The sequence below is a fragment of the Pseudomonas sp. 1L-E-NC-VB-C3 genome, assembly GCF_057291535.1.
Genome location: NZ_JBXAWD010000002.1, coordinates 115,344 through 230,686, shown reverse-complemented (window position 1 = coordinate 230,686; position 115,343 = coordinate 115,344). Strand labels below are relative to the sequence as shown.

Here is a 115,343-nt window from a genome sequence, read left to right as displayed (position 1 = left end):
GCCAGATTCGGCCTATCTGCAACATGCCCTCGGCCTGTGGCTGCTGCACCACGGCCAGCGCGAATATGCCCTGCTCGGCCTGTCCAAAGCCGTCGAGCTGGAGCCGGACAACAAGGATTATCGCTACGACCTCGCCACTACTCTGCACAGCGCGGAAGAACTGGAAGCGGCGCAAAAACAGCTGCAGGAAATCGTCCAGCGCCACCCCGCCGACCGCAAGGCGCGGGTGTTGCTGATCAACTACTGGAAGGAAAGCGGCCAACTGCAGAATGTGCAGATCCTGTTGGCGCAACTGGAGCAGCTGAATCCGGACGACCCGGCCCTGCAACAAGGTCTTTAATCCAGTCAGGGCGGACTCAATTGGCCGCCCGTCCAAGAAAAAGCGGAACCGTGAACACGCCGTGAGGTCAAGTTACTCAGGCGGCTCACTCTAGCCAGCCGCCGGATTACCCTAGTCATAAGAGGGCGTTTTTTGACTACATCAAACGAGTTGATCAGTGCAAAGGCCGCCGTCGGCATTGTAGGCCTGGATGACATCCTTGCCGGTGGCTTGTCTCGCGGCCATGTGTTTTTGCTCGAGGGGGAACCCGGGACCGGCAAAACCACCGTGGCGTTGCATTTCCTGCGCGCCGGTGCGCTGGCCGGGGAACGCTGCCTGTACATCACTCTCTCGGAAACCGAGAAAGAACTGCGTCAAGGTGCGCTCTCCCACGGTTGGGAGCTGAACGAAAACATCAAGATCTTCGAGCTGACACCGCCGGAAAGCCTGCTCAATGCCGAGCACCAGCAAAGTCTGCTGTATTCCTCGGACCTTGAACTGGGTGAGGCGACCAGGCAGATTTTCGAAGTGGTCGAACGCTTCAAACCGACCCGCGTAGTGCTCGACAGTCTCTCGGAGATCCGTCTGCTGGCGCAGAGCTCGTTGCGCTATCGTCGGCAGATTCTGGCGATCAAGCATTACTTCGTGCGCTACGACGCCACCGTCCTGCTGCTCGACGACCTGACCACCGAGTCCCTCGACAAGACCGTGCACAGTGTCGCCCACGGCGTGATTCGTCTTGAAGAGCTGACGCCAAGCTACGGCGCTGAGCGTCGGCGCGTTCGAGTGGTCAAGTATCGCGGGCAGAAATACCGTGGCGGTTTCCACGACTTCACCATCATGGGCGACGGCGTCCATGTTTTTCCACGCTTGGTAGCGGCGGAGCATCGCGGCGACTACCCACGTCTGCAGCTGTCCAGCGGCATCCCGCAAATGGACGCCCTGCTCGGCGGCGGCATCGAAACCGGCTCCAGCACGCTGATTCTCGGCCCGGCCGGTACCGGTAAATCGCTGATCTCAATGATCTTCGCCGCCGCAGCGGTGGCTCGAGGCGAAAAAGCCGCGCTGTTCATTTTCGATGAAGAGCTGGGCCTGTTGTTCGAACGCATGCGTCATCTCGGTATCGACCTCAAAGCCTTGCAGGCCACCGGTAATCTGCTGATCGAACAAGTAGACGCCGCCGAATTGTCTCCCGGCGAGTTGTCCCATCGCGTGCGGCGTTGCGTCGATGAGCTGGGTATCAAAACCGTGGTGATCGACAGCATCAACGGCTATCAAGCGGCGATGCCGGAAGAAAACGCGCTGGTGCTGCACATGCACGAGCTGTTGCTGTACCTGAACCGCAAAGGCGCGGCGACTTTCATGACGGTCGCCCAGCACGGTCTGGTGGGCGATATGCAGGCGCCGGTCGATATCACTTACCTGGCCGACACGGTGATTCTGTTGCGCTACTTCGAAGCCCTCGGCAAAGTCCGCCGGGCGATCTCGATTATCAAGAAACGTACCGGCAACCACGAGTCGACCATCCGTGAATACCGGATCTCCTCGCATGGCATGACCATCGGCCAACCGCTGGAATCCTTCCAGGGCGTGCTGCGTGGCGTGCCGACCTACATGGGAGCGAGCAATCCATTGCTTGAGGATGAAAGCTTGTGACGGTCAACACGCCGTTGGCCGAGCGGGTGCTGGTGCTGGCGCCCATGGGTCGCGACAGCCAGATCGCGTTGATGATCCTCAACGAAGCCGGCTACGGCGGCATGGTGGCGCCGAATCTCGGCGCTTTATGCACCGAGCTGGAGGTCGGTGCCGGACTGCTGCTGATTGCTGCTGAAGCGCTGCGCGGACCTGAACTGGAAGGGCTAATCGCCTACCTTGACCAGCAGCCCGCGTGGTCGGACATGCCAATTGTCCTGCTGACTCATCATGGCGGCGATGAACAAGGCCCTCCGTCGCGCCTCAGTACCCTGCTCGGCAACGTGACGTTTCTCGAGCGCCCCTTCCATCCCGCGACGCTGGTCAGCCTGGTCTCCGCCGCCCTGCGTGGGCGACGACGACAATATGAAGCGCGCGATCGGCTGATCGACCTGAGTGAAAGCGAACGACGCCTGCAATCGACCCTGGAAACCCTCGAGCAGCAAGTCGAAGAACGCACCGCACAACTTCGCCACAACGAAGAAGCCCTGCGCCAATCGCAGAAAATGGAAGCGGTCGGCCAACTCACTGGCGGCATCGCTCACGACTTCAACAACATGCTCACTGGCATCATCGGCAGTCTTGAATTGCTGCGTCGACGTCTGGCCCGAGGCCGCACGGAAGACCTCGACAGCCTGATCGATCTAGGCGTGACCTCCGCCAACCGCGCCGCCGGCCTGACTCACCGCTTGTTGGCGTTCTCGCGCCGGCAATCCCTCGACCCGAAAGCCGTGCAGATGAACACGCTGGTGCTGTCGATGGGCGAGCTGCTGCAACGCAGCCTCAATGAAAGCATTCATCTGGAAATGCGCCTGGACGACAACCTCTGGGTTGCCGAGGCCGATCCCAATCAACTCGAGAGCGCCCTGCTCAACCTGGTCATCAATGCCCGCGATGCGATGCCCGAGGGCGGCAAACTGGTGGTGGAAACCAGCAATCAGGTCCTGCATAGCGACTTCACCGCCGCTTACAGCAATCTGGAGCCGGGCGATTACGTGATGCTCAGCGTCACTGACAACGGTAGCGGCATGCCGCAGAGTGTGGTCAGCCGTGCGTTCGATCCGTTTTTTACCACCAAGCCGATCGGCCAGGGCACCGGCCTCGGGCTGTCGATGATCTATGGCTTCAGCAAGCAGTCGCGCGGGCATGTGTCGATCGACAGTGAAATCGATGAAGGCACCACGGTAAAACTCTATCTGCCGCGTTTCCGGGGTGAGGAAGTAGAAATTCCCGTCTCGGATTCGCAGCAGGCTCCGTATGCGATGGATGGCGAAACCGTACTCATCGTTGAAGACGACCCTGCGGTGCGCGTATTGGTCAGCGCCGTGCTCAGTGAGTTGGGTTATGCGTTCGTCGAGGCCGGTGATGCCGACGGCGCCATGCCGATTCTAAATTCGACGCAACGTATTGATTTGCTCATCAGTGACGTTGGTCTGCCGGGGATGAACGGTCGTCAACTGGCGGAGGTTGGTCGGCAATATCGCCCAGGTCTGAAAGTGTTGTTCATCACCGGTTATGCCGAGCACGCGGCGGTGCGCGGTGGCTTCCTCGACTCGGGAATGCAGATGATCACCAAGCCATTCACCTTTGATCTGCTCACCGCCAAGGTGCGGGAGATGATCAATAGCTGAATCGATAGGAGCTGCCGACGGCAGCTCCTACATATCAGGCCAGCAATTCCTGAATCTTTTCCTGCAACACATCCAGATCAAACGGTTTTTCCAGAATCGGTGCGCTGTTGGTAATCGGGCTGCCGGTCTCACGGATTTCCTGCGGATAGCCGCTGATGAAAATCACTTTGAGGTCCGGTCGCAATTTCACCGCCGGATCGGCAATCTGCACGCCGGAGATCCCGCCCGGCAGGCGGAAATCGGTAATCAGTATGTCGAGATGAGGTTTGCTGGCGAGGATCTCGAAAGCCTGCTCGCCATTTTCCGCTTGCAACACGCGATAGCCCTGCCCCGACAGGTAATCCGTCAGGACCATCAAGATAACCGGTTCGTCTTCGACGACGAGTACTACATCTTGCGCATCTACGCTCATGGGAAGCCTTTGTTCGGTCAATAGCTGCTGATACGACCGTGTGGTCACTCAGAGGTTGCGTCGGATATGCCGTTTTCCTGGATTGGCAGACAAACGCGAAACAGGGCGCCCTCGTTGATTTCACTCTCGACGACGATGGAGCCGCCATGGGCGGCGACGATCTGCTCGGAAATGAACAGACCAAGCCCGAGCCCGGCCACCACCGTCTTGGCGGACACCCGTTCGAACTGCTGAAAAATACGCTTCTGGTTCTCGGCGCTGATGCCGATGCCGTGGTCTTGTACCTCGACCCGGGCCTCGTCATCTTCGCGATAGACGCGCACCTGAATCGGGCTGCGACCACCGTAACGCAAGGCATTGGTCAGCAGATTGGACACCACTTGCTCGATGCGGAACTCGTCCCAGCAACCTTCTACCGGCGCCGATGCCTCGAAGGAAACGCTGGTTTCTGCCGCTTCCATTTGCGAGGCAAAATTCTGCAGGAGATTGCTGACCAGTTGCACCAGATCGAAACGACTCGGTCGGATCGACAGTTTGCCGGTGCGGATTCGCGAGACATCGAGCATGTCTTCGATCAGGCGAATCAGGCTTTTGATCTGCCGCTCATCGCGGTCGACCATCGCCTGCATCTTGTCGAGAGTGAACGCTGCGGCGTTGTCTCGCGCCAGATGCATTTTACGCAACTGGGTTTCGAGAATCAGGCCATTGAGCGGCGTACGCACCTCGTGGGCGACGATGGACATGAAGTCATCACGCATGCGCACCGCTTGCTCCAGCTCCAGCTGGGTGCTTTGCAGCTGTTGCAGCAGCGCTTCCTGCTCACGCCGGGCCTGCTCCAACGCCTCGACCTGCTGCTTCATCGCTTTGCTCTGGCGATACAGATCGACGAAAACGTTGACCTTGCTCTTCACCGCATGGATATCCAGCGGCTTGTGCAGGAAGTCCACCGCACCGCTTTCATAGCCTTTGAACGCGTAGTTGAGTTCTCGGCCGGCAGCGCTGACAAAGATGATCGGGATGTTCTTGGTCTTCTCTGTACCGCGCATCAGCTCGGCGAGTTCGAAGCCGTTCATGCCGGGCATCTGCACGTCGAGAATGGCCATGGCGAATTCGTGCTGCAGCAACAGCGACAGTGCTTCGTCCGCCGACAGAGCCTTGTAGACCGTGCGATCCTCGCGCTTGATCAGCGCTTCCAGCGCCAGCAGGTTTTCTGGCAGATCGTCAACGATCAACAGTTTGGCTTGGATATTACTCAGCATGCGATTCGTTCCAGCTCGACTAGCAGACGGCCGATGCCGTGAATGGGTAGGACATGATCCGGCTGCAGAACGTTCAGTGCAGCCTGGGGCATGGTGGCGACTTGTGCATCCTCGGGGTCTTGAACAATGGTCAGGCCGGCGCCACGCTTGACGTAAGCGAGCCCGCGCGCGCCATCGTGATTGGCGCCGGTCAGCAGGACAGCGGCGAGTGTCTCGCCGTAAACGTCAGCGGCGGATTCAAACAGGTAATCAATAGACGGCCGCGAATGATGTACGCGGTCCTCCAGGCTCAGTGACAAGCTGCGATCCGCTTCGACCGACAAGTGATAACCGGGCGTGGCGAAATACACCGTGCCGGCTTCAATGTCCTGCTTGTCTTCGGCTTCTCTGACCGGCATCGCCAGGCGCCGGGAGAACACTTCGGCCAGATGACTGCGGCGTTCTTCCGGCAGATGCAGAACGATGATGATCGGCAGCACATAGCCTTTGCGCAATGGCCCGAGCAGGGTCAGCAACGCCTCGACACCGCCTGCGGAGGCGCCGATCACGACAGCCTCGATGCGAGGCAGGCTCGGGGTGTCGTTCATGATTTGCGGTAGATCCGTTCTTGTTTGACCAACGCCTCGAACTGATTCGAATAGTTGGAAAAATCCAGGGTTTCCTTGCTGCCCAACACCAGAAAGCCGCGATGCGACAGTGATTCATGGAACAGCCCGAATGCCCGGTCCTGCAGCTTCTTGTTGAAGTAGATCAGCACATTGCGGCAGGAAATCAACTGGGTTTCGGAGAACACGCTATCGGTGGCCAGGCTGTGGTCGGCGAACGTCACGTTCTCGCACAGGCTCTTGTCGAAAATCGCGTAGCCATAGGCTGCGGTGTAGTAATCGGCAAACGAACGCTGGCCGCCGGCCTGCTGGTAATTGGCGGTGTAGGCGCGGACGTTTTCCATGGAGAAAATCCCTTGCTTGGCCTTCTCCAGCGAGCGCGGGTTGATGTCGGTGGCATAGATGATCGTGCGGTCGAGCAGGCCTTCTTCGCGCAGCAGAATCGCCATCGAATAGACCTCCTCGCCCGTGCTGCAGCCGGCAATCCAGATTTTCAGCGACGGATAGGTGCGCAGCAGCGGCACCACTTCGTTGCGGATCGCCAGGAAGTGCGACGGATCGCGGAACATCTCGCTGACCGGGATCGTCAGCAGTTGCAGCAGCTGCATGAACGCCGTCGGGTCGTGCAGGACTTTCTCTTGCAGGGCCGAGATGGTCGCGCACTCGAACTGACTCAGCGCGTGCTGCACCCGGCGCTTGATCGAAGCGCCGGAGTAGTCGCGAAAGTCATAGCTGTACTTCAGGTAAATCGCCTCGATCAACAAGCGTAATTCGATTTCGCTGTTGCGCTCGGCTGAACTGCTGCGTTCCACTAGATGCGTTCCATTTTCGGTAACCACACACGTATCAGCGAGAACAGACGATCAAGGTCGATGGGCTTGGCCAGGTAATCGTTGGCGCCCGCTTGCAGGCAGCGCTCCTGATCGTCCTTCATGGCCTTGGCCGTTACCGCGATGATTGGCAACTTGCGCCAGCGCGGATCCTTGCGGATTTCCATGGTGGCTTCGAAGCCATCCATTTCCGGCATCATCACGTCCATCAGCACCAGATCGATGTCCTCGACTTCATGAAGTTTCTCAATCGCTTCGCGGCCATTACGGCCGATCACCACGACTGCGCCTTTGTGTTCCAGTGCACTGGTCAGGGCGAAGATGTTGCGCACATCGTCGTCCACCAGCAGCACTTTGCGACCTTCAAAGACCTTGTCGCGGCTGCGCGCGGTCTTGAGCATCTTCTGCCGTTCATGGGACAGCTGCGATTCGACTTTGTGCAGAAAGAGTGTGACCTCGTCGAGCAACCGCTCCGGGGAGCGCGCGCCCTTGATGATGATCGAGCGTGAATACTTGCGCAGCTCGGCCTCTTCATCGCGAGTCAGGTTGCGGCCGGTGTAGACAATGACCGGCGGGAACGAGCAGATGTCCTCGGTGGACATGCGCTTGAGCAGATCGTTGCCGAGCATGTCCGGCAGCTTGAGGTCGATGACCATGCAGTCGTAGATGGTCGTGCGCAGCAATTCCAGTGCATCCTGGGCCAGGCCGACGGCAGTGATTTCAATGTCTTCATCGCCAATCAGCCGCGCGATGCTTTCGCGTTGCAGATCGTCGTCTTCGACCAGCAGCACGCGCTTGACCTTCTGCGTCAGCTTGGCTTCCAGACGAGCGAAGACGTCCTTGAGCTCTTCGCGGGTGGTCGGCTTCACGGCGTAGCCGATGGCGCCCATGTGCATGGCAGCCTCGACGCGGTCTTCCACGGAAATCACGTGCACCGGAATGTGCCGGGTTTCGGCGCGTTCTTTCAGACGTTGCAGCACAGTCAGACCAGAGTGATCCGGCAGGCGCATGTCGAGCAGGATCGCATCCGGCACGAATTCGCGGGCCAGGTCGTAACCCTCGTCGGCGCCGTGGGCGACCAGACACATGTAACCCAACTCATGGGCCAGGTCATAGAGGATACGGGCGAAGTTCGGCTCGTCCTCCACCACCAGAATGCAGCGGGTGGCGAACGGCGCCTTGTCGCGATCGTCGGCGAAGCGCGGGATGACAGCCGGAATCGCTGACGCCACCGGTGCCGCAACGGCCGTTGGTGTAGCCACAGCAGGCGCTGCATGAAAGGTCAGCGGCGCGGCCGGCGTATCACCGAATTCGTGATACTGACGCGGCAACAGCAGCGTGAACGTGCTGCCCTGCCCCGGTACGCTGTCGACGCTGATCGAGCCGCCCAGCAACGTTGCCAGATCCCGCGAGATTGAAAGGCCCAGGCCGGTACCGCCGTACTTGCGGTTGGTGGTGCCATCCGCCTGACGGAACGCTTCGAAAATACTTTCTTGCTGATCGGCAGCGATACCGATCCCGGAATCCTTGACGCTGAAAGCGATGTGATCATTCGGCTGCGCGGTGATACTCAGGCTGACGGCGCCGTGCTCGGTGAACTTGATTGCGTTGGACAGCAGGTTCTTGATCACCTGCTCCAGCCGCTGCCGGTCGGTGAACAGTAAGCCGGGAGCGTCCGGCTGGACCTCGACAGTGAAAGCAAGGTGCTTGTCGGCAGCAAGCGGTTCGAACATCGAGCGCAAGCCATCGACCAGACGATCGACGCGGGTGTTTTCGGCAATCACTTCAAGCTTGCCGGCCTCGACCTTGGAAATGTCGAGGATGTCGTTGATCAGGTTGAGCAGATCGTTGCCGGCCGAATAGATCGATTCGGCAAACTTGACCTGTTCCGCCGACAGATTCTGCTGCGGGTTTTCCGCCAGCAGCTTGGCCAGAATCAGCGAACTGTTGAGCGGCGTGCGCAGTTCGTGGGACATGTTGGCGAGGAATTCGGACTTGTACTTGCTCGAGCGTTGCAGCTCTTCGGCACGCTCTTCGAGTTGAATCTGCGCCTGATTCAACTCGGTGTTTTTCTTGTCCATCGCATCGCGCTGTTCGGCGAGCTGCTCGTTGGTCTGCTCCAGCTCCACTTGCTGGGTTTCCAGATGCGCCTGGGATTCCTTGAGAATCCGCGACTGTTCTTCCAGCTCTTCGTTGGCGGTCTTCAGCTCTTCCTGCTGCACTTGCAGCTCTTCATTGAGCTGCTGGGTTTCGGCGAGCACTTCCTGCAAGCGTTGACGGTAACGCGCCGCTTCGATCGAGGTGCCGATGTTGCCGGCAATCAGCTCCAGCAGCTCGATGTCGCGCTCGGACAGCGGACGCAGGAAACCCAGTTCGATCACGCCATTGACGCGGTCATCATCACTGGTAGGCACCACCAGCACACTGTGCGGCAGGCCTGCGCCGAGGCCGGAGCTGACTTTGAAATAGTCGCCAGGGACCGCGTCGAGACGGATCAGGCGTGCTTGTTCTGCGACTTGGCCAACGATGCCTTCGCCGCTGTAAATCGTTTGATTCAGTTCTTCCTGCTCGCGGGAGAAGCCATAAGTCGCCACACGCTTGAGGCCGCCATGTTCTTCGCGCACATAAAGCGCAGCGACGGCTGTGCCGAGGTATTGCGCGCAGAATTGCAGAATGTTGCGCCCCAGCAGGTTCAGCGTCAGTTGCCCCAACACCTGCTCGGCCAATTGTGTCTGGCCGTTGCGCAGCCACGCCTGCTTCTCCAGGCGTTCAGCGCTGGCCAGCTGCGCGGCGAGGTTGGCGCTGTAATTGGTCGACAGGTTGAGCAGATCACGGCGGCCGATGTAGGCCAGCAAACCGCTGATCCCGACGATGAAGATCAGATAAAGAGTGATGCTCCAGATGGTGGTGCGACGCACATCCTCGTTGCGCGTGGCGCGCAGCACTTGCTCGGTCTCGATGACGTCCTCGAATTGCTTGCGGATTTCATCTGTCAGGCGCTTGCCCCGCCCGGCCTTGACCGCGCCTCGATAATCACCGCTGCTGCGCTGCAGATCGATCATCGATTGCGCGTAGTTGGCCCATTCCACCTGCAAGGCTTGCAAACGGCGCAAGCGATCGGTCTGCACCGGATTATCGGCGGTCAGCTCCAGCAACGTATTGAGAGCGACGTCGATACGCGGCTTGGCAACTTCGTACGGGTCGAGAAAGTGCTCATCACCGCTAAGCAGATAGCCGCGCATGCCGGTTTCGAGATCGACAGTGAGTTTCACCGCCTCATTGGCGTTATTGATCACCCGGTCGGTATGCTCGACCCACTGGATGACGGACAGCAAATAGGTGATCAGTGAGACGAAAAACACCGCACTGAGCACGCCGACGCCCAGCGGCAGGCTGACGTTGCGACTCAGAAGTTTGCGGAACCGTTGTTCATCAACCGAGGACGGAGAGGACATGGGGCAGCCTTGTCGAACTGTTGAAAACCCGAGAGTTTGCCCCAAAACCCCGCCATGGATCCATTTTTCTCACACAAATGATGGCATTTTCCTACGCACACCTGCGCATTGGACGACGCCAACGGTTATCCTTGCCGCACCACACTGACCTGTTCTTTTTTGTATCAGCTCGGGAACTTGTGGCTATGCGCCACTTACTCATGCAAGAGTCCGGCAAATTCGCTTGCCCGGTATCCCCCGATTTCATTTTTCTGAGAGTCCTGCCATGTCTGCCACTCCATCCACTATCCTGGTCGTAGAAGACGACTCCATCGTGCGCATGCTTATCGTCGATGTGCTGGAGGAGCTGGAATACACGGTATTGGAGGCTGATGACGGCAACGCGGCACTCGAAATCCTTGCGGATCCTGGCAAAGCCATCGATTTGATGATGACCGACTACGGCCTGCCTGGCATGAATGGCCGCGAACTCTCTCAAAAGGCCCGCCAGCTGCGCCCTGCTCTGCCCATCCTGTTCGCCAGCGGCTATGCCGAGAGTCTCGAAGTACCCGATGGCATGCATGTCATCGGCAAGCCCTTCTCCATCGATCAATTGCGCGACAAAGTTAAAGGCATTCTGAAATAAACCTGATAAATGCCCGTCGCAGATGCAACTTGTCACATCCGAAAATAATCAGCAACTAACTAACACTGCCATTGCTTAACCTGCCAGCTCTATCCTGAATCATCTTTGGCCGCGTTAATAAATAACGAAATACAGCCAGGGAACTTTCGATACTCATTCAGGATAGAGCCCATGCAGTTCATTTCTTCTGACGTGCCTGCCGCCGTCGATTGCTCCGCTTCCGACAAACAGGAACGCGCGCTTATTGTTCAGTTACTTGTTGAAGCCCTTAAGGCAACTGAGTTTGAAGTCTCGGCCGACAGTTACTCGGCAAGCGCCTCGCTGCCGGTCGCCACTGTATTCAATGTGCAAGATCGCTTCATCCCCCGGGTCATCGGCAGCAGTTTTGACGAACGCTGTGAACCAGCACGCAATGCCTTGAAAAATTTAATTGCAACCCCGGAGTTTGCGCAGCTGTTACGCAACCATTCTTTTTCAGCTGATATTCAACTAGCAGTGGATGCCAACGCCGGGGTTCTCGTTGTTTATGATTCAGAGTTCGAATCTCATCGTTTCAGTATTGCACTGGATAATGCTGAAGTTTCGGTGTTTTCCGAAGAACTCGATATGCTCGCCGATTTGGCGAAGAACATCGGCGGCGTCGTTTATTCCGGCCAAGTGATTGGCATAGTGCAATGGTTGAAGTTCAACGGTTATGACGTGCCGACGAACATTGCCGAAACCCGGGCACTGATTGAATGGCTGGCCTTCGAACTGCCCGAGCCACCCGCCTTGGGCGACTACCACGAATTGCTCCACGCCGATGAGTCGTCACCGTTTCATCTATCGATAGCGGACCGCAAAGTCATAACCCAGACAGTGCATGAGCTGACCCAAGGTGCGACAAGCCTGTTGCAGGTACTGGCGTTCGCCAACTTCAACCTGATTCCGGCACAGGACATACGCGACAACGCGGACAAGTTCCTGCACAACTTCCTGAGGCGAAAAACCGCTCGCGCCCTGGGAGAAACCCTGCATGCACGCCTTGGCTGGCATCTGGAAGCCAATAACGCGGACGTGCGCGAACGCCAGGTCAATGAGTTAGTCATCGCTGCGCTGATCATCGACATGCAATTGCGCTCCGATCAGCCTCTTGTCGCCGGCTATGACTTCTATCAACCGGCGAATTCCACACTCAGCGCTGCCGAAGTACGCGTCCTGTTCGAACAGCATCTGGTTGATCTGGGCCTGAGCGAAGCGCACAACGCGCCACTGGCAGCGCATCTATTGATCGCGGGTGCAGCACCGGAGTTGCTGATCGACCAGATCCCGCCCGGGCTCACGCTGGACAAGCCAGGCTGGGTAACTGCGCGCCAGAGCGCTGCCGTGGTCGAGCACGCCGCACCTGGCAGCTCGCGTGCAATGACGTTTGCACAACTCAAGGCGTTTTCCGAGCTGACCCCGGTTTCCGGTGAGCTCGACAAGTTGTACGAAGCGGCGGCGATCCCGGCGGTGGTGGACTGGGCGGTACTCAACGGAGTCATCCCTTACCGCAGCGACAAAGACTACGACAAGACCACGGTGATCAAGGCCAGCGCGTATTTCTCGCGTTACATGGAGGCTCTGGCCCAGTCTGAAACAGGCTTGTCCACCGCGCCACCGGACCGGCGCAAAATCGCTCTGCGTGCGCTGGAGCAAGTGATGCCCGCCGGCGCCTATCTCGAACAGCCGGCCTTCGAAATAAAGTACCTGGACAGTTTCGGCGAACGTAGCTGGCTCGAAGGGTTGAAGGCTGCGCATCCGGCGGGAATTCTCACCGAGTTCTGGAATTTCCTCGCCAGCGCCACTGACAACAACCAATACGCGATCAACGGCCTGTTGCGCCTACGCCTGTCGATTCTCGATCTGTATCTTTCCGGCGATCTGGTTGAAGACGGGCAACTTTCGGACAAATTCAAGACCCGCGACAACTTCCACCCCCCGGCCGATGCCTTCACCCGCCTGGCCGAACTGCAATCGCCGTCGCAACTGTTTGACCAGGCGTTTGATCGTTACTACCGGAACGTGCGCGAGGGTCTATCGTCCCTGATCAAAATGGCGATCACGCAGATGCCAGAGCATGATCGTCAGGCCTTGACCAGCGGCCAAATGACCTTCTACACCGTCAGGAAGGAAGTCAATCCACTGAATACGCAGCAAGAAACGCAAATCCAGCGAGATGAGGCCAATGGGCGTTACGGGATTATTCTTTGCTGCGACAACGGTGATCGGCTGCGCGCTTACGAACTGTTCACGCTGCGCGGCGTTTGCTACGAGCGTCCGGATCTGGCGCTCAAGCTGCAAGACACCGGTCTCATTCATCAACGGCCGACCCTTTCATACACTGGCAGCAAGTACGATTTTCAGGACAAGAACAAAGCCAGCGAGTGGCCCCTCGATTACGCCGCCTACCGCGAAGGCAGCGAACCACGCCAGGGCATGACTTCAAAAGTAGTGGTGGAGAAGCTCTGGCAGTTGCAACTGCAAGAGACTGATGTGCGCGCGGTTCCGCTGTTCTTTTCTGCGCAACTGGATGAGATCGCCCAATGCGTACTGGACAATCATCCTGTCGCCCGCCGCGAAGAGTTGTATGCCGCACTGGATGTGCGCAACGGCCTGGAAGAATGGCGCGACACCAGGGAGATCGTCGAGAACCTGGCAATCAATGTCATCGTGCCGTTCAAACAGTGCATTGAAGACATTCGTTCCGGACGCACCGACCGTGTCGCCGAAGGCATTGGTGGCTGCATTCTGGATGGCCTGTCGGTCATCGGCCTGCTGGTCGGTCTTGGCGCGTCGGCAGCGAGCATCATCGCCAAGACAGGGTCGACCACCCTAAAACTGCTGAAAGTCGCCAAAGCCGTGGCCCGAGCGGCCGTGTCGCTGATCAACCCGCTCGACGGATTGCCCACCCTCGCCCGCAAAGGTTTTCGTCTGGTCAAACGCGGCGTGGTCTTTGCCGGTGAAACCGCGCTCGACACCGCGCACACCGCCAGCGTGCAATTGAAAAGGTTGATCCATGGCGTCGAGAGTCGGGACTGGCTCAGGCTCTCCCACACCGGCGATGTGCGTCAGGCGACCTGGCGAGGCGCCGACGCGCTTGGCGAGGCGATCGACATCGCAGTGCTGGAACGCAACCAGGACTGGCACGCGCTGAGCATCCGCACCGGCGGTGCCTGGGGCCCGCGCCTGAAACTGCTCGACCTGGGTAACTTCGCCCCGTTGAAGCGCCTGTTCGGCCGCTTCAAGCCATTCAGTTACACCCGCGGTTATCTGAAAAAAGCCATTCCCCGCGCCCGGACCAAGCTGGACAACTCCATCAACGCGCTGTCGCAACCGTCTTCCAACGACGACATTCGCGCGGTGCTCAAGCATGTGTTCGGTAACGATTCCGATGAAGTGGCACAGCACGTGTCGAAACATCTCAGCGCGATGCGCAAGGATCTCGAGTCGATCAGTTTCAGCAATGTGACGTTCCGCCCGCATCAACCCGGCGTGATCGCCTCGCTTTCGCCACCGGCCTATAAGCGTTGGCAGACAGCGCTGCGCACCGGCGAAAAAATCGATGAGTCCGCAGGCCGGTTTCTGTCGATCTACCCGGACAATCTCGATGAGTTTTACAAGTTGTCGCGCTACGACGACGGCAGCGTCGCCGACGTGCTGATTCACGAAATGTCCCACGGTGGCCCGGACACCCTCGACCTGTACTACGGCAAGGTCTACCCGGAGTTGCATCAGGCGGAGTTCGATGCGGTCGGACTGCTGGAGCTGGCTCGGGACGCGCGCAAGGCGCATCCGGACAACCTGATCAATCCACATCACGCTCTGGCGCACCGACCGGGATTCGTCGAGTTCAACCAGGTAAAAACCAGTCTGCCGAAACTGGTCCAGGACCATCCGGCGCTGGCCAACGCTGAGTCATACATGCTTGCGGTATCGCTGCTCGATCAAGCACAAACGCGTCCGGCCATATTGAGCTTCAATGTGAAGACCATCGACGATGCCGTGCGCAACACCGCTGCAGGCAAGTTTCTACAAGGGCCGCTGCTGCTCAACCTCGCCAAACCGGTCATTTAAACGCTGAAACGGCTGGTCGGTGGACAGGGTGCATTTCAATCACTTCGCTGTGGTTTAATTGCGCCCTTTTTTCTTCCATGGGTCAGAGGATCAGTCGTGAGCCATTCGCGTACCACCAAAGTTCTGGTCATCGGCTACGTCTGGCCAGAACCGCGCTCATCGGCGGCCAGCGGGCATGTCATGCAGATCCTCGAGACATTTCTCGATCAGGGATGGGACATCACGTTCAGCAGCCCGGCCGGCCCGGGTGAACACAAAGCTGATCTGACGGCGCTGGGCATTCGCGAAGTATCGATCGAGCTCAACAACAGCAGTTTCGACGTGTTCATCAGCGAGTTGGCGCCGGATATCGTGCTGTTCGATCAGTTCATGATGGAAGAACAGTTTGGCTGGCGGGTGGAGAAACACTGCCCGGGCGCCCTGCGCCTCCTGGAAACTTCCGACCTGCAAAGCCTGCGGCATGCGCGTCATCAGCGCCTGAAGGACCGGCTGAAAAGCAACGACGAGCAGACTGATTTCACCGGGCTGTTTGCACCGGCATTGCACGAAGAATTCCAGCTGATGGCCGGCACCGATCTGGCCAAACGGGAAATCGCTGCGCTGTATCGGTGCGACTTGAACCTGATGATTTCCGAAGTCGAGATCGACCTGCTGGTGGAGGAATTTGGCCTGCCTCGGCAAATCCTGCATTGGTGTCCGTTGATGATTGATCTTCCGGACACCGCCCCGCCAGGTTTCGAAGAGCGGGAGCATTTCCTCAGCATTGGCAACTTCCGTCACGCGCCGAACTGGGATGCCGTGCTCTGGATGAAGACCGCCCTCTGGCCGCTGATCCGCGCGCGCTTGCCTCGCGCGCAACTGCATATCTATGGCGCCTATACACCGCCCAAAGCCACCGCACTGCACAATCCGGCCCAAGGCTTTCACATCATGGACTGGGCCGAAGATGCACTTGAAGTGATGTCGGCAGCACGAGTCTGCCTTGCGCCATTGCGCTTCGGCGCGGGAATCAAGGGCAAACTGCTCGATGCCATGCTCTGTGGCACGCCGAGTGTGACCACACCGATCGGCGCCGAAGCCATGCACGGCGAAGCTCCGTGGCCGGGAGCCGTCGCCCTCGACGCAAACACCTTTGCCGAACAGGCGGTGCAACTGTACGAAAATCCGGCGCGCTGGCAGCAGGCGCAGATTCAGGCTTCGGCACTTTTGCAGCAGCGTTATCAGCGCAGCGTACATGGCCCGCGTCTGATCAACCGGATAGATGATTGCCGACAACACTTGGCACAACTTAGAAACGACAACTTCACCGGCGCCATGTTGCGACATCACACACTCAAAAGCACTCAATACATGGCTCAATGGATCGAAGCCAAAAACCAATCGAGCCCAACAGAGCGCTGATTACATCAATTACATGACTTGCATTAAAAGCCAACTTTCGCAATAACACGAACATGCTTATAAACATCCTGCGCGCAACTTACTAACCACTTCGCAGGATGTGCAACATGGAAAACTTCGACGATATACCAACCCATCAATGGATGGCTTATTCACCACAAATCGATAATCTTTCGTTATTTGAAATGACCCTGCCCGGCGCGCATAACGCCGGTTGTGACTGGGAAGCGTCTTACGCCCTTATTCCCGGGAAAAACTGGCTTGCCTGCCAGGACGTTTCCTTTTATTCGCAGTTGAATCGCGGCGCTCGCGCACTTGATGTACGCCTTGTTTACAACAGCAAGGCGAAACAACTGGCGAGATTCCGTTTTCACCACAATGAATTCAACTCTTCGCGAACGCTTGAAGACCTGATCAGGGACCTTAAGGGGTTTTATGAAAGAAGCCCGAATGAGTTTATCATTCTGGACTTTCATGAACTTTCCAGCGCTACAGATCCATTCAACCATGAGGAATTCAAAACAGCTTTGCTGGAGCACCTTGGGGAACGGATCATTCCCACCGACAATCTGCATCTGACAATTGGCCAACTCAAAGCCATCAATCCATTGCAACGCATTATGGTGGCCGCGCCGATGACCTGGGAAAGCGAAGACTTTCGTTTCTACAGACCAATCAATCACAAGTGGATCGGCAAATCACAGGTCAGCACCTCGGATCTTTATGGCTACATAGACAACGTACTGAGCACACCTGTCAGTACGCTTCGCCCATGGTCGCTGTCGGCAACCAGTTACACACTCGGCGGCCCACAGCGGATCCTCGACAGTCTGGACGAGTGGTTCGACCCGGAAAAATCCGATTGGGCGCGCAAGTGCAACATTATCAATTTCGACTTCATCAAAAATTCCAACATCGTGCGTTTCTGCCAAATGGCCAACCTGCAAAAGGCACGCGACAAGCTCAGCTGAGCGGTCACCACGGACGGCCGGTCGTAAGTGGCACAAATGGCAAAAAACGAGGCATGATCGCGCAGCGATAATAAAAAAGTGCCCTGTCATGACCCGAACCGCTCGCGTGACCGACCCTTCCTACGAGTTGATGGACGACCATAACGGTTTGTCCATCATCTACCGCCAGCACGGCTTCCCCTGCCCGCTGGTGCGCTGGCATTTCCACAAGGAGTACGAGCTGCACCTGATCGTGGCCAGCTCCGGCAAGGTGTTCATCGGCGATTACATCGGCAACTTCTATCCAGAGACTTTGTTTTTGACCGGTCCCAACCTGCCGCACAACTGGATCAGCCAGGTCGCCGAGGATGAAGTGGTGGAGAAGCGCGACATGCTGGTCAACTTCACCGACGAATTGTTCGAGAGCGGGCACCAGGTGTTCGCTGAGCTGAAATCCCTGGCGCCACTGCTTGAGCGTGCGCAGTACGGCATCGAATTTCGTTGCAAGCGCACGATCCGTCAGGCCATGACACTGATGCAGCGGATCGCCGACAGCACCGGCATCACTCGCCTCGGGCATTTTTTCATCCTGATGGAATTGCTCGCGGCCAGTGATGACTTCCAGTTGTTGTCCGGCGCCACCACGCCGCAACTGGCCGACGAACACAACATCGACCGCACCAACCGCGCGGTCGACTACATCTTCAGCCACTACGCGCGGGACATCTCACTGGAAGAAGTGGCCGAACACCTGGGTATGACGCCGACCTATTTCAGCCGGGTATTCAAGCAGGCCACCGGGCGCAACTTCATCGAATTCGTCAATCGCCTGCGCATCAGCAAATCCTGTGAGCTGCTGGCCGATGGTGACAAACCGGTGACCGAGGTGTGCTTCGAGTCGGGCTTCAACAATATTTCCAACTTCAATCGACGCTTCCAGCAACTCAAGGGCATGACGCCGTCGCACTATCGACGGCTGGCGGTGCAGCGGCTGACTGAACAGAACCATCTCTGACGACACGCCACCTGTGGGAGCGAGCCTGCTCGCGAAAGCGGTCTGTCTGTGAAAAATCCTGTGGCTGACACACCATCTTCGCGAGCAGGCTCGCTCCCACAAAAAACCGTGCCCCGGCTGGCGAAATCTGTACGCATTCGCTAACGCCCCCTCGCGCAAAACCCCTTCCCTGCGTTCCCCCGCCCAAACCCCAGTGCAAAAAAGTATCGACAAAAGTGCTAGGGATGATTTGTCAGCTCCGCCGTGGAAGGCTGTAATCAGCGCAGATTCTTCCTGCATTCGGAAGACACAAAAACAATAACTGTCCTTCTGCCCCGTCGGGTGTCAGAAAAGGAGTGCACGATGCAACCCACTGCAAAAGCTCTGCTCGCTCTCACCTGCATGACCCTCAGCAGCGTCAGCCTTGGCGCCCAGACCCTGACCATCGCCACCGTCAACAACAGCGACATGATCCGCATGCAGAAACTCTCGAAAACCTTCGAGAGCGAGCATCCGGACATCAAGCTCAATTGGGTGGTGCTGGAAGAAAACGTCCTGCGTCAGCGCCTGACCACCGACATCGCCACTCAGGGCGGCCAGTTCGACGTGTTGACCATCGGCATGTACGAAGCCGCACTCTGGGGCGGCAAGGGTTGGCTGGAGCCGATGAAGGACCTGCCGGCCAGTTACGCACTCGACGATGTCTTTCCGTCGGTGCGCGAAGGCCTGTCGGTGAAGGGTTCGCTGTATGCGCTGCCGTTTTACGCGGAGAGTTCGATCACCTATTACCGCACCGACCTGTTCAAGGAAGCCGGGCTGACCATGCCGGAGCGTCCGACCTGGGAAGAGATCGCCGGGTTTGCCGAAAAGCTCACCCACAAAGACAAAGAGCAGTACGGTATCTGCTTGCGCGGCAAGGCTGGTTGGGGCGAGAACATGGCGCTGGTCACCACGGTCGCCAATGCTTATGGCGCGCGCTGGTTCGATGAGCAGTGGAAACCGGAATTCAGCGGCCCGGAGTGGAAAAACGCGCTGAATTTCTACGTCAACACCATGAAGAAATCCGGCCCGCCAGGCGCATCGAGCAACGGTTTCAACGAAAATCTCGCCCTGTTCAACAGCGGCAAATGTGCGATCTGGGTCGACGCCAGCGTCGCCGGCTCGTTTGTCACCGACAAGACCCAGAGCAAGGTCGCCGATCACGTCGGTTTCACTTTCGCTCCGCATCAAGTCACGGATAAAGGCTCGGCGTGGCTGTATTCGTGGGCGCTGGCGATTCCGACCAGCTCCAAGGCCAAGGACGCAGCAAAAACCTTCAGCGCCTGGGCCACGTCCAAAGAGTACGGCGAACTGGTTGCCAAGACCGATGGCATCGCTAACGTGCCGCCGGGCACCCGCGCTTCGACCTACAGCGATGCTTACATGAGCGCCGCGCCGTTTGCCAAAGTGACGCTGGAATCGCTGAAAGCCGCTGACCCGAGCAAACCGACGCTGAAACCGGTGCCGTACATTGGTATTCAACTAGTGACCATTCCTGAATTCCAGGCAGTCGGCACCCAGGTCGGCAAGCTGTTCTCGGCAGCGCTGATCGGCCAGACCACGGTGGATCAGGCGCTGGCGGCGGCGCAGCAGACCACGGAACGCGAGATGAAGCGCGCGGGTTATCCCAAGTAAGCGCTGAATGCCTTGCTCCTGCCTCTTGTGGGAGCGAGCCTGCTCGCGAAGGCGTCGTGTCAGCCAACACACATGACACTGACCCAGCACTTTCGCGAGCAGGCTCGCTCCCACATGGGGATCTCCATAGGTCTGTATGACTCGGTTGTGAATGCCATGAATACTTCAACTGCCAAAGCCCACATCGACCTGTCGCCACCGCAGCGCAAGCTGCGGGTGCGCAATCCCGGCTGGTTTCTGGTCAGTCCTTCGGTGGCGCTGTTGCTGCTGTGGATGATCGTGCCGCTGGGCATGACCCTGTACTTTTCGATGATCCGCTACAACTTGCTCTATCCCGGCGAAAACGAATTCGTCGGGCTGGAGAACTTCACCTATTTCCTCACTGATTCGGGTTTCATGCCCGGCGCGACCAATACATTGCTGCTGGTTGGCAGCGTGTTGCTGATCAGCGTGGTCTTCGGTGTGTTGATCAGCGCGTTGCTGGAGGCCAGCGAATTCCTTGGGCGCGGCCTGGTGCGGGTCATGCTGATCTCGCCGTTTTTCATCATGCCCACCGTCGGCGCGTTGATCTGGAAAAACCTGATTTTCCACCCGGTCTCGGGGATCCTCGCCTACATCTGGAAGCTGTTCGGTGCGCAACCGGTGGACTGGCTGGCGCACTACCCGCTGCTGTCGATCATCATCATTGTTTCGTGGCAATGGCTGCCCTTCGCGATCCTGATTCTGATGACCGCGATGCAATCGCTGGATCAGGAACAGAAAGAAGCTGCACGCCTGGACGGTGCCGGCCCGATCGCGATTTTCTGGCACTTGACCCTGCCGCACCTGGCGCGGCCGATTGCTGTGGTGGTGATGATCGAAACAATCTTCCTGCTCTCGGTGTTCGCCGAAATCTTCACCACCACCAACGGTGGCCCCGGCTACGCCTCGACCAACCTCGCCTACCTGATCTACAACCAGGCGCTGGTGCAGTTCGACGTCGGCATGGCTTCGGCGGGCGGCTTGATTGCCGTAGTCATCGCCAACATCGCCGCGATCATTCTGGTGCGAATGATCGGCAAAAACCTGACTGACAAAGCGTGAGGCCTGCCATGACGCTCCAACAATCCCGCCGCCTGCAAAGCCTGCTGCTCGGCACGCTGGCCTGGGCCATCGCGATCGTGATTTTCTTCCCGATCTTCTGGATGGTGATGACCAGTTTCAAGAGCGAAATCGACGCTTTCGCCACGCCGCCGCAGTTCATCTTCACGCCAACGCTGGAGAACTACCTGCACATCAACGAGCGCAGCGACTACTTCAGCTTCGCCTGGAACTCGGTGGTGATCTCCTTCAGCGCCACCGCCCTGTGTCTGTTGATCGCGGTACCGGCGGCGTACTCGATGGCGTTCTATGAAACCCAGCGCACCAAAGGCACGCTGCTGTGGATGCTCTCGACCAAGATGCTGCCGCCGGTGGGCGTGCTGATGCCGATCTACCTGCTGGCCAAGAGTTTCGGCCTGCTCGACACGCGCATTGCGCTGATCGTGATCTACACGCTGATCAACCTGCCGATCGTGGTCTGGATGGTTTACACCTACTTCAAGGACATCCCCAAAGACATCCTCGAAGCCGCCCGCCTCGACGGTGCGACGCTGTGGCAGGAGATGGTTCGGGTGCTGCTGCCGATCGCCAAGGGCGGCCTCGCCTCGACCGTGCTGCTGTCGCTGATCCTGTGCTGGAACGAGGCGTTCTGGTCGCTGAACCTGACCTCTTCGAATGCCGCACCACTGACCGCGCTGATCGCCTCGTATTCAAGTCCCGAAGGGCTGTTCTGGGCCAAGTTGTCGGCCGTATCGACCCTGGCCTGTGCGCCGATTCTGATCTTTGGCTGGATCAGCCAGAAGCAACTGGTGCGCGGTCTCTCGTTCGGCGCCGTGAAATGAACATCCCGAATCCAACCCTATCCCCTGTGGGAGCGAGCCTGCTCGCGAAAGCGGAGTGTCATTCAACCCTGATGTCGACTGACACGGCCCCTTCGCGAGCAGGCTCGCTCCCACAGAAAAGCCGATCTGGTTTAACCCAATAATAAATTGCGGAGGCCCATCTCATGGCCAACCTGAAAATCAAGAATCTGCAAAAAGGCTTCGAAGGCTTTTCCATAATCAAGGGCATTGACCTTGAAGTGAACGACAAGGAATTCGTAGTCTTCGTCGGCCCGTCGGGCTGCGGCAAATCCACCCTGCTGCGCTTGATCGCCGGGCTGGAAGAGGTCAGCGGCGGCGCCATCGAACTCGATGGCCGCGATATCACCGAAGTCAGCCCGGCCAAGCGTGATCTGGCGATGGTGTTCCAGACCTACGCGCTGTACCCGCACATGACGGTGAAAAAGAACATGTCGTTCGCCCTCGATCTGGCCGGCGTGCCGAAAGCCGAAGTCGAGCGCAAGGTCGGCGAAGCGGCACGCATTCTTGAACTCGGGCCGATGCTCGAGCGCAAACCCAAACAGCTGTCCGGCGGTCAGCGTCAGCGCGTGGCGATCGGCCGCGCCATCGTGCGCAACCCGAAGATTTTCCTCTTCGATGAGCCGCTGTCCAACCTCGACGCGGCGTTGCGCGTGCAGATGCGTCTGGAACTGCTGCGCCTGCATAAAGACCTGCAAGCGACGATGATTTATGTGACCCACGATCAGGTCGAAGCGATGACCATGGCCGACAAAGTCGTGGTGCTCAATGGCGGCAGGATCGAGCAGGTCGGCTCGCCGCTGGACCTGTATCACAACCCGGCCAACCTGTTTGTCGCGGGCTTTCTCGGCACGCCGAAAATGGGTTTCCTCAAAGGCAAGATTGCCCGCATCGACGGCGCCAGCTGCGAAGTTTCGCTGGACGCCGGCACACGCATCACCCTGCCGTTCAACGCCGCCAACCTCAGTGTCGGCAGCGCTGTCACGCTGGGCATTCGCCCGGAACATCTTGAGCTGGCGCAACCCGGCGACTGCACGTTGCAAGTCACTGCCGACGTCAGCGAACGCCTTGGCAGCGACACCTTCTGCCACGTCACCACCAGCGCCGACGAAGCCCTGACCATGCGCGTGCGCGGCGATCTGGCCAGCCGTTACGGCGAGCAATTGAGCCTGCGCCTGGACCCGACTCACTGCCATCTGTTCGATGCCGAAGGTGTGGCGCTGACCCGTCCACTGCGCGCTGCGGCCTGATTTCGAGACTATCCGATGAAACTCAACCAACAGAACCTCAATCGCCTCGCCGCCCAAGTGCAGCTGCCGGGCTACGACCTCGGCGCCACACGCCAGGGCATCGCCCACATCGGCGTCGGTGGTTTCCATCGTGCGCATCAGGCGTATTACACCGATGCCTTGATGAACACTGGCGAAGCGCTGGACTGGGCAATCTGCGGCGTCGGGCTACGCCCGGAAGATCGCCGCGCCCGCGATGATCTGCGCGAGCAGGATTACCTGTTCACCCTGTTTGAACTGGGCGACAGCGATGACACCGAAGTGCGCGTCATTGGCGCGATCCGCGACATGCTGCTGGCCGAAGATGGCGCGCAAGCACTGATCGACAAACTCGCCGAACCGCAGATCCGTATCGTTTCGCTGACCATCACCGAGGGCGGTTACTGCATCGACGACAGCAACGGCGAATTCATGGCGCACCTGCCGCAGATTCAACACGACTTGGCCCATCCCGAGGCGCCGGGCACCGTGTTCGGTTTCCTCTGCGCCGCGTTGGCCAAACGGCGTGCGGCGGGCGTTCCGGCATTTACTGTGATGTCCTGCGATAACCTGCCCCACAACGGCGCCGTCGCCCGCAAGGCGCTGCTGGCTTTCGCCGCCCTGCGTGATCCGGATCTGCGCGACTGGATCGACCAGAACGTCAGTTTCCCCAACGCCATGGTCGATCGAATCACACCGATGACCAGCACCGCGCATCGCCTGCAACTGGCCGACAAACACGGCGTCGACGATGCCTGGCCGGTGGTCTGCGAACCGTTTGTTCAGTGGGTGCTGGAAGACAAATTCGTCAGCGGCCGCCCGGCATGGGAAAAGGTCGGCGTGCAGTTCACCGACGATGTGTCGCCGTACGAAGAGATGAAGATCAAACTGCTCAACGGCAGTCACCTGGCGCTCACCTATCTGGGTTTCCTCAAGGGTTATCGCTTCGTCCACGAGACCATGAACGATCCGCTGTTCGTGCGTTACATGCGCGCCTACATGGACCTGGATGTCACGCCGCAACTGGCGCCGGTGCCGGGCATTGATCTGAGCGAATACAAGGACACGCTGGTGGCGCGGTTTTCCAATCAGGCGATTGCCGATCAGTTGGAGCGCGTGTGTTCGGATGGCTCATCGAAGTTTCCCAAGTTTACCGTGCCGACGATCAATCGGCTGATCGCCGATGGCCGCGAGACCAAACGTGCAGCGCTGGTCGTGGCGGCGTGGGCGCTGTATTTGAAGGGCGTGGATGAGAATGGCGATACGTATTCGATTCCGGATCCGCGAGCGGCTTTCTGCCAGGGATTGGTGGCGGACGATGAGTTGATCACCGAACGCCTGTTGGGCGTGGAGGAGATTTTCGGCACGGCGATACCGAAGTCGGCGGAGTTTGTTGCGGCATTCGAGTGGTGCTGCCAGAGTTTGCGCGAGGTTGGGGTTTCGCGGACTCTGGAACGGGTGCTCGGCTGAAAAGCCCCTCACCCTAGCCCTCTCCCGGAGGGAGAGGGAACCAACCGCGTGGTTCTTCCGTTATTCATCGACCTGAAATTCCGAGTCGAATACAGAGTGTGAAAGGCATGAAAATCTGCTCCCTTTCCCCCTCGCCCCCGTGGGGGAGAGGGCTAGGGTGAGGGGGTAGCTCTTGATCTTCAGCGCAATCTGACAGGCCCATACATGACAACAACAAAGCTCTTCCTGGGTATCGACTGCGGCACCCAAGGCACCAAAGCGATCATCCTCGACGCCGACAGCGGTCAGGTGCTCGGTCTGGGCGCGGCGCCGCACACGATGATCAGCGGCGCCAACGGCCGCCGCGAACAAGACGTTCAACAGTGGCTCGACGCTTTCGTCAGCGCCACCCGCCAGGCCTTGCAAGCGGCAGAAGTCGACGGTCAGGCGATCCTCGGTGTCGGCGTCTCCGGCCAGCAACACGGCCTGGTCCTGCTCGATGAGCAAGGCGCAGTGCTGCGTCCGGCCAAACTCTGGTGCGACACCGAAACCACGCCGGAAAACGAGCGCTTGCTCGCACAACTGGGCGGCGAGAAAGGTTCGCTGGAACGCCTCGGCGTGGTCATTGCGCCGGGCTACACGGTGTCGAAACTGCTCTGGACCAAAGAGCAGCATCCCAATGTGTTCTCACGCATCGCGCGGATTCTGTTGCCTCACGACTACCTCAATTACTGGCTCACCGGCCGCGCCTGCAGCGAATACGGCGACGCTTCCGGTACCGGCTATTTCAACGTGCGCACGCGGCAATGGGATGTGCAGATCCTGCGCGACATCGACGCCAGCGGCCGTTTGCAAACCGCGCTGCCGGAGCTGATCGACGCGCACGCCGCCGTCGGCACTCTCCTCCAGGCAATCGCCGAGCAACTCGGCATCAACCCCAACGCGGTGGTTTCCAGCGGCGGTGGCGACAACATGATGGGCGCCATCGGCACCGGCAATATCCAGCCCGGCGCGATCACCATGAGCCTCGGTTCGTCCGGCACGGTCTACGCCTATTCGGAGGAGCCGAACGTCAGCGCCGATGCCTCGGTTGCCACGTTCTGTTCCTCCAGCGGCGGCTGGCTGCCGCTGATCTGCACCATGAACTTGACCAACGCCACCGGTGCGATTCGCGAACTGTTCAGGCTCGATCTGCCGACCTTCAACCAACTGGTCGCGCAGTCGCCGATCGGCGCCGAAGGCGTGAGCATGCTGCCGTTCCTCAACGGTGAGCGCGTCCCCGCCCTGCCCCACGCCACCGGCAGCCTGCATGGCCTGACCATGGACAACCTGACCCAGGCCAATCTGTGCCGCGCGGCCGTCGAAGGCACCACCTTCGGTTTGCGTTACGGGCTGGATTTGCTTCGCCAGAATGGTTTACAAAGCCTGCGCATTTGCCTGATCGGCGGCGGCTCGAAGAGCGCGGTGTGGCGGCAGGTCGTCGCCGACATCATGAACGCCCCGGTCATCTGCACCGAGCAAAGCGAAGCCGCCGCACTGGGTGCGGCGATTCAAGCGGCGTGGTGCGCATCGCGCTCGAACGGCGATGATGTGTCCCTGGCCGATCTGTGCGAACGCTGCGTCAAACTCGACGCGCGCAGTGAAACCCTGCCGATCGCCGCCAATGTCGCGGCGTTCCAGCAGGCTTACGAACGCTATCAACAGCATGTCGCAACCCTATAACGAGCAAACAACTATGTACCTGGTGTGTGGCGAAGCCCTGTTTGATTTCTTCAGCGAAAACGATGCCAGCGGTCTGGCCTCGAAAGTCAATTTCAAGGCAATTGCCGGCGGCTCGCCGTTCAACGTTGCCGTAGGTTTGCGGCGTTTGGGCGTGGACTCGGCGCTCTTCGGTGGGCTGTCCACCGACTACCTCGGCCGCCGTTTGCAGCGAGTGCTGCAGGACGAAGGCGTGCGCCCGGACTATCTGGTGGATTTTGCCGCGCCGACCACCCTGGCGATGGTCGCGGTAGGCGCCAATGGCTCACCGCACTACAGCTTCCGTGGCGAAGGCTGTGCCGACCGGCAACTGAGCGAGGCGCATCTGCCGACACTTGGCGACGAGGTGCGCGGCCTGCACATTGGCTCGTTTTCGCTGGTGGTGCAGCCGATTGGCGACACGTTGCTGAAACTGGTCCAGCGCGAAAGCGGCAAACGCCTGATCAGCCTCGACCCCAACGTGCGCCTCAATCCCGAGCCGAACATCGAGCTATGGCGCGAACGCATCGCCACGCTGGTACGACTGGCCGATCTGATCAAAGTCAGCGACGAGGATCTGAGCCTGCTCTATCCCGAGCAAGATCCGCAGCATGTTATTGAAGGCTGGCTCGAACATCGCTGCCAGATCGTGTTCCTGACACGCGGTGGCGACGGCGCAACGGTGTTCAGTCGCACCCATGGCTCGTGGTCGGTGCCGGCCAACCCGGTTCAGATCGCCGATACGGTAGGCGCCGGCGACACCTTCCAGGCGGCGCTGATCACCTGGCTGACCGAACATTCGCTGGACTCGGTAGAAGGCGTCCAGCAGCTCAGTCGAGAGCAAATCAACGGCATGCTCAGGTTCGCCGTACAAGCCGCCGCGCTGACCTGCAGCAAAACCGGTCCGGATCTGCCCTATCGTCATCAATTGAGCTGAGCGCGTAGACTGTCGGCCTTTTTGCGCACGACGGAAAACAGCTCTTGAATCACAGGCACATCCTCGCCCTCCTGACCATGGCCACCCTGCTGAGCGGTTGCGGCACCTCGCCGCCCCGCTCCCCGGAAGACATCTGCGCAATCTTCCGCGAGAAAAGCGATTGGTACGACGCTGCGCAAGTCACGCAGAAACGCTGGGGCGTGCCGATCCAGGTGCCGTTCGCGATCATGTATCAGGAATCCGGCTACCGCTACGACGCCAAGACGCCGCGCAAATACCTGCTCTGGGTGATTCCTTGGGGCCGCGTCTCGACCGCGTCCGGCTACGCGCAAGCCAAGGACGAAGTCTGGGCCGACTACCAGAAAAGCACCGGCCGCAACTGGGCCGACCGCGAAGACTTCGACGACGCCATCGACTTCGTCGGCTGGTACATGGACAAGACCACCTCGATCAACGGCGTGTACAAATACGACGCCTATAACCAGTACCTGAACTACCACGAAGGTTGGGGCGGCTTCCGCAACAAGACCTACGCGAGCAAAGCCTGGCTACCGCCGACCGCGCGCAAGGTGCAGAACCGTTCGGATCTGTATGCGCAGCAGTATGCCGGCTGCAAGGAAGACCTCAATCGCGGGTTCTGGAGCCGGTTCTGGCATTGGTTGTAGAAGCCCTTCGCGAGCAGGCTCGCTCCCACAGGACCTTAGTGAACGCCGATTTTGTGTACACCCGAGAAACCTGTGGGAGCGGGCTTGCCCGCGATGGCAATCTCTCAAACACCATCAAAGTCTATGAAAGGCCCGATTTCACTGACCCAAACCGCCCTCCTAAGGGTTTTCCCTATGACATCAAGGCCCCACACCTACGCCATTTGCGCCTTGAATGAGGCCGTCTAATCCTGCAACATCCATCACCTGCTTATTCAACGGACGGAATTCAAGGCATGCTGGACGCCAATGCAACCCACATCACCCTCTCGATCGAAGACGCCAACGCCGACCTGCAAGTCCTCAGCTTCACCGGTCGCGAAGCCCTCAACGAACCGTTCCGTTTCGACCTCGAACTGGTCAGCGCCCGCCCCGACCTGAAGCTCGAAGAGCTACTGCACAAGCGCGCCTGCCTGACCTTCGGCGCCACCGGAGAAGGCAAGATTCACGGCCAGGTCTACCGCATCGAGCAGGGCGACTCCGGCAAGACCCTGACCCGCTACAGCATCAGCCTGATGCCGCAACTGGCGTATCTGCAGCACAACCATGATCAGCAGATCTTCCAGCAACTGACGGTGCCGAAAATCATCGCCCAGGTGCTGGAAGATCGCGGCATTCTCTCTGACGCCTACAGCTTCCAGCTCGGCGCCGAGTATCCGGAACGCGATTATTGCGTGCAATACGACGAGTCCGACCTGCATTTCATCCAGCGTCTGTGCGAAGAGGAAGGCATCCACTTCCACTTCCAGCACAGCAGCAGCGGCCACAAACTGGTGTTCGGCGACGACCAGACGGTGTTCCGCAAACTGAAGCCGGTCAGCTACCAGCAAGACTCCGGCATGGCCGCCGAGAAGCCGGTGATCAAGCGCTTTAACCTGCGCCTGGAAACCCGCACCACCCGCGTCAGCCGTCGCGACTACGATTTCGAAAAACCAAAGCTGCTGCCCGAAGGCGCGGTCAAATCCGAATTCGCCCCGGACCTGGAAGACTACGATTACCCCGGCCGCTTCACCACCCGCGAGCGCGGCAAGCTCCTCTCGACCCGCGCCCTCGAACGCCATCGCAGCGACTACAAACTCGCCGAAGGCAAAGGTGATGAACCGACGCTGACCAGCGGCCATTTCCTCACACTCGCCGAACATCCGCGCGCCGAGTGGAACGACCTGTGGCTGCTGCTGGAAGTCTTCCACGAAGGCAAACAACCGCAAGTGCTCGGTGAAAACGTCACCAGCGACGTCACCGACAACAAAAGCGATTTCCACCAGGGCTACCGCAACAGCTTCCTCGCCACCCCGTGGGACGCGCACTACCGCCCTGCCCTCGAACACCCGAAACCGAAAGTCCTCGGCAGCCAGACCGCCGTCGTCACCGGCCCTGCCGGTGAGGAGATCCACTGCGACCAGTACGGCCGCATCAAAGTGCAATTCCACTGGGACCGCGACGGCCAGTCCGACGACAAAACCACCTGCTGGATGCGCGTCGCCAGCGGCTGGGCGGGCAGTGCCTACGGCGGCATTGCCATCCCGCGCATCGGCATGGAAGTCCTCGTCACCTTCCTCGAAGGCGACCCCGACCAGCCCCTCGTCACCGGCTGCCTGTACCACAAGGAAAACGTCGTCCCTTACGACCTGCCGGCCAACAAGACCCGCAGCACCTTCAAAACCCTCAGCTCCCCGGGCGGCAAGGGCTACAACGAATTCCGCATCGAAGACAAAAAAGGCGCCGAACAGATCTACATCCACGCCCAGCGCGACTGGGACGAAAACATCGAACACGACCAGAAAATCCGCGTCGGCAACGAACGACATGACACTGTTGAAGCCAACGTGTTGAGCGAGTTCAAGGTCGAAGAACACCGGATCACCCATCTGGACCGCATCAGCGAAATGCGCGCGGATGATCACCTGACGGTGGGGGTGACGCAGCATGTGAAGGTGGGGACTGGGCAGTTTGTTGAGGCCGGCAATGAAATCCATTATTACGCCGGCCAGAGAGTCGTGGTCGAAGGCGCCATGGAGCTGACCGCGAAGGCTGGAGGCAGCTTCGTCAAGGTCGATGCGGGTGGCGTGACCATCAGCGGCGCTGAGGTGAAGGTCAATACCGGCGGCTCGCCCGGGGTGGGCACGCCGGCGGCGCCGTTGCTGCCGGGGCCGATGAAGGTTGCGGATGCGGATAAGGCGGGGAAAACACCGCTCCCTGCCCGTCTTAATGAGTCAGGTATTACCCCGCTGTGTGGAAAACAGAGTAACGGCGCTTGCAGCCGTAAGGATTGCACATGCATGTAAAAGCGCTGAGCGCTCTCCTCGCCGAGCCTTGTTACAACTTTTCTGACTTGCCCGCTACCAGCGAGTCGCTGTGTTTCATCATTGACCAAGGGCTCCAGCCTGACGCTTTAGGCCGTCTTTATCGATTAGGCGAACCCGTCGTCGCTCAAGGTCTGTTTGTAGGGACAGACCTTGCAGGGATTCCTGACGAGCCATTGTGGCTGGTGGCCCCAAAGGGCGGCAAAGTGGCAAAGGTCGCTGTGGAACTATGTGAGGAACGCTTTTCGGGAATCGCAATCTCAACCCGGGATCCTGGAAAAGCTCTGGCTCATGCGCGCTGGCTGCTTAAGGCAAACGATGGTTCAGGTGGCCAAAGTCTGCTGAGTTTCCACAAGCCGAGTCTATGGGCTGCGCTGGCCTACACCGCCGATAAAGCATTCGATCAGTTACTAGGCTGCTGGGATGCGGTCTACAGCCCGGCTCCAATTCATTTCGGTCAAGAGCGTGGGCGATGGCTGACCTGGAAAGCCACCGATCAATCAACGTGGGACGGTGACAGAGCGGCGTTCAATCTGCCCGAGGCGGCCGCGAAAGTACAAGCGCGCCTGGGCTGGATGTACTGGATCGATGAGGAATACACAGCATTCAATGAGCCAGACGATGACCGCTTGAATGACATGGCGGACAACCTCGACATGTTGCTCAAAAACAACATTTATGATGGCGATCACCTGCTCAAGCTTGGCCATGTCGTGAACGGTCCGCTGTTCGAGACCCAGCCTGGGATCATGGCGATCCTGCAATCAAAGGACGAGTCGTTTATCAAAGTAGATCGGCTCCTGGAATCAGCCGCCGTTGCCCAACACTAAGGCGACGCGACAACAGAACGGAATCACCATGGAAATTACAAATCACGCTGTGATGCCCGGCGAAACTCTGGGCCAGATTGCTACGCGCTACAACACTACTGTGGCGCAACTTCGTCAGATGAATCCCTTCATCACCAACCCGGATAACGTCAAAGTCGGATGGAACCTGAGCGTTCCGAAAAGCGCACTAACGCCTGCTGCGCCTGCCGCTCAGACACCCGCCGCAGCTCAACCGCCTGCGCAAACTACCCCGGAAGCCGCAACTCAGTGCTCTGCGGAGGATCTGGTTGAACTGGAGCCTGTCAAAGACACCCCAGATCAGAGCTCAAAGACTTTCAAACCGCACGCGCCGCCCTGCTCGAAAAAGTTTGCCAGTGCGATTTATGCCACCGAAGAGCAAGAATTTTGGCTGCTTCCCGAACGGGCAAAGTCCGCCATCAAAGAATCCATGTTCGCCCTGGATAAAATGATTGCACCCAGCAAACCACGTGATGCACGCCTGAACGGGTTGCAGGAATCTGGTTTGCTGGAATACTTCCTTGAACCTAAGTTGAGTAATTTCCTCACGGGCGCACAGCGTGCACGTATGGAAGAGTTTGAAGCGATGGGCGATGAGATCGAAATCGATCCAGCCACCGCCAAAAAAAGGCAGAACGAAGCTAATGGAAACAAACCGGCAGTCGCTCCTGCTCAGTCCATGGACGAGGAGACGCCAGTATCTCGCCTCGACCGTCTAGCGGCAGACATAGCTACTGACCAGCGCGTTCACGAAGCATATGCCGACTTTTACAAGCGGCGGGCTGAGTGGGTCGCGTTAAAAAAAGAAGCGGTAGCGGCCGCTAAGTTAGAAGGCTACACCTACGAAAGCGGCTCGCTGTACTCCAAGGAGGCGATTGAAGCGCGGGCACGCGTGCAAGCTTATCTGGAGGCTCGCAAGAAATTCCTCGGCAACAAAAACTTCAAGCAGGTATCGCTGGAAGACGTTGCCAAAGCCTTGGCGGAAAAGAAAAAAAGTTACGACAATATCTGCAATGGCATGACTGACTGCACCGCCGATCTGGTCGGCTATGTTTACACACTACACAAAAACGCCGATGCGCTTGATTACCACGCTTACACCGAATCCATCATGAAGGCTTCCGATTATGGAATCGCGCTTCCAGAGTTTGCGCTGATAAACGACGGCCTTGCCTCTGGCATCGAACAATTCAAGCTGTATTTGGATACAGAGAAAAAGCAATCGGAAGCAACTGCGCAACTTCAGGACAAGTACAAACGCTGGATCGAAGCAACAGGCCAAAATGCCCAGGCCCCTGCAGGTTTGGTGGAAGCAGAGCGTGCAAAGTGGGACCAACTGCAGAAAATCAAAGAAGACCTCTATACAGCCGCTCAGAATAATGTCAACGCGACGAAACCCCGACGTTATCTGATCTGGGAGCCGGAAGCGTTCCAGCCCAAGCCAGTAGATCGCATGGTTAAACCTGGTTTTCCTTTGCGCGAAGTCAGCCTTTCGGACGCCAAGGGCACTCCGTTGGGCTGGTTCAGTATGTCGAACCTGAAAGACGCAAAAAAAATAATGAAAGAGGACTTCAAAAAAGTCCCTGGCTCTGTATCCAAGGCCTTTAAAAGTCCCCCGACAGATGCCACTGAAGGTTCTGATAAAAACAGTGAGCTCAGTTCGTTCCGCCAATGGCTGTTGGCTCAGGGCGCTGTAAAGTTCAGCGATCAGGTCGGCGACTGTTTCGATGAAAAAGGTTGGTTCAAAGCCAAAGACTTTTACGCTCACTTAAAAAAGGAAGGCTATGAGGTCACTGAACTAGAGGACGAGGCAGCTCTTACCAATTGGGGTAAGCATCTTCAGCAGCTGGTGTTTCAGAAAAGTGTACGCGGTAAAGTGAGACTCTTCGATGCCAGTCCTCAGGCGCAGTTCGTTCGCTGCCTGACACCTCCACAACCAAGCATTCACGCTGAAGTGAAGCTGGAAAGCCCCCCCATCAGCGCTGCAGAAGGTTTTCAAGCGTCGGCCAGCGCGGGGATGAGCCTCGACTTGGCACGCGGCGAAGTGGAATTGATGAAAGTCGATATGCCCGCCCAAGCGAGCGCACAGGAAATCACGCTCGACTACCTATTGGACGGTAGCCCACAAAAAATGAATTTTGGGCGTTTCTCCTTCCACTTCGGCGTGAAGGCGTGGGGATATGCTGGTGCTTCGCTGCTACTTGCCGGCAGCGTCGAATTGAGCCCTATCTTCGGTAACGTCAAATACGGTGCCTCACTGAGCCCGGTCAAACGCGCACAGCGTGAAGATGCCTCAGCCAAACAGGAGCGCGCCGATCACGCAGCCGCCAAGCAAGCAAAAGCCGACAGTGGCGACGATAGTCCTACTCCAGATCTCGTCCATCAATCAAAAGCCCCCACCGCTGCGGGCACCCTGAGCACAGGTCAGATGTCGACTGGTCGCCTCGCCAATGGTCAAATCGAAAATGGCGCGAAGGCAAGCTTCAACGTATTCGGCGGTTTGCAAGCCGCTATTGAGCTCACTGGTGCACTAAACTGGGCGCCGCCAAAAGAGCTCGTCGCCCGAAGTACCGCGCCATCGTTGGGTATAAGCGGTCCTAAAGACGCAAGGACAGCCAATCCATGGCTGACGCTTGCAAAATTGGGCGGGTCCGTAGGAATCGCGTTAGGCGCAGGATTTCAAGGGAACGCTCAGGTTTCTCTTGATAAAGGACGGTTCATTCTTAATTTGAAGGCAACAGTAGTGCTTGGACCGGGCGCTAACGGTAGTTTCAAATTTGAAGTGGGTTATGAGGCGGTGGTCGACCTCATTAACATATATCGCAAAGAGCTGCATAAGACCAAAGGCCGTAAAGTTGAGTGGATGGATCCTGAAGCGAGTGAGTATGCCTCCGCACTTAACGCTTTGGGCGTTGCCGGATTGAATGTGGCAATGGCATACATGATGCGTTGGGATGTTGTGATGGGTCTTTATGAGTCTCTGACGCGACGTGGCAAGGGCGGACCGATTGCGGACGCGATCATGAATTATAAGAACCAAAGCGAGCTCGAAGAGTGGATTATTAATGCAATTCCTAACGCGCTGGGCCCACTGTTAAGAACGCTTATAAGCCAGCCCGAAGAGTTTAAAATTACTACAGCCAGTCCTGAAAACAATAGCATATCTGACAAGGGTCGCACATATAGTCAATCCGAAGGCCATGTTCTCCAGCAAAAAGCCATAGAAAGAATTTTGCGCTGGATAGTCAACAATGCAAAAAAAACCAACACTATTGACAAAGCACAAAGACAATTTGAACTCGCATGCATGTCAATGAATGAGTTTGGCATAAAAGAGCAAGCTGGAGAACAAGAGTATTGCAAAAATCGTATGTCACTAGATACTTTCATGGCGGAAAGCGTTCAAAGCCTCTTTGACGATACAATTGTTGAAGTACGTAAAAACTATAAATCGCACGCAAAATTACTTGGCGCAAATCTGGCCGATTATTGTCAACAAAATTATGTCCCATCACCAACCTACTCGCTTAGTGGGGCGACACCCTATTTAAAAGGCTACCAATGAACAGACTAATAAAAATCAAATTAAATCAAATCATTCTAATGTTCAGCTTGGGTTTGATTTCAGTATCGCCGTATAGCGCCAATTTTACCAATGCATCCTCAGTCCCTCAGCAAAGTGGACCAAGCGGAATCATTCTTTACAACCAGATGAAAATAGATGCGGCCATTCCACAGCTAGAGCGAGAGGCAAAAGACGGCGCAATAGAATCACAGTATTATCTTGCCGAAGCTCTTCGAAAGAAAAATGGATACATGACTCCCGAAGCCCAATTTTGGTATGAATCGGCAGCAGAGAAAAAAAACATATACGCAATGATTCAGTTGGGTCGAGCAAAAAAAGATCTTTGCGCAACGATGGGAAATTGCCCGTCGTCAAAAAAAACTCAAGCAGAATGGTTCGTAGAGGCAAAAAAAATAACGTTACCTAAGGCAAATGATGGCGATCCTGAATCTTTATACTTGATGTACGAAATCACGCTGGATCACCATTGGTTAGAAAAATCTGCTAATGCAGGCTATCCGCTCGCGCAATATTGGATGGCGATCAGCGAAAGGCAGGGAGAGGGTTACTTCTTTACTCCTGGAGCACGTGAAGCGTCGGTCAAAAAATGGCTGCTACTCTCTGCGGAAGGTGGCAACCCTAAAGCTATGATGCAATATCTAGAGACGCTTTATAAGCAAGGAGACATGGCGAGCATTCGACATTGGCTCGAGAAGGCTGCCGCAACAGGCGAACAAGCTGCAATGAGTAACTATGGTGCGTACATTTCACATACGCCAGATAAAGTAGGTTACTCTTTGGATTTAGTCAAAGGCTACGCTATTTTCTCTTTGTTAAAAGAACTCGGTGACGCCGGTGGCGTGCAAGATTATGTTGACCGTAAAATCGAACAAATTTCTGAAAAGATGACACCAGAACAAATTGAAGAATCAAAAATCGTCGCTGAACAATGGAAAACCACTCACCCACCGCTGTCTTTCTTCCCCGACAAGCTGAGTAATTGAGTATATTTTTAGGTGATCCGCACCCGAGATTTCATCCCGATGAATTATCGCCCTTGCCCTTGATGAACGACTCCACATGATTAGGCAAAGATTTCAATGAAACTGCTGGCAACTGCGTTAACATTTTTAAGCCTAGTATCAGCCCAGTCAAACGCGCTTACAAACGAACAATCTCAGGCAAAGATCAAGGGCATTGAACTATACAATCAATACAAAGCCATCTCCGCAATTGAACCATTACAAATAGCAGCCGACGGCGGTGACGATGAAGCACTTTATTATCTCGGTGAAGCGCTAAGAAAAAACAACCGTCACATGACTCCGGAGGCTAAAAAAGCATACGAAAGCTCCGCAAAAAAGGGGAACATCTACGCCATGTTTCGCCTTGGAAGGATTGGAGAAGATTTGTGTACGACCATGAAAAACTGTCCTCCAGGTGAAGATTCTGCCAGCAGCTGGGTGATTAAAGCTAAAAGCCTTGCCGTTGAACGAGCAAAGCAGGGAGATAGCGAATCGATGTACTTGTTATATGAAATGACGGGCAACGATGAATGGTTGGAGAAATCCGCAGAGAACGGATTCGCATTTGCTCAGTTCCGTCTGGCGACGAAGTACCAAGAAGGGAGTGGCTCATTTTTACTACCCTCAAGGCGCAAACAAGCTATCGAACGATGGATGAAGGCGTCCGCTGAAAATGGTTATCCACTCGCAATGATGGGGTTAGCCGCAATCATGATAGAAAAAAATGATCTAGCCTCGTTCAGATTCTGGAACGAGAAAGCCGCCGACTCAAGCTATGTAGAAGGTGTATTTGGATATGCATCCTACATAGGTGAAGAAAACTCCAAGTACGGTTTCGCATTCGACCCAATTAAGTCCTTTGCTCTACTTTCAAATCTGCTGGAGCTTAATGGCGGAGGTAACGTAACACGAGATGTCAATGACACATTACCTGACATAGAAAAAAACCTGTCAAAAGAGCAATTAAAAAAAGCAAAAGAACTCGCAAAAACGTGGAAGGCCACTCACCCACCGCTCTCGTTTTTTCCAGATAAGTTAGGGTACTGAAATTTAGCAGTACAGCCTTATCATTAATTTTTTTTGAGCACGTCAAAGCCCGTACCCTAATGATTCATATCGCAAACGACAAATGCCCGAGACAAGGGAAAAGCAACCGTAAATAACTCAGCTCATGTTCACATCGGTTAACTCAGCCTTAACGCCACAGTCAGAGACTCCATATCACCGCACACCCTCAGCTCTCCCCCGCTGACGCCCAGTGCGGCAGGCTCGCCCGGCTTCGTGCCGGGCGCCTATCCGTTAGGCTGGAGTCCTCTCATGAACATTCGTCCCTTCCTGCTCACTGCCACCCTCGCCTGCAGCTCATACGCCGCACTGGCCCAAGCCAACGTCACCTCCGCCACATCGAATCAAACACCCTACCAATACGGCATGCCTCTCCACGTGGCAAAGGTGCTTTCGCTAACCGAGCCGCCGACCTCGGAATGCAAAGTCATCACCGCCGACATGAAATACATCGACAACACCGGCAAGCCCGCACAAATCAGTTACAGGAAATTATCTGACGCTTGCAGTCAACAGAACTGACAGACGCTTCTGATTTTCCGGTTGGCCATAGGCTTGGGGTGGCTTCGGCGGTTATGCTCGGGGCCTTCCCTACTGCCGCAAGGATTGGCCATGCAGTTGTCGTTCCGCACGTTGTCGAGCTTCACTTCAATCCTGTGTTTTCTGCTGGCGCTGGTCTGGGGATTTTTTCCAGAGGTGTTGCTGGCGATCTGGAGTATTGGCTATTCGGAAGGCACTGGCGTAGTCGCAAGGCGCAGCGCGGTGCTGTTTGCGGCGTTGGCGGTGATGTTTTGTTTGCTGCGCAATGCTCCGCCGTCAGTGGCACGCAGTGCACTGAGCAATGGTTTTATCGTCGGCTGTTTCGGTTTGGCGGCGTTGGGTTTTGGCGAATGGCTCAATGGCCATGCCGGCCCCGGAATTTTGCTCGCGGTGCTGGTCGAGTTCGCGCTGGGCCTTGGCTTTGTGCAGGCCCGGCGCGTGACGGTCGAACTGGGTGAAACGGTGGGTTAAACAGCTCGAGAACGAGCGCTGGTTTGATGGGTCGTGGTTTGTTGCGCGAGGTCGGAACGCAGGCCAGCGACCAGGTTGTTGATTTCACGGCAGCTGTTCAGGCGGCTGGCGTCGATTCCACTGACGTAGAGATCGGCTTGGTCGGTTCGATGGTCGCCAAATACTTTGACGGACATCGACAAGTCGGGTGACAACGTGCACTGGCAGCGTTTCGGCAAGAAGCTGCTTTCAATGATGTTGCGTAATTCCAAGGCAGATAAAAACATGGCGAACCCTCTCCTTTCTGTGCGATTGCCAATCAAGTATTCACGCTGACCCTCTGCTGCGCCTTCACGGGTGTGCCCCCGCTGTTTCCCTGGTGCGGCAAGTGGTGGTACTGCGAAATGCCCATTGGAGTGTAGGCGCCCAAATCCTGTGCGCCTCACCCAACGAACGCATAAAACGTGCCTTTGATCGGTTCGTTTTGCTCCCTTAAAAATCAAGCACTTGGAAATGTGGCCAGTATCCTGCTATTTGCAAATTGCATGAATCGACCACCCGTCCCCTGCAATCTGCAATCTTCGGGCAAATTTGCTTTCGAAGACTATGACGGCAAGAATGTCTCCCATTGCAATTCAACCCGCACGGAGGCCTCCATGAATTCCTTAAGCGTTTGCGTGATCACCGGTCTGTTGATCGCCAACCTTTCCACCCTCGCCCACGCCGCCAAGATTGAAGACATCGCGCCGTATCCCAAAGCCGAAGCCGGGTTTACCCGACAAGTCATCCATCTGCCCAAGCAAGAGCAGGAAGAGAATTTCCAGGTTGAAATTCTCGCCGGCAAAACCCTCGAAGTGGATTGCAATCGCCAGCGTCTGGGCGGTGTGCTCGATGAAAAGAATCTGCAAGGCTGGGGCTATCCGTTCTATCGCCTGGAAAAGGTCATCGGCCCGATGAGCACGATGATGGCCTGCCCGCCTGGCAGCAAGAAAAAGCGCGCTTTCGTTCCGGTCGTCGGTGATGGCTTCATGTTGCGCTACAACAGCAAGCTGCCAGTCGTGGTATACGCGCCTTCGGACGTCGAAGTGCGCTATCGCATCTGGTCGGCGTCGGACAAAGTCGGCACCGCCCTGCAGGAATAACCGGAGCCCAGCCCTTGATTACTTGCCACGTCAGATATGTGATCGATCCTTACCAGTTACCCGCTTTCGAAGCCTATGCCAAAGCGTGGCTCGACATCGTTGAGCGCTTGGGCGGCACCCATCACGGCTACTTCCTCCCCTCGGAGGGCGCGAGCAACATTGCTTATTGCCTGTTCAGTTTCCCGTCGCTGGCCGATTACGAAAGCTATCGACATATTGCAATGACCGACCCGGAAAGCACCGCACTGGTTGCCGATCTGGTCGAGAAGAAATTCATCGTCAGTTACGAGCGCACGTTTCTGCGCCCGCTGCTGCCCTGATCGACATCACGCCGGCACGCCGCAAGCAGCGGCGCGTTCGGCGACATGGCGCAGGCTGTCGAAGTTGATGTTGGCCCCGGAGTCGATGGCGACGAATGTCTGATCGCGAACCCCACTGCGCGCCACGTACTGCTTGATCCCCGCAACAGCCAGCGCACCTGAAGGTTCAGTGATCGAACGGGTATCGTCGTAGATATTCTTGATCGCGGCGCAGAGTTCGTCATTGCTGACCGTGATCACCTCATCTACGCAGAAGCGGCATACCTCAAAGCCATACGCGCCGATCTGCGCCACCGCGACGCCATCGGCGAAGGTGCCGACGCTCGGTAGAACCACCCGCTCGTCCGCACTTAAAGCCGCTTGCAGGCACGCCGAATGTTCGGATTCGACGCCGATGATCCGCACTTCCGGGCGCAGGTATTTGACGTAGGCCGCGATACCGGCGATCAAACCTCCGCCCCCGACCGGGATGAAGATGGCGTCCAGCGCGCCTTGATGCTGGCGCAGGATTTCCATTGCCACCGTGCCTTGTCCGGCGATCACGTCAGGATCATCGAATGGTGAAACGAACGTGCATCCGGTCTGTTCGGCCAAATGCAACGCATGGGCCAGAGCAAAGGGGAAACTCTCGCCATGCAGCAATGCGTCGGCACCGCGACTGCGCACGCCGAGCACCTTGAGCTCAGGGGTGGTAGACGGCATGACGATCGTCGCGGCAATGCCCAATTCCCGTGCCGCCAGCGCTACACCCTGCGCGTGATTACCCGCCGATGCAGTGATCACTCCCCGCGCTCGCTGCTCATCGCTCAGTTGCACGAGTTTGTTGTAAGCACCACGGATCTTGAAAGAGAACGTCGGTTGCAGATCTTCGCGCTTGAGCAGGACCCGATTGCCCAATGCTTGCGACAATGCCGGCGCAGGCTGCAGCGGGGTACGCACCGCAATGTCGTACACCGGCGCGGCCAGGATTTTCTTTACGTAGTGCTCAAGCAGGGCTTGCTGGTCGGGGCTGTGCGGCATGGTCGTCTCCTGACATTTTTCAGAACCCCGGAGACAGAAAGTAAAAACCCGCCTCTAGGGCGGGTTGGGTGCTGCAGTCGTGAGCTAGCCCGCCAAATGAGGAATGGCGGTAATAATGCTTGGCTGGCAGCGCGATACGGTGAAAGTCATGGGCTGGAAATTAGCCTGCCGTTGGATGACAAGTCAATGGCCCGCTGTAGAACTTTGAATCTTCCGCAGAACTGAACAGTCACTGCAAAGGAGAACAACAACTTCTGCTCCAAGCCGATGAAAGTGGAGATCGACCATGAATATCCGCCAAATGCTGTTCGCCGTCCCGCTGCTGGTCGCCGTCCTGTCCAGCCCTGCTGCTTTCGCCGTCGATGAAAGCGACGCCGTGAAGAAGCCCGAATGTCCGAAAGGCCAGGTGTGGGACAGTAAAACCCAGCAATGTGTGTTGCAGACCAGCGGCTGACAAAAGCCCTGCTAAACTGGCCGAGGTTTTATTTCCAGGAAGATTTCCCCGTGCCCATTTCGTCCCGCGCTGCATTGCTGGTCATCGACGTTCAAAACGACTTCATTCCCGGCGGCCTATTGCCGGTGCCTGAAGGTGACCGGATTGTGCCGCTGATCAACCGTCTCGCGCGGCATTTCAGGCAAGTCGTGATTGCGCAGGACTGGCACCCGAGCGGGCATATATCGTTTGCATCCAGCCACCCCGGGCGCCAGCCCTACGACGTCATCGAATTACCGTACGGCGCACAAACGTTGTGGCCCGATCACTGTGTGCAAGCCAGTGTAGGCGCCGAATTTCATCCGGAACTGGATCTACCACACGCGCAATTGATCATCCGCAAGGGCTGCAATCCCGATATTGACAGCTACTCGGCTTTTCTCGAAGCGGATCGAAGCACCACCACCGGGCTCGCCGGCTATTTGAAAGAGCGCAGCATCGACACCGTTTACATGGTTGGCCTGGCGCTGGATTTCTGTGTGATGTTTTCGGCGCTGGATGCGCGCGCGGCGGGTTTTAATGTCTGTGTGGTGCTGGATGGCTGTCGCGCGATTGATCTGGACGGTTCGCTGGCAGCCGCCATAGCGCGGATGCAAGAGGCCGGCGTCAGCCTGATTCAATCATCAGATGTCCGTTAGAATATTCAGGCCGTGGCCGGCAACCACAGCCTGAATCGCGCCCCACCCAGCGGCGAACTCTCAACGGTAAGTGTGCCGCCCTGCGCTTCCAGCGCTCGGCGGCTTATCGCCAAACCGAGGCCGAACCCACCCGTCGCGCGATCACGGCTGCGGTCGAGCCTGTAGAACGGTTCGAAAATCCGCTCGCGCTCATCGTCGGGAATGCCGATACCATCATCGTCGACCCATATCTCACACCCTCCGGCAATGACCTGCACACCGATCTGAATGCGCTTTTCGCAATAGCGCATGGCATTGCGCAACAGGTTCTGGATAGCCCGGGCGGTCAGGCGCGGATCCAGCGCGAAGCGTTCGAGTTGACCGTGCAGCAGAACGTCAATCACGATGTCTGGCGACTCCAGTTCCTCATCGACGCTGCCGAGAATGCTGTCGATGAACTCGTCCAGCGACACCTCGATGCGCTCGGGCAATTGCGCCGGATTCTGCAAGCGGCTGTAGGAAAGCAACTCCAGCACCAGTTCATCCAGTTCACGAATATGCGCAACCAGGCTCTGCAAACGCTCGCGACTGGCGGCTGGCAAGTCTTCGGACAACGCCAGCGCCAGGCCGAAATCCAGACGCGTCAACGGCGTACGCAGCTCATGGGAAACAGCGTTAAGCAGATCGCGCTGCTGGTTGAGCAGGTTTTCAATATCGCCGGCCATAGTGTCGAACACATTGGCGAGACTGCCGATGTTCGAACTAGGGGCAATTCTGGTTCGCTCGCTCAAGTGGCCTTTGCCGAAGCGTTCGGCGGTGCCTTTCAGACGTTCAAGATCGCGCCAGTGCGGGCGCAACCAGAGCAGCAGGCAGCCGAGCAACATGGCGCCGATCAGCACGTTGATGCTCCAGTACAACAGATCGACGTCGACAGGATCCGGCGGTACGACCATACGCACGGCCATGTCCGCATTCAGCGGAGTCACCGCCAGCGTTCGCCAGCCCCAATCGCCGATGCGCACCACGTTCTCACCACGGTGCAAACGTTCCTGCTCGATGGGCGTGAACACCGGGTCGTCGATTGGCGTCAGGACGATGTGCAGCGGCTGGAATTCCTTGTCCATCGCCGCCGCAATCGCCGGCCATTGCTCTTGCGGAGCAGCATGAAACTGCTTGGTGATCAGCGATTGCAGACCTCGGGAGAACTCCAGGTTGTAGGTGACGAAGCGGTCCCGAAAGGCCATGACCACCAGATCCGGCACCAGATAGATCGCCGCACTATAGGAGACGATTGTCACCAGATACAGGCGAAACAGAATGCGAAACATCAGCTCAGCATTCCCACTCGGAGCGGCTGAACAGATAGCCCTTGCCCCACACGGTCTTGATCTTGCGCGCCTCGCCGGCGTGATCATCGAATTTGCGCCGCAGCTTGGAAATCGCCACGTCCACCGAGCGGTCAGTGCCATTGAATTCAATACCGCGCAGCCGCTGAAGAATCTGATCGCGACTCAGCACTTCGCCAGCGTGCCGGGCCAGCACCACTAAAAGATTGTATTCGCCGCTGGACAGCTCAACCGCTTGATCACGCCAGGTCACGGTGCGCTCGGACAGATCGATGCACAGATTGCCCATGACGATCCGATCGTTGACCGCCAGCGGTTCGCCGAGGCTGCTGCGCCGCAACAACGTGCGCACCCGAGCCAGCAGCACCCGTGGCTCGCAGGGTTTGGTGACGTAGTCGTCAGCGCCCATTTCCAGGCCCAGCACCTGATCATGGCTGTCATCGCGGGCCGTGAGCATGAGGATCGGCAGTGTCGCCGAATCGGCACGCAGCAAACGGCACACCTGCAAGCCGTCGAGGCCCGGCAGCATGAGGTCGAGAATCACCAGATCCGGCGGACTGATCCGCGCCCGCTCGCGCACATGGTCGCCACGGCCGATGACGCTGACGGAATAACCGTTGCGCTCCAGGTAGCTGGAAATCAGTTCGGCGAGGGCGGTGTCGTCTTCGACCAGGAGGATGTTGGGCATGGGGTGTTCCAGAGAATGCTGTGGCGACAGTCGGGACTCATTCGCTCGCACATTGAAATGCGATCTCCTGTGGGAGCGAGCCTGCTCGCGAAAGCGATCGAACTGTCGCAATAAATTTCAAGGCCTGCAGGATATACGCCCTCGCGCACCACCGAGCAAAACCCTTACACAATTTCACACAGCAGCTACAAAGCTTCACCGCTAACCTCCCCGTCTGGCCGTAGGATGCGGCCTTCAATATTGGGGGTTGTACATGTCTGGAAAACTGCTGGCCGGGCTCGGCCTGATCGCATTGGCGCTGACGCTGAGCGCCTGTGACTCATCCTCGAACGCCGAAGAGCAGACGCCGCCGGCTACGGTGCGCATCGAGACCATCAAAACCCAGCCATTGTCGATCAGCAGCGAACTGAGCGGCCGCATCGCCGCGCCACGGATTGCCGAAGTGCGTGCGCGAGTGGCCGGCGTAGTGTTGCAACGCACCTACCGCGAAGGCAGTGACGTGAAAAAAGGCGATGTGCTGTTCCGCATCGACCCGGCACCCTTCAAGGCGGATCTGGACAGTGCCGAAGCCGCGCTGCGCAAAGCCGAGGCCAACGCCTTTCAGGCCAGATTGCAAGAACAACGCTATGCGCAGTTGATCGAGGATCAGGCCATCAGCGGTCAGGACTACGACAACGCCCGCGCCGCTGCCCGGCAGACCGCCGCTGATGTCGCGGCCAGCAAAGCAGCGCTGGAACGGGCAAAACTGAACCTCGGTTATGCCACCGTGACCGCGCCGATTTCCGGCCGTATCGGTCGCGCCTTGGTCACCGAGGGTGCGCTGGTCGGGCAGAACGAAACCACGCCGCTTGCGTTGATTCAGCAACTCAACCCGATCCATGCCGACCTCACCCAGTCGACCCGCGAGCTCAATGAACTGCGCCGGGCATTGCGCTCCGGGCAGTTGCAGGAAGTCGGTCAGGATCAAGCGAAGGCCACGCTGATTCAGGATGACGGTAGCGTGTATCCGTTGCCCGGCAAGCTGCTGTTCAGCGACATCACGGTCGATCCCGGCACCGGGCAGATCATTGTGCGCAGCGAGTTTCCCAATCCGGATCTCGACTTGCTGCCGGGCAGCTTCATCCGCGTACGCCTTGAGCAGGCAACCATCCAGAACGGCATCACCGTACCGCAACGCGCGGTGCAGCGTGACAGTGCCGGCATTGCCCAGGTGCTGACTGTCGATGAACAGATGCGCGTGGCGCAGCAACCGGTGCAACTGGGTGCGGTGCAGAACAATCGCTGGATCGTCACCGGCGGCCTGAAGCCCGGCGACCGTGTTGTCATCGAAGGCCTGCAACACGCCCGTCCCGGGGAAAAGGTGCAGATCGACGAAACCCCACTTCCACTTGCCCAGACCACTGGTCAGTAAGCAGGACGCTTCTATATGCCGCAGTTCTTTATCGACCGCCCGGTGTTCGCCTGGGTGGTCGCCCTGTTCATTCTGTTGGCCGGTGCGCTGGCCATTCCGCAGTTGCCGGTGGCGCAATACCCCGACGTCGCCCCGCCGCAAATCGAGATTTACGCCGTCTACCCTGGCGCCTCGGCGCAAACCGTCGATGAAAGCGTGGTCAGCCTGATCGAGGAAGAGCTCAACGGCGCCGATCACTTGCTCTATTTCGAATCGCAGAGCAGCCTGGGCAGCGCGACGATCAAGGCAACCTTTCAGCCGGGCACCAATCCCGAGCTGGCGCAGGTCGATGTGCAAAACCGCCTCAAGGTGGTCGAGTCGCGCCTGCCGCAAGCGGTCAATCAGCAGGGATTGCAGGTGGAGAAGGTCTCTTCCGGTTTCCTCTTGCTGATCACTTTGACCTCCAGCGACGGCAAGCTCGATGACGTGGCGCTCAGCGATTATCTGGCGCGCAACGTGATGAACGAGATCAAGCGTCTGGACGGTGTCGGCAAGGCGCAGTTGTACGGCGCCGAACGGGCGATGCGGATCTGGATCGACCCGCAGAAGCTGATCGCGTTCAACCTGACGCCGGCCGATGTCAACGAAGCCATTGTTGCGCAAAACGCCCAGGTTTCAGCAGGTAGCATCGGTGATCTGCCGTCGCCTTCGACGCAGGAAATCACCGCGACAATTCTGGTCAAAGGCCAATTGTCGACGCCGCAGGAGTTCGCCGACATCGTGCTCAAGGCCAATCGCGACGGCTCCACGGTGCGCATCGGTGATGTCGCGCGCGTCGAAATCGGCAGTCAGGAATATCAGTTCGGTACACGCCTGAACGGCAAGCCGTCCACCGCCGTCGGCGTGCAGCTGTCTCCCGGCGCCAACGCACTGAACACCGCGACGCTGGTGCGGGCGAAGATGGATGAACTGGCGCGCTACTTCCCGGCCGGCGTGGAGTACAAGATTCCGTACGACACCTCGCCGTTCGTCAAAGTCTCGATTACCAAAGTGATCTACACCCTCGGTGAAGCGATGCTGCTGGTGTTTGCGGTGATGTTCCTGTTCCTGCAAAACGTGCGCTACACGCTGATCCCGACGCTGGTGGTGCCGGTGGCGTTGATGGGCACTTTCGCGACCATGCTGGCGCTGGGGTTCTCGATCAACGTGCTGACCATGTTCGGCATGGTGCTGGCCATCGGCATTCTGGTGGATGACGCCATCGTCGTGGTGGAGAACGTCGAGCGGATCATGGCCAGCGAGGGCCTGTCGCCCAAGGAAGCCACGCGCAAGGCGATGACGCAGATCACCGGGGCGATCATCGGCATTACTCTGGTGCTGGTCGCGGTGTTTATTCCGATGGCGTTCATGCAGGGTTCGGTAGGGGTGATCTATCAACAGTTCTCGCTGTCCATGGCCACCTCGATTTTATTCTCCGCGTTCCTCGCCCTGACCTTGACGCCGGCGCTGTGCGCGACATTGCTCAAGCCTGTCGGCAAAGGCGAGCATCACGAGAAGTCCGGATTTTTCGGTTGGTTCAATCGCCGATTTGAGCAATTGACCGATCGCTATCAGGGTTGGGTCGGCTATGCGCTCAAGCGTACGGGTCGCTACCTGATGATCTACGTGGTCCTGCTGATTGGACTCGGAATCTGTTTTGCGCGCCTGCCCTCCTCGTTTCTGCCGACCGAGGATCAGGGCTACACCATTACCGATATTCAATTGCCACCCGGCGCAACGAAGAACCGTACTGTACAAGTAGCCGAGCAGCTCGAAGCGCACAACGCCGGTGAGCCGGGAATCAGTGACAGTGTGGTGATCCTGGGTTTCAGTTTCTCCGGTAGCGGGCAGAACGCAGCGCTGGCGTTTTCGACACTCAAGGATTGGTCGGAACGTGGCAGTGACGATACTGCCAGCTCAATCGCCGACCGCGCCAACGCGGCGCTGAGCCAGATCAAGGACGCCATGGCCTTCTCGGTGCTGCCGCCGCCGGTGGATGGCCTTGGCACGTCCAGCGGTTTCGAGTTCCGCTTGCAGGATCGCGGTGGTCTGGGCCATGCGACGTTGATGCAGGCGCGTACGGAACTGCTCGCCGCCGCCGAGAAAAGTCCGGTATTGATAAACGTCCGTGAAAGCGCGCTGGCCGAAGCACCGCAAGTGCAACTGATCGTAGACCGCAAGCAGGCGAATGCCTTGGGCGTTTCGTTCGCCGACATCGGCAACGTGCTGTCCACTGCCGTGGGTTCGAGCTACATCAATGACTTCCCCAATCAGGGCCGCATGCAGCGGGTGGTCGTGCAAGCCGAAGGTGATCAGCGCAGTCAGGTGGATGATTTGCTGAAAATGCATGTGCGCAACAACGCCGGGAACATGGTGCCGATGTCGGCCTTCGTTCAGGCCAACTGGATTCAAGGCCCGGCGCAGTTGACCCGGTACAACGGCTATCCGGCGATCGCGATATCTGGTGAACCGTCACCCGGGCACAGTACCGGCGAGGCCATGGCGGAAATCGAACGACTGGTTGCGCTGGGGCCGAAAGGTCTGGGTCAAGAGTGGACCGGTTTGTCGTTGCAGGAACGCCTGTCAGGCAATCAGGCGCCGATTCTGCTTGGCTTGTCGCTACTGGTGGTATTCCTGTGTCTGGCGGCGCTGTACGAGAGCTGGTCGATTCCGACCTCTGTATTGCTCGTTGTCCCGCTTGGTGTGCTCGGCGCGATACTCGCCGTGACACTGCGCGGCATGCCCAACGACGTGTTCTTCAAGGTCGGACTGATCACCATCATTGGTCTGTCGGCGAAGAACGCGATCCTGATCATCGAGTTCGCCAAGAGCTTGTATGACGAAGGTCACGATCTGATCGATGCGACGTTGCAGGCCGCGCGTTTGCGTCTGCGGCCGATCGTGATGACATCGCTGGCGTTCATTCTCGGTGTGGTGCCGTTGGCGATTGCAACTGGCGCGAGCTCGGCAAGTCAGCAAGCAATCGGCACAGGTGTGATTGGCGGGATGATCACTGCGACACTGGCGGTAATCTTCGTGCCGGTGTTTTTCGTCGTGGTCATGAAGCTCGTACAACGATTCACCAAACAACGCTGATCAAACTGTGGGAGCGAGCCTGCTCGCGAATGCGTCCGGTCTGCCAACATTAATGTTGAATCTGCTGACGTCTTCGCGAGCAGGCTCGCTCCCACAAGGATTGGCCAACATCATGCGCAGTGGCCACATCTGTCATCGCTGGGCTAAGGTGGTGAAACCTCCCTCGCCTACCGAGCTTTCATGCGCTTCCTCGCCCGCACCCACCCTCGCCTTTCCGCTGCCGCCTCGCTCGGCCTCGCCACCGGCCTGTTGGTCCCGGCCGGTTCCATCGTCAGCAAAATCCTCATTGGCTGGAACGTCGGTGTCTGGACATACCTGATTCTGATGTTCTGGCTGACCATACGCGCCAAGGCCCCGGACGTGCGACGCATCGCCGAAGTCGAAGACGAGAACGCCGGGCTGGTGCTGTTTGTGGTGTGCATTGCCGCGTTGGCCAGTCTCGCCACCATCACCCTTGAACTGGCCGGCAGCAAAGACCTGGAAACCTCACGCAAACTCATGCACTACGGGTTCACAGCGCTGACAGTGACCGGCTCATGGCTGCTGATAGGTGTGATCTTCTGTGTGCACTACGCCAGATTGTTTTACACCTGGGACGGCAAAGAGCCGGCGCTGCGTTTTGCTGAAGGACTGACCACCCCCAATTACTGGGATTTTCTGTACTTCTCGTTCACCATCGGCGTGGCTGTGCAGACTTCGGATGTGGGTGTTGCAACGCGGGATATTCGAAAAATTGTGCTCGCGCAGTCGCTGATCGGTTTTGTGTTCAATACGGCGATCCTCGGGTTCTCGATCAACATTGCAGCAGGATTGTTCGGCTGAAAAACACGGCTTGTTCTGGCAGTTCAAAGCTCACAAAAACGTACGCCTGTAAACTGTCAACACTGACAGTTTACAGGCGTACTGTATTCACGCTTCCATACAACATCCAGAAGTAGGACGGGTCAGTCTTTGGATGTCCCCAACCATATTGTATGGAGATAAAACTCATGAGCTATGCAGCCCGAGCCTACACGACGATCTCTCCGGTTTTAGCGCCGACCTATTTGTCAGCCACTATCAACGGCGATGCCAACCCAAACTACAGGTTTGTCAAAATCCCTCAATTCATGGAGTTTCGATCTACCTCTGTACCTTCCTTCGGGCCGAAGCCCTACCCGGAAGGCCTGCGTTACGTCCTGACAGCTGGACACACTAAGGATGGTGTGACGCGTACGCTTGAGTTTGTGTTCCCTTTTAAACCCCAATCGTCGACCTATGACCTCTCCAAAGATAGCGATGATGTCAGAAGTACCTACTATTCCAATCCTGCGACGGGTGATCTGCACGTCTCTGTGAGCGGGAGCCTGACATTGAAATATGACGACATTAAAAAAACCTTGAGTGGCACTTGGTCCGGCACATATGACCATGGTGGAGAGAGCGGCAACGAAGAGTTTCCGATCACTGGGGAGTTTGTCGCTAACGCAGACCTGAGCAAGAGAAAAAACGCTTACTGACTACGACAAAAAGGAAGCTGCGAGGCTTCCTTTTTTTAATGCTGATGCAATCAGAAACTGAAGCTCAGCCCGACACTCCCTCCTAGCTCCTGGTCAGCTTTGCTGCCCCTGCTGGTCCCTATCTCGCCATACAGTTGCCATTTGTTATTGGCCGGAACCCAATTGAGGCCCCCGGTCAGCTCTAGGCTGGTGCTGGACAAATCGTTGTTGAATCCAGTGTCATTCACGCTGACACGATTATTGTTGACGAATTCATGACTTAACGCCGCGTGCAGCCTGGGTTGCAATTTTCCGCCATTGTTCAGCACCACCTCGCGGCCAACGGTCATTCCGACCTTGCCGAGCAATGAGCGGGTCTCGTTGCTGTCTACCTGCAGTCCGTTGTCCAACTTGTAGTCCTTGCCTTTTACCGTCGCAACACCAACCTGAGCAGAGGGTTCGATGAAGTAACCTCGGTTAAAGACTATATGCTTACCCACTTCGACGGTTCCACTGATGCCGAGATTATCGAAGTCACCCTTTGTTCGAGTGTCATCGCTCAAGGTGACTTTGACGTCATTACTGAAACGGTTGATTTTGCCAACGGTATCCACGTAATACCCGGTCGTTTCGTCATACCAGGACAGATACATCCCGCCATAGGTGCTGTTGATCGTGCCGGCGCTGCCGCGGGCCAGGTTAAGGCGAGTGGTGCTGTAGCCACCAAAAACCCCGATCAACCATTGGCCATCACCTATCGGTAGTGGCGTGTCCACCCCCAATGAGACGCCAGTCTGATTTTGTTTATAACCATCACCGTAGGCATTCTTGACGTTGTACTGATTGGCATGAGTGCGTATCCACAGGCCGCTGGTCGCGTTTTGATTATCTGAGTCCAGTGCCGCAATCGATCGCGATCGCGGCTGAGTGCCGGCCATGCGACGGTCGCCGAGGCGGGTATTGAGAGTGGTCATTTCCGAATAGATAACAGTAGGAGCGGTACCGGCAATTGCCAATGCAGTTTGTGAACCAGTGCTCGGCGTTGTCCCATCAGGCCGCAGGAAAATACCTTCGCCCTCTCGCACCAGTTTGTACGCCAAAGCACCACGATCAACCTGACCGTTTCTCAGATCGAACTCAGCATCCCCGCCAGCGATGTTAGCCACTTGAAGCGGTGCACCGGTGACAGGTTCGCTGGCGCTTGCACCAACTACCAGCTCGTGACGGCCACTGGCTGATTCCGTGACATTGAGAAAGTCCGTTTCACCGGTGGACACGTCAGCATCCAAAAAAAACCGGCCGTTGCCTGACAGGTTGGCAACATCCAGACGGACGAACTCGGCGGGCGTGCCGAATCTGACGTTCCCGCCCTGCATTTCGAGATTCGATAACGAATTGCTGCCAACCAAGTTCCATTCAGCGCCACGCCCGATGGACATAGCGCTGACGCCAGTAACCGAACCGTGCAGGATCGAGTCGTTATCCAGCATCACGACGCCAGTCCCAGAGCCCTGAATGTTACCGGTGAGTATGCTTCGGGTATCGAGCGAAACAGAATCGACGTTGGTCAAATCGCCGTCAAGGCTGGCATTGTTTTGCAAGAAAACCGCGGCGGTCCCGCCGTCAGCAACCGCTACATTGCCGGTCAACTGGCTGTCGTCGATTTGAAAGCGCGCTGCTGCTCCATCGATGACCTCCAGGATATTACCGTTGCCGCCGATCAGATTCGAACGGTTAGCTATTTCGATCAATACCGGTTGATCGTCCGGCGTCGCAAAATCGACTTTGATCGCTGCGCCGGTGCGACCCTGCACGGTTGACGCATCAACCTTCAACACGCTCTGTGCGGTGACATCGCTCGGGTTCAGGACGGTATCCTTGCCAAAGATGATCCCATTCAGTTCTCCGATGACCTCGCTGGCTGCACTGACATTGGCGTTGCCGCCATAGAGTTCGAGACCAACACCATCGGCGTCGGTCCCTTCAACCCGGCTGTCCACCAGATTCAACGTACTGAGGGATGTCACCGCTGCACCCGAAAAACCGCCTGTCAACGTACTGCCAGTGACGGTCGCTGTTGAGCCAACGGGAATATTCAGGTCGCGCGCAAGCGACATTGCTCTGCCATCGCTGGACAGCGTACTTCCGGATACCACTGCCGAGCTGTCGGTCAAGCTCAGCGCAGTGTCGAAATTGCTAGCCGTCACCGTTGCCGCGTCCAGAGACACTCGGGCGTCTGCTGAGGCTTCAATCTGTGAAGTGCTGGCGGAAATCGCGTTTAACGTCCCACCGCCGACAACGATGTTCAGCGTATCACCGCCATTGACGTTAAGCGTGGCAGTGGCAGGGATGAACCAGGCTTCTGGCGTAGCACCGACGGATACGGTTTCGACTTCACCAGGATTGAGATTTCGGGAAAAGGCCGTCTCGGATATTGCGATCAGTAATGCTGCACAAGAGAGCGTGCCAGTGAGTTTCAAAAGTGTCGGTCCCAAGCTATTTTCAAACGTCATATACACTTCTCGTTGAGGTTTATCGGGACGGAAGAAGGACGGTTCAGACGTACATGTTCCATCAGACGACCTTTGTAGGCGACGCCGGAGAATACCTGCTAGTCTGGACTTTCTCTGTAGGACTAATCCTCTTAGTAGGTGGGCTTAATCGCCCACTCGCGACATTTCGAGATGTTTCTTGCTTCCCCAATTAAATTGCATTGCCTGAAGAGGTTGGCTCTCCGGCAATGCAATGATCGCGAATGCCGTTTATGGAGCAGGCGCAGGATCCCAGCCCGGTTCCGATTCGCAGTACAAGAAGTCAGCATTGAGCAGGTAGACAATCATTTCCTGAACTTCTGACGTGGTTACAATTGGCGTCGAATACCAGATTTTTACATAACCTGCGTAAAAGTCGGTCGGATCAGGCGTGGTAGCAGGTGGACGAGGAAGATTACGAATAAAAGGTGCGTATGGCACTTCCCAAAGCATCCCCTCCGTTAACTCGAGCGAAGTGATCGCACGAGTATCGGAAAAAACCGTATCCGGCGGTGCGTCTATGGTGTATTTATCGTCATGCCAGCCTTGCCAATTGAATGTGATATTCATCCCATCGGTGAAATGATCATTAGGTTTGATCTTGAACGTCGCAACGTGATCATCCCCCGTCAAGCTCTCGCAAATAATGTATGGGTCTTCGGTGCCATCTGTAGGTGGGCGTTGGAATTCTGGCTTATCGAGAACGATGACTACAGTATTGACAGTTACCGTCTCCTTTGCCGAGTCTTGAGTATTATTCCGGGCGGGGTTTTCATATGTCCACCAAGCCTCTTTAAGCCCGATACCACCCGGACCGACAACGGTATATGGCAAATCTATCTGAACGACATTATTGATATTCGACTGAGTCATTTGAATGGAATTAACGATAATTTCGCCTTGATCCCCAAGATACTTCAGGGTAACCAGATCGCCCGGTTCGGGATCGGGAAACGACGTCCCGGCGGTGACAGGCGAGACATCGATGTGAGCCTTGGCTGTCTGATCGACATCCTGAGGGCCCAGTAAGTTATCCGTGACAGGTGGCTGTCCGCGGACGATCAGTTTCCGGAATTCGGGATTAACTTCAGGGGGCGGGGTCGTCGGGTCGACGGTATAAGGCGGATGCGTCGAGAAATCTGTTTTTACAGTTGTTGTTCCATCGTCGATGGATAAGCCGCCACGCATCAAGTCAGCTTTGACGACCACGTCCAATTCAAAATTCGTACCCGTCTGGTTATCAAAGTATTGTTTGCTCAGACTCGACCAAGGAATGGTGAACTCCAGCTCCGTGAGTGCGTTGAATGGCAGATCCTGGGCTGGTTGAGCGCCGTATGTCAGGCTCACTACGTCGGTGCCGATTGTATCTACCAACCGGCTGACTTTTACCTTCACACCTGCACGCGCATCTTTTAAATCGATCAGACCATCTTCGTTTGCCGGGACGGTAATGACGCCCAGTTTGGGCAGTGGCAGAAAACGCACGTTTTTGAAATACACGCCCCATGCGCTCTGGTTGCCAGCAGCGTCAGTAATGATGAACCAGATGAAGGCCCGGCCGCTCGTTACCTTGCGTAGCTCTGCGGTCGGGATGGACAGCTTGCCATCGGTGGGCATCGGTCCGTTGAAAAAAGTGGGCACCTGCGGAGGGTTGGTACGTGTACCTGCCACGTACAGGGTCAACGTGTCATCCGGCTGAACGTTGGCGTAGCCTGTATCAATTTGTACCTGCAATCCCCCTTCGTTACCTGGCTGACCCGCCCATGTGTCATCCAGATCCCCGGGGGCATTTGGAAACGTGGCTGGCGGAATTGTTCTGGCGCCTGGAACCTGTCCTGGATTTGTACCTGTTTGTGCAGGTTTCGCTTGCCAGGCACCAGTACGGTCGATAAAAAACTTCATCACAGGACCGGTCAGCGGGTTGAGCCCCCGCTCATACAGCACGCTACGCACCCAGATCGGCGTCGGCCCCACCGGGGTTGCATCCTCACCCAGAAATTCGGTAGGCACTGTGATCGGAAAATCTACAGGACGGCTGGCCACGTCGCCGAGGTTTACCCTGTTTAACCGCGTGAAGTCTGTCGGCAGCGGATTGGCAGGAGGCTGGGTTCGCGTAACGTCAAGGGCGATCTGATCTCTGCTGTTAGGATTCGACCACACATTGGTCTTGACCATAAGTGTCAGCGCGGCGCCCACAGGTATCGCAGCTATCGGAATGATGTCCTTGTTCGTGCCGCGCCCGTCTGGCAATTCGGGGGTAGGTGCGACCAGAACGCCCAAGGGTGTGCCTGACTCCGCAGTTTGAATACTTGTCATGTGCCTTCTCCATTGCGTAGAAAATGTTTTTTGATCCATGCATCTTCGACAATGACGAATGTCGCCAACTGCAGTCGTAATATCGCTGCTACTGTTGCGGCCTGATCACTTCATCCAACTTGCATCCGAGCAATACTTGCTTTCTCCCGGAATTTTCCTGTCTACCTTCACCAGCCCGGTAAACGAGCGAAAGATAGGTACACCGTCGCGCAATAGTTGGTAATTAACTAAGGCCGAATCGTTTTCCTCCATGGGTTCTATATGTGAAGCAAAGGGCTTGATTACAATCTTCACTGGCTCCTTGGTCACAACATCTGTCACAACCTCAGTAAAGTTAAACACCTGTGTCAAAGGGTTTCCCGACCCGTTTAAAGAATCCCATGCCTGCCAATCCAGGCTGAGGACATCCGCAAGCTGAAACAAGTCATCGAAAGGAATTTCGATACGTACCCCTTCCCAGATAAACAAGGCTTCCGGATCGCCGGGATGGTTCTTGTAACATCCGATATATCCCCAAGCATCCGCATCGGGAAAAGTAACCTCCTTCAAAAGTTGCGGCGGCTTAACTATCGCAAAAGTCAGGCGTCGTGAAGGTGACGTAGTAGGGTTGATCGAACGTACTGTGTAGAAAAGCTCAAACGAAGCCACATCCGGAAGTTTCTCGGGAGCTACTGGAATACGAAACTCCGGTGCATCGTCCGCGGCCCCATACTCGCCAAAGGCGACGAAATCAGGGTTACCAACAATGAAAATTTCAACACGATCTTTATTCACGCCTGAAACAGGAAAGTTCGGCCAGCGGTCAATAATACAAACGATGCCCACCTGTTTTGCGTCCGGCGGCAATGTTCCGGCCGGGTCAAGCGGATCGACGCCTTCCACTCGTGGCAGGCTCAGAAGCACGCCGGGATTCAATGGATTGCTGGAGGTAGTCGGCGTTTCGATCGGCATGGAATTTCTCACTGGCTGGTCATCTAGGCCTGAAAGAAATTAAGCGCTGGTATTGGAAAGATGCCTACTGTCAGATCTGACAGGTAAAGCAACCGTTTGTCGGAAATCCATTTTGCCGTGACTGCTTCCGCTGCATTTGAAGGTTGACGGCTCAAGGTCAGATAGTGTCTTCTGAAACCGGTTTCAGCGGTATCCATGCCGTTAAAACGCTACATTTCAAAAATAAGGTCTGCCCCATTGAACGACTTCTCCGCCGCCCAGCGCAGCCGCGTGACCATGCTTGATGTTGCCGAACGCGCTGGTGTATCCAAGGCCAGCGTCTCGCGCTTCATTGGCGACGACCGCGCGCTGCTCTCCGATGCCATTGCCCGGCGCATCGAGCAGGCGATTGATGAACTCGGTTACCGCCCCAACCAAATGGCCCGCGGCCTGAAACGCGGGCGCACTCGGCTGATCGGCATGCTCGTCGCCGATATCCGTAACCCCTATTCGATTGCCGTGATGCACGGGGTGGAAACCGCCTGCCGTGCGCACGGCTACAGCCTGGTGGTGTGCAACACCGACCGCGATGACGAGCAGGAACGCCAGCATCTGGCGCTGTTGCGCTCTTACAACATCGAAGGGCTGATCGTGAACACGCTGGGCCATCACCGGGACGAACTGCATGAGCTGCGCCGCGAGATGCCTATGGTGTTGGTGGATCGCAAGGTCGACGGGCTCGACAGCGACATGGTCGGACTGAATAACCCGCAAGCGGTTGAAATGGCACTCACACACCTTGAGCAGCGCGGATATCGGGACCTATTGATGGTCACCGAACCGTTTGACGGCACCAGCTCGCGGATCGAACGGGTCAGCAGTTTTCAAGCGCAGATTGCCCAGCGCTCGGCCCTGACCGGGGCGGTGCTGGAAACCGGCGATGATCTGAAGGCGCAACTGCAAACTTTTCTAAGCACCTCCGGTGACGGTCCGAAAGCACTGTTTTGCGCCAATGGCGTGGCGGCGCTGGCGGCGACTCACGCGTTGCGCGCACTCGGTGTGCGCTTGTTCGAGGATGTCGGGCTGATTGCCCTGGATGATCTGGATTGGTATCCGCTGGTGGGCAGCGGGATTACCGCGCTGGCACAGCCGACGCAAGAGATAGGCGCGCGGGCGTTTGAGTGTCTGCTCAAGCGCTTGCGCGGGGATGATGAGGTGGCGCGAATTGTGGATTTTGCGCCGGTGCTGATTGAGCGGGGTTCGACCCGAGGGATTGGCGGCGTCTGATCTGGCGCTTTCGCGAGCGGGCTCGCTCCCACAGGTGACCGTGTTGCAAATGTGGGGGCGAGCCTGCTCGCGAAAGGGCCTGCAAAAACACTACAGAATCACCTGATTTTTTTTGAACAAAAATGAAACCGGTTTCAGAGGTCAATAACAATGAATAAACCCGCCGTTTCCATCAGTCTGTCCAGCTACGGTGCCGAGCTCGTGCGCCAGCGTGGGCAAGATTGTTTTATCGACATCCTCGCGGCAGCCGGGGCGAATCGCATCGAGTGGCGTGAAGAGCTGCTGACCCGTGAAGACCCGGCGCAACTGGCTCAGGCTACCCAGGCGCAGGGCCTGCAAAGCATTTATTCCTCACCCACCGAACTCTGGCTCGCAGGGCAAGCGCAGCCAAATCCCGAACTGATTACCGCGCTGCAACAGGCCCAGGCATTCGGCTCGAAATGGCTGAAAGTGTCCCTCGGTTATTTCACCGACAACTCTGACTTGCAGGCACTGGCCGAGCGACTCAAGCAAAGCCCGGTGCAACTGCTGGTGGAGAACGACCAGACCTTGCACGGCGGACGTATCGAACCGTTCCAGCGTTTCTTTACCGCCGTCGAGCAACACAACCTGCCGATCAAGATGACCTTCGACATTGGCAACTGGCACTGGCAGGACCAGTCCGCCGCCAGCGCCGCACGCGCGCTCGGCCGTCACGTCGGTTATGTGCATTGCAAAGCCGTTGCGCGCCGCGCCGACGGCAAACTGATCGCCGTACCGCCGGCCATCAGCGATCTGCATCTGTGGGAACAACTGCTGCGGCACATGGACCAAGGCGTTATGCGCGCCGCCGAATACCCGCTGCAAGGCGATGACCTGGTGCAACTGACCCGCGAACACGTCGCCGCCCTCGCCCGCCTCGGTCAATCGCGCCTGGAGCCAGCTCATGTCTGAGATCGATATTCTTTCTTTCGGTGAAACCATGGCAATGCTCGTCGCCGAGCAGACCGGCGATCTGGCCAAGGTCGAGCAGTTTCACAAACGGATTGCCGGGGCCGACAGCAACGTCGCGATCGGCTTGTCGCGCCTGGGTTTCAACGTCGCGTGGCTGAGCCGGGTCGGTAACGATTCGCTCGGACGCTTTGTGGTCGAGACGCTGATCAAGGAAGGTCTGGATTGCAGCCACGTCGAAGTCGATAAAAACCAGCCAACGGGTTTCCAGTTCAAATCGCGCAACGACGATGGCAGCGACCCGCAGGTCGAATATTTCCGGCGCGGTTCGGCGGCCAGTCATTTGTCGCCGCACTCCATCAGCGACAACCTGCTGAGCGCCCGTCACTTGCACGCCACCGGTATTCCGCCGGCGCTGTCAGGTACCAGCCGGGAAATGTCCTTCGAGCTGATGACCCGGATGCGCAACGCCGGGCGCAGCGTGTCGTTCGACCCGAATCTGCGCCCGAGCCTGTGGGCCAGCGAGGGCGAGATGATCCGCCAGATCAACCGCCTCGCCGCCCTTGCCCACTGGGTCCTGCCGGGGTTGAGTGAAGGTCGCTTGCTCACCGGTTTCGACGACCCGGCCGACATTGCTGCGTTCTATCTGGATCAGGGCGCCGAGGCCGTGGCGATCAAGCTCGGGCCTGCGGGCGCTTATTACCGCACGCAGCTGGATCAGGGTTTCGTTGCCGGCGTGCCGGTGAGCAACGTGGTCGATACCGTGGGTGCCGGAGATGGCTTTGCGGTCGGCATGATCAGCGCCCTGCTCGAGCACCAGAGTTTTGCCGAGGCCGTGCAGCGAGCGAACTGGATTGGCAGTCGCGCGGTGCAGAGTCGTGGCGACATGGAGGGGTTGCCGACTCGCCAAGAGTTATCGGTTGAATTTGAATCCGCCTTCGCGAGCAGGCTCGCTCCCACATTTGGAATGCAATCCTCTGTGGGAGCGAGCCTGCTCGCGAAGAAGCCCGCCTGATTACCGCAAATCAATGAACCTGCTGCGACAAAAACAACAAGCTCAGGAGTCACACCGATGAAAACCGCTACCCTCGCCACCCGCCGCTGGTGGTACATCATGCCGATTGTGTTCATCACATACAGCCTGGCCTATCTTGATCGCGCCAACTACGGTTTTGCCGCCGCGTCGGGCATGGCCGAAGACCTGATGATCACACCGGGTCTGTCCTCGCTGCTTGGTGCGCTGTTCTTTCTCGGTTACTTTTTCTTCCAGGTTCCCGGCGCGATCTACGCGCAAAAGCACAGCGTCAAGAAGCTGATTTTCGTCAGCCTGATCCTCTGGGGTGGTCTGGCCACGTTAACCGGCGTGGTGTCCAACGCCTATTGGCTGATCGTCATTCGCTTCATGCTCGGCGTGGTCGAAGCGGCGGTGATGCCGGCGATGCTGGTGTATCTGTGCCATTGGTTCACCCGTGCCGAACGTTCGCGGGCCAACACCTTTCTGATCCTCGGTAACCCGGTGACGATGCTGTGGATGTCGGTGGTGTCGGGCTATCTGGTGCAGCATTTCAGTTGGCGCTGGATGTTCATCATTGAAGGTCTGCCGGCGGTGTTGTGGGCGTTTATCTGGTGGCGTCTGGCTGATGATCGACCAGCTCAGGCCAAGTGGCTCAATGAGCAGGAAAAACACGATCTGGAAAGCGCGCTGGCCGCTGAGCAGGTCGGGATCAAAGCGGTGAAGAACTACGCCGAGGCGTTCCGTTCGCCGAAGGTGATCATCCTGGCGCTGCAGTTTTTCTGCTGGAGCATCGGCGTCTACGGTTTCGTTTTGTGGCTGCCGTCGATCCTCAAGGCCGGCGCGCAGATGGACATGATCGAGGCTGGCTGGCTGTCGGCGCTGCCGTATCTGGCGGCGGTGATCGGCATGCTCGCGGTGTCGTGGGGTTCGGACAAATTGCAGAAGCGCAAACGCTTCGTCTGGCCGCCGCTGCTGATCGCCTCCATCGCGTTCTACGGCTCGTATGCCTTGGGCGCCGAACACTTCTGGTGGTCGTACACGCTGCTGGTGATTGCCGGCGCCTGCATGTACGCGCCGTACGGGCCGTTCTTCGCCATCGTCCCGGAGATCCTGCCGGCCAACGTCGCTGGCGGCGCCATGGCGCTGATCAACAGCATGGGCGCGCTCGGTTCTTTTGGCGGCTCGTATCTGGTCGGTTATCTGAACAGCTCCACCGGTTCGCCCGGCGCTTCCTATTTATTGATGAGCGGCGCGCTGTTGCTGTCGGTGGTACTGACGATTTTCCTCAAGCCCGGCGCCAGTGATCGCGTCGTCGCCAAAGCCGTCGCCACGCCGCGTGTGCCGGCGCATTCCTGAAAGGACTTTTGCCATGAAAAAACAGGTCGTGCTGTACAAGAAACTTTCGCCCGCGCTGATGGCGCGCCTGCAAGAGCAGTTTGACGTAACGCTGATCGAAAGCCTCGACGCCGACGGCCTCATGCAGCTGCGCGATGCCCTGCCCCGCGCCCACGGTTTGCTCGGGGCCAGCCTGAAACTAGATGCCGCGCTGCTGGATCTGGCGCCGCAGCTGGAGGCGATTGCCAGCGTCTCGGTGGGTGTTGACAACTACGACATCGAGTATCTGAATCGGCGCAAGGTTCTGCTGACCAACACCCCCGACGTGCTCACCGAAACCACCGCCGACACCGGTTTCGCCCTGATCCTCGCTGCCGCGCGGCGGGTGGTCGAACTGGCGAACATGGTCCGTGGCGGGCAGTGGAGCCGCAACATCGGCCCGGCGCATTTCGGCACCGATGTGCACGGCAAGACGCTGGGCATCATCGGCATGGGCCGCATCGGCGAGGCCCTGGCCCAGCGCGGGCATTTCGGTTTCGGCATGCCGGTGATCTACCACAGTCAGTCGCGCAAACCGGCGGTCGAGGAGCGTTTCGACGCACAATATCGCAGCCTCGAAGAGTTGCTCCAGCAGGCCGATTTCATTTGCCTGACCTTGCCGCTGACGGCGCAGACCGAACGTTTGATCGGCGCCGAGCAATTTGCGCTCATGCGGCCGGAAAGCATTTTCATCAATATCTCGCGGGGCAAGGTGGTTGATGAGGCGGCGATGATCGAGGCGTTGCGCAGCAAGCGGATTCGCGCGGCAGGGCTGGATGTGTTCGAGCGCGAGCCGTTGAATCATGATTCGCCATTGTTGCAGTTGAGCAACGTGGTGGCGACGCCGCACATGGGCTCGGCGACCCACGAAACGCGTGAGGCAATGGCGCGGTGTGCGGTGGAGAATCTGTTGGCGGCGTTGAATGGACAGCGGCCGGCGAATCTGGTGAATCCTTGATGCTGATCGTTCCCACGCTCAGCGTGGGAATGCAGCCCGGGACGCTCCGCGTCCCTTCCGAAAGTTGGAACGCGGAGCGTCCCTAGAGGCATTCCCACGCGGAGCGTGGGAACGATCAGCAAGGCGCCGGTTCAGGCAATGCAAGACCCTCAGGCACTGCGCGCCTGCAACAGCTGCACCGCACACAAGGCAATCCGCGCGCAGGCATCCGCCAGTTTGACCCGATCCCCCACCAGCCCGATACGAATATGTCCCGCCGCGCTCGGCCCGAACGCTTCGCCGGCCAACACCGACACGCCGTAGCCTTCCAGCAAGCGCTCGGCAAATGCCTGGGCGCCGAGGCCGGTCTGACGAACGTCGACCATCACGAACATGCCGCCATCCGGGCGAATCGGCTGCAACCCAGGGCAACCGTGCAAACGCTCGCACACCAGATCGCGGCGCAAGCGGTATTCCTCGCGCATCTGAGAGACTTCCGGCAGATCACTTTGCAGCGCTACTTGCGCGGCCTTCTGTACAAAATCCGGCAGACCGAAGAGCATGCTCAGCGACAGATTCACCAGATGCTCGGCCAAGGGTTTCGGGCCGATCATCCAGCCGATGCGCCAACCGGTCATTGCATGGGATTTCGACAGACTGTTGATCGTCGCGGTGCGCTCGGCCATGCCCGGCAGGCTCGCCGGGCTGATGTGCTCGCCTTCATATAACAGCTCGCTGTACACCTCATCGCTGATCAGCCACAGGTCATGGCGAATGCACAGCGCTGCCAGTTCCTGCCAGATCAGCAAGGACAAACTCGCGCCGCTGGGGTTGTTCGGACTATTGAGCAGCATGGCGCGCGTTCTCGGCGTGATGCGCGCAGCGACATCGGCCGGGTCGACACGAAAACCGTTCTCGGGGCGAACCGGCACCGCAATCACCTTGGCACCGCAGGCGCCAAACACACCTTCGTAAGTGACGTACATCGGCTCAGCGACGATCACTTCATCGCCCGGATCGAGCAGACACTGCGCCACCGAGTACACCGCGCATTGTGCGCCGGGCAGGACAATCACCTGATCAGGATCAACCCGTTGACCACTGCGCTGGCGATGACGCTCGGCAATCAGCCTGCGCAGCTCGAACCGCCCACGCACGTCGGCGTAATGGGTATCGCCGGCCAACAGGCTATCGATCGCGCCATGGACGATCGGCAACGGCGTATCGAAATCCGGATCGCCGACGCTCAACAACAAAACATCAACGCCCTCGGCGCGCAGTTCCAGCGCTCGGTCGTGAATCTGCCAGGCAGCGGCACCCTCCCCGGCGATTCGTTGGGTCAAGGCTGAATAGCGCATGTACGTCTCCTGTTAGCGCGGTTTCCAGCCTTCACCGTATCTCAAATCACGAAACGCGCCACCATCGCGTTCAAATCCACTGCCAGTCGCGACAGCTCGTGGGTCGCGGCGCTGGTCTGGTTGGCCCCGGCGGCCGATTGCGTGGCGAGGTCGCGAATATTGACCAGGTTGCGATCGACCTCACGGGAGACTTGCGCCTGCTCTTCCGACGCGCTGGCGATGACCAGGTTGCGTTCGTTGATCTGGTGAATCGATTGCGTGATCTGCTCCAGTGCCACGCCAGCCGCGCGGGCCATTTCCAGAGTGGACTGGGTACGCTGGTTGCTTTGCTGCATCGAGGAGACCGCTTCACCGGTGCCGTTCTGGATGCCGGCAACCATTTTCTCGATTTCCTGGGTCGACTGCGCGGTGCGATGGGCCAAGGCTCGCACTTCATCAGCCACCACGGCAAAGCCACGGCCAGCCTCGCCGGCACGCGCGGCTTCAATCGCAGCGTTGAGCGCCAGCAAGTTGGTCTGCTCGGCGATGGCACGAATCACGTCCAGCACCTTGCCGATGTCACGGCCCTGCGCGGCGAGGCCTTCGATCATCTGCGCGGTGTTCTGCACGTCGTGGGTCATGGTCTGGATCGCGTCGACGGTTTTCACCACTTGATCGCGACCTTCGCGGGCGGCGTGGGTCGACTGATTGGAAGCTTCGGAAGTCGAAACGGCATTGCGCGCCACTTCTTCCACCGCAGCGGTCATCTCGTTGACGGCCGTGGCGGCCTGTTCGATTTCGTTGTTCTGCTGCTGCAACCCGCGCGACGCTTCTTCGGTGACCGCGCTGAGTTCTTCGGCAGCGGCGCCCAGTTGCGTGGCGGAACCGGCGATCTGCTCGATGGTTTTGCGCAGGTTGGTCTGCATCGCGGCCAAGGCTTCGAGCAGGCGCGCCGGTTCGTCCTTGCCGTCGACTTCGATGGCTTTACTGAGGTCACCGCCAGCAATGGTTTGCGCAGCGAGCACGGCGCGGTTGAGCGGCGTGACGATGCTGCGGGTCAGCAACCAGGCGAGCAACACGGTGGCCAGCGCCGCAATCACGGCGACGATGATGATCCCGGTGATGGCGCTGTCATAGTTTTCACCGGCCTTAATGGCCGCCGCTCTGGCCCCGGCGGTATTCATGCCGATCAGCTTGTTGAGCTGCTCGCCCATCTGATCGGTGCCTTCCTTGATGCGCGTGTTGATCAACGCGCGCATCGCTTCCAGATCGCCCTTGCGCGACAGCTCAATCATCTGATTCTGCGCTTGCAGGTAATTATCGAGCGTCGTCGAAAACGTCTGGAAGACCGCGCGCTCTTCAGGGCCTGCCGGCAACGCAGCGTAGCTGGCCTGCGCTTTGCGCACCTTGTCGACGAGCACCGCGATGCGGGTTTCTGCCTCTTGCAGGCTGGCCGGTTCGCGATTGACCAGCACACGGAACGAGAGAATGCGCATGCGCAGGACGTTTTCCGTGACCACGCTGAGGTGGGTCACGCTTGGCAATTGGTTGGTGTCCATGTCGACCGACGCCTGACGAATGACCGTCATGCGGCTGACCGCGAACACGCCGAGGACAATCACCAACAAGGCGATAAAGGCAAAACCGAGGAAAGCACGTGGCGCGATATTCAGGTTACGCAGGGACATGGTCGGACTCTCGAAAGAAAGAAACTACGAGCGTCCATGCCGTGAGCACTGGCCCATAGCGGGCGACAGTCCGGCGGCACTGAATTGTGGTTTTGTGTGCGCCTGACCGTTGTATCGGCCAGGCTTGAGGAAGGTTTCGGGTCTGCGGTAAATATTTTTCAGGACGTGGCAACAATCAAAAACTGCTCCGCTGCCCTTGGTAGGAGCTGTCGAGTGCAACGAGGCTGCGATCTTTTGATCCTGCTTTTAAAAGTCAAAAGATCGCAGCCTCGTTGCACTCGACAGCTCCTACATAGGCAAGCCGATCAGCGTTGGGCGGCGAGTTGCCAGACCCGAGCAATATCGGTGGCGCGTTCACGCAGCAGGCGCGGTGCTTCGGCGCAGGCTTGTTCGAGTGTCATCGGTCCGCTGGTCACGGCGAAAGCGGCGTCGATGCCGTGTTGATAGAGTTCCTGGTAGCCCTCGCCCAAGGTCCCGGCGATCACAATTACCGGCACAGCGTGTTGTTTGGCAACTCGCGCAACACCGAACGGCGTTTTGCCGCGAAGGGTTTGCGCATCGAAGCGGCCTTCTCCGGTAATCACCAGATCCGCACCCTTGACCGCGTCAGCGAGCCCGACCAGTTCCGCTACCACCTCGACGCCCGCCTGAAACTGCGCACCGAGAAAAGCCTTGGCCGCAAACCCCAGACCACCCGCCGCGCCGCTGCCCGGTTCATCGCGCACGTCCCTGCCCAATGCTTGCGCGCAAAGCTCGGCGAAGTGCCCCAGCGCCTGATCGAGCTGCTCAACCTGCGCAGGCGATGCGCCCTTCTGCGGGCCGAAAATGGCCGAGGCGCCGTGGGGGCCGCAGAGCGGATTGTTGACATCAGCGGCGATGTCGAAACGCACATCGGCCAGACGTCGATCAAGCCCACTCAGGTCCAATCGCGCCAGTTGCGCCAAGGCCAGGCCGCCGGGCACCAGCGACTGATTCTGCGCATCCAGCAACTTCACCCCCAGCGCCTGCATCGCCCCGGCGCCGGCGTCATTGGTCGCGCTGCCGCCAATCGCCAGAATCACCCGTTGCGCGCCGGCATCCAGCGCTGCACGAATCAATTCACCCGTGCCAAACGTGCTGCTTATGCAGGCATCGCGCTGTCCCGGCGGGACCAGTTGCAGACCGCTGGCCTCGGCCATTTCGATGATCGCGGTGTGGTTGTGCGGTAGCCAACCCCAAGCAGCATCGACCGGCGCGCCCAGTGGACCGCGCACGCGGGTGCGGCGTAACTCACCTTCGCAGGCTGCAAGAATCGACTCGACCGTGCCTTCGCCGCCATCGGCCATCGGGCATTTGATCAGCGTCGCCTGCGGCCAGACCTGCGCCAGTCCGAGGGCAATGGCTTCGGCAACGCCTTGGGCACTCAGGCTGTCCTTGAACGAGTCGGGGGCGATGACGATTTTCATGGGAATTCTCCGGTTGCAGTGGCGTTCATGCTGCCAGCGGTCGTGAGCGTTGACGCCAGTCGGGTGCACAAGTGGCGTCGACGTTTATTGTTCATTTCCACAAAAGATATGTGTTGGTCGTACCGGCCTCATCGCTGGCAAGCCAGCTCCCACAGGGTTCTGCGGTGGCTATGGAAGTTATGAACGCCTTCTGACCTGTGGGAGCTGGCTTGCCAGCGATGGCGGCCTCAAGGACAACTCATGGCAATGGATCAGTCTGCGGCAGCAGCTGCACCCCAAGATACAACGCCAGCATCCCGTCCAGCTTCAACGGATCAACCCCGCTCAACTCGGCAATCCGCTCCATGCGATAACGCAGACTATTGCGATGAATGCCCAACGCCTCAGCGCAGGCCTGACTCTGCCCGTCGTGCTCGCACCAACTGCGCAGGGTCGCCAGCAACTGGCCGTTGCTGTCCTTGGCGATGACCTGGCGCAGCGGCTTGAGCAGTTCGTCCAGCGCATCATCGTTGCGATGACGCCACAGCATGACCGGCAAGCGATAACGATTGAGCGTCAGCAGTCTCGAATTCGGCAGCACGTCACGACCATAAGCGAGCAAATCGCCGACTCGTCGGTAACAGCGACGCAACCCTGCCAGACCATCCGCCTGCCCGCCGACGGCGATGCGCAAAATCTTCCAGCCGAGGCCATCGAGTTTTTCCAGCAGGCGATCATGCTCGACGTTCTGGCTCGCCGGGCGACACCACAACAACGAAGACTTCGCCGAACTCACGCACCAACTGTCCGGATAACGCGAGGTCAGCCACGCACTCAGTGCCTCGACGGTTTGCCCTGGGCCGTGCTCGAGCCCCAGTTCAAACAGATACGGCACCCGGGTCAATTGCGGCTTGAGCCCAAGCTGCTGCGCCTCATCGATCAGACGCGGCGAATCCCCCGCTTCGCTCAGCAGCAACGCCAGCAGATCATCGCAACGCTGCCGTCGCCATTGTTGCTCGGCCTGCTGGTTGCGCTGGCCGACCAGCATTTCAGCGGTCATGCGCACCAGCTCGGCGTAGGTGCGCAATTGCTCCGGCTCGCCGGTGATGCCGAGCACGCCGATCAAGCGCTGATCGAGCAGCAGCGGCAGATTGATCCCCGGTTGCACACCTTTGAGATGCACCGCCGTCTGCGCGTCGATTTCCACCACACGCCCGTTGGCCAGCACCAGTTGCGCGCCTTCATGACGGGTGTTGATGCGCTCCGGTTCGCCGCTGCCGAGGATCAGGCCCTGACTGTCCATGACGTTGACGTTGTACGGCAAAATGGCCATGGCCCGGTCGACGATGTCCTGGGCAAGGTCGTGATCGAGTTCGAACATAGCGGCGGCAATCCTTCAGTTCAGGCACGAACGGTTGTTCAGCCGCACAGGGTCTGGCGGCAAACCCTGTGCTCAGGCACAAAGACAATCCGGCCAAAGGTGGCCGAGACTCTCAGGGCGATCAACGTTACCCTTTGCATCGCAAAAAATCATAATAAAGAGAGAGCCGCTATGTCGCAGAGCGCCGCAGCTACCCAGACCATCGACGACGGTAAAAACGCCGTCTACAAACGCATCACCCTGCGTTTGATTCCCTTCATTTTCATCTGCTATCTGTTCAACTACCTCGACCGGGTCAACGTCGGCTTCGCCAAACTGCAGATGCTCGACGCACTGAAATTCAGCGAAACGGTGTACGGCCTCGGCGCCGGCATCTTCTTCATCGGTTATGTGCTGTGCGGCGTGCCGAGCAACCTGGCACTGACCCGCTTCGGTCCTCGGCGCTGGATTGCCTTGATGATGATCACCTGGGGCACGCTGTCGACCTGCCTGTTGTTCGTCACCACCCCGACCGAGTTCTACACCCTGCGCTTTTTCACCGGTGCCGCTGAAGCCGGTTTCTTCCCGGGCGTCGTGCTGTATCTCTCGCAGTGGTTCCCGACCTTCCGCCGTGGCCGGATCATGGCGTTGTTCATGTCGGCAATCCCGGTCTCCGGTTTGCTCGGCAGCCCGTTTTCCGGCTGGATTCTCAACCACTTCGCCGCCGGCCAGGGTGGCCTGGCCGGCTGGCAGTGGATGTTCCTCCTGCAAGGCATTCCGACGGTGATCCTCGGTGCGCTGGCGTATTTCCTGTTGAGCGACAGCTTCGCCAATGCCAAATGGCTGACCGCCCATGAACGTTCCGTGCTCGAAGCCGACCACGCCGAAGACCTCGCCAACAAACCGAAAACCGCCACCGACTCGCTGCTTGCGGTGTTCAAGAACCCAGCGATCTGGGCCTTCGGCCTGATCTATTTCTGCATCCAGAGCGGCGTGTATGCGATCAACTTCTGGCTGCCGTCGATCATCAAGAACCTCGGCTTCAGCGATAACCTGGTGATCGGCTGGCTGAGTGCGATTCCGTATCTGCTCGCAGCGGTGTTCATGCTGGTCGTCGGGCGTTCGGCGGACTTGCGCAAGGAGCGCCGCTGGCACTTGGTGGTGCCGATGCTGATGGGCGCTGTCGGGCTGGTGATCGCAGTGAATTTCGCGGCCAATCCGGCGATTGCGATTCTCGGCCTGACCATCGCGACCATGGGCGCACTGACCGGCCTGCCGATGTTCTGGCCGGTGCCGACCGCCATGCTGAGCGCGGGCGCAGCGGCTGGTGGGCTGGCGCTGATCAACTCGATGGGGCAGATGGCCGGGTTCCTCAGCCCGTACCTGGTGGGTTGGGTCAAGGACAGCACGGGTTCGACGGATGCAGCGTTGTACGTGCTGGCGGCGGTGATCGTCGGCGGGAGTCTGCTGGCGTTGCGGATGACTCGGACGTTGCGGGCCTAATCAGACGCGCAGATCAAAAGATCGCAGCCTTCGGCAGCTCCTACTCTGGAATGCGTTCCCTGTAGGAGCTGCCCAAGGCTGCGATCTTTTGCGTTTAAGCGATGCAATCATGCATAGCGCCAGCCGACGCAACATCTATGCTGAATCTGCTGGCCTCTTCGCGAGCAGGCTCGCTCCCACAGGTTTTGTGCTTGGCTCCAGGATGTGGGAAATAATGAGCATCCGCTCAATATTCAGCACAAAAACCACGTATCCTGCGCGCCCCGTTCAACCATCACGTCGCGAGGACAGTTTGTCTAAAGGTATCGCTCTATCGGTTTCAGCCTCCGTGCTGTTTGCCGTCATGTATTACTACACGTCGCTGCTGACCCCTCTGAGCGGCGTGGAAATCTTCGGCTGGCGCATGCTTCTGACCGTGCCGTGCATGACGGTGTTCATGCTGGTTTCCGGGGAATGGCGGCGGGTGCTGGAGCTGTTCCGATTGATGGCCGCCAGGCCGAAGCTGATCGCCGGGCTGCTGGTTTCTTCAGCCCTGCTCGGGGTTCAGCTGTGGCTGTTCATGTGGGCACCGCTCAATGATTACAGCCTGGATGTATCACTGGGCTATTTCCTGTTGCCACTGGCGATGGTGCTGACCGGGCGGATTGCCTATGGCGAGAGCCTGTCTTACCTGCAGAAAATCGCGGTATTTTTCGCCAGTCTTGGCGTGTTGAACGAGCTGTATCAGGTTGGCGGATTTTCCTGGGCGACGCTGGTGGTCGTGGTCGGTTATCCGCTGTATTTCGTGCTGCGCAAATACCTGAAAACCGACAACCTCGGTGGCCTGTGGGTCGACATGACCCTGATGCTGCCGGTCGCCTACTGGTTTGTGCAGGGCGGCGAACAGGGTCTGGCCGTGTTCGATCAATATCCGGGACTGATGTGGCTGATTCCACTGCTCGGCCTGATCAGTGCGTCTGCGCTGGTGGTGTATATCATCGCCAGCCGCTTGCTGCCGTTCAGTCTGTTTGGGTTGTTGAGTTATGTCGAACCGGTGCTGTTGCTCGCGGTGGCATTGTTGCTGGGAGAGAGCATCAAGTCGGGCGAGTGGCTGACTTACATCCCGATCTGGCTGGCGGTTGTGGTGCTGGTGTTCGAGGGCTTCAAACACTTGATGCGCCAACGCCGCTCTTGAATGCAACACAAGACAAATGTGGGAGCGAGCCTGCTCGCGAAGTCGTCAGACCAGTCAACATGAGTGTTGAATGAAAGTCCGCATTCGCGAGCAGGCTCGCTCCCACAGGTTTTGTATGAAGCAAAAAAATCCCGGCCCTGCATTTCTTCAGGCCGGGATTTTTTCATTTCAGATTACTCGGTGGTCAACACACCACGACGCACCTGGTCACGCTCGATCGATTCGAACAAGGCCTTGAAGTTGCCCTCGCCGAAACCATCGTCGCCCTTGCGCTGGATGAATTCGAAGAACACCGGCCCCATCAGGGTTTCCGAGAAAATCTGCAGCAGCAGACGCTTGTCGCCCTGCTCCGATGCGCCATCGAGCAGGATACCGCGCGATTGCAGCTGATCGACCGGCTCACCGTGATTCGGCAGGCGACCTTCGAGCATTTCGTAGTAGGTATCCGGCGGCGCGGTCATGAAGCGCATGCCGATTTTCTTCAGTTGATCCCAGGTCTTGATCAGGTCGTCGGTGAGGAATGCGACGTGCTGGATACCCTCACCGTTGAACTGCATCAGGAACTCTTCGATCTGCCCGGCGCCCTTGGACGACTCTTCGTTGAGCGGAATGCGGATCATGCCATCCGGTGCGGTCATGGCCTTCGAGGTCAGGCCGGTGTATTCGCCTTTGATGTCGAAGTAACGGATTTCACGGAAGTTGAACAGCTTCTCGTAGAAGTTCGCCCAATAGGCCATGCGACCGCGATAAACGTTGTGGGTCAGGTGGTCGATGATCTTCAGACCAGCGCCAACCGGGTTGCGATCAACACCTTCGATGAACACGAAGTCGATGTCGTAAATCGAGCTGCCTTCACCGAAACGGTCGATCAGGTACAGCGGCGCACCGCCAATACCCTTGATTGCCGGCAGGTTCAGCTCCATCGGACCAGTCTCGATGTGAATCGGCTGGGCGCCGAGCTCCAGCGCGCGCGAGTAGGCCTTCTGCGAATCCTTCACGCGAAACGCCATGCCGCAAACGGACGGGCCGTGTTCGGCGGCGAAGTACGAGGCGACGCTGTTGGGTTCGTTATTGAGGATCAGGTTGATTGCGCCCTGACGATACAGGTGCACGTTCTTGGAACGGTGGGTCGCGACTTTGGTGAAGCCCATGATCTCGAAGATCGGCTCCAGTGTGCCAGGAGTCGGCGCTGCGAACTCGATGAATTCAAAGCCCATCAGGCCCATTGGGTTTTCGTATAAATCTGCCATGGTGACGCCTCATCATTTCTTATCAATTAACCAGGGTTATTTGTCAGGAAAGTGATGTGGAGGGCGGCGCACAGGAGATGCCGCGCACGCTGCGCGCGAGGAAGTCTCCGTAGATCAGTTGAAACCCGAATATCTTCATTGTCGACCCAAGGCTTTTGCGGGCGAGGCTTCTGCTGCCAGAAGACGATTATTATTGTATGCGTAACCCGATTCTACACAGCGTAACCAGACCTGTCTGCCCTCTGTATAAAATCCGCTTTTTTACCTACGGCACAAGCGCCATCTGCCATCTATTCTCCCCTCTGGCCCAATTGTTTATCGGGTCGGATTTCTAAACCACAGGATGTGCCCATGCCATTGACCCACAGATCCCGCCGCAAACGCAGCACCCGAATCGCCGTGACTTTGCTCAGCGGTCTGCTGCCAATCGTGCTGGGCAGTGGGATTCTTTATATGCAGGCAAAACGAACGCTGGAGCAAAGTGCCGGGGAAACGGCCGAACAAGCGTTGCAACAGTTCGATCTGATGCTCGACAACAAGGCAGAAGCCGCCCGGGTTCTGCTGCCTCTGGCCGGGAAAAATTGCGAAGACGTGAAACTGGCCCTGCGCGAACAAGTGACCCGACGCCCCTTCGTGCGCTCGACCAATCTGGTCTGGGACAACACGCTCTACTGCAGCTCACTGTTCGGGCAGTTCAAGGAAGCGGTCAATGCCGGGGACTATCATCAAGGCAAACTGTGGTTGATGAACGGCAATCCCGTCACTCCCGACACGGCATTGTTGATCTACCGCCTCAGCGACGGTCGTGGCGGCGCGCTGACCACGCTTGATGGTTATCACCTGAGCAACATCCTGCGCCTGATCGGCCGCCAGACATTACTGATGTTGCAAGTGGGCGATAACTGGCTGTCCGCCGACGGCAGAGTGCATCAAGGGTCCCTGCCCGCTTTGCCAGTCGCGCATAGCATGCTCGAATCCGAACGATACGGTTTCAACGTGTCGGCGGGTTTTCCCGAGGGAGAGACCTGGCGTTACATGGCGGCCAACTACCCGCCGTTGTTCAGCCTGCTGATATTTTTCGGCGTGATCTCGGGCGCCATCGGCCATGTCGTGCAGAAACGCTCGAACTCGCCCAGTCACGAAATGCTTCGCGCACTCGAGGCCGGGGAATTCATTCCTTATTTCCAGCCGGTGGTTCACGGTGACAGCAAGCAGTGGTCCGGCGCTGAAGTGCTGATGCGCTGGAATCACCCGAAAGAGGGCCTCGTACGCCCGGATCTGTTCATTCCATTTGCCGAGCATTCAGGCTTGATCGTGCCGATGACCCGCTCGCTGATGCAACAGACTGCCGCCCTGCTGGGACCGCATTCTGCGGTCTTCGCCAAACCTTTCCATATCGGCATCAACATCACTGCCAGCCATTGCAAGGATCTGGAACTGGTCGAAGACTGTCGCGACCTCCTGGCGGCGTTTGCGCCCGGCAGCGTCGAGCTGGTGCTGGAATTGACGGAGCGCGAGCTGATCGAACCGAACGACATGACCCTGCAACTGTTTGAGCAATTGCACGCACTTGGAGTGAAAATCGCGATCGACGATTTTGGTACAGGCCACTCAAGCCTCGGCTACTTGCGCGCCTTCAAGGTCGACTTTCTCAAGATCGATCAGAGCTTTGTCGCCATGATCGGCATCGATGCGCTATCACGGCATATTCTCGACTCCATCATTGAACTGTCGGCAAAGCTGGATCTGGCCATTGTTGCCGAAGGTGTCGAGACACAGGCCCAAGCCGATTACCTGACGGAGCATCAGGTGGATTTCATGCAAGGTTATTTGTTTGCCAAACCGATGCCGGCAGCAGATTTCATCAGCGCATTAAGTGATCGTTAACTCATTAGCATAGCCCGTCCAACAACCGCACCAAATTGATACAAAAAGTCATTGTTGTTACATGGCGACAACATCAGGATTTACTCTTGTCGCATTAACTACTACAATTTTTTCAACCTGAGCCAGACTGACAGGTGAGCCAATTATCACCGAGTCGCTTCCAGGCTCTTGGCTTATAGCTTTGTTTGCGGTTGGTATCAGCCAAACACACTATTGGAGTAAAGATATTGTCCAGACTCGCTGAATTTCGCGCAGCTGAAAAGGCCCTTCAGGAACAGCTCAAACAGCTGGAGTCACTGAAGAATGACGCCGGGCTCAAGAAAGAAATCGAATTCGAAGAAAAGCTCCAGGGACTGATGAAAACCTATGGCAAAGGCCTGAAAGACATCATCGCCATCCTCGACCCGAACCCGGCGAAGTCCGGTCTGCAGGCCGCCCCAGCGCCGAAGACCCGCCGCGCCCGCGTCGTCAAGGTTTACCAGAACCCGCACACTGGCGAGCTGATCGAAACCAAGGGCGGCAACCATCGCGGCCTGAAAGCCTGGAAAGAACAGTACGGTGCGGCCACCGTGGATTCATGGTTGCGCGGTTAATCTGACGCCAACAAAAAGCCCTGCGCGATGCAGGGCTTTTTTATTGACAATATCTAACAAATGAAATGATTTTCATCGAACAAGTTGGAAAATTGTGTAACGTTACTGAGTCATCACGCTAAACATTTTGCTGCGCGATGTTGCTGCAAACGATGAATCAAACTTTGTGCTTAATCCTTTCCGGCATTCAAAACACCGCGAGTTAGTACGGACGTTTATAATTTCAGGCTGTTACGTGCCGCCTCTATGTCGTCGGCGCTCGCCTTATAAACCTCAGCCTGACCGGCATATGAAAGTACATAAGCCTTGTCTGTTTCCACGGCAGCCACCAGCGTTTGTGATAATACGTGCCGGCCGTTCTCGGTGATCGTGCAGGTCGTCTCCAGCCCGGTCAATGATCCGAGCGCAGCCGGATGGATTCGGTTGCAGACGCTCTGATAACCACTGCGGAAGAAATCCTTCTGGATGGACTTGCGCATCTCCAGCAACACGCCTTGCAAATTGACCTGATGCCCCGCCTCCACTTGCGTCATGGTCAACTCCATCACCATCACCTGATTGCCGTCGGCATCGAGCTTCACCGCCCTTTGCCGCGAGACTGGCGGCGCGGTATCCGGCAACATTTCAACCTTCCAGCCCGCCGGCCAGGTGATGCTCGGTTCGGCCATGGCCGGGAAAACCACGGCCAATGACAAAGCAAAAAAAACAAACACGGATTTGAACAGTCGGATCATTGCCGGACGCACTCGAAGGTAGAGAGCAAAGTCTGAGCCCCGCCCTCGCGCAGGGCAAGCCCGCCTTGCATTTGGCGATGCCGGCCGGCATGCGTATCATTGCGCCCATTCACTCGCCCATTGTTATTGGAGGGCCCATGAGCCTCAACGAACTGAACACTTTCCCCGGTGTGACAGCCACGCCAGACAGCGCAACCCGCAACTTCGTGTTCAACCACACCATGCTGCGCGTGAAGGACATCACCAAGTCGCTGGATTTCTACACCCGCGTCCTGGGTTTCTCGCTGGTCGAGAAGCGTGATTTTCCGGAAGCCGAATTCAGCCTGTACTTCCTTGCGCTGGTCGATAAAGCGCAGATCCCGGCCGATGCTGCTGCGCGTACCGAATGGATGAAATCGATTCCAGGCATTCTCGAATTGACCCACAACCACGGTACCGAAAACGATGCCGACTTCGCCTATCACAATGGCAACACCGATCCGCGTGGCTTTGGTCACATCTGCATTTCGGTGCCGGACATCGTCGCAGCGTGTGCACGCTTTGAAGAGCTGGGTTGCGATTTCCAGAAGCGCCTGACCGACGGCCGGATGAAGAGCCTGGCGTTCATCAAGGACCCGGATGGCTACTGGGTCGAGATCATTCAGCCTGCGCCGCTGTAAAAGCTGAAAGCCCCTCACCCTAGCCCTCTCCCAGAAGGAGAGGGGACTGATTGCGGGATGTTGGAGAATTACGCCGACTTGAACGATTGGCGGTGAATCCAAAATCGACCGGCTCTCTCAGGTCGATGGATGACTTCAGACACCTCACCCCAGCCCTCTCCCTCGGGAGAGGGCTGGGGTGAGGTGTGGCTTTCCACGCGCAATAAAAAACCCATGATCGCTCATGGGTTTTTTCGTTTTCGACCTGGCAGTTACGCCGGGGCCGAAGTCCGGATCAGGTGATCGAACGCACTCAGCGAAGCCTTGGCGCCCTCGCCCACTGCAATCACGATCTGCTTGTACGGCACAGTCGTCACGTCACCCGCTGCAAAGATCCCCGCAATGGAAGTCTCGCCACGATTATCGACAATGATCTCGCCACGCGGCGACAGCTCGATGGTGCCCTTCAGCCAATCGGTGTTCGGCAGCAGACCGATTTGCACGAAAATGCCTTCCAGCTCAACCGTGCGCAGTTCATCGGTAGTGCGGTCCTTGTAGCGCAGGCCGTTGACCTTCTCGCCATTGCCGGTGACTTCAGTGGTTTGCGCACTGGTGATCACGGTAACGTTCGACAGGCTGTGCAGCTTGCGTTGCAGCACGGCGTCGGCACGCAGTTGCACGTCGAATTCCAGCAGCGTTACGTGCGCCACGATACCCGCCAGATCGATCGCCGCTTCAACGCCGGAGTTACCGCCGCCGATCACCGCTACGCGCTTGCCCTTGAACAGCGGGCCGTCGCAGTGCGGGCAGTACGCCACGCCTTTGTTGCGGTATTCCTGCTCGCCCGGAACGTTCATTTCGCGCCAGCGTGCGCCGGTCGCGAGAATCACGCTCCTGGCTTTCAGGGTTGCACCGCTGGCGAAGTGGACTTCATGCAGCTCGCCATTCTTGCCCGGGATCAGCTTGTCAGCGCGTTGCAGATTCATGATGTCGACGTCGTACTGCTTGACGTGTTCTTCCAGCGCCGTGGCCAGTTTCGGCCCTTCGGTTTCCTGCACGGAAATGAAGTTCTCGATGGCCATGGTATCCAGCACCTGACCGCCGAAGCGCTCAGCCGCGACACCGGTGCGGATGCCTTTACGTGCGGCGTAGATAGCGGCCGAAGCACCCGCCGGGCCACCGCCGACGACCAGCACGTCAAAGGCTTCTTTGGCGCTGATCTTCTCGGCCTGACGCTCAATCGCGCCGGTGTCGAGTTTGGCAAGGATTTCCTCCAGGCCCATGCGGCCCTGGCCGAAGTTTTCGCCATTGAGGTAGATGCTCGGCACAGCCATGATCTTGCGATCGTTGACTTCGTCCTGGAACAGCGCGCCGTCAATGGCGACGTGGCGGATGTTCGGGTTGAGCACGGCCATCAGGTTCAGCGCCTGAACGACGTCCGGGCAATTCTGGCAAGACAGCGAGAAGTAAGTCTCGAAGCTGAACTCGCCTTTGAGCGAGCGGATCTGCTCGATCACTTCAACGCTGGCCTTCGACGGGTGGCCACCGACTTGCAGCAGAGCCAACACCAGCGAGGTGAATTCGTGGCCCATCGGAATACCGGCGAAACGCAGACTGATGTCGGCTCCAGGGCGATTGATCGAGAACGATGGCTTGCGGGCATCGTCACCGCTGTCGATCAGAGTAATCTGGCTCGAAAGACTGGCAACGTCTTTCAGCAGGTCCAGCATTTCACGGGATTTCGCACCGTCGTCGAGGGATGCAACGATCTCGATCGGTTGGGTGACCCGTTCCAGGTACGATTTCAACTGGGCTTTAAGATTGGCGTCCAACATACGGGCGATTTCCTTTATTTGAGGCGAAAAAAAGCCCGAGCGAATCTCGCCCGGGCATTTTTATTGGGCGGTGCAGCTAACTTAAGAAGGTGCGGCGTGCCGCCCTGCGTTGCATGGCACAGACTTAGATCTTGCCGACCAGGTCCAGCGACGGAGCCAGAGTGGCCTCGCCTTCTTTCCACTTGGCCGGGCAAACTTCGCCTGGGTGTGCAGCGACGTACTGAGCAGCCTTGATCTTGCGCAGCAGCTCGGAAGCGTCACGGCCAACGCCGCCATCGTTCAGTTCAACGATTTTGATCTGGCCTTCAGGGTTGATCACGAAGGTGCCACGGTCAGCCAGACCAGCTTCTTCGATCAGCACGTCGAAGTTGCGGGAGATGACGTGGGTAGGGTCGCCGATCATGGTGTATTCGATTTTGCCGATGGCTGGCGAAGTGTTGTGCCAGGCAGCGTGAGCAAAGTGGGTGTCGGTCGAAACGCTGTAGATTTCCACGCCCAGCTTCTTGAACTCAGCGTAGTTGTCAGCCAGGTCTTCCAGCTCGGTTGGGCACACGAAGGTGAAGTCGGCTGGGTAGAAGAACACTACGGACCACTTGCCTTTCAAGTCAGCATCCGAGACTTGAACGAAGTCGCCGTTTTTGAACGCGGTAGCTTTGAACGGTTTTACTTGGCTGTTGATGATAGGCATTGATGACTCTCCGTCAGGGGTTATGAAGTTGATGGGTGAATCCTACCCACTCACTCGACGGAAGGCTCATTGGCAAACCTGATACTGCTGATTTGTTTTCGCTATTAGCTGACTGTATTAATAGAAGAAAACGATCTCTACGGCTGATCCGGCTTATCCATAATCCGAGCCATTCCCTGGAATGGGCTGACCTCAACATAGCGCATGGCGGATTTCATGTCCTTCCAGCCAACATAACTCATCAACGATTTCAGATCCCAGCCGCTTTGATGCGCCCATGTGGCAAAGCCACGCCGCAGTGAATGGCTGGTGTAGTTGGCGGCGGCAATCCCGGCGCGCTGCAACGCCTGGCGCAGAAGCGGAATGATGCTGTTGGCGTGCAGGCCCTCCTCGCTCAGATTGCCCCAGCGATCAATGCTGCGGAACACCGCGCCGCGCACCAGCGCAGCCTCTGTAATCCAATCGATATAGGCCTGCACCGGGCACAGCTTCAGCAGCGCCGGGGCCTGATAAGTCTGCCCGAGGTTCTCCCGGTCGCCCTTGCTGCGCGGCAAATACAAAGTGATTCCTTTGCCAGCACTCGCCTGCACATGCTCGATCTGCAAGCGGCACAACTCGTCGCTGCGAAAGCCGCGCCAGAAGCCCAACAGAATCAGCGCGCGATCCCGATACGCCTTGAGCAAAGTCGGGCGGTCCTGTTCTTCCCGGGCCGTCTGCGCCTCCTGCTCAAGCCAATCGATCACGCGCTGCAGATCCTGCAGTTGCAGCGGCTCAGCCTGTTTTTCCTGCGCAGGGTGCAAAGCACGAATGCCCTTGAACACCTTGCGCACCACTGGCGCCTTGGTGGGATCGGCAAACCCCTGACTGTTGTGCCACTGCGCCAGCGCCGACAGACGCAGCTTCAGCGTGTTGATCGACAGCACGCCAGCGTGCGCCACCAGATATCGCGCAACGCTATCGGCAGTAGCCGGCAAAAATCCGCCCCACGTCACCTCGAAGTGCTCGATGGCCATGCGATAGCTGCGGCGAGTGTTGTCCCGGGTGGCGGCTTGCAGATATCGATCAATCTCACTCATGGGCAGTTTTCTCGATGGCGTACGGGTTCAGGCATGCAGATGCGCATTTTGCCCCCTGACATTGGGTAATACCAGTATATCCCGCGTGTTTTAATTCAAATATTTACCTATATTTTCAGCATGGTACACTGCGTACTTTAGTGGCATGTACCACAGTACGTAAACGTAGGAGTTCACATGGCCCGTGGCGGCATTACCAAAGCACTGGTGCAAATCGCACGCACAGCGATCCTAGCTCGCGGCGAACACCCAAGCATCGATGCAGTACGCATTGAAATGGGCAACACCGGCTCGAAAACCACGATCCATCGCTATCTGAAAGAACTGGACGACGGTGCCCAGCCGAATGAGGCGTCGGCAGAACCGATCGATGATGAGCTCACCGCCCTCGTCTCTCGACTCGCCCAGCGCCTGAAAGAACAAGCACAGGAACCCATCGAGCAAGCCCGCGAACAGTTCGAGGAACAACGCCAAGCACTGGAAGCCGAGCTGAAGCAGACGCGCCAGGCGCTGGAAAAACTCGAGCATGAGCACGACATTCAAGGCGCCGCGCTGCAACGCGAATCCGAAGCGCTGAGCAACACCCGCTCGATGCTGCAAACCGAACAGACGCGCAACGCCGGCCTCAACCAGGCATTGGCCGACTTTGAATTGCGCTTGCAGGACAAGGACGAACAGATCCGCTCACTGGAAGAAAAACACCTGCACGCCCGCGATGCGCTTGAGCATTACCGTAACGCCACCAAGGAACAGCGCGAGCAGGAGCAGGCCCGCCATGAAGGGCAACTTCAGCAGATACAGGCAGAATTGCGTCAAGCCCAGCAGAGCGCGTTGGTGCGCCAGGACGAGATCACGCAGTTGCACCGCGACAACGAACGCCTGCTTACCGAAAACCGTGGCACCCAGCGCGAGCTGAATCTTGTGCAGGATCAGCTCAAGCACAGCAATCAGCGTCAGGATCAGTTGCTCGAGCAGGCCACGCGCATGGACAGCGAGCGCACCCTCCTCCAGGAACGTCTGCGCGTGGCGGCACTGGAAAGCCAGGCGCTTAAACAGAGCGTCGACGAGCAGACGCAGCTCAATCAGTCATTGGAAAAGGAGTTGCTCAAGGTTCAGGCAAGCCTTGAAGACAGCCAGCGTCTGGCGGCTACCGTTGCGGCAGCGCCAGACTCGGCCAAAGCGACAGACGCTTAAGCGCTGACCGGCGTACGCATGGTGACGAACTCTTCGGCGGCCGTCGGGTGCACCCCGATGGTGTCGTCGAAGTCGCGCTTGGTCGCGCCGGCCTTCAAGGCGATCGCCAGACCTTGCACGATCTCGCCAGCGTCCGGGCCGACCATGTGGCAGCCAAGCACCCTGTCGGTTTTGGCGTCGACCACCAACTTCATCAGGGTTTTCTCCTGGCAGTCAGTCAGGGTCAGCTTCATCGGCCGGAAGCGGCTCTCGAAAATAACCACCTCGTGGCCGCATTCGCGCGCTTCCTCTTCGCTCAAACCGACCGTGCCGATGTTCGGCAGGCTGAACACGGCGGTCGGAATCATCTTGTAGTCCACCGGACGGTATTGCTCCGGCTTGAACAGACGCCGCGCCACGGCCATACCTTCGGCCAGAGCGACCGGGGTCAGTTGCACGCGACCAATGACGTCGCCCAGCGCCAGAATCGACGGCTCGGTGGTTTGATACTCGTCGTCGACTTTGATAAAGCCCTTGTCGTCGAGCTGCACATCGGTGTTTTCCAGGCCCAGATTGTCCAGCATCGGACGCCGGCCGGTGGCGTAGAACACGCAGTCGGCTTCGAGTACGCGACCATCCTTGAGCGTCGCCTTCAAGCTACCGTCGGCCTGCTTGTCGATGCGCGCAATGTCGGCATTGAATTGCAGATCGAGGCCACGCTTGGTCAATTCTTCTTGCAGGTGCTTGCGCACCGACCCGTCGAAACCACGCAGGAACAGATCGCCGCGATACAGCAGCGTGGTGTTGGCGCCGAGGCCATGGAAAATTCCGGCGAACTCGACGGCAATATAACCGCCGCCGACCACCAGCACACGCTTGGGCAGCTCTTTGAGGAAGAACGCTTCGTTCGAACCGATCGCATGCTCATGCCCGGGGATTTCAGGGATCTGCGGCCAGCCGCCGGTGGCGATCAGAATGTTTTTCGCGGTGAAGCGCTCGCCATTAACCTCGACCTCGTGCGGCCCAACGATTTTCGCGTGCGCCTCGTGCAGGGTCACGCCGCTGTTGACCAGCAGATTGCGATAAATGCCGTTGAGGCGATTGATTTCACGGTCCTTGTTGGCGATCAGCGTGGCCCAGTCGAAGTTGGCTTCGCCCAGGTTCCAGCCGAAACCGGACGCCTGCTCGAAGTCCTCGGCAAAGTGCGCGCCGTAGACCAATAGCTTTTTCGGCACGCAGCCGACGTTGACGCAGGTGCCGCCCAGGTAACGGCTTTCAGCCACCGCCACTTTCGCCCCGAAGCCGGCGGCAAACCGCGCAGCCCGCACACCGCCGGAACCGGCACCAATTACATAAAGGTCAAAATCGTAGGCCATTTCTATCTCCTCGGCAGGCCATCAGCATACCCGCAGCCATTCATTGGGCAAGCACTGCCATCCATATAAGGGCGGAAAATGAAAAAGCCACCCGAAGGTGGCTTTCTTTTGCAGACGAGGCAGATGCTATTAGTAAGCTTTGCCAGTCTTGTAGAAGTTTTCGAAGCAGAAGTTGGTCGCGTCGATGTAGCCTTCAGCACCACCGCAGTCGAAACGCTTGCCCTTGAACTTGTAGGCCATGACGCAGCCGTTCTGGGCCTGCTTCATCAGGGCGTCGGTGATCTGGATTTCGCCGCCCTTGCCTGGCTCGGTCTGTTCGATCAGGTCGAAGATGTCCGGGGTCAGGATGTAACGACCGATGATCGCCAGGTTCGACGGCGCGTCTTCCGGCTTTGGCTTCTCGACCATGCTGTGCACGCGGTAGATGTCGTCGCGGATCATTTCGCCAGCGATGACACCGTACTTGTTGGTTTCCTGCGGATCGACTTCCTGGATCGCGACGATCGAGCAGCGGAACTGCTTGTACAGCTTGACCATCTGGGTCAGTACGCCGTCGCCGTCGATGTTGACGCACAGGTCATCCGCCAGGACCACGGCGAACGGTTCGTCACCTATCAGTGGGCGGCCAGTCAGGATTGCGTGGCCCAAACCTTTCATTTCGGTCTGACGGGTGTAGGAGAACGAGCACTCGTCCAACAGCTTGCGGATACCGACCAGGTACTTTTCCTTGTCGGTGCCCTTGATCTGGTTTTCCAGCTCGTAACTGATGTCGAAGTGGTCTTCCAGAGCACGCTTGCCACGGCCGGTGACGATGGAGATTTCCGTCAGGCCCGCGTCCAGTGCTTCTTCAACGCCGTACTGGATCAGTGGCTTGTTTACCACCGGCAGCATTTCTTTAGGCATGGCTTTGGTCGCTGGGAGGAAGCGAGTGCCGTAACCGGCTGCTGGAAACAAGCATTTCTTGATCATATAAGTCCTTGAAAAGGCTGTGTGTACGAGTTTCGGGGCAGTCTAATCAGGCGGCGTGCGCCTTACAATGCCCCGCGCTGGCTAACCGATGCCAACATAGAGAAATATTCGCGCGGATAGTTCCATCCGGGTATTTCAGCGGCGGAGTCAGCGTAGCTCAAGATCCGGGCAAACAGGATCACCATACGCTTATCAGCCCCCATTGCGAGCATTTGCCGCTATCATGGCGCCTTTGAACCAGCGAATGAGACAGACTAGATGGCTGCGGTAAAAATCATCAACGGGTATGTGATCGACAAGAAAGACGGCAAGTGGACGCTGACCACTACCAATGGCGAACATATCGCCGGGCCTTTCGACAGCGAGCAGATGGCGACAGATGTGGCCTCGGTGTTCACTGATACGCCTGCTTCTTCCAAGCGCCGAGGCAAAGATCAGGACTGATCCTTTTAGCACTTGCGCCAAGCCCTGCCAGCATGCAGGGCTTTTTTGTGCTTTGTTGGCAAACAAGTGGCCAATCGCTATAACCTTTTCATCGCGGCGCTGTCAGAGCAACCAGTCCCCCACTTGAAGACCTCGCAACCATGAACCTGAACAAACTGCAGCCGCTTTTCGCGGTATTGGTACTGAGCGGCTGTGCCACTTCGCAGCCCACCTATCTGAACAATGGCGAACAGGGTCTGAGCATCGACTGTTCCGGCGAAGCCAACTCATGGGCCATGTGCTACGAAAAGGCCGATGCCTCCTGCGCCGGCACCGGGTATCGCATCGTCGGCACTGATGGCACACCGGCGCCCAAGGAAGATGACAAAACCCTGGGCGTTGACGTTGGCAATTACAAGACCCGTAACGTCGTGGTCGTCTGCAAATAAGCCTTACATGTGGATTTCAGCGAACTTGATCCCGAGGCCACGGACGACCTCGATGAGATCGTCGAGCCGATTGAAGGATTCGACTTCATCATTGTCATCCACCAAAAAGTAGCTGCGCCCTGCACTCTTCTTGAAAAACACGATCCATTCACCCGGATTCGCCGGGTTCTGGATGACATGAGTGGCAGAGATAAGGCCCTCTGCGTGGCGCTCCCGCACGTGCTCTCGCTTCATTGCGACTCCATAAATGACAATGCCGCCACAGCAGGGCTGTGACGGCATCGGGTGCTGATGTTCGATAGTCTATCAGCCGGAAATACAGGCGTTCGCAGCTTTCTGTACATCGCGAGGGCGAACCGGCACGTTGGACATGCGCTCATGCAGCTTGATGCTGCTGCCGCCGGCGCGATCTTCGATATCAAACACGGCTGCCGGGCCTGACGAAAGTTTGCCGGGAACGATGACTCGTACACCGTCTTTCTGCGGCTGGACTTGCAACGCACCACGACTGTCAGCGAGCTTGTCGGTCAGACACTGCGCATACTCCTGGGGCTTTTTGCCGGAGATCACGCTCATGGTTGGCAGCGTTTCATTGATTTCGGAAACATTTGCACAACCGGCCATCGCCAGAATCAACGGCACACACACCACACCCCACTTCATATAAATCCTCCGTTAAAGACCGTCCGACAGCACAAATGCCGCTTTTCTCCGGGGCCTTGTGCATTTAACCCGCCCGCCATGGCGAAGTTCTGTTCAAAATTTGTCAAAGCAACGCCCGACGGCCAGATAATAACCCGTGCGGGCTGATAAACTGCGCCCATCGACAAGCTATCGTTTTGATTTAGTAGAAAAAGCCCTTCTGGAGGCGCCCATGAAATTCATTCACCAGCGCGAGCACCTCAACGAAGACGACATCGTCGTCATTCAATGCTCGCAGATGTGCAACATCCGTTTGATGAACGACGCCAACTTCCGCAGCTTCAAAAACGGCGGCCGTCACACCTATCACGGCGGCGCGTTCGACACGTTCCCGGCACGCATCACCGCACCGAGCACCGGCTTCTGGAACATCACCATCGACACCGTCAACCGCCGCGCAATCAGCGTGACGCGCAAGCCGACGCTGACCCACTCGATCAAGATCATCCGTCGCTCCAGCACTAAACTGAGCTGAGACGCGCAGCCTATTCTGCAAGGGAAACATGACCGTGGCGCAAAAAACCAAATACGTGATCAAGTACAAACTGGACGGTGAACAGCGTTTCGAATTCGCTGAACTGGAAACCGGCACTGACGAGGAAGCGAAAGCGGCGCTGAAGAAAATGCACGCTGACGAAGAACTCAGTGACATCAAGGTCAGCAAAGCGCTGTAACCGAGTCATGCAACCGACCACGTTTGACCTGTTCGCCGACAACGAACCCGTACAGCAGCCCCGCGCCGAGCAGATCGGCGAACAATCGTGGGTGCTGCGCGGATTCGCCTTGCCACAGGTCGAGCAACTGCTGACCGAGCTCGACGCCATTCTTGCCGCCGCCCCGCTACGCCACATGGTCACGCCCGGCGGTTTCAGCATGTCGGTCGGCACCAGCAGTTGCGGACAGCTGGGTTGGATCACCGATCGCAGCGGTTACCGTTATTCCAGCGTCGATCCACTCAGCGGCTTGCCGTGGCCGTCGATGCCGGCGGCGTTTGCCGATCTGGCGCACGAGGCGGCGGAACGCGCCGGGTTTACGGATTTTCAAGCCGACTCCTGCCTGATCAACCAGTACGTCCCCGGCGCCAAGATGTCGCTGCATCAGGACAAAGACGAAAAAGGTTATGCCGCGCCCATCGTTTCGCTGTCGCTAGGTTTGCCGGCAATGTTTCTGTTCGGCGGCTTCGAACGCAGCGATAAAACCCAGCGTATTCCGCTGTTGCATGGCGACATGGTGGTCTGGGGCGGCGTGGACCGCCTGCGCTATCACGGCGTGCTGCCAATCAAACCTGGCCGTCACCCGCTCTTGGGCGAGCGGCGCATCAACATCACCTTCCGCGTCGCGGGCGCTCAATAAAAGTTTGACCGCAAGGCGCGGAGTGTTGCGGGTTACGATGCTGGTTAACCTGAATCAAACAGGTCAACGGATTCCCTCTCATGGACAAGCTTTCGAAGACAATCAGCATTGAACACGATCCCCGCTGGGCCGCTGTGGTGGCGCGCGATCCGCGTGCCGACGGGCAATTTGTCTATGCGGTCAAAACCACTGGCATCTATTGCCGGCCGAGCAGTCTGGCGCGCCTGCCGAAACCGCAGAACGTCGAGTTTTTCGACACCGCCGAACTGGCCGAAGCTGCCGGATACCGGCCGAGCAAACGCGCCAGCAAGGACCAGAATGACGCGCAACATGCGGCGATCATCGCAGCAGCCTGCCGGCAGATCGAAGCGTGCGAGACATTGCCCGCGCTCGACAGCCTCGCCGCCACCGCTGGCCTCAGCCCTTTTCATTTCCACCGGCTATTCAAAGCCGCGACCGGCCTGACGCCCAAGGCTTACGCCACGGCGCATCGCTCACGCAAACTGCGTGCGCGCCTGGCGGACGGCGGCTCGGTGACCGACGCGCTGTATGACGCTGGCTTCAATTCCAACAGCCGCTTTTACGAATCAGCCCATCAACTGCTGGGCATGAAGCCCACCGATTACCGCGCCGCCGGGCAGAACAACGACATTCGCTTTGCCGTTGGCCAATGCTCGCTGGGGGCGATTCTGGTGGCGCAAAGCGAACGTGGGATCTGCGCGATTCTGCTCGGCGACGATCCGCATCAGCTGGTCTGCAACCTGCAGGATCAGTTTCGCAAGGCCAACCTGATCGGCGCCGACCGCGAATTTGAACAGTTGATCGCCAGCGTCGTCGGCTTTGTCGAAGCGCCCGCGACGGGCCTGAAATTGCCGCTGGATATACGCGGCACAGCGTTTCAGGAGCGCGTCTGGCAGGCGCTGCGCGAGATCCCGCCAGGCAGCACGGCCAGTTACGCCGAGATCGCGCAACGCATCGGCGCGCCGACTTCGATGCGTGCGGTGGCCCAGGCTTGCGGGGCCAACCGTTTGGCGGTGGCGATTCCCTGCCACCGCGTGGTGCGCAGTGACGGCAATCTTTCCGGCTACCGCTGGGGCGTCGAGCGCAAACGCCAACTGCTTGAGCGCGAACTCAACGATTGACGTCGACCACCACCCTGCCCCGCAGTTGCCCGGCGAGTAATCTGGGCGCGGCCTCAAGGGCTTCGCTCAAGCTGATTTCGTGACTGATCAATTGCAATAACGAGAAATCCAGATCCTTGGCCAGTCGGCCCCAGGCCTCGATACGGCGCGCCTTGGGCTGGGTCACGCTGTTGATCCCGGCCAGCGTTACGCCGCGCAGAATGAACGGTGCTACCGAGGCCAGGAAATCCATGCCTTGCGCCAACCCGCATGCCGCGACCACGCCTTCCGAGCGTGTGCTGGCGCAAGCATTCGCCAGCGTATGACTACCGACCGAATCGACCACCGCCGCCCAGCGCTCTTTCGCCAACGGCTTGCCCGGTTCGGACAAGGTGGCTCGATCGATGATGTCGGCAGCACCCAATTGCTGCAGGTATTCATGCTCGGACACCCGTCCGGTGGATGCCACCACGCGGTATCCCAACTTGCTGAGCAAGGCGATGGCAAAGCTGCCGACCCCGCCATTGGCGCCGGTGACCAGCACTTCGCCGTGATCCGGTGTCAGGCCATGGCGCTCCAGCGCCAGAATGCACAGCATTGCCGTGTAACCTGCGGTGCCGATGGCCATGGCTTGCGCCGGGGTGAAAGCTTCGGGCAGTGGAATCAGCCAGTCACCGTTGAGCCGAGCCTTTTGCGCCAGTCCGCCCCAGTGGCTTTCACCGACGCCCCAACCGTTGAGCAGCACCCGATCGCCCGCCTTGAAATCGGCATGCGAACTGGACTCGACAGTCCCCGCCAGGTCGATCCCCGGTACCATGGGAAACTTGCGCACCACCGGGCTGCTGCCGGTGATCGCCAGGCCATCTTTGAAATTCAGGGTGCTGTACGCGACGTTCACGCTGACGTTGCCTTCGGGCAGTTGCTGCTCATCGATTTGCTGCAGATTGGCGCGATAACCGCTGTCGTCTTTGTCGATCAGAATGGCATTGAACATGACGGCCCCTCGAAAATAATGGGAAGAAAGCGTGCCCTGAAATAACACATCGCAACACATTGCCACACTCGACTTTCGCTAAGCCACCCGCACCGACGCTGAAAAACTGCACGTAATGTTCAGAATTTCAGACTGGCCCCGCAGCCGGTTTTGCTGCTAAAACCGCTTGCCGTCCCTGCCCGTTTCATCGTTCGGAGAATTGCTTTATGAGCCAGTGGCCAGACACCCGTATCCTTGATCTTCTCGGTATCGAACTGCCGATCATCCAAGGCCCGATGGCCGGTGCGACCAATTCTTCGATGGTGATTGCCGTGTGCAATGCCGGCGGCCTCGGTTCAATGCCGGCAGCGATGCTGAGCATCGAGCAACTGCGCGAAGAACTGAAGACGATTCGCCAGCACACCACCAAGCCGTTCAACGTCAATTTCTTCTGCCATCAGCCACCGGCGCCTGATGAGCAGCGAGCCCGGGACTGGAAAAATCTGCTCGAACCTTACTACCGCGAACTCGGTGCCGATTTCGAGGCGCCGACGCCGGTGTCCAACCGTGCTCCTTTCGACGAGACTGCGTGTGCCGTGCTCGAAGAATTCCGCCCCGAAGTGGTGAGTTTTCATTTCGGGTTGCCGGAGAAAAATCTGCTTGATCGGGTCAAGGCAACCGGGGCGAAAATCCTTTCGTCTGCGACTACGGTCGAAGAAGCGATCTGGCTGGAGCAACACGGCTGCGATGCGATCATCGCCATGGGTTATGAGGCGGGCGGGCATCGCGGGATGTTTCTCAGCGATGATCTGAGCAGCCAGGTCGGCACCTTTGCACTGGTGCCGCAGGTGGTCGACGCGGTGAAGGTGCCGGTGATTGCGGCTGGTGCGATTAGCGATGCCCGAGGCGTAGCAGCCGCGTTGATGCTCGGCGCCTCGGCGGTGCAAGTCGGCACGGCGTTTCTGTTTACCCCGGAGGCGAAGGTCAGCGCCTCGCACCACAAGGCCCTGCGCACCGCCAAGGAAAGCGAGACCGCCATCACCAACATTTTCACCGGACGTCCGGCGCGGGGCATTGTCAATCGGGCGATGCGCGAACTCGGCCCGATGTCAGCGCAAGCGCCAGCCTTCCCGTTGGCCGGCGGTGCGCTGATGCCGCTGCGGGCCAAGGATGACGCCGATTTTGCCAATCTGTGGGCCGGTCAGGCGCTGACGTTGGGCAAGGATATCGGCAGCGCTGAACTGACCCGGCAACTCGCCGAGGGCGCATTGGCGAAACTCAACCGTCATTGAATTTACGCGGCGAGCGGATTTATTCCCTCGCCACTTGGCGGCATATCGCTATATATTTCCGTATACAGCGATTGCGCCCGTGTATCGGCGTTATCCAAAGCAAAGCATTCAATGCCGATCACGGAGCCTTTACATGACACTTGCTGCCACACGCCTCGCCCCTGCCTGTCTCGCCTCATTCCTCGCATTTTTCAGCATCGGTGCCGCGCAGGCTGACGAAGTGCAAGTGGCGGTCGCCGCCAATTTCACCGCGCCAATCCAGGCCATCGCTGCCGACTTCGAAAAAGACACCGGGCACAAACTGGTCGCCGCCTATGGTGCAACCGGCCAGTTCTACACCCAGATCAAAAACGGCGCGCCCTTCCAAGTGTTTCTCGCCGCTGACGACAGCACCCCGGCAAAGCTCGAGCAGGAAGGCGAAGCCGTCAAAGGCTCGCGCTTCACCTACGCCATTGGCACGCTGGCGCTGTGGTCGGCAAAAGAAGGTTATGTGGATGCACAGGGTGACGTGCTGAAAACCAACCAATACCAGCACTTGTCCATCGCCAACCCGAAAGCCGCGCCATACGGTCTCGCCGCCACCCAGGTGCTGGAAAAACTTCAGTTGAGCGAAGCCACGAAAAGCAAAATCGTCGAAGGCCAGAACATTACTCAGGCCTACCAGTTCGTCTCCACCGGCAACGCCGAACTGGGCTTTGTGGCGCTGTCGCAAATCTTCAAGAACGGCAAAATCAGCAGCGGCTCGGCATGGATTGTTCCGGCCACCCTGCATGATCCGATCAAACAGGACGCGGTGATCTTGAACAAAGGCAAGGACAGCGCTGCTGCCAAGGCCCTGGTCGATTATCTCAAAGGGCCGAAAGCCGCTGCGGTGATCAAGTCCTTCGGATATGAACTGTAAATGTCGCTGACCAGTGCCGACTTCGCCGCGATCTGGCTGACCCTGAAACTGGCGTCGCTGACCACCGTGATCCTGCTGGTGATCGGCACACCGATCGCGTTATGGCTGTCGCGCACCTCGTCTTGGTTGCGCGGCCCGATTGGCGCCATCGTCGCCCTGCCGCTGGTGCTGCCGCCGACGGTGATCGGCTTTTATCTGTTGCTGGCGCTGGGGCCGCACGGTTTTCTCGGCCAGTTCACTCAATGGCTGGGGCTGGGCACGCTGACGTTCAGTTTCACCGGGCTGGTCATCGGCTCGGTGATCTACTCCATGCCGTTCGTGGTGCAACCGCTGCAAAACGCTTTCTCGGCAATCGGCACCCGCCCGCTGGAAGTCGCCGCGACGTTGCGCGCCAATCCCTGGGACACGTTCTTCAGCGTGATCCTGCCGCTGGCGCGCCCCGGTTTCATCACCGCAGCGATCCTCGGTTTTGCCCACACCGTCGGTGAATTCGGCGTGGTGCTGATGATCGGCGGCAACATTCCCGACAAGACCCGCGTGGTCTCCGTGCAAATCTACGACCACGTCGAAGCACTGGAATATGCCCAAGCGCACTGGCTGTCCGCGGCGATGCTGGTGTTCTCGTTTCTGGTGTTGCTGGCGCTGTATTCCAGCCGCAAAACCCGCGCAGGCTGGAGCTGATCGATGATAGATGTACGCCTGAAACGCACTTATCCGGGGTTCGAACTGGATGTTGATCTGCAAGTGCCGGGCCGGGGCGTCACCGCGCTGTTTGGCGATTCCGGCTCCGGCAAAACCACCTGCCTGCGCTGCATCGCCGGGCTGGAGCGCGCCGAGCAGGGTTTTGTGCAGATCAACGACGAGGTCTGGCAGGACAGTGCCAATGGCATCTTCGTCCCGCCGCATAAACGTGCGCTTGGCTACGTGTTTCAGGAAGCCAGCCTGTTCCCGCATCTGTCGGTGCTGGCCAATCTGGAGTTTGGTCTCAAACGCATCGCCAAGTCGCAACGCCGGGTCGATATCAACCAAGCGACCGAACTGCTCGGCATCGGCCATTTGCTCGAGCGCCATCCGCAGCATCTGTCCGGCGGCGAGCGGCAGCGCGTCGGCATCGCCCGCGCCCTGCTGACCAGCCCGAAACTGCTGCTGATGGACGAACCACTGGCGGCTCTCGACAGCCGGCGCAAGAGCGAAATCCTCCCATACCTGCAACGCCTGCATGACGAACTGGATATTCCGCTGCTGTACGTCAGCCATGCCCAGGATGAAGTCGCGCGTCTGGCCGATCATCTGGTGTTGCTGAGCGATGGCAAAACCCTCGCCAGCGGCCCGATCGGCGAGACCCTGGCGCGTCTGGATCTGCCTTTGGCGCTGGGCGATGACGCCGGGGTGATCATCGAAGGTCAGGTCAGCGCCTACGACGCCACCTATCAATTGCTTAGCCTGCAACTGCCGGCCACGGACATGAATATTCGCGTCACCCATGCGCACATGGCCGTGGGTCAGGCCCTGCGCTGCAAGGTGCACGCCCGCGACATCAGCCTGGCGCTGAACAATGATGCGGCCAGCAGCATTCTCAATCGTCTGCCCGTTACCGTCATCAGCGAACAGGCCGCTGACAACAGTGCCCATGTGCTGATCCGCCTCGATGCCGGCGGCACGCCGCTGCTGGCGCGGATCACCCGCTTCTCGCGTGACCAATTGGGCGTGCACCCGGGCCAGCGGCTGTGGGCGCAGATCAAGGCGGTGGCGGTGCTCGCGTAAATCATTCGGCACGACGGCCAGCGCCTGCGGTCAATCAGTTACAGACTGCCGTATGACCGAAGGAAACCGCCATGCCCGATACCGTGCTGACAGATGCCCTGCCCGCCGATCTGCATTACGTCGATGACACTCAGCCTGGTATCACCCGGAAAAAACTGCGCGGCAAGTTCGTCTATTTCGAACCGTCGGGCCAGCGCATCACCGACCCGGACGAAATCAAACGCATCAACGCCCTCGCGGTGCCGCCGGCTTACACCGATGTGTGGATCTGCGCCGACCCGCGCGGTCATCTGCAAGCCACCGGCCGCGATGCGCGCGGGCGCAAGCAGTACCGTTATCACGCGCGCTGGCGCGAAGTGCGCGACGCCGACAAATACTCGCGCCTTCGCGAATTCGGCCTGGCCCTGCCCAAACTGCGGCGCCAGCTTGAGGCGCTGCTCGACGCCCCGGGCTTCAGCCGCGACAAGGTCATGGCCACGGTCATCACCTTGCTCGACGCCACGCTGATCCGCGTCGGCAATACCCAATATGCGCGGGACAATCGCTCTTATGGCCTGACCACGTTGCGCAGTCGGCATGTCGAGGTCAACGGCAGCGCGATCCTGTTCCAGTTCCGTGGCAAGAGCGGCATCGAGCACCAGATCACCGTCAAGGATCGGCGTCTGGCGCGAATCATCAAGCGCTGCCTGGAGATTCCCGGGCAAAACCTGTTTCAGTACCTTGATGAACACGGCGAACGGCACACTGTCACCTCCTCCGACGTAAACGCCTATCTGCAAAAGCTCACCGGCGCTGAATTCACCGCCAAGGACTACCGCACCTGGGCGGGCAGCGCATTGGCTTTGGCAGTGCTGCGCGAGCTGCAGCATGAGTCGGAAACCGAGGCCAAGCGCCATGTGGTCGAAGCCGTGAAGAACGTCGCCAAACAGCTGGGCAACACGCCAGCGGTGTGCCGCAAATGCTACATCCACCCTGCGGTGCTCGAACATTTCATGCTCGGCGCGCTCGCCGAACTGCCCCGCCCGAGAGTGCGCAAAGGCCTGCGCGCTGAGGAAGTAGCCTTGGCGATGTTTCTCGAGCGGATGTGTGAGGTGAGCGAGGCGTCCTGAGTCGCACAAACCCCCTGCAGGCTCACTCCTACAAGATTTGCCGATGAGCTGAGCCGGGTATTTTTTGCACGATCGCGCAGGGCTTCTATAGTTGATCTGAAGGTTCGCGCCATGCGGGCTTTTTGTTGCAACTCAGCCGTTTCAGCGAACGGAGGTGTTTCATGTCCGAGAAAGAGTCCATCACCACCCTCCTCACCCTGCTCGACGCCCGCCAGGCGCGCCTGGCAGCCGCCTGCAAAGAGATCGCCGACTGGGTTGATCATCAAGGCGGGCATCCGACAGCACTGCGCATCCGCGATCGACTGCACGACATCGAGAAAGATACGCCGCTGATTCGCGATACGCTTTCGACGCTCAAGCCAATTGATCGGCCGTTGCCACGATTCAGATAGTCGAGGTTCAATTAACTTCAACAACCGGCTCGGCATCGGTGTAAGTGTTTTTCTTTATTATCCAATGCGATTGAGCGTAGCCCTTTTAGTTATATGTGCACTACTGGCCGATACAAGTTGAAAGTGCAGGCACCGCTCATCGGATCAATTAAAAAAAATCAAAACACCGTGAACCGATATGTAATCGAAGTAGGTGTCCATGACGAAAACGGACATCACTAGCGAAACGTTAATAGATATCGGAGAGCTATCATGACCACCGGAAATAAAAATACAGGTAACGCCGGCAACGATCGTGACAAGATGCAAGAGTCCGGAAAAAAAGGCGGACAGTCTGGCGGCAACTTCGCCAACGATCGTGAAAAAGCATCCGAGGCTGGTCGCAAAGGCGGACAATCCAGCCACAGTGGAGGTCGCAAGTCGTAAATGAGCGGTACAAGGGCAGCCTCGCTGCCCTTGTAATATTCGACGGAGCGCATAGATGACCACCTCCACACATACTCCTCCAAGCCAGTTACACCAACGCGAAGGCGCTGAAGTTGTACAAGAAGCGACGCGCAGCTCTCCGGAGAAACTGCCGGACGACGCTGGGTCTTCGTGCATTGAAAGAAAACCTGGCCACCCGCAGCACAGCGATCGTGCACAACATGAATGTTACGAGCGCAGGCAGTTGAACGTTGACTCTGAAAACTCTCGAGAAACGCAAACGACGCCAACGTACGAACGCTGCTCCTGACTGACGGGCACCAGTCCTTGCGCAAAGAGCCCGTTCGCAGAGCCCCGGCCCGTCGAGGAAATTGCCATGCCTGTTCACGTGATTAACTTTACCGGCCCGATCAATGCTTCAACCTGCGGTCAGCTGATTGACAGAGCCTCGCGTGCGGTAAAGGAAGATGCACCCAGGTTGATTCTGAACATCGCTACCATGGGTGGCGAATGCAGTTACGGTTTCACGATGTACAACTTTCTGATGGCGCTGCCCGTCCCGGTACACACGCATAACCTGGGAACGGTCGAGTCGATGGGCAATATCGTTTTCCTCGCCGGCCAGCGCCGCACTGCGTGCACTCATAGCAAGTTTCTGTTTCACCCTTTTCATTGGCACTTGCAGGGAGCGGTTGATCATTCGCGCATGTCGGAATATGCCATGAGCCTGGATTACGACTTGCATCTGTACGCGCAGATTGTCGCCGAGCGTACCAGTAACGGGAAAAATGCGTTGGAGACAGAAAAATACCTGACAGCGGCTCCGCGCATTATCAATCCTGAAGAAGCTTTGCATGCAGGTCTGATCACAGCGGTTGAAGACACCGAGATTCACGCAGACTTTGTCTGCTCATGCATTTACTCCTGAAGCCCCTCCTGAATAACGCGCCGTTTTAGATGCGTTTCATTCTAGTGAGATCGCCACTCTCAGCAGCGACATTACAAGATCATGTAGTGCATTGGCGCATCAACTTGTACACGCCCCAACGGCCGGTATAACGCAAAACAAGCGGCGTATGCCGGTCATCCCAGCCAAAAGAATTTTCTCTGAATTATTTATTTCGCCAGACATCCCTCTTTTTAACAGCCGGAGGAAATGTATGAGCGCAGTGGACTTGTACGTGATCGAGTACCTGTTACATGGAAAGCCCAGGTCATTCGTCATTCGCACAAAAAACATGAACAACGCCGAAGCGTGGCAGTGGGCAAGTTGCGACGCAGGAATCGCGCCCATCCCGCGCCCCGGTCGGCCTCCGTTGAAACGTTTTTCCAAACCAATGGCGGAACGCTTCGGCGTAACCGAGGTGCAATGGCGCGAGTCGGTGCCTCTGGTGTGGGAGGAGGATCACGCAAAATGAATGAGCGCACGTTGAAATTCGGTTTCGGCCGATCGTGGGATGACGAGATGGCAGAAAACGCCGCGATGTTCCGCGAGGCCGACCTGCTGGAAGAGGCGGCCTACAGAATCATTGAGCATGACGCCGACAGCCCTGAGTCTTGGGCTCGCTTCAGCGAAGCAAAAGCCTTGGCCGACGCCAAGCGAACGGCGGCCTATCAGGATTGGATGCGCATCAAGCGCGCAATGAGCAAGCCGCGCTCGAAATAGCAGCCTGGCAGGTCATGGTTTGAGGATCAGCAGCGGCTCGCCTTTCGGCACGACGTAAGTGGCCAGTTCCACGCCCTTTTCGCTGCCAATGTTTTTCGCCACATGCGCCACGCCCGCCGGAATGAACAACGAATCACCGGCCTTGAGTATTACCGGCGCCCGCCCTTCGAGCTGATACTCGAACGTGCCGCTGATGACATAGGCCACTTCCACGCCGGGATGAGCATGCCGAGGCGAGGTGACGCCAGCGTCGAAATCGATACGCGCCTGAATCACCTCGCGATTGTCAGCGCCGAGATCCTGGCGAACCAGATCAGTACGGCTCAGACCTTTCTGCCAGCTCGTCGCCGGCGCATCTGCCGCATGGGCGAAACCGGCAAGGGAGGCGAAGACAACGGCAGAAGCCAGAAACAGTGGACGGTACATGGTGGTGCCCTCTTGAACGTAGTGTTGGTGTGAGGGCTACTTTGGGCTCGGCATGTAAGGCGGATGTGTCTCGAAAGCGCAGTTTGGTGTTGCCGTGTGTATCCGCTGAGGGCTGATACACGCTTATACAAACGTGTCGCGGTCCCCGTCCGGGCCATGGTGGGAAAGAATCTGTAAACTGCCGCAATCTTCATTCACCCAAACAAGAGATGCCCATGGCCAATCAAGACATCATCTTCACGCCTGATCCGGACACCGATTCGATTTCTTCCGACGTCGCCACCTTTGGCGGGATCATGGTCTCGACGCAAATCCCGACCCGCGCCGATGGCAGCCTGGAACTCGGCGGCATCACCGAGCAAAGCGAGTGCACGCTGCAAGCGCTGAAAGTCGCCTTGGAACGTGCTGGCAGTTCGATGGACCGGGTGCTGCACCTGACCATTTACCTCACCGACATGGCTGATCGCGCGGCGTTCAATGAAGTGTACAAACGCTATTTCGCCAAGCCTTGGCCAGTGCGGGCAGCGGTGGGCGTCGCCTCGCTGGCGGTTGAAGGGATGCGTGTGGAGGTGACGGCGATGGCGGCCAAGGGCTGATTTGCGGAAATACTGCGTAGGCTGCCGCCACGATTCCGGTTGCGGCGTACGCAGTGAAAATGCTTAAGGGCGCGCGCCAAACACAGCAGCCACCAGGATGCGGCCGTTTGGCATGCGCTGGCTCGCTCGTTGAGCGAATTGGCGTCAACGGTCTATTCACAAAACTTAAAGGGGACCGCTAGCTATAACAAACAGTTTACCTTCTGATACCCGGTATGTTTGCCCGCGGTGCTCGATTTCAAAATTGAATGTTGCCGTAATCGAATCGATGCCTTCTTCGTGTTTGCGAGCAAACTCTATTGTTCCTGTTTTCGCATATAAGATTTCATGCGACATAGTCATCAATCCCGCGACAGGGCTTCCGAACCCGCCAATTTCATGCGTACCGTCCGTAAGGGAGCGATCTATCACAAATGAAATGATCTCACCCACCTCGTCCGTAAAATATTGACCAATAACGCTAAACGTCTCTTTTGTGCCGAAATAAAGATGCCGAGTAGCGGAGAATATTGGCTTGCCTATGCCCGGATGATCGGGTGACACGACCGCTTTGTAATACACTTCGGCCGTCTTGCGAGGACGCGGTTTAAACGACGCGAAATCCGAGATACCAATCGTCGCGAAGGCGTTATTACCTTTCATGATATTAATCTCCAATGTCTTGCGTGATATAGGCCAGAGCGACTTTCCCGCTCCCACCTGATGTTCACGCTTTGGACGCGGACGGACAACTGACAGTCTTTACAGTTATGCATTGCCTCGTATTGTGCTAGGTCCTTCGTACCTGATATCGGCACGCTGATGCCGCCCAAGTGTTTCACAGGTACAATGCGCCCCTTGCCCGTGACCGCCTGACTAAAAAAACTATGTCCTTGCCCAAGCATCACCTGGAATTGCTCAGCCCTGCCCGCGATGTCGCCATTGCCCGCGAGGCCATCCTGCATGGCGCTGACGCCGTGTACATCGGCGGCCCGAGCTTCGGCGCACGCCACAACGCCTGCAACGAAGTCAGCGAAATCGCCGAACTGGTCGAGTTCGCCCGCCGTTACCACGCACGCATCTTCACCACCATCAACACCATCCTGCACGACAACGAGCTGGAGCCGGCGCGCAAGCTGATCCATCAGTTGTACGACGCCGGCGTCGATGCGCTGATCGTTCAGGATCTGGGCGTAATGGAGCTGGACATTCCGCCGATCGAGCTGCACGCCTCGACCCAGACCGACATCCGCACCCTCGAGCGAGCGAAGTTCCTCGATCAGGCCGGTTTCTCGCAGTTGGTGTTGGCCCGTGAGCTGAACCTGCAGGAAATCCGCGCCATCGCCGATGAAACCGACGCGGCCATCGAATTCTTCATCCACGGCGCGCTGTGCGTGGCCTTCTCCGGCCAGTGCAATATTTCCCACGCGCAGACCGGCCGCAGCGCCAACCGGGGCGACTGCTCCCAGGCTTGCCGCTTGCCGTACACCTTGAAAGACGAAAAGGGTGGCGTGATCGCTTACGAAAAGCACCTGCTGTCGATGAAAGACAACAACCAGAGCGCCAACATCCGCGCGCTGGTCGAAGCAGGCGTGCGTTCGTTCAAGATCGAAGGTCGCTACAAGGACATGGGCTATGTGAAGAACATCACCGCCTATTACCGCCAGCGTCTGGACGACGTGCTCGAAGACCGCCCTGACCTGGCCCGCGCCTCCAGCGGCCGGACGGTGCATTTCTTCCTGCCCGACCCGGAAAAGACCTTCCACCGTGGCAGCACCGATTACTTCGTGACCGATCGCAAGATCGACATCGGCGCCTTCGATTCGCCAACCTTCACCGGGCTGCCGGTCGGCACGGTGGAAAAAGTCGGCAAGCGTGACATGCAGGTTGTCACTCACGAGCCGCTGTCCAACGGCGACGGCCTGAACGTGCTGGTCAAGCGCGAAGTGGTCGGTTTCCGCGCCAACATCGCCGAGGCCAAAGGCGAGTTCGAAGAAGACGGCGAGAAGCGCTACCGCTACCGCGTCGAGCCGAACGAAATGCCCGAGGGCCTGTTCAAGCTGCGTCCGAGCCACCCGCTCAATCGCAACCTCGATCACAACTGGCAGCAGGCGTTGCAGAAAACTTCTTCGGAACGTCGCGTGGCCCTGAGCTGGTTCGCTCGTCTGCGTGAAGAACAGCTGGAAGTGACCGCGACCAGCGAAGAAGGCATCAGCGCCAGCGTCACCCTCAACGGGCCGTTCGGCGTTGCCAACAAGCCGGAGCAGGCGCTGGAGCAACTGCGCGACCTGCTTGGTCAGCTCGGCACCACGCAGTACCACGCCACCGACGTCAAGCTGGATGCGCCGCAAGCGTTCTTCATTCCCAACTCGCAGCTCAAGTCGCTGCGTCGCGAAGTGATCGAAGCGCTGACTGCGGCGCGTGTCGCCGCGCATCCGCGTGGCAGCCGCAAGGCCGAAACCACGCCGCCGCCGGTGTACCCGGATTCGCACCTGACCTTCCTCGCCAACGTCTACAATCAGAAGGCCCGCGACTTCTACCACCGTCACGGCGTCAAGCTGATCGACGCGGCGTACGAAGCTCACGAAGAGCCAGGCGAGGTGCCGGTGATGATCACCAAGCACTGCCTGCGTTTCTCCTTCAACCTGTGCCCGAAACAGGCCAAAGGCGTGACCGGCGTGCGCACCAAGGTCGCGCCGATGCAGTTGATCCACGGCGATGAAGTGCTGACGTTGAAGTTCGATTGCAAGCCGTGCGAGATGCACATCATCGGCAAGATGAAAGGCCACATTCTGAACCTGCCGCAGCCGGGCAGCGTGGTCGGCCACATCAGCCCTGAAGACCTGATGAAAACCATCCCGCGCGCACCGCACTGAGTGACCGGCGTGCGCGGTGCTTCGGCATCGCGCACGCATGCCTGGCTCGAGCGCGGTAAATCGCAGGCATAAAAAAACGCCAACTTCTTGCGAAGTTGGCGTTTTTTCGTAGATGGCAGGGGCGGCTGGATTCGAACCAACGCATGGCAGGATCAAAACCTGCTGCCTTACCGCTTGGCGACGCCCCTGTAGCTCTGATCAGCGGCTCCGTTAGGATCGCTGTGAGAACGGGCCGCAATTTAACAACATTCATTTCATTTGGGAAGCCCGAAATAAAATTTTTTTTGTTTTAAAACAGCGACTTATTATTTTCGCGCGAAAACTCACCGTTTCATCGCCATGTATCACACTGTGTACGCGCCCCGCTGCTACACAACCCAATGCAAAAACGCTCTCTGGCGACACAGAGCAGATACCTCGCCACGCTTCAATGCACCCAGGGTTTCAAGGGTTCATCCAGCCCCTTGGCCACAGGCTCGCAAAGGAGACGTCAGCATGAAACAGGCTCTGCACACCTCTAAAATCACCGCCGCGCTCGGCTTGTCAGTCCTGGCGCTGTCACTGTTCGGCGCCGTCGGCAGCGCTCAGGCGCAAACCACAGAACCGGCCGCCGTCAGCTATTCCGCGCCCTCGCCCTTCGGCCCGCTGAAGCACATCAAGGCTGGCTTGCTCGACGTGGCCTACGCCGAAACCGGCCCCGCTGATGGCCCAGTGGTGATTCTGCTGCACGGCTGGCCCTACGACATTCACAGCTACGACGATGTCGCACCACTGCTGGCGGCCAAGGGTTATCGCGTGTTGATGCCGTATGCGCGGGGTTATGGCGACACGCAGTTCCTGTCCAAAAACACCCTGCGCAACGGCCAACCGGCGGCGCTGGCCAGCGACGTGATCGACTTCATGGATGCGCTGAAGATCAAGCAAGCAGTGCTTGGCGGCTACGACTGGGGCGCGCGTTCGGCGGACATCGTCGCAGCATTGTGGCCGGAGCGCGTCAAGGCGTTGGTGGCGGTCAGCGGCTACCTGATCGGCAATCAGGCCGCCGGGCAAAACCCGCTGCCGCCGAAAGCCGAATTGCAGTGGTGGTACCAGTTCTACTTCGCCACCGAACGCGGCCGTGCCGGCTATGAAAAGAACACCCACGACTTCGCCAAACTGATCTGGCAGCTGGCTTCGCCGCAGTGGAAGTTCGACGACGCCACTTTCGACCGCAGCGCCCAAGCGTTGCAGAACCCCGATCACGTCGAAATCACCGTGTTCAACTACCGCTGGCGGCTGGGCCTGGTGCAGGGCGAGGCGAAATATGCCGCGCTGGAAGAAAAATTGGCTACTGCGCCTTCGATCAGCGTGCCGACGATTACCCTGGAAGGCGACGCCAATGGTGCGCCACATCCCAAGCCTGAGGACTATGCCAAGCGTTTTACCGGGAAATATCAGTTCCGGTTGATTGAGGGTGGGGTTGGGCACAATTTGCCCCAGGAAAGCCCGGCGGCGTTTGCGCAAGCTGTAATCGATGCTGATCGTCTCTGACAGACCCGCCCTCAATACCCCTCACCCTAGCCCTCTCCCGGAGGGAGAGGGAACTGATTGGGGGATATTCGAGATTTACGCCGACCTGAAAGCGCTGTATTGAATCCAAAGTCGACGTCCATCTTTCAGGTCGATGTACAGCGCAAGATACCTCGGTCGGCTCCCTCTCCCTCTGGGAGAGGGCTGGGGTGAGGGTTTTTGGGGATTGCACCGGTCGATCTATTTAACTAGCCGTTTTTCCTTCGAAGGCCGATAACCAAAATACGAGCTGTAGCACTTGCTGAAATGGCTCGGTGAAACGAAACCACACGCCACCAGCACTTCCACCTGCGACAGCTCGGTATGTTGCAGCAGGCGCCGTGCTTCGGTGATGCGCAGTTCCAGGTAATAGCGCTGCGGCGTGGTGCCCAGTTGTTCCTTGAACAAGCGCTCGAGCTGGCGCCGCGAGCGGCCGGCGTAGACCGCCAATTGTTCCAGCTCCAACGGTTCTTCGAGGTTGGCGTCCATCAGCTTGATCACTTCCCGCAACGGCGCGCTGACGCAGATGTTTTCATCCGGTTTGATCCGCCGGTAGCGCGATTCCTCAAACGCCAGAATGTCCTCGACACCCTCGACCAGCGCCTTGCCGTGCAGGCTTTTGATCCAGTCCAGCGCCATGTGGAAAGCCCCCGATGGGCTCGACGCGGTGAGACGGTCGCGGTCGATCACATAAGGCTCGCTGCTGACGTGCGTAGCCTTGGCAATTTCCGTCAACGCGGGGCGATGTTCCGGGTGAATCGCGCAACGGTAGCCGTCGAGCAACCCGGCACGCCCGAGAAACCACGAACCATTCCACAACCCGGCCAGACTGACGCCCCGCTCCGCCGCCAGTTTGAGCAAGTGCACAAACCCATCGCTCGCTCGCAGTTCAGTGCGATAACCGCCGCAGACCACCAGCAGATCCAATTCCTCGAGCGCTGCTGAGTCCAGACGCGCATCGGGGCGGATCACCAGCCCCAGGTCGCTGATGACCTCGCCCTCACCCAGCCCGAAGGTGCGCGAGGTAAACAGCCCCGGGCGCAACAGATTGGTAGTCACCACGGCGTCCAGCGTCTGCGTAAAGGCCGGTAGCGAAAAGTGTTCGAGCAGCAGAAAACCGGTGCGCGTCAACTGCGCGTTATCGCTTTGCTCATTCAGATAGCGGAGGTTTTTCCCCTTCATGCCTCCGCTGAATTGGCGTCGTTCGGTCAAGTTTCAATCCATCGGTCACATTGTTGTGCGCCGATAGTTGGCCGGAACCGGTAAAGAGTCAATCACGTCATCAGGCCACACCTTCAAACAACCCATGGCCGTCGCCCCGGGTATCTCAAACGATCGTATTCAACCCCGCCCCGAGCCGACCTTCGAGGCGCCCAAACAGGACGTAGTGTTGATAGCCACTGGAGAAGGCGCCTGTGGCGATTGCAGTCTTTACGTCGGCATTGAGGCGCAAATATTGCTCCTCATCGAAGTGCTCGGCGCTGACTTCACCTGTACGGCCCAGACGTTCGCTATCGATCGGCTGTTCGAGAATCGTGCGTCGTTGAAAGTCGATGATGCGATTGACCGCATGACTTTCCAGCGGCCCCTTGTTGGGCGATGCGGAGTAGATGTGCAGACCGTTCTTCGCGCAGCGGTTGCACAAGTCCACGCAGTTCTTTTGCGTGGATTTGCGACTCATCAATTCCTGTACCGGCATGTCCAGATACTTGCCGACGCTGTATTCCGCCTGATTGAAAATCGTGCAGCACAGCACGGTATTGCCATTGCAATCGAGTACCAGCCAATCATCTTTCAGGGTGCACGCCTGTTTGGGGTATTGCTTGACCAGATTGACCAGGTCTGCATACGGTGGCAACGCCAGGCGCTTGAGGGTTTCCCGGTCCGTGTCGGTGACCGAGGCATCGTCTTCGACGATAGCGAAGGTTTTTTCCAGCGGCATCATCACCGAGTAGCCGGTGGAGAAATTGAAACCCAGGCGCTCGCTGAACTCGCGCATCAGCCCCTCTTCTTCGAGGTTATCCAGATAGCGGTGGTAATAGACCTCGATAAGCGTATTCAGGCCGTGACGCTGCTTGAGGTCATGCAGCTTGATCATGTTCTGCTTGACCACTTCGATGTCGCCGCCGACATGCCCTTGGCGGTAGGTGTCCTGGTGGAACCCGGACAGGGAGACACGGAAGAACCAGGGATTGGCGAGCATCGCGCTTTCAATGTTCTTGGCCAGGTTCAGGTTGGAGCTGATGCCGCTTTGCAAACCTGCAGCGTTAATGATTTCGACGAACTCACCGATGCGCGGGTGAATCAACGGCTCGGTCCAGTTGTACAAAAAGATCGCCTTGACCCCTTCACGCCGTGCCTTGTCGACAATCTGCGTGAACATCTCGAGCTGCATGGCTTTCTTGAAATTGGCATTTTCCGAATTACCCATCGGGCATGACGGGCAGCTCAGATTGCAGGCGCCGACGATATCGATGTACATATTCATTACGCGCATAGCTCCTTGGGTCGAACGTGCGCCTCTCATCACGAGCACGTTCGGGTCGCCGGGTTGGTTGTTTTTCTGACGACCTGCCTTCACGTAAAGCAATAAGCGCACCAGAGCCCTACGCCATTAACGCCACAATCCAGTCGATAAATACCCGCAATTTCAAGCTGACATGCCGGTTCGGCGGATACGCGACGTAAAGCGGCATGCTTTCCAGGCGCCAGCCCTCAAACAACGGCACGAGCTCGCCGCGCGCGACATGCGCATCGGCCATATACGTCGGCAACCACAACACCCCCATGCCCGCCAGTCCCGCCGCTAGATAGGCATTGCCGTCATCTACCGCAAGCACATGCCGGCCCTTGATCTGCAAGCGCTCGGTGCCGTTGTGCAACGTGTACGGAAGAGGTTTACCAGTGCGAGCCCAAAGAAACGCGACCACCCGATGATGGGAGTCTTCCAGTTCGCGTGGATGGTCGGGCGTACCTTCGCGAGCCAGATAAGCCGGCGCGGCAAATACCCCCAATGGCAGATCGGCGAGCTTGCGCGCCATCAGCGATTGATCGAGCAATTCGCCGCCGCGCACCACGCAATCGACGTTCTCATCGATGATGTCGACGATGCGGTCGCTGACGCCCATGTCGATCTGGATGTCCGGGTAGCGCGCATGAAACTCCGGCAACGCCGGCACCAGAATGTGCCGCGCGAACGGGCTCGGCACGTCGATGCGCAAGCGCCCCCGTGGCCGTGCGGCGGCACCGGGCAGGCTGGTTTCGGCGTCGTCCATGTCGGCCAGCAACTTGATCACCCGCTCGTAATACGCCGCACCATCGGCGGTGACGTTGACCTTGCGCGTAGTGCGATTGAGCAGCTTGACCCGCAGCCGCGCCTCCAGCTGCTGCACCAGTTGCGTCACCGTGGTCTTGCTCATGTGCAGGGTTTCGGCAGCTTTGGTGAAACTGCCCGCCTCGACCACCCGGGCAAAGGCCTGCATCGCATCGAACCGGTCCATCCGCGCCCCTCGATTGTTTGGAATTTGCAAACAGTGAACGCCAAGCTTGCGCGTTTATCCAGCAGCTGCAAACACCTAAAGTCACCCCATCAACCACTGATGGAGTCAGCCCCATGTCCAAGCGCGATGTAGTTTTTCCACCTGCCCGCCACGCCCTGTATGAACGTCACCGTTACTCGCCGGCGATTCGCTCCAACGGTTTCCTGTTTGTCTCCGGACAAGTCGGCAGCCGTGAGGATGGCTCGCCCGAGGCCAATCTGCGCGATCAGGTGCGCACCGCCTTCCACAACCTCAACGCGATCCTCGCTGCGGCCGGTTGCAGCTTCGATGATGCGGTGGATGTCACCGTGTTCATGGTCGATCCGCACTCGACGTTCGAAACGATCTGGACTGTGGTGCCGGAGTTTTGGGGCGAAGCGCCGTTTCCGACCATCACCGCTGTCGGCGTGACCTGGCTGGCGGGTTTCGATTTTGAAATCAAGGTGATTGCCAAACTGCCGGAAGCGGCTTGACCGCAACCGTACACAAACAGACACACCGCGCCGGCACGGAGGCTGGCCAATCTCCTCGCGAATGCGTATAACCTCGCCGTTTCGTCTACCCTGACGTGGCGCGCCGCCCGGTAGCGGCTGCCCTTCGAATGTTGACGCTTACGAAACGGAGAATTCTATGTTCAAGCGTACCCTCGCCCTCACCGCCGGTCTGGCGCTGTCCTTTTCTGCCCTGATGACGCAAGCCGCTGATGTCCTGCGCGTCAGCGCGATTCCCGACGAAGCCCCGACCGAGCTGCTGCGCAAGTTCGAACCACTGGGCGCTTATCTTGAACAGCAACTGGGCATGAAGGTGCAGTTTGTGCCTGTCGCCGACTACCCGGCGGTGGTTGAAGCGCTGGCCACCGATCGCCTCGACATGGCCTGGCTCGGCGGTTTCACTTTTGTGCAGGCACGTTTGAAGACCGACGCCACTACACCGGTGATCCCGCTGGTGCAGCGCGAACAGGATGCGCAGTTCACCAGCAAATTCATCACCGCCGACCCGAACGTGAAAAGCCTCGCCGACCTGAAGGGCAAGACCTTCGCCTTCGGTTCGGTGTCGTCCACCTCGGGCAGTCTGATGCCGCGTTACTTCATGCTGAAGAACGACGGCATCAAGCCTGAAGGCTATTTCAGCCGTGTCGCCTACTCCGGCGCGCATGACGCCACCGTTGCCTGGGTGCAGGCCGGCAAGGTCGACGCTGGTGTGTTGAACGCCAGCGTCTGGCAGAAACTGGTCGACGCCGGCAAGGTCGACACCAACAAGGTCAAAGTCTTCGCCACCACCCCTACCTACTTCGATTACAACTGGACCGTGCGCGGCACCCTTGATCCGAAGCTGGCCGCGAAGATCAAGCAAGCCTTCCTTGACCTCGACCCGGCCAATCCTGAGCAGAAGAAGATCCTCGATCTGCAGGCCGCCAGTCGCTTCATCGAGACCAAGCCCGAGAACTACAAGGGCATCGAGGAAGCCGCCCGCGCCGCCGAACTGCTGAAATGACCCTACGCCTCACCCAGGGCAGCCTGCGCCATGCCAATGGCGTCGATGCCCTTCGTAACATCGACGTGCAGATTGGCGCTGGCGAACAGGTCGCAATCATCGGCCCGTCCGGCGCTGGCAAGTCGAGCCTGCTCAATCTGCTGGCCACCGCGCTCAAGCCCAGCAGTGGCGACATCGAAGTGCTTGGCGAACGCGCCTGGCACTTGTCGGCGCACCAGCGGCAGCGCCTGCGTGCGCGCATCGGCCTGGTGCATCAGGCGCCGCCGATTCCGCCGCGTCAGCGGGTGATCACAGCGGTGCTGGCCGGCAAGCTCGGTCAGTGGAGTCTGGGCAAAAGTCTGCTGAACCTGCTGCATCCGCTGGATGTGGCGGGCGCTCGCGCGGCGTTGGCGCGGCTGGATCTGGGCGACAAACTCTTCGCCCATTGCCAGCAGTTGTCCGGCGGGCAGTTGCAGCGCGTCGGCATTGCGCGGGTGCTGTATCAGGCGCCGGAAATATTGCTCGCCGACGAGCCAGTGTCAGCGATGGACCCGGTGCTTGCCGGCCACACGCTGTCGATCCTGTCGCGCCACGCCCGTGAGCACAACGTCACGCTGGTGGCGAGCCTGCACGCGGTGGACCTGGCGCTGGCGCACTTTCCACGGATCATCGGCCTGCGCGACGGGCAGATTCTTTTTGATTGCCCATCCGATCAGGTCAGCCGCGACAAGCTCGATGCGCTGTACGCCAATGAACAACTGCAATCGCCTGCGCCGGCGGTCGCGCCTTTGATTGTGCAGATTCCGCGATGCTGAAAGCCGATTCACGGGACCCGGCGGCGTGGCCGCGATTGTTGCTGACGCTGCTGGCGCTGGCTTTGCTGTGGCCGGGCATTCAGCTCAGCGAACTGGACTTGGGCGTGCTGTTTCAGGCCGATAGCCAGAACGAAATGGGCCGTTTTGTTTCGGCATTCTGGCCGCCGGCGCACGATCAGGCGTTCCTGCAACTGTTGCTCAAAGCCACCCTGCAAACCCTGGCGATTGCCACAGCGGGAATGGCCCTGGCGTTGCTGCTGGCAGTGCCGGCAAGCCTGATCGCCAGTCGCGCGTTGTCGCTCTCGGCGGCGTCACGGGGCGGCGTGCCGAGCCTGCCCGGGCGCTTGCTGCGCTGGCCGGTACGCGGCTTGCTGATCTTTTTGCGCAGCGTGCCGGAGATCGTCTGGGCGCTGTTGTTCGTGCGCGCGGTCGGCCTCGGCCCGGCGGCTGGCGTGTTGGCCATCGCCATCACCTACAGCGGCATGCTCGGCAAGGTCTACGCAGAAATTTTCGAATCCACCGACCAACGCCCGGCGCACGCATTGTTGCAGGCCGGCAGCGGTCGACTGGCGGCGTTTGCCTACGGCACGCTGCCGAATGTCGCCGCCGAACTGCTCTCGTACACGGTGTATCGCTGGGAGTGCGCGATCCGTGCCTCGGTGGTGATGGGCTTTGTTGGTGCCGGTGGGCTGGGGCAACAGATCGACTTGTCGATCCGCATGTTTGCCGGCGGTGAAGTCGCCAGCATGTTGCTGACGTTCCTGCTGCTGGTGCTGTGCGCCGATCAACTCAGCCGCCTGCTGCGCTGGAGGCTGGCATGAGGCGCCTGATCAACCTGCTGCTGCTCGCCGCCATTGCGGTCGCGGTGGTCGCCTCTTTTGCCTATCTGGAACTGGATCTCGCCGAACTCGGCAGCGCCAACAGCCTCAAGCAGATGGGCAGTTATGTGCAGCGTTTTCTAAGTCCCGACTTGAGCGCCGGCTACCTGAAAGCCATCGCCCACGGTTCGCTGGAAACCCTGGCCATGTCCGCGTTGGGCACCCTGCTTGCGGCACTGATCGGCATCGTCCTCGCGCTGCCCGCTGCCGGGCGTTTCGGCTGGCCGCTGCAAAGTGCGGCGCGCCTGCTGCTCAACGGCTTGCGGGCGATTCCAGAGCTGGTTTGGGCGGCGCTGATGGTGCTTGCCGCCGGTCTCGGACCGAACGCCGGCACCCTCGCCCTTGCCCTGCACACCACTGGGGTGCTCGGTCGGCTATTTGCCGAAGCATTGGAAAACACTCCGCCACAACCGGCCGAGGCGATCCGTTTGCAGGGCGGCAATCCGATCCTCGCGTTCTGCTACGGCACCCTGCCTAACCTTGCCCCGCAACTGCTCGCCTACTGCCTGTATCGCTGGGAAAACAACATCCGCATGGCCAGCGTGCTGGGCTTTGTCGGTGCTGGCGGCCTGGGCCAGATGCTGTATGTCAGCTTGAGTCTGTTCCAGGAAGCCCAGGCCAGTACGGTGATTCTGGCGATGCTGTTGCTGGTGTTTCTGGTCGATTGGTTGAGCGCCTGGAGCCGGCAGCGTTGGGTCAAAGCGTAGGCCGAGTGGATATCTGGCAAAAGCTGATTATGCTTCAGGAAACCTTGCAGCCCTGCGAGGCGGTCAGACTGTGCAAGCTTCACGCTAGAGCAACGGCGGCAGATGCCAACGGGCCAGAGTGCGACAGGCAGTAACGGGGGACTCCGGCCTACAACAATAAGCACGACGGAGAACACCCATGGCCACAATCGACACAGCATCCACCGGCACACCGCCCCGCAGCGGCGGTATCACGAAGGAGGAGCGCAAGGTCATCTTCGCTTCCTCGCTGGGCACGGTTTTCGAGTGGTACGACTTTTACCTCTACGGCTCGCTGGCGGCGATCATCGCCAAACACTTCTTCGCCGGTGTCAACGAAACCACCGCATTCATCTTTGCCCTGCTGGCCTTCGCCGCCGGGTTTGCGGTGCGGCCGTTCGGCGCCATCGTCTTCGGGCGCCTGGGTGACATGATCGGGCGCAAACACACGTTTCTGATCACCATCGTGATCATGGGCGTGTCCACAGCAATCGTCGGTTTGCTGCCCGGCTACGCCACCATCGGCGTCGCTGCCCCGGTGATTCTGATCACCCTGCGCTTGCTGCAAGGCCTGGCGCTGGGTGGTGAATACGGCGGCGCGGCGACCTACGTCGCCGAGCACGCGCCACGCAACCGCCGTGGCTTTTTCACTTCGTGGATTCAAACCACCGCCACCCTCGGTCTGTTCATGTCGCTGCTGGTGATTCTCGCCTGTCGCACGGCGCTGGGTAACGAGGCGTTCGAGGCTTGGGGCTGGCGGATTCCGTTTCTGCTGTCGATCATTCTGCTGGCCGTGTCGGTGTACATCCGCCTGCAACTGAGCGAGTCGCCGGTATTCCAGAAAATGAAGGACGAAGGCAAGGCCTCGAAAGCGCCGCTGACTGAATCCTTTGCACGCTGGGACAACCTCAAAGTGGTGATCATGTCGCTGCTGGGCGGCACGGCCGGGCAAGCAGTGGTCTGGTACACTGGGCAGTTCTATGCGCTGTTCTTCCTGTTGCAAACATTGAAGATCGACGCGCAAACCGCCAACCTGCTGATCGCCGGATCGCTACTGATCGGCACACCGTTCTTCGTGATTTTCGGCAGCCTGTCCGATCGCATCGGGCGCAAACCGATCATCATGGCCGGGTGCATTCTGGCTGCTTTGACCTACTTTCCGATCTTTACTGCGCTGACCCAGTACGGCAACCCGGACGTGTTCGTCGCTCAGGAAAAAAATCCGGTCAAAGTGATCGCCAATCCTGATCAGTGTTCGTTCCAGTTCGATCCGGTGGGCAAGGCCAGATTCACCAGTTCCTGTGACTTGGCGAAAACCTTGCTGGCGAAACGCGCGATCCCGTACGAGAACGTCGCCGCCGAACCGAACACCGTCGCGCAGGTGCGCATCGGTGACCGCGTTGTCGAGAGCTTCGAAGGCAGCGCCCTCACCGCCGCCGACTTCAAGGCCCGCAACGACGCCTTCACCGCCAGCCTCGGCGCGGCGTTGAAAGACGCCGGTTATCCGGAAAAAGCCGATCCGGCGAAAATCAATTACCCAATGATGCTGCTCCTGCTTACCGTGCTGGTGATCTACGTGACCATGGTCTACGGCCCGATCGCCGCGTGGCTGGTCGAACTGTTCCCGACGCGCATCCGCTACACCTCGATGTCGCTGCCCTACCACATCGGCAACGGCTGGTTCGGCGGCTTCCTGCCGACCGTGGCGTTCGCCATGGTCGCCGCCACCGGTGACATCTACTACGGGCTCTGGTACCCGATCGTGATTGCAGTGGCGACGGCAATACTCGGCACGTTCTTCCTTCCGGAAACCAAGGATCGCGACATTCTCAAGGACTGAAAAAAGCCGCAGCGCCCTCTCCTGCCGGAGAGGGCCTCGCAGCTGAAAAATTTCGAACGTCTGCCGCCGCGCTGTCTCCAATGTGTACACCCACAGGAGGCCAGCGCCATGAACCCCAACGACGACAAAACTCCCAACGCCCCACCCACCGATGCCAACGGCAAACCGGTGAACGTGGTCGAGCGCGATCTGCAGGACCGCGACGGCAAAACCGAAGGCGTGGACAAAATCATCACGCCGTCTTCCACTCGGGTCAAAGAGCAGGAAGCTGAAGAGCTACAGCGCAAAGTCGATGAGATCGAGCGTAAGGTTGCAGACGGTAACTGAGTGCAGCGTGGCTGTGGCCGCGGCTTTGAGCGGCGGCTGTCAGTCCGGTGACCAAAAGCTGATTTCCTACAGAATTGAACTACACAGCTGATCGACTTCACGTGCATCACAAGCGAGGCGTCTGACAGATTTGCATCGTCTGTTTGCGGATGATGTCTCCCTCGTCCCGCCAGTGACGACAACGAGCCCACATCCCCTTAGACTGCTTCACATTGATCATGGAGGTCATGATGAGCGCTGAACTTTCACTTATCGTTTCAGACTTCGAAACCGAAGAAGAGGCTGCGGATTACGATCTTTGGTATCGCGCCAAGGTACAAGCCGCACTTGATGATCCACGTCCGCCTATCCCCCACGATGAGGCAATGGTGCTGCTAGGTCAGATGCTGGAAGAGAGACGCAAGAATCGACGCGCTGCCGGTTAGCTGGAGTAAACCGGCTCTTGGAGACCTGGCTGACATCATCGAATACGTAGAACAACGCAACACTGTCGCTTCAGTTGCACTGCACCAAAAGCTCAGCGCCGCAGCGCGAAGGCTTTCCTGGATACCGCATGGTTTCCGCTCCGGCCGAATACCGGGCACTCGCGAAATGGTCATCAACTCGAATTATTTACTGGTCTATCAGGTGACAGACCACATCAAAATTCTGACCGTGTTGCACGCCCGTAAAAAATATCCATAACCATTCATAAAAAAAGGCGGCCAACCGGCCGCCCAAACGTACTGCACGAGAGCCTTTTACAACGTCAGCTGCCCACGCTCCTCCTCGGTCAGCTGCTGCTTCGCCTGTTCATCCAATGCCCCGGCGCCTAGCACCTGCACCGGGCTGTCCGGGTTATAACCCGTCGCTGGCGCGCGACTGGCACCATCACGCGACGGCGCCAGTTGCTCGTTGCCGAAGCTGAGTACCTGCACGGTGAACACCGAGGCCTGGTTCTGCCGCGCCGCTGCCTGTTGCTGCCGGGCGACGTCTTCCGCCGCTTGCGTAGCGGAGGATGCCGCCGAACTGGCCGAGGTGATCGCGCCGGTGTTCACCGCCGACACCACCGGCACGCCGGTTGCCTTGCCCTGCACCGAAATGTTCGCGGCGTTGACCACCGTCAGCGCGGCGATGTTGACGTTGCCCGACACGCGAATCCCCGCCTCGCCGGCATCGATGGTGCCCAGTGGCGCGATCAGGTCGATGTTGCCCGGCGCCACTTCGGCGATCGGGTTGAGCGTGGCGATACCGGCGCCGGTGCTCGGCACCGACGGCGACAGCGTGACGTTGCCCCAGGTGTCGTAGACACGTTTTGGCGGTGTGTAGACCACGGTGGTTTTCGAGCCGCGACCGGCGTTGATATCGCCCTCGGCGGACCAGCCGAGAATCGAGCCGCCGAAGGTGGTCATGATCCGGCTCTGGCCGAGCAGGATGCTGCCTTGCGAGTACAGCTGAATGTCGCCCGAGCCTTGGGTGATGATCCCTGCCGTCGACGGCGGCGCCGCGCCTTCGATGCCGAACACCTGACCACCGCCCGGCGTGAGCATCTGGATATCGCCGCCAAACAGCGTCTTGACCCCGGCGCCGCCGTACATCGTGATATCGCCGTCGTAGCGAATCGGATTGCCGGCGACATCAGTGGTCGGGAACAGCGCCGCAATGGCGTTGCGACCGCGCAGGTAACTGCCAGTGCGTGGGCCATCGGCATCGGTGTATTCCAGGCCGCCGGCACGCAGTTCGGCGAAGTACACCTGGCGGGCGAAGATCGCCTGTTCGGTACTCGGCAGTGCGGCGAAGAAGGCTTGCGCCTGTTCGTCGCTACCCTTGAAGCCATAACCCAGGCTCAGCCAGCTCCGCAGTTCTTCGACGTAGGTCTTGACCACTTTGCCCGGCTGCGAGCTGAGGGCCACCGCTGAATCCGCTACGTTTTGCGGGTTCAGATAACGCGCAATGAACCGTGAGTAATCCGGCCCCTGCGCGCCCGCACCCGCTTGCATCACGATGCTCGCACCGGCGCGCTGATCACCTGCCACGACAGGGCCGAGGCTGGTGATGCTGGCGCGATCTTCCATCAGGATATTGCGCCCGGCATTGACGTCCAGAACACCCGGGCCGGCAATGTCGAAGCTGCTGTAGAGAATGTCTCGCCCGGCCGAAACCCGCGAAATGTCGCGCGCATCGTTATGCACGAACAGATTGCCGGTAGACGCGATCTGTTCGTTATTGCGACCCATGCCCCCAACGGGCGCAAACGTGGGTTGCCCCAAATTGGTACCGGACGCCACGATGTCACGCCCCGCCACCATCCACACCGGGCCTGCCGATTCATACCAGGTGCGCTTCGTGGTCGCGAACGCCAGCGTTTCGCCCGTGCGAATTCCTACCAGGTCACCGGTCAGTGCATAGAAGCGCGCCGGCCCCTGAACACTGCTAGACCCCGAGTAGCTATCGGGACCAAAGGCAAACAGTGGATAGCGCGAATTGGTTTGCGCCAGCACACCATCGCTGCCGGCGTTGGTCGTGATCGGCCGAGCGGACTGGTTGTTGCCGTAGCCATTGAACGCGGGTGCAAACGGTGTGGCGAGCGCCGCCGGGCTGGCCCCTGACTGGTTGATGGCGTAGCCGCCGGCATAGATCGAATCCCCAGCGATCAGTTCAAGCTGCCCCGCGCTGGAAGGTGCCAACAGCAATGACCAGGCCAGAGCCGGCGCCGGGTTGCCTATGCCGTAGGCCGCTGATGGTCCCGCATAAATCGAGCCCTGGCCGGCCACGGCACGCAATATCGAAGGAAAGACGAAGCGGTCATCGGTCGGTGACCCGTTAAGCCCGGCGACGGGGTCCTGCCCGGTGGTTTCCATCAACTGGGTGCTGGGCGTCAGGTTGCCGCCGGCCGAGAACAAATCGATGGCCGTGTGATCGGTCCACAGCGAGAAACCACTCAAACCGCCACCGGCATGGTAAATGCCATCCGCCGTGGTAAACGGTGTGGAGTTCTGCAACCTCACGCGGCCCGGATCGGCGGCGCCACCCAACACCAGATCGCCGCGGGTGTTGAGGCGCATGCCGGAGTCACCGGGAATCAGCACCAGCCCACCACTGGCATTACTGGCCGTCGAGTTGAACGGGTCGAAGGCGCGCGTTTCCCGTGGGTCATGAAACAGCGCCGAGGCGCCGTACTGCAGATTGATACCGCCCAACGCGGCGCCCGTCAGTTGCGCCGCACCGCGCAGGTTGATAAGCGCGCCCTGCAAGTCGTGCGTCGGCGTGCCGGTACCCGCCAGGCCGGCACGTGCCTGCAGAGACGGATTAAGGACACCGCCCAGACGAATATCCAGGTCTCCGCCACCGGTCAGTTGCAGGTTCCCGTCACTGTCCACGCGGCCCGTACTGCCGACAGCCACGATCAACCCCTGACTGCGAGGGTACGACGCATACCTGTCGTCGCCCATGGTCTTGAGCATGCCAGCATCCCCGCCGGCGCTCAGACTGATGTTGCCGCCGCCCAGCGTACCGAACCCGGTAAAGCCCACCAGATAAGGTCTGGTTTCCTCGCCCAGCGCTGGCAATGGCTGCGCAGCGTAGCTGCCGAAATTGATCCACCAGGCAGTCGGTACATCGTTGTTGCCGGTACCTTGGCGCCAGAGCCAATTGCCCACCGCCACACTCGGCACCTGCTCCCGCGTACCGTCGCCCGTGGCGACCGAACGACGGCCAAGCACGTCACCGTGCACAGACCCGCCGGAATTGATCGTCAGGTTACCGCCCATCTGCGGATACCAGGCCTGATAGAGGCTGGCACTGCCGCCATCGACCCATTTTTCGTAATCGCTGCCAGCGCTGCCCAATACCGAGCCATCAGCCGACAGCCTTCCGCGGGGCTGGTTATAACGCGCGTCGACGTCTGCCGATTGGGTGCCGGCGGTGTAGACGCCGAAAGGTGAGGCCATGCTCAGGTTACCGGCCGCCATCAAATCCAGGTCGCCGGTGCCAGTACGCAAAACGCTGAACATCTGCGTGTGGGCCTGGGCGCTCTTGCTCGGATTGTTTTCAATGCACAGTGCCGGGTCGATGGAGCACCAGAACAATTCGTCATCGTTCATCGGTGTGTAATCCGGCATGCCCATCCAGTTGCCAGGCGCCCACACACTGCGCGCCATGGGCGCGCAAGAACCGGGAGCGATATCACAGAGCACAAGGTATTCCTCGGGAACCGGTTCGTACGGTGTAAAGCCATACTCGTTATCCACCGCCCAGACCAGTTTGCCGGCCACCTCGATCATGCTCACACCATAGTGAGTGTCGGCCATCTGCAAGTTGCCAACGCTGGCCTGAGGTTTCACGCTACGGCTGTCGGCCGCGGTCAGATCGGCCCCTGCCACCATGCGCATCGACCACGACGCACTGCCCGCCGGCAGCATGCTGGCGATCGCCCAGTTTCGACCTTGCTGGTTTCCATTGGCAGGACGCAGGTCGAGGAATACCGTGCCATCGGCGAGCTTCACGTTGGTCATGGAGGGGATCAGCGAACCCCGCAACAGCGCCAACGTTCCGTTCAACACAACACCCACCGTTTTATTGTCGGCATCAACCGCACCCGGCAGCGGCACGCCTTTGGGCCAGAGCAGGGCCTGCAGTGCGGTGGCGTTGTGCAAGCGGATACCTGCACCCAAACGACTGCCGGCCGGCAGGGTCACAGCGTTGTCGAGCAACGTACCGGCGGCATACATCAGGTTACCCGCCGCGTCATGCACATCGCCGGCCAGCACCGTTCCACCCTGTAACACGTAAGGTGCGGCCAAAGTGCTCTGAACCGGCAACACCGTGCCCGCGGCCAGTGTGGCGGCTTGAATCGGCAGGTCGTAATTCAAGGTGGCGCCAACCGGAAAGAGCGTCCCTTCGGCAAGGCTGACACCACTGCCCGGTACGATCAGGTCACCGCCGAAAGGCTGTATCCCCGGCAACAGTTTCCAGCCAGCGTCGTCCACGGTTTCCGGCGGCGGTGCGAAACCGTCGTTGATGCTGCCGTAGATATCGAGGTTGCCACCGGCACGGATCAACAGGCTGCCCGCTTCCCCGCTGCCATACACCGAGGTCCGTCGAGTGGGCGGGTTGAGGCTGGCGTAACGGTAGCCGGACAAGTCGAGATCGCCCTGCACCACCAGATCGCCGTCAGCGGTTTTGCTGACGATTTCCACCCCCGGGCGCAGATGAAACGCATCGGCATAGGTCGCATTGTTGAGGCCGGCCAGTTTGCGTTGTAGCAGATCACTGTTACCCAGCGCCGCATCGATAAAGCCGCTGCTGTCTGAGTGAATGCGATCCAGGTAGGCTTGATCGATCACTTGATACGGGCGACCGCTGGCCGCCGGATCGGTGCCATCGGCAGCATCACTGTAACTTCGCACGGCATTCAGCCCGATGGAGCGGGCACCTTGGATACTCAACGTACCGCTGGCATCCACCGCAATGTCACCGCCGCCCAGACGCGGTGCATTCAGCTCCAGCGTCCCACGCAACACGTCATCGCGTTGTCCCGCCTGGTTTCCAGGCACGGCATCGGTGCCGTGACGCAGATCAATCCGTACACCAGCGGCCAGCGTGAGCACGCCGTCACCTGAATTGAGTTCAACCATGGCGCGGTTCGGTGCGTCGATGATTTTGCCGTAGCTGTCGACGCGCAGTACGCGGCCATGGGCATCGAGCAGCGCGTTGCCTGTCAGGTTCAAACCGTTTTTGCCGGCAAGGCGAATGCTGCCGACCCGTTCACCACTGGCATCGATCACCCCGTCCACGGTCAGGTTGCCATTGTCCACCGAGACATTGACTTGGCCCGCTTTGAGTTCGTTACCGATACGCAGATTGCCCTGCTTGAACTGGAAGCTTCGACTGCCCACTACCCCGCCGGCATTCAAGCGCAGGTTAAGGCTGGCAAAGGCCTCGCTCAAATCACCCGCCAGGCGCTGGGCGCGAATGTCCACGCCAGCGGCCTTGTACGGCACCCACGTACCGCCCGCGTCGTAATAGCCACTGCTGCTGCCGACAATCTGCCCTTGCAGATCAACCTGTCCAGCGTCAGTGGCCAGGGCCACAACGTTCAATTGCCCGGCCTGATTGTTGACGGCGGACAGATCGATTCGCGAGCCCGCCGACTGACGAATATTGCCGTTGTTGCTCTGCAACGACACGTCGCCGCCCCAGCTGTATTTCTGCACATCATTGAACGGCAGAACCCGGCCCGCCATGTCCACCTGCGCGCCGCTGCCAAGCAGCAGATCATCTTCGGCATTGACCAGCAGCTTACCGCTGGCGAGGACGATGCGACTGTCGAGCACAACACTGCG

Annotated in this window: 100 protein-coding genes, 1 tRNA gene and 2 pseudogenes (2 of these 103 cut by a window edge); 70 read left to right on the top strand and 33 right to left on the bottom strand. The window is 58.5% G+C overall.

Features of this window, described 5'->3' with window-relative positions; all coding sequences use genetic code 11:
• The 3 genes from AC0Z5Z_RS04450 to AC0Z5Z_RS04440 form a co-directional block, all read left to right on the top strand.
• Positions 1-340 carry the end of a tetratricopeptide repeat protein gene (locus tag AC0Z5Z_RS04450; protein WP_315435111.1) on the top strand. Its footprint begins 716 nt before the window's first position, so the window shows 340 of its 1,056 coding nt (coding positions 717-1,056); its start codon lies beyond the left edge, outside the window; the stop codon is at positions 338-340.
• Positions 341-472: 132 nt separating this feature from the next.
• Positions 473-1,975, top strand: coding sequence for an ATPase domain-containing protein (locus AC0Z5Z_RS04445; protein ID WP_056789781.1), 1,503 nt, complete (start codon positions 473-475; stop codon positions 1,973-1,975).
• Complete coding sequence (locus AC0Z5Z_RS04440) at positions 1,972-3,642, top strand: ATP-binding protein (protein ID WP_095180105.1); 1,671 nt, start codon at positions 1,972-1,974, stop codon at positions 3,640-3,642. Before AC0Z5Z_RS04445 ends, AC0Z5Z_RS04440 begins: the two co-directional genes overlap by 4 nt.
• A 34-nt stretch (positions 3,643-3,676) precedes the next feature.
• On the opposite strand, the gene AC0Z5Z_RS04435 is transcribed toward AC0Z5Z_RS04440, so the two are convergent.
• Genes AC0Z5Z_RS04435 through AC0Z5Z_RS04415 form a run of 5 tightly spaced genes read right to left on the bottom strand, consistent with a single transcriptional unit; the run spans position 3,677 to position 10,203 of the window.
• Complete coding sequence (locus AC0Z5Z_RS04435; protein ID WP_056789776.1) at positions 3,677-4,054, bottom strand: response regulator; 378 nt, start codon at positions 4,052-4,054, stop codon at positions 3,677-3,679.
• A 44-nt stretch (positions 4,055-4,098) separates the two neighbouring features.
• Positions 4,099-5,313, bottom strand: a complete 1,215-nt coding sequence (locus tag AC0Z5Z_RS04430) for a hybrid sensor histidine kinase/response regulator (protein ID WP_252876375.1) — start codon at positions 5,311-5,313, stop codon at positions 4,099-4,101.
• Complete coding sequence (locus tag AC0Z5Z_RS04425; RefSeq protein ID WP_252876376.1) at positions 5,307-5,900, bottom strand: chemotaxis protein CheB; 594 nt, start codon at positions 5,898-5,900, stop codon at positions 5,307-5,309. The genes AC0Z5Z_RS04430 and AC0Z5Z_RS04425 overlap by 7 nt, the downstream gene beginning before the upstream one ends.
• A complete protein-coding gene (locus AC0Z5Z_RS04420) occupies positions 5,897-6,730 on the bottom strand; it encodes a CheR family methyltransferase (RefSeq protein ID WP_016774863.1) in 834 nt (277 codons plus the stop codon). Before AC0Z5Z_RS04420 ends, AC0Z5Z_RS04425 begins: the two co-directional genes overlap by 4 nt.
• Complete coding sequence (locus tag AC0Z5Z_RS04415; protein ID WP_485610747.1) at positions 6,730-10,203, bottom strand: response regulator; 3,474 nt, start codon at positions 10,201-10,203, stop codon at positions 6,730-6,732. The genes AC0Z5Z_RS04420 and AC0Z5Z_RS04415 overlap by 1 nt, the downstream gene beginning before the upstream one ends.
• 265 nt (positions 10,204-10,468) lie before the next feature.
• Here AC0Z5Z_RS04415 and AC0Z5Z_RS04410 point away from each other — a divergent pair, with 265 nt between their 5' ends.
• The 20 genes from AC0Z5Z_RS04410 to AC0Z5Z_RS04315 all read left to right on the top strand — a co-directional run bounded on the left by AC0Z5Z_RS04410 (position 10,469) and on the right by AC0Z5Z_RS04315 (position 37,794).
• Entirely contained in the window at positions 10,469-10,828 is a 360-nt protein-coding gene (locus tag AC0Z5Z_RS04410; RefSeq protein WP_095180108.1) for a response regulator, read from the top strand.
• 606 nt (positions 10,829-11,434) lie between these two features.
• Entirely contained in the window at positions 11,435-14,923 is a 3,489-nt protein-coding gene (locus tag AC0Z5Z_RS04405; protein ID WP_485610746.1) for a hypothetical protein, read from the top strand.
• A gap of 96 nt (positions 14,924-15,019) precedes the next feature.
• Positions 15,020-16,324: a glycosyltransferase gene (locus AC0Z5Z_RS04400; RefSeq protein WP_476249476.1), complete on the top strand. Its 1,305-nt coding sequence runs from the start codon at positions 15,020-15,022 to the stop codon at positions 16,322-16,324.
• A gap of 107 nt (positions 16,325-16,431) precedes the next feature.
• Positions 16,432-17,295 carry a PI-PLC domain-containing protein gene (locus tag AC0Z5Z_RS04395; protein WP_485610745.1) on the top strand — a complete coding sequence of 288 codons (864 nt, stop codon included), beginning with the start codon at positions 16,432-16,434 and terminating at the stop codon, positions 17,293-17,295.
• 88 nt (positions 17,296-17,383) lie between these two features.
• Entirely contained in the window at positions 17,384-18,289 is a 906-nt protein-coding gene (locus AC0Z5Z_RS04390; RefSeq protein ID WP_056789758.1) for an AraC family transcriptional regulator, read from the top strand.
• A gap of 342 nt (positions 18,290-18,631) precedes the next feature.
• Positions 18,632-19,942, top strand: a complete 1,311-nt coding sequence (locus AC0Z5Z_RS04385) for an ABC transporter substrate-binding protein (RefSeq protein WP_056789755.1) — start codon at positions 18,632-18,634, stop codon at positions 19,940-19,942.
• A 156-nt stretch (positions 19,943-20,098) separates the two neighbouring features.
• Positions 20,099-21,025: a carbohydrate ABC transporter permease gene (locus tag AC0Z5Z_RS04380; protein WP_041480415.1), complete on the top strand. Its 927-nt coding sequence runs from the start codon at positions 20,099-20,101 to the stop codon at positions 21,023-21,025.
• Between the two features lie 8 nt (positions 21,026-21,033).
• Positions 21,034-21,864 (top strand): carbohydrate ABC transporter permease, encoded by an 831-nt coding sequence (locus AC0Z5Z_RS04375; protein ID WP_016774872.1) that lies wholly within the window; start codon positions 21,034-21,036, stop codon positions 21,862-21,864.
• 164 nt (positions 21,865-22,028) lie between these two features.
• Positions 22,029-23,132 (top strand): ABC transporter ATP-binding protein, encoded by a 1,104-nt coding sequence (locus tag AC0Z5Z_RS04370; RefSeq protein WP_252876381.1) that lies wholly within the window; start codon positions 22,029-22,031, stop codon positions 23,130-23,132.
• Between the two features lie 15 nt (positions 23,133-23,147).
• Positions 23,148-24,620, top strand: coding sequence for a mannitol dehydrogenase family protein (locus AC0Z5Z_RS04365; RefSeq protein ID WP_476249478.1), 1,473 nt, complete (start codon positions 23,148-23,150; stop codon positions 24,618-24,620).
• A 204-nt stretch (positions 24,621-24,824) separates the two neighbouring features.
• Complete coding sequence (gene xylB, locus AC0Z5Z_RS04360; RefSeq protein WP_485610744.1) at positions 24,825-26,321, top strand: xylulokinase; 1,497 nt, start codon at positions 24,825-24,827, stop codon at positions 26,319-26,321.
• Between the two features lie 13 nt (positions 26,322-26,334).
• On the top strand, positions 26,335-27,273 hold the full coding sequence (locus AC0Z5Z_RS04355) for a carbohydrate kinase family protein (protein ID WP_485610743.1): 939 nt from the start codon (positions 26,335-26,337) through the stop codon (positions 27,271-27,273).
• Between the two features lie 77 nt (positions 27,274-27,350).
• A complete protein-coding gene (locus AC0Z5Z_RS04350; RefSeq protein WP_041480414.1) occupies positions 27,351-27,938 on the top strand; it encodes a transglycosylase SLT domain-containing protein in 588 nt (195 codons plus the stop codon).
• A 275-nt stretch (positions 27,939-28,213) separates the two neighbouring features.
• Positions 28,214-30,262 carry a type VI secretion system Vgr family protein gene (locus AC0Z5Z_RS04345; protein WP_485610742.1) on the top strand — a complete coding sequence of 683 codons (2,049 nt, stop codon included), beginning with the start codon at positions 28,214-28,216 and terminating at the stop codon, positions 30,260-30,262.
• Complete coding sequence (locus AC0Z5Z_RS04340) at positions 30,253-31,110, top strand: DUF4123 domain-containing protein (protein WP_476249480.1); 858 nt, start codon at positions 30,253-30,255, stop codon at positions 31,108-31,110. The genes AC0Z5Z_RS04345 and AC0Z5Z_RS04340 overlap by 10 nt, the downstream gene beginning before the upstream one ends.
• Before the next feature lie 28 nt (positions 31,111-31,138).
• Positions 31,139-34,693 (top strand): LysM peptidoglycan-binding domain-containing protein, encoded by a 3,555-nt coding sequence (locus AC0Z5Z_RS04335; protein WP_315435120.1) that lies wholly within the window; start codon positions 31,139-31,141, stop codon positions 34,691-34,693.
• Positions 34,690-35,697, top strand: coding sequence for a tetratricopeptide repeat protein (locus AC0Z5Z_RS04330; protein ID WP_485610741.1), 1,008 nt, complete (start codon positions 34,690-34,692; stop codon positions 35,695-35,697). Before AC0Z5Z_RS04335 ends, AC0Z5Z_RS04330 begins: the two co-directional genes overlap by 4 nt.
• A 96-nt stretch (positions 35,698-35,793) precedes the next feature.
• The gene (locus tag AC0Z5Z_RS04325) at positions 35,794-36,765 is read left to right on the top strand and encodes a tetratricopeptide repeat protein (protein WP_485610740.1); all 972 of its coding nucleotides are present in this window, start codon (positions 35,794-35,796) and stop codon (positions 36,763-36,765) included.
• A gap of 270 nt (positions 36,766-37,035) precedes the next feature.
• Positions 37,036-37,305: a DUF2790 domain-containing protein gene (locus AC0Z5Z_RS04320; protein WP_095180120.1), complete on the top strand. Its 270-nt coding sequence runs from the start codon at positions 37,036-37,038 to the stop codon at positions 37,303-37,305.
• 90 nt (positions 37,306-37,395) lie between these two features.
• Positions 37,396-37,794 carry a hypothetical protein gene (locus AC0Z5Z_RS04315; protein ID WP_076562707.1) on the top strand — a complete coding sequence of 133 codons (399 nt, stop codon included), beginning with the start codon at positions 37,396-37,398 and terminating at the stop codon, positions 37,792-37,794.
• On the opposite strand, the gene AC0Z5Z_RS04310 is transcribed toward AC0Z5Z_RS04315, so the two are convergent.
• On the bottom strand, positions 37,791-38,060 hold the full coding sequence (locus AC0Z5Z_RS04310; protein WP_016774885.1) for a DUF1652 domain-containing protein: 270 nt from the start codon (positions 38,058-38,060) through the stop codon (positions 37,791-37,793). The genes AC0Z5Z_RS04315 and AC0Z5Z_RS04310 overlap by 4 nt on opposite strands.
• Before the next feature lie 369 nt (positions 38,061-38,429).
• On the opposite strand from AC0Z5Z_RS04310, the gene eco reads away from it, so the two are divergent.
• Together eco and AC0Z5Z_RS04300 are read left to right on the top strand one after the other, a co-directional pair.
• The gene (gene eco, locus AC0Z5Z_RS04305) at positions 38,430-38,915 is read left to right on the top strand and encodes a serine protease inhibitor ecotin (RefSeq protein ID WP_485610739.1); all 486 of its coding nucleotides are present in this window, start codon (positions 38,430-38,432) and stop codon (positions 38,913-38,915) included.
• A 14-nt stretch (positions 38,916-38,929) separates the two neighbouring features.
• Positions 38,930-39,235 carry an NIPSNAP family protein gene (locus AC0Z5Z_RS04300; RefSeq protein WP_056789713.1) on the top strand — a complete coding sequence of 102 codons (306 nt, stop codon included), beginning with the start codon at positions 38,930-38,932 and terminating at the stop codon, positions 39,233-39,235.
• A 30-nt stretch (positions 39,236-39,265) separates the two neighbouring features.
• Here the strand turns inward: AC0Z5Z_RS04300 and ilvA are convergent.
• Positions 39,266-40,255: pseudogene (ilvA, locus tag AC0Z5Z_RS04295) on the bottom strand (threonine ammonia-lyase, biosynthetic); the annotation flags it as partial.
• A 286-nt stretch (positions 40,256-40,541) separates the two neighbouring features.
• Here ilvA and AC0Z5Z_RS04290 point away from each other — a divergent pair.
• Both AC0Z5Z_RS04290 and pncA read left to right on the top strand, forming a co-directional pair.
• Positions 40,542-40,709 (top strand): hypothetical protein, encoded by a 168-nt coding sequence (locus AC0Z5Z_RS04290; protein ID WP_423519441.1) that lies wholly within the window; start codon positions 40,542-40,544, stop codon positions 40,707-40,709.
• A gap of 50 nt (positions 40,710-40,759) precedes the next feature.
• A complete protein-coding gene (gene pncA, locus AC0Z5Z_RS04285; RefSeq protein WP_485610838.1) occupies positions 40,760-41,386 on the top strand; it encodes a bifunctional nicotinamidase/pyrazinamidase in 627 nt (208 codons plus the stop codon).
• Positions 41,387-41,391: 5 nt separating this feature from the next.
• Here pncA and AC0Z5Z_RS04280 read toward each other — a convergent pair whose 3' ends face one another.
• Together AC0Z5Z_RS04280 and AC0Z5Z_RS04275 are read right to left on the bottom strand one after the other, a co-directional pair.
• Positions 41,392-42,693 (bottom strand): ATP-binding protein, encoded by a 1,302-nt coding sequence (locus AC0Z5Z_RS04280; protein ID WP_485610738.1) that lies wholly within the window; start codon positions 42,691-42,693, stop codon positions 41,392-41,394.
• Between the two features lie 4 nt (positions 42,694-42,697).
• Positions 42,698-43,399: a response regulator gene (locus AC0Z5Z_RS04275; protein WP_016774890.1), complete on the bottom strand. Its 702-nt coding sequence runs from the start codon at positions 43,397-43,399 to the stop codon at positions 42,698-42,700.
• 253 nt (positions 43,400-43,652) lie between these two features.
• Between AC0Z5Z_RS04275 and AC0Z5Z_RS04270 the strand changes: the two genes are divergently transcribed.
• The 4 genes from AC0Z5Z_RS04270 (at position 43,653) to AC0Z5Z_RS04255 (ending at position 49,423) form a co-directional block, all read left to right on the top strand.
• Positions 43,653-44,810, top strand: a complete 1,158-nt coding sequence (locus AC0Z5Z_RS04270; protein ID WP_252867688.1) for an efflux RND transporter periplasmic adaptor subunit — start codon at positions 43,653-43,655, stop codon at positions 44,808-44,810.
• A 15-nt stretch (positions 44,811-44,825) separates the two neighbouring features.
• Positions 44,826-47,924 carry a multidrug efflux RND transporter permease subunit gene (locus tag AC0Z5Z_RS04265; RefSeq protein WP_460160958.1) on the top strand — a complete coding sequence of 1,033 codons (3,099 nt, stop codon included), beginning with the start codon at positions 44,826-44,828 and terminating at the stop codon, positions 47,922-47,924.
• A gap of 180 nt (positions 47,925-48,104) precedes the next feature.
• Positions 48,105-48,746 (top strand): DUF1345 domain-containing protein, encoded by a 642-nt coding sequence (locus AC0Z5Z_RS04260; protein WP_460160959.1) that lies wholly within the window; start codon positions 48,105-48,107, stop codon positions 48,744-48,746.
• A gap of 167 nt (positions 48,747-48,913) precedes the next feature.
• Positions 48,914-49,423 carry a hypothetical protein gene (locus AC0Z5Z_RS04255; RefSeq protein ID WP_056789698.1) on the top strand — a complete coding sequence of 170 codons (510 nt, stop codon included), beginning with the start codon at positions 48,914-48,916 and terminating at the stop codon, positions 49,421-49,423.
• Positions 49,424-49,473: 50 nt separating this feature from the next.
• Here AC0Z5Z_RS04255 and AC0Z5Z_RS04250 read toward each other — a convergent pair whose 3' ends face one another.
• From AC0Z5Z_RS04250 to AC0Z5Z_RS04240, 3 genes are all read right to left on the bottom strand, one after another.
• Complete coding sequence (locus AC0Z5Z_RS04250; RefSeq protein WP_485610737.1) at positions 49,474-51,915, bottom strand: autotransporter outer membrane beta-barrel domain-containing protein; 2,442 nt, start codon at positions 51,913-51,915, stop codon at positions 49,474-49,476.
• 249 nt (positions 51,916-52,164) lie between these two features.
• Positions 52,165-54,249: a hypothetical protein gene (locus tag AC0Z5Z_RS04245; protein WP_485610736.1), complete on the bottom strand. Its 2,085-nt coding sequence runs from the start codon at positions 54,247-54,249 to the stop codon at positions 52,165-52,167.
• A 105-nt stretch (positions 54,250-54,354) separates the two neighbouring features.
• A complete protein-coding gene (locus AC0Z5Z_RS04240) occupies positions 54,355-55,200 on the bottom strand; it encodes a hypothetical protein (RefSeq protein ID WP_485610735.1) in 846 nt (281 codons plus the stop codon).
• A 237-nt stretch (positions 55,201-55,437) separates the two neighbouring features.
• Between AC0Z5Z_RS04240 and AC0Z5Z_RS04235 the strand changes: the two genes are divergently transcribed.
• The 5 genes from AC0Z5Z_RS04235 (at position 55,438) to AC0Z5Z_RS04215 (ending at position 60,743) form a co-directional block, all read left to right on the top strand.
• Positions 55,438-56,466: a LacI family DNA-binding transcriptional regulator gene (locus tag AC0Z5Z_RS04235; RefSeq protein WP_485610734.1), complete on the top strand. Its 1,029-nt coding sequence runs from the start codon at positions 55,438-55,440 to the stop codon at positions 56,464-56,466.
• Positions 56,467-56,616: 150 nt separating this feature from the next.
• Positions 56,617-57,399, top strand: coding sequence for a sugar phosphate isomerase/epimerase family protein (locus AC0Z5Z_RS04230; RefSeq protein ID WP_252878284.1), 783 nt, complete (start codon positions 56,617-56,619; stop codon positions 57,397-57,399).
• Positions 57,392-58,411 carry a sugar kinase gene (locus tag AC0Z5Z_RS04225; RefSeq protein WP_485610733.1) on the top strand — a complete coding sequence of 340 codons (1,020 nt, stop codon included), beginning with the start codon at positions 57,392-57,394 and terminating at the stop codon, positions 58,409-58,411. The genes AC0Z5Z_RS04230 and AC0Z5Z_RS04225 overlap by 8 nt, the downstream gene beginning before the upstream one ends.
• Positions 58,412-58,468: 57 nt before the next feature.
• A complete protein-coding gene (locus tag AC0Z5Z_RS04220) occupies positions 58,469-59,767 on the top strand; it encodes an MFS transporter (RefSeq protein WP_041480189.1) in 1,299 nt (432 codons plus the stop codon).
• 13 nt (positions 59,768-59,780) lie between these two features.
• On the top strand, positions 59,781-60,743 hold the full coding sequence (locus tag AC0Z5Z_RS04215) for a 2-hydroxyacid dehydrogenase (protein ID WP_252886298.1): 963 nt from the start codon (positions 59,781-59,783) through the stop codon (positions 60,741-60,743).
• A 149-nt stretch (positions 60,744-60,892) separates the two neighbouring features.
• Here the strand turns inward: AC0Z5Z_RS04215 and AC0Z5Z_RS04210 are convergent, their stop codons facing one another.
• From AC0Z5Z_RS04210 to AC0Z5Z_RS04195, 4 genes are all read right to left on the bottom strand, one after another.
• Positions 60,893-62,080, bottom strand: coding sequence for a pyridoxal phosphate-dependent aminotransferase (locus AC0Z5Z_RS04210; RefSeq protein WP_485610732.1), 1,188 nt, complete (start codon positions 62,078-62,080; stop codon positions 60,893-60,895).
• A gap of 41 nt (positions 62,081-62,121) precedes the next feature.
• The gene (locus AC0Z5Z_RS04205) at positions 62,122-63,747 is read right to left on the bottom strand and encodes a methyl-accepting chemotaxis protein (protein ID WP_150740940.1); all 1,626 of its coding nucleotides are present in this window, start codon (positions 63,745-63,747) and stop codon (positions 62,122-62,124) included.
• 305 nt (positions 63,748-64,052) lie between these two features.
• Positions 64,053-65,192, bottom strand: coding sequence for a glycerate kinase (locus tag AC0Z5Z_RS04200; protein ID WP_485610731.1), 1,140 nt, complete (start codon positions 65,190-65,192; stop codon positions 64,053-64,055).
• A gap of 238 nt (positions 65,193-65,430) precedes the next feature.
• Complete coding sequence (locus AC0Z5Z_RS04195; RefSeq protein ID WP_150635138.1) at positions 65,431-66,552, bottom strand: sugar diacid recognition domain-containing protein; 1,122 nt, start codon at positions 66,550-66,552, stop codon at positions 65,431-65,433.
• 171 nt (positions 66,553-66,723) lie between these two features.
• Here AC0Z5Z_RS04195 and AC0Z5Z_RS04190 point away from each other — a divergent pair, with 171 nt between their 5' ends.
• Together AC0Z5Z_RS04190 and rarD are read left to right on the top strand one after the other, a co-directional pair.
• Positions 66,724-68,034 (top strand): MFS transporter, encoded by a 1,311-nt coding sequence (locus AC0Z5Z_RS04190; protein WP_039762752.1) that lies wholly within the window; start codon positions 66,724-66,726, stop codon positions 68,032-68,034.
• A gap of 292 nt (positions 68,035-68,326) precedes the next feature.
• On the top strand, positions 68,327-69,208 hold the full coding sequence (gene rarD / locus AC0Z5Z_RS04185; protein WP_485610730.1) for an EamA family transporter RarD: 882 nt from the start codon (positions 68,327-68,329) through the stop codon (positions 69,206-69,208).
• Positions 69,209-69,381: 173 nt separating this feature from the next.
• On the opposite strand, the gene hppD is transcribed toward rarD, so the two are convergent.
• Positions 69,382-70,458, bottom strand: coding sequence for a 4-hydroxyphenylpyruvate dioxygenase (hppD, locus tag AC0Z5Z_RS04180; RefSeq protein ID WP_016774910.1), 1,077 nt, complete (start codon positions 70,456-70,458; stop codon positions 69,382-69,384).
• A gap of 351 nt (positions 70,459-70,809) precedes the next feature.
• On the opposite strand from hppD, the gene AC0Z5Z_RS04175 reads away from it, so the two are divergent.
• Together AC0Z5Z_RS04175 and AC0Z5Z_RS04170 are read left to right on the top strand one after the other, a co-directional pair.
• Complete coding sequence (locus tag AC0Z5Z_RS04175; protein ID WP_485610729.1) at positions 70,810-72,345, top strand: EAL domain-containing protein; 1,536 nt, start codon at positions 70,810-70,812, stop codon at positions 72,343-72,345.
• Positions 72,346-72,572: 227 nt separating this feature from the next.
• Positions 72,573-72,938: a histone-like nucleoid-structuring protein, MvaT/MvaU family gene (locus AC0Z5Z_RS04170; protein ID WP_041480175.1), complete on the top strand. Its 366-nt coding sequence runs from the start codon at positions 72,573-72,575 to the stop codon at positions 72,936-72,938.
• 215 nt (positions 72,939-73,153) lie between these two features.
• Here AC0Z5Z_RS04170 and AC0Z5Z_RS04165 read toward each other — a convergent pair whose 3' ends face one another.
• Positions 73,154-73,672, bottom strand: coding sequence for a DUF4946 domain-containing protein (locus AC0Z5Z_RS04165; RefSeq protein ID WP_236169079.1), 519 nt, complete (start codon positions 73,670-73,672; stop codon positions 73,154-73,156).
• Positions 73,673-73,809: 137 nt separating this feature from the next.
• Between AC0Z5Z_RS04165 and gloA the strand changes: the two genes are divergently transcribed.
• Positions 73,810-74,331, top strand: coding sequence for a lactoylglutathione lyase (gloA, locus tag AC0Z5Z_RS04160; protein WP_039762746.1), 522 nt, complete (start codon positions 73,810-73,812; stop codon positions 74,329-74,331).
• Between the two features lie 251 nt (positions 74,332-74,582).
• On the opposite strand, the gene ahpF is transcribed toward gloA, so the two are convergent.
• The 3 genes from ahpF to AC0Z5Z_RS04145 form a co-directional block, all read right to left on the bottom strand.
• Positions 74,583-76,145 carry an alkyl hydroperoxide reductase subunit F gene (gene ahpF / locus AC0Z5Z_RS04155; protein ID WP_485610728.1) on the bottom strand — a complete coding sequence of 521 codons (1,563 nt, stop codon included), beginning with the start codon at positions 76,143-76,145 and terminating at the stop codon, positions 74,583-74,585.
• Positions 76,146-76,269: 124 nt separating this feature from the next.
• Positions 76,270-76,833 (bottom strand): alkyl hydroperoxide reductase subunit C, encoded by a 564-nt coding sequence (ahpC, locus tag AC0Z5Z_RS04150; protein ID WP_016774916.1) that lies wholly within the window; start codon positions 76,831-76,833, stop codon positions 76,270-76,272.
• A gap of 137 nt (positions 76,834-76,970) precedes the next feature.
• On the bottom strand, positions 76,971-77,909 hold the full coding sequence (locus tag AC0Z5Z_RS04145; protein ID WP_485610727.1) for a site-specific integrase: 939 nt from the start codon (positions 77,907-77,909) through the stop codon (positions 76,971-76,973).
• A 177-nt stretch (positions 77,910-78,086) separates the two neighbouring features.
• On the opposite strand from AC0Z5Z_RS04145, the gene AC0Z5Z_RS04140 reads away from it, so the two are divergent.
• Complete coding sequence (locus AC0Z5Z_RS04140) at positions 78,087-79,103, top strand: DNA-binding protein (protein ID WP_056789637.1); 1,017 nt, start codon at positions 78,087-78,089, stop codon at positions 79,101-79,103.
• Here AC0Z5Z_RS04140 and gorA read toward each other — a convergent pair.
• Both gorA and galU read right to left on the bottom strand, forming a co-directional pair.
• Positions 79,100-80,458, bottom strand: coding sequence for a glutathione-disulfide reductase (gene gorA / locus AC0Z5Z_RS04135; RefSeq protein ID WP_460160966.1), 1,359 nt, complete (start codon positions 80,456-80,458; stop codon positions 79,100-79,102). The two genes, AC0Z5Z_RS04140 and gorA, sit on opposite strands and share 4 nt — an antisense overlap.
• Positions 80,459-80,587: 129 nt before the next feature.
• Entirely contained in the window at positions 80,588-81,427 is an 840-nt protein-coding gene (galU, locus tag AC0Z5Z_RS04130; RefSeq protein ID WP_024013124.1) for a UTP--glucose-1-phosphate uridylyltransferase GalU, read from the bottom strand.
• 258 nt (positions 81,428-81,685) lie between these two features.
• Here galU and AC0Z5Z_RS04125 point away from each other — a divergent pair, with 258 nt between their 5' ends.
• Together AC0Z5Z_RS04125 and AC0Z5Z_RS04120 are read left to right on the top strand one after the other, a co-directional pair.
• On the top strand, positions 81,686-81,871 hold the full coding sequence (locus AC0Z5Z_RS04125) for a hypothetical protein (RefSeq protein WP_016774922.1): 186 nt from the start codon (positions 81,686-81,688) through the stop codon (positions 81,869-81,871).
• Between the two features lie 140 nt (positions 81,872-82,011).
• Entirely contained in the window at positions 82,012-82,299 is a 288-nt protein-coding gene (locus tag AC0Z5Z_RS04120) for a hypothetical protein (protein ID WP_016774923.1), read from the top strand.
• Between the two features lie 3 nt (positions 82,300-82,302).
• Here the strand turns inward: AC0Z5Z_RS04120 and AC0Z5Z_RS04115 are convergent, their stop codons facing one another.
• The gene (locus AC0Z5Z_RS04115) at positions 82,303-82,533 is read right to left on the bottom strand and encodes a hypothetical protein (RefSeq protein WP_016774924.1); all 231 of its coding nucleotides are present in this window, start codon (positions 82,531-82,533) and stop codon (positions 82,303-82,305) included.
• 72 nt (positions 82,534-82,605) lie between these two features.
• Positions 82,606-82,962, bottom strand: a complete 357-nt coding sequence (locus AC0Z5Z_RS04110) for a hypothetical protein (RefSeq protein ID WP_016774925.1) — start codon at positions 82,960-82,962, stop codon at positions 82,606-82,608.
• Positions 82,963-83,173: 211 nt separating this feature from the next.
• Here AC0Z5Z_RS04110 and AC0Z5Z_RS04105 point away from each other — a divergent pair, with 211 nt between their 5' ends.
• From AC0Z5Z_RS04105 to ada, 4 genes are all read left to right on the top strand, one after another.
• Complete coding sequence (locus AC0Z5Z_RS04105) at positions 83,174-83,476, top strand: DUF1883 domain-containing protein (RefSeq protein WP_007912251.1); 303 nt, start codon at positions 83,174-83,176, stop codon at positions 83,474-83,476.
• A 28-nt stretch (positions 83,477-83,504) separates the two neighbouring features.
• Positions 83,505-83,675: a hypothetical protein gene (locus AC0Z5Z_RS04100; RefSeq protein WP_016774926.1), complete on the top strand. Its 171-nt coding sequence runs from the start codon at positions 83,505-83,507 to the stop codon at positions 83,673-83,675.
• A gap of 7 nt (positions 83,676-83,682) precedes the next feature.
• Positions 83,683-84,354, top strand: coding sequence for a DNA oxidative demethylase AlkB (alkB, locus tag AC0Z5Z_RS04095; RefSeq protein ID WP_485610726.1), 672 nt, complete (start codon positions 83,683-83,685; stop codon positions 84,352-84,354).
• Positions 84,355-84,434: 80 nt separating this feature from the next.
• Positions 84,435-85,496: a bifunctional DNA-binding transcriptional regulator/O6-methylguanine-DNA methyltransferase Ada gene (ada, locus tag AC0Z5Z_RS04090; RefSeq protein WP_485610725.1), complete on the top strand. Its 1,062-nt coding sequence runs from the start codon at positions 84,435-84,437 to the stop codon at positions 85,494-85,496.
• Here ada and acuI read toward each other — a convergent pair.
• On the bottom strand, positions 85,486-86,469 hold the full coding sequence (acuI, locus tag AC0Z5Z_RS04085; protein ID WP_310216300.1) for an acrylyl-CoA reductase (NADPH): 984 nt from the start codon (positions 86,467-86,469) through the stop codon (positions 85,486-85,488). The two genes, ada and acuI, sit on opposite strands and share 11 nt — an antisense overlap.
• Before the next feature lie 206 nt (positions 86,470-86,675).
• On the opposite strand from acuI, the gene AC0Z5Z_RS04080 reads away from it, so the two are divergent.
• The 10 genes and pseudogenes from AC0Z5Z_RS04080 to AC0Z5Z_RS04035 all read left to right on the top strand — a co-directional run bounded on the left by AC0Z5Z_RS04080 (position 86,676) and on the right by AC0Z5Z_RS04035 (position 93,998).
• Complete coding sequence (locus AC0Z5Z_RS04080) at positions 86,676-87,740, top strand: NAD(P)H-dependent flavin oxidoreductase (protein WP_056789622.1); 1,065 nt, start codon at positions 86,676-86,678, stop codon at positions 87,738-87,740.
• A 133-nt stretch (positions 87,741-87,873) separates the two neighbouring features.
• Positions 87,874-88,641, top strand: a complete 768-nt coding sequence (gene modA, locus AC0Z5Z_RS04075; protein WP_485610724.1) for a molybdate ABC transporter substrate-binding protein — start codon at positions 87,874-87,876, stop codon at positions 88,639-88,641.
• On the top strand, positions 88,642-89,322 hold the full coding sequence (modB, locus tag AC0Z5Z_RS04070) for a molybdate ABC transporter permease subunit (RefSeq protein ID WP_122611386.1): 681 nt from the start codon (positions 88,642-88,644) through the stop codon (positions 89,320-89,322).
• Positions 89,323-89,325: 3 nt separating this feature from the next.
• Entirely contained in the window at positions 89,326-90,405 is a 1,080-nt protein-coding gene (gene modC, locus AC0Z5Z_RS04065; RefSeq protein WP_485610723.1) for a molybdenum ABC transporter ATP-binding protein, read from the top strand.
• Positions 90,406-90,476: 71 nt separating this feature from the next.
• Complete coding sequence (locus tag AC0Z5Z_RS04060; protein ID WP_095180151.1) at positions 90,477-91,514, top strand: DNA topoisomerase IB; 1,038 nt, start codon at positions 90,477-90,479, stop codon at positions 91,512-91,514.
• Between the two features lie 161 nt (positions 91,515-91,675).
• Positions 91,676-91,906 carry a hypothetical protein gene (locus AC0Z5Z_RS04055; RefSeq protein WP_076562638.1) on the top strand — a complete coding sequence of 77 codons (231 nt, stop codon included), beginning with the start codon at positions 91,676-91,678 and terminating at the stop codon, positions 91,904-91,906.
• 309 nt (positions 91,907-92,215) lie between these two features.
• Positions 92,216-92,332 (top strand): annotated as a pseudogene (locus AC0Z5Z_RS04050) (con-10 family general stress protein); the annotation flags it as partial.
• A 376-nt stretch (positions 92,333-92,708) separates the two neighbouring features.
• Positions 92,709-93,260 (top strand): ATP-dependent Clp protease proteolytic subunit, encoded by a 552-nt coding sequence (locus tag AC0Z5Z_RS04045; protein WP_041480149.1) that lies wholly within the window; start codon positions 92,709-92,711, stop codon positions 93,258-93,260.
• Positions 93,261-93,492: 232 nt separating this feature from the next.
• Positions 93,493-93,750, top strand: a complete 258-nt coding sequence (locus tag AC0Z5Z_RS04040) for a DUF6555 family protein (RefSeq protein ID WP_041480147.1) — start codon at positions 93,493-93,495, stop codon at positions 93,748-93,750.
• Positions 93,747-93,998, top strand: coding sequence for a hypothetical protein (locus AC0Z5Z_RS04035; RefSeq protein ID WP_095180153.1), 252 nt, complete (start codon positions 93,747-93,749; stop codon positions 93,996-93,998). The genes AC0Z5Z_RS04040 and AC0Z5Z_RS04035 overlap by 4 nt, the downstream gene beginning before the upstream one ends.
• Before the next feature lie 12 nt (positions 93,999-94,010).
• Here AC0Z5Z_RS04035 and AC0Z5Z_RS04030 read toward each other — a convergent pair whose 3' ends face one another.
• Positions 94,011-94,424: a cupin domain-containing protein gene (locus AC0Z5Z_RS04030; RefSeq protein WP_056789598.1), complete on the bottom strand. Its 414-nt coding sequence runs from the start codon at positions 94,422-94,424 to the stop codon at positions 94,011-94,013.
• 215 nt (positions 94,425-94,639) lie between these two features.
• Here AC0Z5Z_RS04030 and AC0Z5Z_RS04025 point away from each other — a divergent pair, with 215 nt between their 5' ends.
• Positions 94,640-95,020 carry a RidA family protein gene (locus AC0Z5Z_RS04025; protein WP_056789594.1) on the top strand — a complete coding sequence of 127 codons (381 nt, stop codon included), beginning with the start codon at positions 94,640-94,642 and terminating at the stop codon, positions 95,018-95,020.
• A 165-nt stretch (positions 95,021-95,185) separates the two neighbouring features.
• Here AC0Z5Z_RS04025 and AC0Z5Z_RS04020 read toward each other — a convergent pair whose 3' ends face one another.
• A complete protein-coding gene (locus tag AC0Z5Z_RS04020; RefSeq protein WP_095180154.1) occupies positions 95,186-95,662 on the bottom strand; it encodes a hypothetical protein in 477 nt (158 codons plus the stop codon).
• A gap of 224 nt (positions 95,663-95,886) precedes the next feature.
• Here AC0Z5Z_RS04020 and AC0Z5Z_RS04015 point away from each other — a divergent pair, with 224 nt between their 5' ends.
• Positions 95,887-97,875, top strand: a complete 1,989-nt coding sequence (locus AC0Z5Z_RS04015) for a peptidase U32 family protein (protein ID WP_150740958.1) — start codon at positions 95,887-95,889, stop codon at positions 97,873-97,875.
• 113 nt (positions 97,876-97,988) lie between these two features.
• On the opposite strand, the gene AC0Z5Z_RS04010 is transcribed toward AC0Z5Z_RS04015, so the two are convergent.
• Positions 97,989-98,063, bottom strand: a tRNA-Gln gene (locus AC0Z5Z_RS04010).
• A 307-nt stretch (positions 98,064-98,370) separates the two neighbouring features.
• Between AC0Z5Z_RS04010 and AC0Z5Z_RS04005 the strand changes: the two genes are divergently transcribed.
• On the top strand, positions 98,371-99,405 hold the full coding sequence (locus AC0Z5Z_RS04005) for an alpha/beta fold hydrolase (RefSeq protein WP_056789584.1): 1,035 nt from the start codon (positions 98,371-98,373) through the stop codon (positions 99,403-99,405).
• 219 nt (positions 99,406-99,624) lie between these two features.
• Here the strand turns inward: AC0Z5Z_RS04005 and AC0Z5Z_RS04000 are convergent, their stop codons facing one another.
• The 3 genes from AC0Z5Z_RS04000 to AC0Z5Z_RS03990 form a co-directional block, all read right to left on the bottom strand.
• A complete protein-coding gene (locus tag AC0Z5Z_RS04000; RefSeq protein WP_191636952.1) occupies positions 99,625-100,635 on the bottom strand; it encodes a GlxA family transcriptional regulator in 1,011 nt (336 codons plus the stop codon).
• Between the two features lie 115 nt (positions 100,636-100,750).
• The gene (locus AC0Z5Z_RS03995; RefSeq protein ID WP_150635122.1) at positions 100,751-101,911 is read right to left on the bottom strand and encodes a radical SAM protein; all 1,161 of its coding nucleotides are present in this window, start codon (positions 101,909-101,911) and stop codon (positions 100,751-100,753) included.
• Between the two features lie 118 nt (positions 101,912-102,029).
• Complete coding sequence (locus tag AC0Z5Z_RS03990) at positions 102,030-102,923, bottom strand: LysR family transcriptional regulator (RefSeq protein WP_056789579.1); 894 nt, start codon at positions 102,921-102,923, stop codon at positions 102,030-102,032.
• Between the two features lie 113 nt (positions 102,924-103,036).
• Between AC0Z5Z_RS03990 and AC0Z5Z_RS03985 the strand changes: the two genes are divergently transcribed.
• The 9 genes from AC0Z5Z_RS03985 (at position 103,037) to AC0Z5Z_RS03945 (ending at position 109,704) form a co-directional block, all read left to right on the top strand.
• Entirely contained in the window at positions 103,037-103,435 is a 399-nt protein-coding gene (locus AC0Z5Z_RS03985) for a RidA family protein (protein ID WP_252886310.1), read from the top strand.
• Positions 103,436-103,592: 157 nt separating this feature from the next.
• Complete coding sequence (locus AC0Z5Z_RS03980; protein WP_041480134.1) at positions 103,593-104,456, top strand: putative selenate ABC transporter substrate-binding protein; 864 nt, start codon at positions 103,593-103,595, stop codon at positions 104,454-104,456.
• A complete protein-coding gene (locus AC0Z5Z_RS03975; RefSeq protein WP_056789573.1) occupies positions 104,453-105,250 on the top strand; it encodes a phosphonate ABC transporter ATP-binding protein in 798 nt (265 codons plus the stop codon). The genes AC0Z5Z_RS03980 and AC0Z5Z_RS03975 overlap by 4 nt, the downstream gene beginning before the upstream one ends.
• The gene (locus AC0Z5Z_RS03970; protein ID WP_150635119.1) at positions 105,244-106,071 is read left to right on the top strand and encodes a PhnE/PtxC family ABC transporter permease; all 828 of its coding nucleotides are present in this window, start codon (positions 105,244-105,246) and stop codon (positions 106,069-106,071) included. Before AC0Z5Z_RS03975 ends, AC0Z5Z_RS03970 begins: the two co-directional genes overlap by 7 nt.
• On the top strand, positions 106,068-106,835 hold the full coding sequence (phnE, locus tag AC0Z5Z_RS03965; RefSeq protein ID WP_056789567.1) for a phosphonate ABC transporter, permease protein PhnE: 768 nt from the start codon (positions 106,068-106,070) through the stop codon (positions 106,833-106,835). Before AC0Z5Z_RS03970 ends, phnE begins: the two co-directional genes overlap by 4 nt.
• Before the next feature lie 178 nt (positions 106,836-107,013).
• Positions 107,014-108,693: an MFS transporter gene (locus AC0Z5Z_RS03960; RefSeq protein WP_130901568.1), complete on the top strand. Its 1,680-nt coding sequence runs from the start codon at positions 107,014-107,016 to the stop codon at positions 108,691-108,693.
• 108 nt (positions 108,694-108,801) lie between these two features.
• The gene (locus tag AC0Z5Z_RS03955) at positions 108,802-109,020 is read left to right on the top strand and encodes a hypothetical protein (protein ID WP_252876412.1); all 219 of its coding nucleotides are present in this window, start codon (positions 108,802-108,804) and stop codon (positions 109,018-109,020) included.
• Between the two features lie 230 nt (positions 109,021-109,250).
• Positions 109,251-109,445 carry a type II toxin-antitoxin system RelB family antitoxin gene (gene relB, locus AC0Z5Z_RS03950; protein WP_056789559.1) on the top strand — a complete coding sequence of 65 codons (195 nt, stop codon included), beginning with the start codon at positions 109,251-109,253 and terminating at the stop codon, positions 109,443-109,445.
• A complete protein-coding gene (locus tag AC0Z5Z_RS03945; RefSeq protein WP_330219661.1) occupies positions 109,426-109,704 on the top strand; it encodes a type II toxin-antitoxin system RelE/ParE family toxin in 279 nt (92 codons plus the stop codon). The genes relB and AC0Z5Z_RS03945 overlap by 20 nt, the downstream gene beginning before the upstream one ends.
• A 56-nt stretch (positions 109,705-109,760) precedes the next feature.
• Here the strand turns inward: AC0Z5Z_RS03945 and AC0Z5Z_RS03940 are convergent, their stop codons facing one another.
• Positions 109,761-115,343, bottom strand: partial view of a filamentous haemagglutinin family protein gene (locus AC0Z5Z_RS03940; protein WP_485610722.1) — the final stretch only. 6,903 nt of this gene lie beyond the right edge of the window; 5,583 of the gene's 12,486 nt are visible here — the last part of the coding sequence; its start codon lies beyond the right edge, outside the window; its stop codon occupies positions 109,761-109,763.

Excerpts from the sequence above, each read along its gene's own strand:
- AC0Z5Z_RS04195 (WP_150635138.1), bottom strand. The coding sequence starts at position 66,552 with ATGTTCGAACTCGATCACGACCTTGCCCAGGACATCGTCGACCGGGCC.
- AC0Z5Z_RS04355 (WP_485610743.1), top strand. The coding sequence starts at position 26,335 with ATGTACCTGGTGTGTGGCGAAGCCCTGTTTGATTTCTTCAGCGAAAAC.
- AC0Z5Z_RS04425 (WP_252876376.1), bottom strand. The coding sequence starts at position 5,900 with ATGAACGACACCCCGAGCCTGCCTCGCATCGAGGCTGTCGTGATCGGC.
- AC0Z5Z_RS04310 (WP_016774885.1), bottom strand. The coding sequence starts at position 38,060 with ATGTTTTTATCTGCCTTGGAATTACGCAACATCATTGAAAGCAGCTTC.
- AC0Z5Z_RS04230 (WP_252878284.1), top strand. The coding sequence starts at position 56,617 with ATGAATAAACCCGCCGTTTCCATCAGTCTGTCCAGCTACGGTGCCGAG.
- AC0Z5Z_RS04060 (WP_095180151.1), top strand. The coding sequence starts at position 90,477 with ATGCCCGATACCGTGCTGACAGATGCCCTGCCCGCCGATCTGCATTAC.
- AC0Z5Z_RS04245 (WP_485610736.1), bottom strand. The coding sequence starts at position 54,249 with ATGACAAGTATTCAAACTGCGGAGTCAGGCACACCCTTGGGCGTTCTG.
- AC0Z5Z_RS04365 (WP_476249478.1), top strand. The coding sequence starts at position 23,148 with ATGAAACTCAACCAACAGAACCTCAATCGCCTCGCCGCCCAAGTGCAG.
- AC0Z5Z_RS04375 (WP_016774872.1), top strand. The coding sequence starts at position 21,034 with ATGACGCTCCAACAATCCCGCCGCCTGCAAAGCCTGCTGCTCGGCACG.
- AC0Z5Z_RS04350 (WP_041480414.1), top strand. The coding sequence starts at position 27,351 with ATGGCCACCCTGCTGAGCGGTTGCGGCACCTCGCCGCCCCGCTCCCCG.
- AC0Z5Z_RS04340 (WP_476249480.1), top strand. The coding sequence starts at position 30,253 with ATGCATGTAAAAGCGCTGAGCGCTCTCCTCGCCGAGCCTTGTTACAAC.
- AC0Z5Z_RS04275 (WP_016774890.1), bottom strand. The coding sequence starts at position 43,399 with ATGCCCAACATCCTCCTGGTCGAAGACGACACCGCCCTCGCCGAACTG.
- AC0Z5Z_RS04430 (WP_252876375.1), bottom strand. The coding sequence starts at position 5,313 with ATGCTGAGTAATATCCAAGCCAAACTGTTGATCGTTGACGATCTGCCA.
- AC0Z5Z_RS04190 (WP_039762752.1), top strand. The coding sequence starts at position 66,724 with ATGTCGCAGAGCGCCGCAGCTACCCAGACCATCGACGACGGTAAAAAC.
- gloA (WP_039762746.1), top strand. The coding sequence starts at position 73,810 with ATGAGCCTCAACGAACTGAACACTTTCCCCGGTGTGACAGCCACGCCA.
- AC0Z5Z_RS04120 (WP_016774923.1), top strand. The coding sequence starts at position 82,012 with ATGAACCTGAACAAACTGCAGCCGCTTTTCGCGGTATTGGTACTGAGC.
- AC0Z5Z_RS04435 (WP_056789776.1), bottom strand. The coding sequence starts at position 4,054 with ATGAGCGTAGATGCGCAAGATGTAGTACTCGTCGTCGAAGACGAACCG.
- modB (WP_122611386.1), top strand. The coding sequence starts at position 88,642 with ATGTCGCTGACCAGTGCCGACTTCGCCGCGATCTGGCTGACCCTGAAA.
- eco (WP_485610739.1), top strand. The coding sequence starts at position 38,430 with ATGAATTCCTTAAGCGTTTGCGTGATCACCGGTCTGTTGATCGCCAAC.
- AC0Z5Z_RS04370 (WP_252876381.1), top strand. The coding sequence starts at position 22,029 with ATGGCCAACCTGAAAATCAAGAATCTGCAAAAAGGCTTCGAAGGCTTT.
- AC0Z5Z_RS04380 (WP_041480415.1), top strand. The coding sequence starts at position 20,099 with ATGAATACTTCAACTGCCAAAGCCCACATCGACCTGTCGCCACCGCAG.
- AC0Z5Z_RS04140 (WP_056789637.1), top strand. The coding sequence starts at position 78,087 with ATGGCCCGTGGCGGCATTACCAAAGCACTGGTGCAAATCGCACGCACA.
- AC0Z5Z_RS04005 (WP_056789584.1), top strand. The coding sequence starts at position 98,371 with ATGAAACAGGCTCTGCACACCTCTAAAATCACCGCCGCGCTCGGCTTG.
- AC0Z5Z_RS04125 (WP_016774922.1), top strand. The coding sequence starts at position 81,686 with ATGGCTGCGGTAAAAATCATCAACGGGTATGTGATCGACAAGAAAGAC.
- AC0Z5Z_RS04255 (WP_056789698.1), top strand. The coding sequence starts at position 48,914 with ATGAGCTATGCAGCCCGAGCCTACACGACGATCTCTCCGGTTTTAGCG.
- AC0Z5Z_RS04175 (WP_485610729.1), top strand. The coding sequence starts at position 70,810 with ATGCCATTGACCCACAGATCCCGCCGCAAACGCAGCACCCGAATCGCC.
- AC0Z5Z_RS04035 (WP_095180153.1), top strand. The coding sequence starts at position 93,747 with ATGAATGAGCGCACGTTGAAATTCGGTTTCGGCCGATCGTGGGATGAC.
- AC0Z5Z_RS04040 (WP_041480147.1), top strand. The coding sequence starts at position 93,493 with ATGAGCGCAGTGGACTTGTACGTGATCGAGTACCTGTTACATGGAAAG.
- AC0Z5Z_RS04250 (WP_485610737.1), bottom strand. The coding sequence starts at position 51,915 with ATGACGTTTGAAAATAGCTTGGGACCGACACTTTTGAAACTCACTGGC.
- AC0Z5Z_RS04045 (WP_041480149.1), top strand. The coding sequence starts at position 92,709 with ATGCCTGTTCACGTGATTAACTTTACCGGCCCGATCAATGCTTCAACC.
- ahpC (WP_016774916.1), bottom strand. The coding sequence starts at position 76,833 with ATGCCTATCATCAACAGCCAAGTAAAACCGTTCAAAGCTACCGCGTTC.
- AC0Z5Z_RS04100 (WP_016774926.1), top strand. The coding sequence starts at position 83,505 with ATGACCGTGGCGCAAAAAACCAAATACGTGATCAAGTACAAACTGGAC.
- AC0Z5Z_RS04290 (WP_423519441.1), top strand. The coding sequence starts at position 40,542 with ATGAATATCCGCCAAATGCTGTTCGCCGTCCCGCTGCTGGTCGCCGTC.
- relB (WP_056789559.1), top strand. The coding sequence starts at position 109,251 with ATGAGCGCTGAACTTTCACTTATCGTTTCAGACTTCGAAACCGAAGAA.
- AC0Z5Z_RS04220 (WP_041480189.1), top strand. The coding sequence starts at position 58,469 with ATGAAAACCGCTACCCTCGCCACCCGCCGCTGGTGGTACATCATGCCG.
- AC0Z5Z_RS03955 (WP_252876412.1), top strand. The coding sequence starts at position 108,802 with ATGAACCCCAACGACGACAAAACTCCCAACGCCCCACCCACCGATGCC.
- AC0Z5Z_RS04410 (WP_095180108.1), top strand. The coding sequence starts at position 10,469 with ATGTCTGCCACTCCATCCACTATCCTGGTCGTAGAAGACGACTCCATC.
- gorA (WP_460160966.1), bottom strand. The coding sequence starts at position 80,458 with ATGGCCTACGATTTTGACCTTTATGTAATTGGTGCCGGTTCCGGCGGT.
- AC0Z5Z_RS03995 (WP_150635122.1), bottom strand. The coding sequence starts at position 101,911 with ATGAATATGTACATCGATATCGTCGGCGCCTGCAATCTGAGCTGCCCG.
- AC0Z5Z_RS04385 (WP_056789755.1), top strand. The coding sequence starts at position 18,632 with ATGCAACCCACTGCAAAAGCTCTGCTCGCTCTCACCTGCATGACCCTC.
- AC0Z5Z_RS04055 (WP_076562638.1), top strand. The coding sequence starts at position 91,676 with ATGTCCGAGAAAGAGTCCATCACCACCCTCCTCACCCTGCTCGACGCC.
- AC0Z5Z_RS03985 (WP_252886310.1), top strand. The coding sequence starts at position 103,037 with ATGTCCAAGCGCGATGTAGTTTTTCCACCTGCCCGCCACGCCCTGTAT.
- AC0Z5Z_RS04335 (WP_315435120.1), top strand. The coding sequence starts at position 31,139 with ATGGAAATTACAAATCACGCTGTGATGCCCGGCGAAACTCTGGGCCAG.
- AC0Z5Z_RS04240 (WP_485610735.1), bottom strand. The coding sequence starts at position 55,200 with ATGCCGATCGAAACGCCGACTACCTCCAGCAATCCATTGAATCCCGGC.
- ada (WP_485610725.1), top strand. The coding sequence starts at position 84,435 with ATGGACAAGCTTTCGAAGACAATCAGCATTGAACACGATCCCCGCTGG.
- phnE (WP_056789567.1), top strand. The coding sequence starts at position 106,068 with ATGAGGCGCCTGATCAACCTGCTGCTGCTCGCCGCCATTGCGGTCGCG.
- AC0Z5Z_RS03980 (WP_041480134.1), top strand. The coding sequence starts at position 103,593 with ATGTTCAAGCGTACCCTCGCCCTCACCGCCGGTCTGGCGCTGTCCTTT.
- AC0Z5Z_RS04390 (WP_056789758.1), top strand. The coding sequence starts at position 17,384 with ATGACCCGAACCGCTCGCGTGACCGACCCTTCCTACGAGTTGATGGAC.
- AC0Z5Z_RS04330 (WP_485610741.1), top strand. The coding sequence starts at position 34,690 with ATGAACAGACTAATAAAAATCAAATTAAATCAAATCATTCTAATGTTC.
- galU (WP_024013124.1), bottom strand. The coding sequence starts at position 81,427 with ATGATCAAGAAATGCTTGTTTCCAGCAGCCGGTTACGGCACTCGCTTC.
- AC0Z5Z_RS04325 (WP_485610740.1), top strand. The coding sequence starts at position 35,794 with ATGAAACTGCTGGCAACTGCGTTAACATTTTTAAGCCTAGTATCAGCC.
- hppD (WP_016774910.1), bottom strand. The coding sequence starts at position 70,458 with ATGGCAGATTTATACGAAAACCCAATGGGCCTGATGGGCTTTGAATTC.
- AC0Z5Z_RS04080 (WP_056789622.1), top strand. The coding sequence starts at position 86,676 with ATGAGCCAGTGGCCAGACACCCGTATCCTTGATCTTCTCGGTATCGAA.
- acuI (WP_310216300.1), bottom strand. The coding sequence starts at position 86,469 with ATGTTCAATGCCATTCTGATCGACAAAGACGACAGCGGTTATCGCGCC.
- AC0Z5Z_RS04165 (WP_236169079.1), bottom strand. The coding sequence starts at position 73,672 with ATGATCCGACTGTTCAAATCCGTGTTTGTTTTTTTTGCTTTGTCATTG.
- AC0Z5Z_RS04260 (WP_460160959.1), top strand. The coding sequence starts at position 48,105 with ATGCGCTTCCTCGCCCGCACCCACCCTCGCCTTTCCGCTGCCGCCTCG.
- AC0Z5Z_RS04015 (WP_150740958.1), top strand. The coding sequence starts at position 95,887 with ATGTCCTTGCCCAAGCATCACCTGGAATTGCTCAGCCCTGCCCGCGAT.
- AC0Z5Z_RS04395 (WP_485610745.1), top strand. The coding sequence starts at position 16,432 with ATGGAAAACTTCGACGATATACCAACCCATCAATGGATGGCTTATTCA.
- AC0Z5Z_RS04265 (WP_460160958.1), top strand. The coding sequence starts at position 44,826 with ATGCCGCAGTTCTTTATCGACCGCCCGGTGTTCGCCTGGGTGGTCGCC.
- AC0Z5Z_RS04105 (WP_007912251.1), top strand. The coding sequence starts at position 83,174 with ATGAAATTCATTCACCAGCGCGAGCACCTCAACGAAGACGACATCGTC.
- AC0Z5Z_RS04020 (WP_095180154.1), bottom strand. The coding sequence starts at position 95,662 with ATGAAAGGTAATAACGCCTTCGCGACGATTGGTATCTCGGATTTCGCG.
- AC0Z5Z_RS04415 (WP_485610747.1), bottom strand. The coding sequence starts at position 10,203 with ATGTCCTCTCCGTCCTCGGTTGATGAACAACGGTTCCGCAAACTTCTG.
- AC0Z5Z_RS04030 (WP_056789598.1), bottom strand. The coding sequence starts at position 94,424 with ATGTACCGTCCACTGTTTCTGGCTTCTGCCGTTGTCTTCGCCTCCCTT.
- AC0Z5Z_RS04215 (WP_252886298.1), top strand. The coding sequence starts at position 59,781 with ATGAAAAAACAGGTCGTGCTGTACAAGAAACTTTCGCCCGCGCTGATG.
- alkB (WP_485610726.1), top strand. The coding sequence starts at position 83,683 with ATGCAACCGACCACGTTTGACCTGTTCGCCGACAACGAACCCGTACAG.
- AC0Z5Z_RS04115 (WP_016774924.1), bottom strand. The coding sequence starts at position 82,533 with ATGAAGCGAGAGCACGTGCGGGAGCGCCACGCAGAGGGCCTTATCTCT.
- AC0Z5Z_RS04145 (WP_485610727.1), bottom strand. The coding sequence starts at position 77,909 with ATGAGTGAGATTGATCGATATCTGCAAGCCGCCACCCGGGACAACACT.
- modA (WP_485610724.1), top strand. The coding sequence starts at position 87,874 with ATGACACTTGCTGCCACACGCCTCGCCCCTGCCTGTCTCGCCTCATTC.
- AC0Z5Z_RS04225 (WP_485610733.1), top strand. The coding sequence starts at position 57,392 with ATGTCTGAGATCGATATTCTTTCTTTCGGTGAAACCATGGCAATGCTC.
- AC0Z5Z_RS04270 (WP_252867688.1), top strand. The coding sequence starts at position 43,653 with ATGTCTGGAAAACTGCTGGCCGGGCTCGGCCTGATCGCATTGGCGCTG.
- AC0Z5Z_RS04315 (WP_076562707.1), top strand. The coding sequence starts at position 37,396 with ATGCAGTTGTCGTTCCGCACGTTGTCGAGCTTCACTTCAATCCTGTGT.
- AC0Z5Z_RS04205 (WP_150740940.1), bottom strand. The coding sequence starts at position 63,747 with ATGTCCCTGCGTAACCTGAATATCGCGCCACGTGCTTTCCTCGGTTTT.
- AC0Z5Z_RS04320 (WP_095180120.1), top strand. The coding sequence starts at position 37,036 with ATGAACATTCGTCCCTTCCTGCTCACTGCCACCCTCGCCTGCAGCTCA.
- AC0Z5Z_RS04345 (WP_485610742.1), top strand. The coding sequence starts at position 28,214 with ATGCTGGACGCCAATGCAACCCACATCACCCTCTCGATCGAAGACGCC.
- AC0Z5Z_RS04405 (WP_485610746.1), top strand. The coding sequence starts at position 11,435 with ATGCTCGCCGATTTGGCGAAGAACATCGGCGGCGTCGTTTATTCCGGC.
- xylB (WP_485610744.1), top strand. The coding sequence starts at position 24,825 with ATGACAACAACAAAGCTCTTCCTGGGTATCGACTGCGGCACCCAAGGC.
- AC0Z5Z_RS04025 (WP_056789594.1), top strand. The coding sequence starts at position 94,640 with ATGGCCAATCAAGACATCATCTTCACGCCTGATCCGGACACCGATTCG.
- AC0Z5Z_RS04200 (WP_485610731.1), bottom strand. The coding sequence starts at position 65,192 with ATGAAAATCGTCATCGCCCCCGACTCGTTCAAGGACAGCCTGAGTGCC.
- AC0Z5Z_RS03990 (WP_056789579.1), bottom strand. The coding sequence starts at position 102,923 with ATGGACCGGTTCGATGCGATGCAGGCCTTTGCCCGGGTGGTCGAGGCG.
- AC0Z5Z_RS03970 (WP_150635119.1), top strand. The coding sequence starts at position 105,244 with ATGCTGAAAGCCGATTCACGGGACCCGGCGGCGTGGCCGCGATTGTTG.
- AC0Z5Z_RS04110 (WP_016774925.1), bottom strand. The coding sequence starts at position 82,962 with ATGAAGTGGGGTGTGGTGTGTGTGCCGTTGATTCTGGCGATGGCCGGT.
- AC0Z5Z_RS03975 (WP_056789573.1), top strand. The coding sequence starts at position 104,453 with ATGACCCTACGCCTCACCCAGGGCAGCCTGCGCCATGCCAATGGCGTC.
- ahpF (WP_485610728.1), bottom strand. The coding sequence starts at position 76,145 with ATGTTGGACGCCAATCTTAAAGCCCAGTTGAAATCGTACCTGGAACGG.
- AC0Z5Z_RS04210 (WP_485610732.1), bottom strand. The coding sequence starts at position 62,080 with ATGCGCTATTCAGCCTTGACCCAACGAATCGCCGGGGAGGGTGCCGCT.
- AC0Z5Z_RS04280 (WP_485610738.1), bottom strand. The coding sequence starts at position 42,693 with ATGTTTCGCATTCTGTTTCGCCTGTATCTGGTGACAATCGTCTCCTAT.
- AC0Z5Z_RS03960 (WP_130901568.1), top strand. The coding sequence starts at position 107,014 with ATGGCCACAATCGACACAGCATCCACCGGCACACCGCCCCGCAGCGGC.
- modC (WP_485610723.1), top strand. The coding sequence starts at position 89,326 with ATGATAGATGTACGCCTGAAACGCACTTATCCGGGGTTCGAACTGGAT.